This is a genomic window from Cronobacter sakazakii (genome assembly GCF_000982825.1).
GTDB lineage: Bacteria > Pseudomonadota > Gammaproteobacteria > Enterobacterales > Enterobacteriaceae > Cronobacter > Cronobacter sakazakii.
Window position 1 is genome coordinate 1258951 of the sequence record NZ_CP011047.1, and the last position, 115343, is coordinate 1374293.

Sequence of the window (115343 nt, forward strand, 5' to 3'; positions counted from 1 at the left end):
ACAGACCGTAGGGTGGGTAAGCGCAGCGCACCCACCGTGCAAGGCAGTCCGTAGGGTGGGTAAACGCAGCGCACCCACCATGTAAGGCAGAACAAACCCTGCCACAAAACGAACAGGAATTACCCCGAGGGCGCCCTCCTTATGGCCTGGCCGCCGCGCAGCAGCGGGCCATAACGGCGCGTCTTTGGGGTGACCTGCGAAGGAGCGCGCTTCGGGAGGCTGACAGGCCCGAAGCTTAAATATCTCACTTGCTAACACAACAACACACCGTGAACACAACCGCTTCCGGTGGTGATAGCCGCCGGATATTTAAGGAAGAACTATGTCTGAAAACACCACTTCCGCCTCACTGTGGGCGTCCCGAGAGCGGGCAGCGTCATCCCCTAAATCCCTGAGCTTCGTTGAAGGCGTCGCGATGATCGTCGGCACCAACATCGGCGCGGGCGTACTCTCCATCGCCTATGCCTCCAGCAAAGCGGGCTTTATGCCGCTTCTCTTCTGGCTCGCCCTTGTCGGCGTATTGACCACTATCACCATGCTGTATGTCGCGGAAGCGACGCTACGCACCCGCGCGCATTTACAGTTAAGCGGCCTCGCCGGGCGCTATGTCGGGCGCATCGGCGCCTGGCTGATGTTCGCGTCGGTGTGCGTTAACAGCGTCGGCGCGCTCACCGCCTACATGACCGGCAGCGGCAAACTGCTCAGCTCGCTTATCGGCGTCTCGCCCGCCATCGGCAGCCTGATTTTCTTTATTCCGGCGGCGGGCATTCTCTGGCTCGGGCTGAAGGCTATCGGGCGCGGCGAGAAATTTATCAGTATCGGCATGGTGGTGATGATTGCGGTGCTGGTAGTCGCCACGCTTTTGCATGAATCGACACAGATGCAATGGCTGCTGGATGGCGACTGGCGCTACATGGTGCCGGTATTTAACGTCACCGCCTTCTGCTTCGCGGCGCAGTACATTGTGCCGGAGATGGCGCGCGGGTTTGCTGATAAACCCGAAAAGCTGCCGAAAGCGATTATCGTCGGGATGGTGATTACCTTTACGCTGCTGGCGCTGGTGCCGCTGTCGGTTATCGCGCTGAGCGGGCTTGATAACATCTCTGAAGTGGCGACCATCTCCTGGGGCCGGGCGCTCGGCGAGTGGGCGTTCTTTTCCGCCAATATTTTCGCGCTGTGCGCGATGCTCACGTCTTACTGGGGGCTTGGTGGCAGTTTCCTGACCAATATCTTCGACAAATTCCGTCTCGGCGACGACGCGCAGCCGCTTAAACGCCTCGGCGTGCTGGCGGTCGTGGCGCTGCCACCGTTCGCGCTGGCCTACAGCGGGCTGGTCTCTTTTGTGAACGCGCTCTACTTTGCGGGCGTCTTCAGCGGCGTGATCCTCTCCATTATGCCTATTCTTATTTTGCGCGGCGCGCGCCGTCGCGGGGAGATAACGCCCCGCTGGCAGTGTAGCTGGAGCACGCATCCGCTCATCCAGGGGCTGATCGTGCTGCTCTATATTGCCAGTGCGGTTTACGCGGTGCTCTCCGCCTTCGGTTATCTGCCCGCAGGCTGGTAAAACCCGATAACCCGCCGCGTGACAGGCGCGGCGGACGTTTTTTCGCCACTTCCCACCATAATTGACGTGAAAAATAGTGATTCCAAATTCATAAAAATGGGGTATGTTTTTAGCCGAGTATGCTGCTTTTTGCCGGGCGGCAGGGCTTAAAACTAATATTAAATGCTGCGCTGATAAGCGAAGCGGAAATAAAGTAGCGAAAAACAACAACATCACAACTGCAATAACCACAAGAATGGGGAACCTCAGGATGAAAATGAAGGGCAAAGCGTTACTGACAGGCGCAATTGCGCTGGCGATGAGCAGCATGGCGATGGCGGAAGACATTAAAATTGCCGTTGTGGGCGCCATGTCTGGCCCGGTAGCGCAATATGGCGATCAGGAATTTACCGGCGCCGAGCAGGCGGTGGCGGATATCAACGCCAAAGGCGGCATCAAAGGCAACAAGCTGGTTATCACCAAATATGACGACGCCTGCGACCCGAAACAAGCGGTGGCGGTCGCGAACAAAGTGGTGAATGACGGCGTGAAATATGTCATCGGCCACCTGTGCTCCTCTTCCACCCAGCCGGCGTCTGATATTTATGAAGACGAAGGCATTCTGATGATCACGCCAGCGGCGACGGCACCGGAGCTGACCGCGCGCGGCTATCAGCTGATCCTGCGCACCACCGGTCTCGATTCTGACCAGGGCCCGACCGCGGCGAAATACATTCTTGATAAGGTGAAGCCGAAGCGCATCGCTATCATTCATGACAAACAGCAGTACGGCGAAGGCCTGGCCCGCGCGGTGCAGGACGGCCTGAAAAAAGGCGGCGCGAACGTAGTCTTTTTTGACGGTATCACTGCGGGCGAAAAAGATTTCTCCACGCTGGTGGCGCGTCTGAAGAAAGAAAACATCGATTTCGTTTACTACGGCGGTTATCACCCGGAAATGGGCCAGATCCTGCGCCAGGCGCGTTCCGCTGGCCTGAAAACCCAGTTTATGGGGCCGGAAGGCGTGGCGAACGTGTCGCTGTCTAATATCGCGGGCGATTCCGCCGAAGGCATGTTAGTCACCAAGCCGAAGAACTACGATCAGGTGCCGGCGAACAAACCGATTGTGGACGCTATCAAGGCGAAGAAACAGGATCCGAGCGGCGCGTTCGTGTGGACCACCTACGCCGCGCTGCAGTCGCTGGCCGCAGGCCTGAACCAGAGCGACGATCCGGCAGCCATCGCCAAATACCTGAAAGCGAACTCCGTCGATACCGTGATGGGCCCGCTCTCCTGGGATTCAAAAGGCGATCTGAAAGGGTTTGAGTTCGGCGTGTTTACCTGGCATGCGAACGGTACCGCGACCGACGCCAAATAATTTCCCCGGCCTCTTTCGCACTACAGTTTTGTAGGGTGGGTAAGCGCAGCGCACCCACCTTATTACGCCATACCTTCTAACAACAGCAACCCGGCCTCACGGCTCCAGCCGCTTCACCCAGCCATCCTGCTGCGCCGCAAATCCCAGCGTCTGCATAAACGCGTTCATCACGTTGTAATCTTCCACGCCAATATCCATCACCCACCACTCCGTCATCGACGGGTTATCGCGGATCGTCTCTTCAATCAGGTAATGCCCGACGCCGCGCCGGCGCGTCACTTCGCGCACCCGCAGGGAATCCATCGCGCCTTCAGTGCCGCGTAGCGTCACGCGCACCGCGCCCAGCAGCCGGTCGTTAAAACGCGCGGCGTAAATTCGGTGGTTCTCATCAAGACGTAACGATTCAGAAGGGTATTCCGGCCAGATTTTCGCGAGGTCGATTTTGTCCTGTTCGCTCAGGGTATGCAGACGAAGAATGGTGAGTTTCATAATAGCCTTTCCGCCAGGGATGAATCTCTGAGTTTACCCGATTTTTCAGGGCCGCTGGACGCTCCGGTGAGATCTATTCGGTAGCTGATTAGTTTTTGTCTTATTCATTAGGTAGCGTGAAAGCGCGGGGAATGAAATTTAACCAGCAGATAACGCTGAATGGCAGCGTTTTATCTGGCTAATAATGCCGATATTTTATGCTGACCGCTGCGCTTTTTTTTGTTTATCTCGGGTATATTTCAGAATATTATCTTTGCTTAATAGACTGAAAAATAGATGTTTTAATTATAGTTTCGCTAAAAAACACGCTAACTCATTAAAGAGACAGGTAAAAGTAGCGTTGTCTATTAAAACGACAGAATATTTTTTAACCATAATAAAACTAATCAGCAACACACACATCACGAACGGGGATTCTGAGAATGAACAGCAACGCAAAGCGCTGGCTTGCGGGGATGGTTGCGCTGGCGCTATCTCAGGCAGTCAATGCGATGACCGTCAATACGGCGGTGGGAAGTGGCGTTAGCAGTGCCGCGCCTGCCGCGCTAACAGGTAACCGACACGCTTTCAGCGCGAATGTCATAAACGGGCCGCTGAACTGGGATGAAAAAAGCGATCTGAAAGGATTTGTCTCTGAGGTTTTTGAGCGGCAGACCAACGGGTCGTTAACCGTTCTGCGTTACGAATCGTAGTCAAGCACACCCGATATTCATCCCGCCTGCTGGCGCGTTGTCCGGCAGGATTTAATAAGGTTACGTTATGTCCGAGCAGTTTCTCTATTTTCTGCAGCAGATGTTTAACGGCGTCACGCTGGGCAGTACTTACGCGCTGATCGCCATCGGTTACACCATGGTTTACGGCATTATCGGCATGATCAACTTCGCCCATGGCGAGGTGTATATGATTGGCAGCTACGTGTCATTCATGATCATCGCCGCGCTGATGATGATGGGCATTGACGCCAGCTGGCTGCTGGTTGGTGCCGCATTTATCGGAGCGATTGTCGTCTCCAGCGCCTACGGCTGGAGCATCGAGCGCGTGGCGTATCGCCCCGTGCGCAGCTCCAAGCGTCTGATTGCGCTGATCTCCGCCATCGGGATGTCTATCTTCCTGCAAAACTACGTCAGCCTGACGCAGGGCTCGCGCGACGTCGCGCTCCCGAGCCTTTTCAACGGCCAGTGGACCATCGGCAGCAGCGAAAACTTCGCGGCCAGCATCACCACTATGCAGCTGGTTATCTGGGTCGTGACCTTTATCGCGATGCTCGCGCTCACGCTGTTTATCCGTTACTCCCGCATGGGCCGCGCCTGCCGCGCCTGCGCTGAAGATCTGAAAATGGCGAGCCTGCTTGGCATCAACACCGACCGCGTTATCGCGCTGACCTTTGTGATTGGCGCGGCGATGGCGGCGGTGGCGGGCGTGCTGCTCGGCCAGTTCTATGGCGTGATTAACCCCTACATCGGCTTTATGGCCGGGATGAAAGCCTTCACCGCGGCGGTGCTGGGCGGCATCGGCAGTATTCCGGGCGCGATGATTGGCGGCCTGATTCTGGGCGTCACCGAATCGCTCTGCTCGGCGTATCTGAGCACGGAATATAAAGATGTGGTGTCGTTTGCCCTGTTGATCGGCGTCTTGCTGGTGATGCCGACCGGTATTCTGGGTCGCCCGGAGGTAGAAAAAGTATGAAACCGATGCATTTTGTGGCGGCGCTGCTGGCAGCCGCCATGTTCTTCCTGCTGGCCGGGATTTTTATGGGCGTTCAGCTGGAGCTGGACGGCACGCGTCTTGTGGTCGATACCGCCGACAGCATTCGCTGGGAGTGGATTGCCATCGGCACCGGCGTGGTCTTTTTATTCCAGCTTTTACGTCCGCTGTTCCAGAAGGGCCTGAAAAACGTCTCCGGGCCGAAATTTATTCTGCCGGCGATTGACGGCTCGACGGTAAAACAGAAGCTGTTCCTGCTGGCGCTGCTCGTTGTTGCCGTGGCGTGGCCGTTTATGGTGTCGCGCGGAACGGTGGATATCGCCACGCTGACCATGATTTACGTGATTCTGGGCCTTGGCCTGAACGTGGTAGTGGGGCTTTCCGGCCTGCTGGTGCTCGGCTACGGTGGTTTTTATGCCATCGGCGCTTATACCTTCGCGCTGCTGAACCACTACTACGGCCTGGGCTTCTGGACCTGTCTGCCGCTGGCGGGCCTGGTGGCTGCCGCCGCCGGTTTCCTGCTCGGCTTCCCGGTGCTGCGCCTGCGCGGTGACTATCTGGCGATCGTGACCTTAGGCTTTGGCGAAATCGTGCGTATTCTGCTGCTGAATAACACGGAGATTACCGGCGGCCCGAACGGCATCAGCCAGATCCCGAAACCGACCTTCTTCGGCCTGGAATTCAGCCGCACCGCGCGCGAAGGCGGCTGGGATACCTTCAGCAACTTCTTTGGGGTGAAGTATGACCCGAGCGACCGCGTGATTTGGCTCTATCTGGTGGCGTTGCTGCTGGTGGTGTTCTCGCTGTTTGTGATTAACCGTCTGCTGCGTATGCCGCTGGGCCGCGCCTGGGAAGCGCTACGTGAAGATGAGATCGCCTGCCGTTCGCTCGGCCTGAACCCGACGCGCATCAAGCTGACCGCGTTTACCATCAGCGCCGCGTTCGCGGGTTTCGCCGGAACGCTGTTCGCGGCGCGCCAGGGCTTTGTCAGCCCGGAATCGTTCACCTTCGCGGAATCGGCATTCGTGCTGGCGATTGTGGTGCTGGGCGGCATGGGCTCGCAGTTTGCGGTGATCCTGGCGGCTATTCTGCTGGTGGTCTCGCGCGAGTTAATGCGTGATTTGAACGAATACAGCATGCTGGTGCTGGGCGGCCTGATGGTGCTGATGATGATCTGGCGTCCGCAAGGGTTGCTGCCGATGACGCGCCCGCAGCTGAAACTGAAAAATGGTGTGAGCAGTAAAGGAGAGCAGGCATGAGTCAGCCTTTATTATCCGTCAGCGGCCTGATGATGCGCTTTGGCGGCCTGCTTGCCGTCAATAATGTCTCTCTTGAGCTGCGCGAGCGTGAAATCGTCTCGCTGATTGGCCCGAACGGGGCCGGTAAAACCACGGTGTTCAACTGCCTGACCGGTTTTTATAAACCGACGGGCGGCACCATTATGCTGCGCGACCAGCATCTCGAAGGCCTGCCGGGCCAGCAGATCGCCCGGATGGGCGTGGTGCGCACCTTCCAGCACGTGCGTCTGTTCCGTGAAATGACGGTGATTGAAAACCTGCTGGTGGCGCAACATCAGCAGCTAAAATCCGGGCTGTTTTCGGGCCTGCTGAAAACCCCGGCGTTTCGCCGCGCGCACAGCGAGGCGCTCGATCGCGCCGCCACCTGGCTTGAGCGCATCAATCTGTTGCAGCACGCCAACCGGCAGGCGGGCAACCTGGCGTATGGCGACCAGCGCCGTCTGGAGATCGCCCGCTGCATGGTGACGCAGCCTGCGATCCTGATGCTCGACGAACCGGCGGCGGGCCTGAACCCGAAAGAGACCAAAGAGCTGGACGAGCTGATTGTCGAGCTGCGCAACCATCACAACACGACCATTCTGCTGATTGAGCACGACATGAAACTGGTGATGGGCATTTCAGACCGTATTTACGTGGTAAACCAGGGGACGCCGCTTGCCAACGGCACGCCGGAGCAGATCCGCAACAACCCCGACGTGATTCGCGCATACCTGGGTGAGGCATAAGATGGAAAACGTGATGTTATCTTTTGACAGGGTGAGCGCGCACTACGGCAAAATCCAGGCGCTGCATGAGGTCAGTCTGCATATCCGCCAGGGCGAAATCGTCACCCTGATCGGCGCGAACGGGGCCGGAAAAACCACGCTGCTCGGCACGCTGTGCGGCGACCCGCGCGCGAGCACCGGGAAAATCGTCTTTGACGGTAAAGACATTACCGACTGGCAGACCGCGAAAATTATGCGCGAGGCGGTGGCGATTGTGCCGGAAGGCCGCCGCGTCTTTTCCCGCATGACGGTGGAGGAGAACCTGGCGATGGGCGGGTTTTTTGCCGATCGCGCGCAGTATCAGGAGCGCATTCAGCGCGTGTACGATCTCTTTCCGCGCCTGCACGAGCGCCGCATCCAGCGCGCCGGTACGATGTCCGGCGGCGAACAGCAGATGCTGGCGATTGGCCGCGCGCTGATGAGCCAGCCGCGCCTGCTGCTGCTGGACGAACCGTCGCTCGGTCTTGCGCCCATCATCATCCAGCAGATTTTCGACACCATCGAACAGCTGCGCAAAGAGGGGATGACGATTTTCCTGGTCGAGCAGAACGCCAACCAGGCGCTGAAGCTCGCCGATCGCGGCTATGTGCTGGAGAATGGTCACGTGGTGCTGGAAGACACCGGCGAGGCGTTGCTCGCCAACGAAGCGGTGCGCAGCGCGTATCTGGGCGGTTGATTCACCTGTACGGCCCGGCGGCGTAATGCATGCCGGGCCTTTTAATGCTTCTGTCGTAAGCCGCGTACACTTTCGGCTTCGTGTTTAACTCACGTCATCAGATCATCACCGGCGCGTCATTTCTCTGCCGCTCTTGCGTCACCATCTTGTCATTATCCAGTTATTTTTCTGTCATACGCGCATGTCATGTTAGCTCGCGAGCATAAAACGCGTGATTTCGCGCATCTCAAACGACGCATAATCAGAGAGATAACAGACATGACAGCTTCGTTACGACGTACAGCAATTTGTGTGGCTCTGGGATGGGCGCTGAGCAGCCAGGCGATGGCCGCCACCACCATTCCGTTCTGGCATTCGATGGAAGGCGAACTGGGTAAAGAGGTGAATTCACTGGCGCAGCGGTTTAACGAGGCGCACCCGGAGTACAAAATCGAGCCGGTCTACAAAGGTAACTACGAGCAGAGCCTCGCGGCCGGGATCGCCGCTTTCCGTACCGGCAACGCGCCCGCGATTCTGCAGGTTTACGAAGTAGGTACCGCCACCATGATGGCGTCCAAAGCCATCAAGCCTGTGTACGAAGTATTCAACGACGCTGGCATTAAATTCGATGAGTCGCAGTTTGTGCCGACGGTTGCCGGTTACTACACCGACGCGAAAAGCGGCCATCTGCTCTCCCAGCCGTTTAACAGCTCCACGCCTGTGCTCTACTACAACAAAGACGCGTTCAAAAAAGCGGGCTTAGACCCTGAGCAGCCGCCGAAAACCTGGCAGGATCTCGCGGCGTATACCGCGAAGCTGAAAGCCGCCGGCATGAAGTGCGGCTACGCCAGCGGCTGGCAGGGCTGGATCCAGATTGAAAACTTCAGCGCCTGGCATGGTCTGCCGGTCGCCACCAAAAACAACGGCTTTGACGGCGCTGATGCGGTGCTGGAATTCAACAAGCCGGAACAGGTGAAGCATATCGCCCTGCTTGAAGAACTGAATAAGAAGGGCGATTTCAGCTATTTCGGGCGCAAGGATGAGTCCACCGAGAAGTTCTACAACGGCGATTGCGCCATTACCACCGCCTCTTCCGGTTCGCTCGCGGATATCCGCCACTACGCCAAATTCAACTACGGCGTGGGCATGATGCCCTACGACGCCGACGTGAAAGGCGCGCCGCAGAACGCCATTATCGGCGGGGCGAGCCTGTGGGTGATGCAGGGCAAAAACAAAGAGATGTACAAAGGTGTGGCGGAGTTCCTGAACTTCCTCGCGCAGCCGGAAATCGCGGCCGAATGGCATCAGAAAACCGGTTATCTGCCTATCACCAAAGCTGCTTACGACCTGACCCGCCAGCAGGGCTTCTATGACAAGAACCCGGGCGCGGATATCGCGACGCGTCAGATGCTGAACAAGCCGCCGTTGCCGTTCACCAAAGGGCTGCGTCTGGGCAATATGCCGCAGATCCGCACTGTGGTTGACGAAGAGCTGGAAAGCGTCTGGACCGGCAAGAAAACCCCGCAGCAGGCGCTGGATTCCGCCGTTGAGCGTGGTAATCAGCTGTTGCGCCGTTTCGAGCAGTCGACGAAATCGTAACGCTGGTAGCGCGCTGGCGCGGCGGGTGTTGTTTCGAGCGGCGGGTGCGCTTCGCTTACCCGCCCTACACGGGACCAGAAATCGTACCGCTGGTAGCGGGCTGGCGCGGCGGGTGTTGTTTCGAACGGCGGGTGCGCTTCGCTTACCCGCCCTACACAGCACCAGAAATCGTACCGCTGGTCGCGGGCTGGCGCGGTGGGTGTTGTTTCGAACGGCGGGTGCGCTTCGCTTACCCGCCCTACACAGCACCAGCAATCGTACCGCCTGTAGCGGGCTGGCGCGGCGGGTGTTGTTTCGAACAGCGGGTGCGCTGCGCTTACCCGCCCTACACAGCACCAGATTAGTAGGCCGGGTAAGGCGCAGCCGCACCCGGCATTTTTCAGGAAAGCGTTTCTCTATGTCATCATCCCGTCCGGTGTTTCGTTCAGGCTGGCTGCCCTATGCGTTACTGGCGCCGCAGCTGATTATCACCGTCATCTTTTTTATCTGGCCTGCGGGCGAGGCGCTCTGGTACTCCGTACAGAGCATCGATCCGTTCGGGCTCTCCAGCCAGTTTGTCGGGCTCGCGAATTTTACCCAGCTTTTTCACGACAGCTACTACCTGGATTCCTTCTGGACCACCATAAAATTCAGCGCGCTGGTGACCATCAGCGGGCTGCTGATATCGCTGTTTTTCGCGGCTCTTGTGGATTACGTGGTGCGCGGCAGCCGTTTTTACCAGACACTGATGCTGCTGCCCTACGCCGTCGCGCCCGCCATCGCCGCCGTGCTGTGGATTTTCCTCTTTAACCCCGGACGCGGGCTTATTACCCACGTGCTTGAGCAGATGGGTTACTACTGGAACCACTCGCAAAACAGCGGCCAGGCGATGTTCCTGGTGGTCTTCGCCTCAGTCTGGAAGCAGATCAGCTACAACTTTCTGTTTTTCTTCGCCGCGTTGCAGTCGATCCCGCGCTCGCTGGTGGAGGCCGCCGCCATCGACGGCGCAGGCCCGGTGCGCCGCTTCTTTAAATTGTCGCTGCCGCTTATCGCGCCGGTGAGCTTTTTCCTGCTGGTGGTAAATCTGGTCTATGCCTTTTTCGACACCTTCCCGGTTATCGACGCCGCCACCGCGGGCGGGCCGGTGCAGGCTACCACTACGCTGATTTACAAGATTTACCGCGAAGGGTTCGCCGGGCTCGATCTCTCCACCTCCGCCGCGCAGTCGGTGGTGCTGATGGTGCTGGTGATCATCCTCACCGTGGTGCAGTTCCGCTATGTGGAAAGTAAGGTGCGCTACCAATGATTGAAAACCGCCCTGGGCTGACGATTTTCAGCCATACCCTTTTGATCCTCGGCATCGCCGCCATTCTCTTTCCGCTCTATGTGGCGTTTGTCGCGGCGACGCTCGATAACCAGGCCGTGTTCGCCACGCCGATGACGCTTATCCCCGGCACGCACCTGTGGGAAAACCTGAAAGATATTTGGATTAACGGCGTCGGGGCCAACAGCGCGCCGTTCTGGCTGATGCTGCTGAACAGTTTCATCATGGCGTTCAGCATTACCGTCGGGAAAATCGCGGTATCGATGCTCTCGGCGTTCGCCATCGTCTGGTTTCGCTTTCCGCTGCGTAACCTCTTCTTCTGGATGATTTTTATTACGCTGATGCTGCCGGTGGAAGTGCGCATTTTCCCGACGGTGGAAGTGATAGCCAACCTGAAGATGATGGACAGTTACACCGGCCTGACGCTGCCGCTCATGGCGTCCGCAACCGCCACCTTTCTGTTCCGCCAGTTCTTTATGACGCTGCCTGACGAGCTGATGGAAGCGGCGCGTATCGACGGCGCCTCGCCGATGCGGTTTTTCCGCGACATCGTGCTGCCGCTCTCGAAAACGAATCTCGCGGCGCTGTTCGTCATTACGTTTATCTACGGCTGGAATCAGTATCTCTGGCCGCTGCTGATTATCAGCGATCCGTCGCTCGGCACGGCGGTGGCGGGCATTAAAGGCATGATTTCGGTGGGCGAGGGCAGCACGCAGTGGAATCAGGTGATGGCGGCGATGCTGCTGACGCTTATCCCGCCGGTGGTGATTGTTTTAGTGATGCAGCGCGCGTTTGTTCGCGGGCTGGTGGATAGCGAGAAATAAGATGGCAGGACTCAAATTACAGGCAGTCACCAAAAGCTGGGACAACGGCAAAACGCAGGTTATTCAGCCGCTGACGGTGGATGTCGCGGATGGCGAATTTATCGTGATGGTCGGCCCGTCCGGCTGCGGCAAATCGACGCTGCTGCGTATGGTGGCCGGGCTTGAGCGCGTGAGTAGCGGCGATATCTGGATAGATCGCCAGCGCGTCACCGAGATGGAGCCGAAAGAGCGCGGCATTGCGATGGTGTTCCAGAACTACGCGCTCTACCCGCATATGAATGTCGAAGAGAACATGGCCTGGGGCCTGAAAATTCGCGGCATGGGCAAAGCGCACATCGCCGAGCGCGTTAAAGAAGCGGCGCGCATTCTGGAGCTCGACGGACTGTTAAAGCGCCGCCCGCGTGAACTCTCCGGCGGCCAGCGCCAGCGCGTGGCGATGGGACGCGCGATTGTGCGCGATCCGGCGGTGTTCCTCTTCGATGAGCCGCTCTCAAACCTCGACGCCAAACTGCGCGTGCAGATGCGCCTTGAGCTGCAACAGCTTCACCGCCGCCTGCGCACCACCTCGCTGTATGTGACGCACGATCAGGTCGAAGCGATGACGCTCGCCCAGCGCGTGATGGTGATGAACAAAGGCGTGGCGGAGCAGATAGGCACGCCGGTGGAGGTCTACGAAAAACCCGCCAGCCGCTTTGTGGCGAGCTTTATTGGCAGCCCGGCGATGAACCTGCTGGAAGGGCGAGTGAATGCCGAAGGCACCCATTTCGACGTTGACGGCGGGCTTTCCCTGCCGCTCGGGCGGCTGCATAAAACGCTCGCCGGGCGCAAGGTGACGCTGGGTATCCGCCCGGAACATATTGCGCTAAGCTCACAGGCCGCAGGCGGCGTGCCGCTGCCGCTCGATACGCTGGAGATGCTGGGCGCGGATAACCTCGCGCATGGCCGCTGGGGCAGCCAGAAAGTGGTGGCGCGCCTGGCGCATCAGGAGCGTCCGCAGCCGGGCAGCCAGCTGTGGCTGCACCTGCCGGAAAATCATCTGCACTTTTTTGATGGTGAAACAGGACAACGTTTATGAGCAACTGGCCATATCCTCCCATCGTCGCCCACCGCGGCGGCGGCCGACTGGCGCCGGAAAACACGCTGGCGGCGATTGAAACCGGCGCGCGCCTGGGCCACGCCATGATTGAATTTGACGTCAAACTCACCAAAGACGGCCAGATTTTCCTGCTGCATGACGACACGCTGGAGCGCACCAGTAACGGCTGGGGTGTGGCGGGCGAACTGAACTGGGATGAGCTGCTGAAAGTGGACGCCGGTAGCTGGTTTAGCGGCGCGTTTAAAGGCGAGAAGCTGGCGCTGCTGAGCGACGTGGCGCAGCGCTGCCGCGAGCACCGCATGATGGCGAATATCGAAATCAAACCGACGACCGGCACCGATGCCGACACCGGGCGCGTGGTGGCGCTGGCCGCGCGCGCGCTCTGGAGTGACATGACCGCACCGCTGCTCTCGTCGTTTTCCATCGAGGCGCTGGAGGCGGCGCAACAGGCCGCGCCGGAACTGCCGCGCGGGCTGCTGCTGGACGAGTGGCGCGACGACTGGCAGGCGCTGACCACGCGTCTTGGCTGCGTCTCCATTCACCTGAACCATAAGCTTTTGGATCAGGCGCGCGTCATGCAACTGAAAGACGCTGGGCTGCGTATTCTGGTTTATACCGTGAATTCGCCCCGGCGCGCGCTGGAGTTGCTCGCCTGGGGCGTGGACTGCATCTGTACCGATGCGATTGATGAGATCGGGCCGGATTTTCGCGCTTAAGGCGCGAGGCTACCCTGCGTATTCAGCGTAGTGCCGTTCTGGCGCAGCATATCGCCATTCTGACGTTGCTCAATCATGTGCGTCTGCTGTGTGCTGTTCAGCGTCGCGCCGTTGCTGTTGAGCATGTGCTGCGAACTTCCGCTGCTGCGGTTGAGCATGCCGCCATTGGTGTTCGGCAGCACCTGTTCTCTCTGCGGGTTCAGCATTCCCGGCTGGTTCTGCTGAATACGCTCGACGTTGTTGTTCATCTGGGTCTGCAACTGCTGTTGTTGCAGGCGGCTCTGCGTCTGGATCTGCTGATTGAGCATCCCCTTCTGCTGAAGCTGCTGGCTTTGCATCTGCGTCTGCAAACGCTGCTGGCTGGGGTTCACATACCCCGGCTGGTTTGGGTTGTTGATGACGTTGATCGGTTGGGCAAGCGCCGCCAGCGGGAACGCCGCGGCAATCAGTAAATAGCGTTTCATGGTTTTTCCCTCCCTTGTGGAAGATCTTTTCAGTTTACCTCCTCTGTGCCGGCACGATGATCTTTTAAGAGTTGTGAACCAGACTTATTGCGGGGAGCGTCCCGGATAATAAGCGGAGAACAATAATGATGATGCAGTGGAAAACCGTACGCCAGAGCGTGATAGCGGCGCTGGCGGTCACTTTTTGTTTAACGGCGGGGGCTGCGCCGCCGCCGGTTTCAGCCCCTGCGCCAGCGCCGGTCTCTTATGGCGTGGAAGAAGATGTCTTCCATCCGGTGCGGGCCGAACACGGCATGGTCGCCTCGGTGGACGCGGCAGCGACGCAGGTGGGCGTCGATGTGCTAAAGCAGGGCGGTAACGCGGTGGATGCGGCGGTCGCGGTGGGGTTCGCGCTGGCGGTGACGCATCCGCAGGCCGGTAATCTTGGCGGCGGCGGCTTTATGATGCTGCGTACCAAAGACGGCAAAGTGACGGCGATCGATTTTCGCGAAATGGCACCGGAGAAAGCCACGCGCGATATGTTCCTCGACGCGCAGGGCAACGCCGACAGCAAAAAATCGCTCACGTCGCACCTCGCCTCCGGTACGCCGGGCAGCGTCGCGGGCTTTGCGCTGGCGCTGCAAAAATATGGCACGATGCCGCTCGATAAAGTCATTCAGCCCGCCATTGCACTTGCGCGCGACGGCTTTACGGTCAACGACGCGCTCGCCATCGATTTAAAAACTTACGGCGTGGAGACGCTCCCGAACCACCCGGCCAGCAAGGCGATTTTCTGGAAACAGGACGGTAATCCCTACCAGAAGGGCGACAAACTGGTGCAGGCGAATCTTGCAAAGAGCCTGGAGCTTATCGCTAAAGATGGCCCGGGCGCCTTCTATAAAGGCCCGATTGCCGACCAGATAGCCGACGAGATGGCGAAAAACGGCGGGCTTATCACCAAAGCCGATCTGGCGAATTACAAAGCGGTGGAGCGCACGCCCGTGAGCGGCGACTACCGCGGTTATCAGGTTTATTCGATGCCGCCGCCGTCGTCGGGCGGGATCCACATCGTGCAGATCCTGAATATTCTTGAGAATTTCGACCTGAATAAATATGGCTTCGGCAGCGCCGACGCGATGCAGATTATGGCCGAGGCGGAAAAATACGCCTACGCCGACCGCTCCGAGTATCTGGGCGACCCGGATTTCGTGAAGGTGCCGTGGCAGGCGCTGACCAGCAAGGCCTACGCGAAATCGCTGGCGCAGCAAATTGATATCAATAAGGCGCGCCCGTCGAAGGAGATTAAACCGGGCAACCTCGCGCCTTATGAGAGCAACCAGACCACGCATTTTTCGGTCGTCGACAAAGACGGCAATGCGGTGGCGGTGACTTATACGCTTAACACGACTTTCGGCAGCGGCATTGTGGCGGGCGATACCGGGATTCTGATGAATAATCAGATGGATGATTTCTCCGCCAAACCGGGCACGCCGAACGTCTATGGCCTCGTAGGCGGCGATGCGAACGCGGTGGGGCCGAAGAAACGCCCGCTGTCGTCGATGTCGCCGACGATTGTCGTCAAAGATGGTAAGACATGGCTGGTGACCGGCAGCCCAGGCGGCAGCCGCATTATCACCACCGTGTTGCAGATGGTGGTGAATACGATTGATTACGGCATGAACGTGGCGGAGGCCACCAACGCGCCGCGATTCCATCACCAGTGGCTGCCGGATGAGCTGCGGGTGGAGAAGGGCTTTAGCCCGGATACGCTGAAGCTTTTGCGTGAGAAAGGGCAGAACGTGGCGGTGAAAGAGGCGATGGGCAGCACCCAGAGCATTATGATTGGCCCGGACGGGGCGCTTTACGGCGCGTCCGACCCGCGCAGCGTCGATGATTTAACGGCGGGGTATTAAGGTAGCGCCGTGTCGCGTCCTGTAAACGGTGAGGGCGTCATGTAAACGGTGGGTGCGCTACGCTTACCCACCCTACAGATTTGCACATCCCGGTGCAGGGCGGTTAAGCCATGCGCACCCGCCGTGTCGTGTCCTGTAAACGGTGGGTGCGCTGCGCTTACCCACCCTACAGATTTGCACATCCCGGTGTAGGGCGGGTAAGCCATGCGCACCCGCCGTGCCGCGTCATGTAAATGGTGGGTGACCCACCCTACAGATTTGCATATCCCGGCGTAGGGCGGGTAAGCCATGCGCACCCGCCGTGCCGCGTGATGTAAACGGTGGGTGCGCTACGCTTACCCACCCTACAAATTCGCACATCCCGGTGTAGGGCGGGTAAGCCATGCGCACCCGCCGTGTTGCGTCCTGTAAACGGCGCAGGAACCGTTAACCTGCCTTCATCCGCGCCATAAAATACGCGTCTACATACTCGCCGTTGCGCAGGCCGTAACGCTTGCCGGTGCCCTCTGTCTCAAACCCGAATTTACGGTACACCGCCAGCGCCGGCGCATTATCGACAAACACCGTCAGTTCGATTCGCTCGATGCGCAGCCAGTTATCGCACAGATTAACCATTTCACCCATCAGCGCGGACGCCACGCCGCGGTTACGCCAGCCAGGGTGAACGCTCATCCCGAAGGTCGCCACATGGCTGCGGCGCGGGTTTTGCTCCACCGTTAAGGCCAGATGCCCGACAACCTCGCCATCCATACACGCCACCAGCTGACGGCGCCCCGGCTGCGGCGCGCCGAGCCGCTCACGCCACATCGCGAGCGACGGATGCGGAATTTGCAGCGTGTTGTAGATGACTTCCGACATCATGTGGATCTGCTGCAACGCCTGCGCATCTTCTGCTTCCGCATGTCTTACGACGATTTCATTCATGACGTGCTCCCTGTGGTCGACGGTTGAAAGGCGAGGGCGCGTGGTTTACCCGCCCTACGAAATAATCTTCAACATCAAGGGTTTTTTGGTGTGGGTCAATTCCCAAATTTTTTTTCAAAAAAGTCTGGACACATGCGAATGATAATGATTATTATTGTCATGCGTTCAGGGGGAACCCCAACGGATCATCCTGAAAGCACGACATTGCTCACATTGCTTCCAGTATTTCTTAGCCAGCCGGGTGCTGGCTTTTTTTTTGCCTGGTAATCTATGGTTAATGCCATCTGTTACTCTTAAAAAGGACCGGGCAATGACAATAAATTGCGCTTTTATTGGTTTTGGCAAAAGCACCACCCGCTACCATCTTCCCTACGTTTTACACCGCAAAGCGACGTTTCACGTCGCGCATATCTTCCGACGTCACCCTAAACCGGAGCTGGAAAGCCACCCGCGTTATCAGCACATTCACTTTACGAGCGATCTGGATGACATCCTGAACGACGACTCGGTAAAACTGGTGGTGATCTGCACGCATGCCGACAGCCACTTTGACTATGCGAAGCGTGCGCTGGAAGCCGGGAAAAACGTGCTGGTGGAGAAACCATTCACGACAAGCGTCGCGGATGCGCGTCTGCTGCTGGATCTGGCGAGGAGCAAAGGGCTTGTGGTCACGCCGTATCAGAACCGCCGCTTTGATTCGTGTTTTCTGACCACGCGTAAAGTGATTGAGAGCGGCAAGCTGGGCGAGATTGTCGAAATTGAAAGCCATTTCGACTACTACCGGCCTGAAGCGGAAACCAAACCGGGGCTGCCGGAAGACGGCATGTTTTTCGGGCTCGGCGTGCATACGATGGATCAAATTATCTCACTGTTTGGCCGCCCCGATCACGTCAGCTATGACATCCGCAGCCTGCGCAACAAAGCGAACCCGGACGACACCTTCGAGGCGCAGCTGTTTTATGGCGATCTGAAAGCCATCGTCAAAACCAGCCACTACGTCAAAATCGACTACCCGAAATTTATCGTTCACGGCAAAAAGGGCTCGTTTATTAAATATGGTATCGACCAGCAGGAGACCAGCCTGAAAGCCGGGATTATGCCGGGCGAACCGGGCTTTGCGGCGGATGAGAGCATCGGGCATCTGGAGTATGTCAACGCGCAGGGCGAAACGGTGCGCGAAGAGATTAAACCGGAGGAGGGCGACTATGGCCGCGTCTATGACGCGCTCTATGGTACGCTCGTCAACGGCGCGCCAAATTACGTCAGAGAATCTGATGTGCTCACGAACCTTGAGATCCTCGAACGCGGTTTCGAGCAGGCGTCTCCCGCGACCGTAACCCTTGCGAAATAAGGCCTGTCGGCTCCTCTGTTCTTGTTCACAAAATTTGAACAGAGGAGTCAATTTTCACCCTCTATGATCGCGGACGTAACAGGTCCACACTTACCCCATCAAATCGCTAAGGGGGTACACGATGATCTATTTACGCAAAGCACAAGACCGCGGCCACGCCAACCACGGCTGGCTGGATTCCTGGCACACCTTCTCGTTCGCTAACTATTACGACCCGAATTTCATGGGCTTTTCCGCCCTGCGGGTGATTAACGACGATGTGATCGACGCAGGCCAGGGGTTCGGTACGCACCCGCATAAAGACATGGAAATCCTGACCTACGTGCTGGAAGGCGCGGTGGAGCATCAGGACAGCATGGGCAACAAAGAGCAGGTGCCTGCCGGTGAGTTCCAGATAATGAGCGCCGGGACCGGCGTGCGCCACTCGGAGTACAACCCGAGCGCCACCGAACGTCTGCGCCTGTACCAGATCTGGATTATTCCGTCTGAAAACGGCATTGAGCCGCGCTACGAGCAGCGCCGCTTCGACGCCGCCCAGGGCCGCCAGCTGGTCCTGTCGCCGGATGCCCGCGACGGCTCGCTGAAAGTGCATCAGGATATGGAACTGTCGCGCTGGGCATTGCTGAATGGCGAAGACGGTGAGTATGCGCCCGCCGCTGGCCGCCGCGTCTGGATCCAGGTCGTGAAGGGCGATGTGACCATCAACGGCACCCGCGCGACCACCAGCGACGGCCTGGCCATCTGGGATGAAGCGACGCTTGCAATCCACGCCGACAGTGACAGCGAAATCCTGCTGTTCGATCTGCCGCCGGTCTGATAAATCCTGAACCTCTCTCGCAACCTTCCTCTAAACAGGGGAAGGTTGTTGCGCGTCCGTGATAAACTGGTTATTACCCATGACCTTATCCCCCCTTCAGGACGATGAAAAAGAGAAGACCGGTACTTCAGGATGTGGCCGATCGCGTCGGCGTGACCAAAATGACCATCAGTCGCTACCTGCGCAACCCCGAGCAAGTCTCGCTGGCGCTGCGCAGTAAAATCGCGGCGGCGCTGGATGAGCTTGGCTACATTCCCAACCGCGCGCCGGATATTCTCTCCAACGCGACCAGCCGCGCCATTGGCGTGCTGCTGCCTTCTCTGACCAACCAGGTGTTCGCCGAAGTTTTACGCGGTATCGAAAGCGTTATTGACGCGCACGGCTACCAGACCATGCTCGCCCACTACGGCTACAAGCCGGAGCTGGAAGAGGAGCGCCTGGAATCGATGCTCTCCTGGAATATCGACGGCCTGATTTTAACCGAGCGCAACCACACGCCACGCACCCTCAAGATGATCGAAGTGGCGGGCATTCCGGTGGTGGAACTGATGGACAGCGTCTCGCCGTGTCTGGATATCGCCGTGGGGTTTGATAACTTCGACGCCGCCCGCCAGATGACGGCGGCCATCATCGCGCGCGGCCACCGCCACGTGGCGTATCTTGGCGCGCGTCTTGATGAGCGCACCATCATGAAACAGAAGGGCTACGAGCAGGCGATGCTTGACGCGGGCCTGACGCCCTACAGCGTGATGGTGGAGCACTCTTCGTCTTTCTCGACCGGCAGCGAACTGCTGCGCCAGGCGCGCCGGGAGTATCCGCAGCTCGACAGCATCTTCTGTACCAATGACGATCTCGCGATTGGCGCCGCGTTCGAGTGCCAGCGTCTGGGGCTGCGCATTCCTGACGATATGGCGATTGCCGGTTTTCACGGCCACGATATCGGCCAGGTGATGGAGCCGCAGCTCGCCAGCGTGCTCACGCCGCGCGAGCGCATGGGACGTATCGGCGCGGAGCGTTTGCTGGCGCGCATTCGTGGCGAAACCGTTACGCCGCAAATGCTCGATCTCGGTTTTACCCTCTCGCCAGGCGGCTCGATTTAATCCCACAAATTTGAACTGGCTCACACTTATTCATGCTGAGCACCTGCGGAAATTGCTAATTTTCAGTGTGAGCCAGACAATGTTACCGTTAACAGTTACCCGTAACATTATCCGTAATGCCTTTGCCAGGGGAGTACTGCAATGAGCACGACCAATCATGATCACCATATTTATATCCTGATGGGCGTTTCCGGCAGCGGGAAATCCGTTGTCGCCAGCGAAGTCGCGCATCGTCTGAAAGCCGCGTTTCTCGATGGCGACTTTCTGCATCCGCGCCGCAATATTATGAAAATGGCGGCGGGCGATCCGCTTAACGATGACGACCGCACGCCGTGGTTGCAGGCGCTCAACGACGCCGCTTTCGCCATGCAGCGCACCAACAAAGTGTCGCTCATCGTCTGCTCGGCGCTGAAAAAACGCTATCGCGATATTCTGCGCAGCGGCAACCCGAACCTCTCTTTCATCTGGCTGAAAGGCGATTATGAAGTGATCGAAAGCCGCCTGCGCGCGCGCAAAGGGCACTTCTTCAAGCCGCAAATGCTGGTGACGCAGTTCGAGGCGCTGGAAGCCCCGCAGGAAGACGAAAAAGATGTGCTGATTGTGGATATCAACCCGTCTCTCGACGACGTTATCGACAGCACGATCGCGCTTATCAACAAAGGCGAGTAAGCCGTGAATACATTAACCCTCGTTTTAACGGCAGTAGGGTCCGTTTTGCTTCTGCTGTTCCTGGTGATGAAGGCGCGCATGCACGCCTTTGTCGCGCTGATGGTGGTTTCCATCGGGGCCGGGCTTTTCTCCGGCATGCCGCTCGATAAAATCGCCGCCACGATGGAAAAAGGCATGGGCGGCACGCTCGGCTTTCTGGCGGTGGTGGTGGCGCTGGGTGCCATGTTCGGCAAAATCCTGCATGAAACCGGCGCGGTCGATCAGATTGCCGTCAAAATGCTGAAATCCTTCGGCCACAGCCGCGCGCATTACGCGATTGGGCTCGCGGGCCTGATTTGCGCGCTGCCGCTGTTTTTCGAAGTGGCGATTGTGCTCTTGATTAGCGTTGCGTTCTCTATGGCGCGCCACACCGGCACCAATCTTGTGAAGCTTGTGATCCCGCTGTTTGCGGGCGTCGCGGCCGCCGCGGCGTTTCTGCTGCCGGGGCCTGCGCCAATGCTGCTCGCCTCGCAGATGCATGCCGATTTCGGCTGGATGATTTTAATTGGTCTGTGCGCGGCCATCCCCGGCATGCTGATCGCCGGGCCGCTTTTCGGTAATTTCATCAGCCGTTATGTCGAGCTCTATACGCCTGACGACATCAGCGAGCCGCACCTCGGCGAAGGCAAGCTGCCGTCTTTCGGCTTCAGCCTCTCGCTGATTCTGCTGCCGCTGGTGCTGGTGGGCCTGAAAACCATCGCCGCGCGTTTTACCGAGCAAGGTTCGACGCTCTACGAATGGCTGCAGTTTATCGGCCATCCGTTTACCGCGATTCTCGTCGCCTGTCTGGTGGCGATTTACGGCCTGGCGCGCCGTCAGGGCATGGAAAAAGAGAAAGTCATGGCGATCTGCGGCCAGGCGCTGCAACCGGCGGGCATTATTCTGCTGGTGATTGGCGCAGGCGGCGTGTTCAAACAGGTGCTGGTGGATTCTGGCGTTGGCCCGGCGCTCGGCGGTGCGCTGACCGGCATGGGCCTGCCGATTGCGCTGACCTGCTTTGTGCTGGCTGCCGCGGTGCGCATTATTCAGGGCTCCGCGACCGTCGCCTGCCTGACGGCGGTAGGCCTGGTAATGCCGGTTATCGAACAACTGCACTTCTCCGGCGCGCAGCTTGCCGCGCTGTCTATCTGCATCGCAGGCGGCTCGATTGTGGTAAGCCACGTCAACGACGCCGGTTTCTGGCTGTTCGGTAAGTTCACCGGCGCCACCGAAGCGCAAACGCTGAAAACCTGGACGATGATGGAAACGCTGCTCGGCACCACCGGCGCGATTGTCGGAATGATTGCGTTTACGCTGCTTTCCTGAATCATCAACAAAAAGGGCTTCCCGACGGAAGCCCTTTTTCTTATCCCTTCATCCACGCCCGGATGCCATCCAGGAACATCTGGGTGGCGAGCATCACCAGTACCAGCCCCATCAGGCGCTCCAGCGCGTTGACGCCTTTCTCGCCGAGCAGCCGTAAAAAGAGCGACGACTGCAGCAAGATAACAAACGTGCCGCCCCAGGCGAGCAGCAGCGCGATGACTAAATGCCCCATCTGGTTCGGGTACTGGTGCGACAGCAGCATCAGCGTCGCGAGCAGCGTTGGGCCTGCGACCAGCGGGATCGCCAGCGGCACGATAAACGGCTCTTCACCGGCGGGAAGGCCAGTGCTGTTGCCTTCGTGGCTCGGGAAAATCATTTTGATGGCGATAAGGAACAGAATAATGCCGCCGGAGATAGAGACGGTTTCGGCGCGCAGATTCAGGAACGCCAGGATCTTCTCGCCCGCGAACAGGAAAATAAGCATCAGCAGCAGCGCGATAAACAGCTCGCGCACCATAATCGCCCGACGGCGTTTCGGCTCGGTATGCTTGAGCACCGACATAAAAATCGGCAGGTTGCCCAGCGGATCCATAATCAGGATCAGCAGGACGGCGGCGGAGAGAATGTCATTCATAAAAGCGTCCTGATAACGGTAAACGTGACGCCTGATTAGCTCTGTTTCTGATGTTCAGGCGATCATTGATTAATTTCACTTGCCACTTTAGCTGCATTTTGTATGGTGAAAGTATCTCCGGGGTTCTCCCGGCACGCACACAAAGCACATCTCGCAGGAACACGGGTTATGAAAAATGTTGGTTTTATCGGCTGGCGCGGTATGGTCGGCTCTGTACTCATGCAACGCATGGTGGAAGAGCGCGATTTTGACGCCATTCGTCCTGTCTTTTTCTCTACTTCCCAGCTTGGCCAGCCCGCGCCCACCTTTGGCGCACAGGGCGGCGGCACGCTTCAGGATGCTTATAATCTGGAAGCGCTGAAGGCGCTGGACATTATCGTGACCTGCCAGGGCGGCGATTATACCAACGAAATCTATCCAAAGCTCCGTGAAAGCGGCTGGCAGGGCTACTGGATTGACGCGGCGTCTTCGCTGCGCATGAAAGATGACGCCATTATCATTCTCGACCCGGTGAACCAGCATGTGATCACCGATGGGCTGAATAAAGGCGTGAAAACCTTTGTTGGTGGCAACTGCACCGTCAGCCTGATGCTGATGTCGCTGGGCGGCCTGTTTGCGGAAAACCTGGTGGAGTGGGCGTCTGTCGCCACATACCAGGCGGCGTCCGGCGGCGGCGCGCGCCATATGCGCGAACTGCTGACCCAGATGGGCCTGCTGCAACAGCACGTGGCGGCGGAACTCGCCGACCCGGCTTCCGCCATTCTCGATATCGAACGCAAAGTCACGCAGCTTACCCGCAGCGGCGAACTGCCGGTGGATAATTTCGGCGTACCGCTGGCGGGCGGGCTTATCCCGTGGATCGACAAACAGCTCGATAACGGCCAGAGCCGCGAAGAGTGGAAAGGCCAGGCGGAGACCAACAAAATCCTCGGCACGTCATCAACTATTCCTGTAGACGGCCTGTGCGTGCGTATCGGCGCGCTGCGCTGCCACAGTCAGGCGTTTACGCTGAAGCTGAAAAAAGATGTCTCGATTGCCACCATTGAATCGCTGCTGGCGGGCCATAACGACTGGGTGAAAGTGGTGCCGAACGACCGCGATATTACCGTACGTGAATTAACGCCTGCGGCGGTTACCGGCACGCTCAGCACGCCGGTCGGACGCCTGCGTAAGCTCAACATGGGGCCGGAGTATCTCTCGGCGTTTACCGTCGGCGATCAGCTTCTGTGGGGCGCTGCCGAGCCGCTGCGGCGTATGCTGCGTCAGCTGGCGTAAATAACCTTAATAAAAGAGCGCTCCGGCGCTCTTTTTTAATGTCCGTCAATTAAAGAAAAGACGAATGTTTCATATTTTCTGAGGGGGAACAGAATCCCCTGGCTATGCTTAGCATAAGACGGGTCTTACTCGTCATACTTCCAGGTGGAACGGCACAGCCGCAGGAATGCTTCAGGCTCTGCCCGTTCAGGTCATTAAGAGTGTCGCTACCGGACGCGAAGGCGTAAGGCTGGAATGGGGCGACACCAAATAAACAGGATGATAACCATGTCTGATCGTGTCTCAAGAGACGTGATTAATGCGCTGATTGCGGGCCATTTTTCGGATCCTTTCTCCGTTCTGGGCATGCACACCACCGACGCCGGGATCGAAGTCCGTGCGCTGCTTCCCGACGCTACTGAAGTCTGGGTCATCGAACCCAAGACCGGGCGTAAAGTGGGCAAGCTTGAGTGTCTGGATTCTCGCGGTTTTTTCAGCGGCGTGATGCCGCGTCGTAAAAATCCTTTTCGCTATCAACTGGCCGTGGTCTGGCACGGGCAGCAAAATCTGATTGATGACCCGTATCGCTTCGGGCCGCTGCTTCAGGAGCTGGATGTCTGGCTGCTTTCCGAAGGCACGCATTTACGTCCTTATGAAACGCTCGGCGCGCATCCGGATACGATGGACGGCGTCACCGGCACGCGCTTTTCCGTCTGGGCGCCGAACGCGCAGCGTGTCTCCGTGGTGGGGCAGTTCAACTACTGGGATGGCCGCCGCCACCCGATGCGTCTGCGTAAAGAGAGCGGCATCTGGGAACTCTTCATCCCCGGCGCGCACAACGGCCAGCTCTATAAATATGAAATGATCGACGCGAACGGCCATTTGCGCATGAAATCCGACCCGTATGCGTTTGAGGCGCAGATGCGCCCGGATACCGCGTCGCTTATCTGCGGCCTGCCGGAAAAAGTCGAGCCGAACACGGCGCGTCAGGACGCTAACCGCTTCGATGCGCCGATCTCGATTTACGAAGTGCATCTGGGTTCATGGCGTCGCCATACCGACAACAATTTCTGGCTGAGCTACCGCGAGCTGGCTGACCAGCTGATCCCGTATGTAAAGTGGATGGGCTTTACCCATATCGAACTGTTGCCGGTTAACGAACACCCGTTCGACGGCAGCTGGGGCTATCAGCCGACCGGGCTGTACGCGCCGACGCGCCGTTTCGGCACGCGCGAAGAGTTCCGCTATTTCATCAACGCCGCGCACGCCGCGGGGCTGAACGTTATTCTCGACTGGGTGCCGGGCCACTTCCCGTCTGATGATTTCGCGCTGGCGAATTTTGACGGCACGGCGCTCTATGAGCACAGCGACCCGCGCGAAGGCTATCACCAGGACTGGAACACGCTTATCTACAACTATGGCCGCCGCGAAGTGAGCAACTTCCTGGTGGGCAACGCGCTCTACTGGACGGAGCGTTTCGGTATCGACGCGCTGCGTGTGGACGCTGTCGCCTCAATGATTTATCGCGACTACAGCCGCAAAGAAGGCGAGTGGATCCCGAACCAGTACGGCGGGCGCGAAAACCTGGAGGCGATGGAGTTTCTGCGCAACACCAACCGCATTATCGGCGAGCAGGTCAACGGCGCGGTGACGATGGCGGAAGAGTCCACCGATTTCCCTGGCGTCTCACGGCCGCCGGAATCGGGCGGGCTTGGCTTCTGGTACAAGTGGAACCTGGGCTGGATGCACGACACGCTCGACTACATGAAGCTCGATCCGGTCTATCGCCAGTACCATCACCACAAAATGACCTTCGGGATGATTTACAACTACACCGAAAACTTCGTTCTGCCGCTGTCGCACGACGAAGTGGTGCATGGCAAAAAATCCATCCTTGACCGTATGCCCGGCGACGCCTGGCAGAAATTCGCCAACCTGCGCGCCTACTACGCGTGGATGTGGGGCTTCCCGGGTAAAAAACTGCTGTTCATGGGCAACGAGTTTGCGCAGGGGCGCGAGTGGAACCACGACGCCAGCCTCGACTGGCATCTGCTGGAAGGCGATGACAACTGGCACCACGGCGTGCAAAGACTGGTGCGCGATCTCAATTCCACGTATCGCCACCACAAAGCGCTGCATGAACTTGATTTCGATCCTTATGGCTTCGAATGGTTAGTGGTAGAGGATAACCAGAACTCGGTATTTATCTTCGTGCGTCGCGATTCGCAGGGCAATGAAATCATTGTCGCCAGTAACTTCACACCGGTGGTGCGCCATAACTATCGCTTTGGCATTAACCAGCCGGGCGAGTGGCGCGAAATCCTGAATACGGATTCGCAGCACTATCATGGCAGCAACGCCGGGAACGGCGGCAAGGTGCGCAGCGAGGCCATCGCCAGCCACGGGCGCGACAACTCGCTCTCCCTGACGCTGCCGCCGCTTGCCACTATCTGGCTGGTCAGAGAGGCAGATGATGCAGCTTAACGCAGGCCATTCCGCTCCGCCTGGCGCCTGGTTTGACGGCGCGGGCGTGAATTTCACGCTGTTTTCCGCGCATGCGGAAAAGGTGGAGCTGTGCCTGTTTGATGCAAGCGGCAACGAAACGCGTTACGCGCTGCCTGCGCGTAGCGGCGACGTCTGGCACGGTTATCTGCCGGGCGCGCGTCCTGGCCTGCGCTATGGCTACCGCGTGCATGGCCCGTGGAACCCGGCGCAGGGCCACCGCTTTAACCCGGCGAAACTGCTGCTCGATCCATGCGCTCGCGGCGTGGAGGGCGATGTTATCGACGATCCGCGCCTGTACGGCGGCATCGACACGCCGGACCCGCGTGACAACCGCGACGCGATGCCGAAATCGGTCGTGATGGATGACCGCTACGACTGGGAAGACGACGCGCCGCCCAACATCGCCTGGGGCGAGACGGTGATTTACGAGGCGCACGTGCGCGGTTTGACGCGCCTGCACCCGGACATTCCGCCTGCCCTGCGCGGTACCTATGCGGCGCTCGGCCACCCGGCGATGATCGCCTGGTTCCAGCGGCTCGGCATCACGGCGCTGGAGTTACAACCTGTTGCGAAATTCTGTAGCGAGCCGCGGCTGCAACGTCTCGGCCTCGCTAACTACTGGGGCTACAACCCGCTGGCGCTGTGGGCCATCGAGACGCGTTACGCCTCGCAGCCCGCGCCGCAGGCGGCGCTCAATGAATTTCGCGACGCCGTCAAAGCGCTGCATAAAGCGGGCATCGAGGTCATTCTCGATATCGTGCTTAACCACAGCGCCGAACTGGATCTCGAAGGACCGACCTTCTCCCTGCGCGGAATTGATAACCGTAGCTATTATTGGATACAGGACGACGGCGATTATCACAACTGGACCGGCTGCGGTAACACGCTGAACCTGAGCCATCCGGCGGTGGTGGATTATGCCATCGGCTGCCTGAAATTCTGGGTGGAGCAGTGCCACGTTGACGGTTTCCGGTTCGATCTGGCGACGGTCATGGGCCGCACGCCGGAATTTCGTCAGGATGCGCCGCTTTTTGAGGCGATGCGCCGCGACCGGTCGCTGTCCGCGGTGAAGCTTATCGTTGAGCCGTGGGATATCGGCCCCGGCGGCTATCAGGTGGGCAACTATCCGCCGCCGTTCGCCGAGTGGAACGACCGCTTTCGCGACGATATGCGCCGCTTCTGGCTGCGAAGCGAGCTGGATGTGGGCGAAGTCGCTACGCGCGTCGCCGCGTCGGCGGATGTATACCGCAGAAACGGCCGTGAGCCGTGGGCGTGCGTCAATCTGGTGACGGCGCATGACGGTTTTACGCTGCGCGACTGCGTGTCGTTTAACGGCAAGCATAACGAAGCGAACGGCGAGGATAACCGCGACGGCGCGTGGGAAAACCACAGCAATAATCACGGTTATGAGGGCCTGGGCGGCGGGCAGAGCGTTCAGGACGCGCGGCGTGCGAGCACGCATGCGCTGCTGGCGTCGCTGCTGCTGTCGCAGGGTACGCCGATGTTGCTGGCGGGCGATGAACAGGGCCACAGCCAGCATGGCAATAACAACGCGTATTGCCAGGATAACGAACTGACCTGGTTTGACTGGTCGCAGGCGGACGAAGGGCTTGTCGCGTATACCGCGGCGCTGATTCGCCTGCGCAGACAGATCCCGGCGCTCACCGCGTCACGGTGGTGGGAAGAGAACGACGGCAACGTCCGCTGGCTGAACGCCGCAGGCGCGCCGATGCGACCCGAGGAGTGGCACAGCGGCGCACGCCAGCTGCAAATCCTCTTGTCCGATCGCTGGCTTGTTACCCTTAACGGCCGCGATGAAGTAAGCGAGATCGTATTACCTGAAGGGGAATGGCGCGCCGTTCCTCCATTTGCCGGAGAGGATAATCCGGTTGTCATGGCTGTATGGCATGGGCCTGCGCACGGTGTGTGCGTCTTCCGGAAGTCATAAACAGGAGTTCGTCATGGTCAGGCTTGAAAAGAAAGATCCGTTGATGCTGGCAAGGCAGTTGCCGTTGAAATCCGTGGCGCTGATTCTGGCTGGGGGCCGCGGCACGCGGTTGAAAGACTTGACCGCGACCCGCGCCAAGCCCGCCGTTCATTTCGGCGGCAAGTTCCGCATTATCGACTTCGCGCTGTCGAACTGCATTAACTCGGGCATTCGGCGCATCGGGGTTATCACGCAGTATCAGTCGCACACGCTGGTGCAGCACATCCAGCGCGGCTGGTCGTTCTTCAGCGAAGAGATGAATGAGTTTGTCGACCTTCTGCCCGCCCAGCAGCGCGTACACGGCGAAACCTGGTATCGCGGCACCGCGGATGCTGTGACTCAGAACCTCGACATCATTCGTCGCTACAAAGCGGAGTATGTGGTCATCCTCGCGGGCGATCACATCTACAAGCAGGACTACTCGCGCATGCTTATCGACCATGTCGAAAAAGGCGCGCGCTGCACCGTGGCCTGCCTGCCGGTACCGGTGGCGGAAGCACGTGCATTTGGGGTGATGGCGGTGGATGAAAACAGCAAAGTCATCGACTTCGTGGAAAAACCCGCCAACCCGCCTTCGATGCCTGGCGACGAGACTAAAGCGCTCGCCAGTATGGGCATCTATATTTTTGATGCCGACTATCTTTATGAGTTGCTGGAAGAGGATGACAAAAACGAATCCTCCAGCCACGACTTCGGGAAAGACATTATCCCGAAAGTGACGTACAGCGGCGAAGCGTACGCGCATCCGTTCACGCTTTCATGCGTGCAGTCCGACCCGAACGCCGAGCCGTACTGGCGCGACGTGGGAACGCTTGAGGCGTACTGGAAGGCGAATCTCGATCTCGCCTCGGTGACGCCGGAGCTGGATATGTATGACCAGGACTGGCCGATTCGTACGCACATGGAGTCGTTGCCGCCTGCCAAGTTCGTGCAGGACCGCTCCGGCAGCCACGGCATGACGCTGAACTCGCTGGTCTCCGGTGGCTGCATAATTTCCGGATCGGTGGTGGTGCAGTCAGTGCTGTTCCCGCGCGTGCGCGTGAACTCGTTTTGCAATATTGATTCTGCGGCGCTGCTGCCTGATGTCTGGGTTGGCCGCTCCTGCCGCCTGCGTCGCTGCATCATCGACCGGGCCTGTGTTATCCCTGAAGGAATGGTGATTGGCGAAAACGCCGAAGAGGATGCTCGCCGTTTCTACCGCTCCGAAGAGGGAATTGTTTTGGTGACCCGCGACATGCTGGCGCGTTTGTCAGCCTGAGTCGCACAAGGATTATGTGCGCACGGACGAGAATTTCCGCGCGCGATGGTTTCGCGTTCGGCGCGCCTGTTGCGCTGTGACTTTCAACGGGAGAGATAATGCAGGTCTTACATGTATGTTCTGAACTTTTTCCGCTACTGAAAACGGGTGGTCTGGCGGATGTCCTTGGCGCGTTGCCTGCTGCGCAGATTGCCGAAGGGGTGGATACGCGCGTGCTACTGCCAGGCTTCCCCGATCTCCGTCGCGGGGTCGCGGATGCCAAAGTGATTACGCGTCGTGACACCTTCGCCGGGCGTATCTCTTTGTTATACGGACACTTCAACGGCGTCGGCATCTATCTTATCGATGCGCCGCATCTCTATGATCGTCCGGGCAGCCCTTATCACGACACCAACCTTTACGCCTACGCCGACAACGTGATTCGCTTCGCCCTGCTGGGTTGGGTGGGCAGCGAGATGGCGGCCGGGCTCGATCCGTTCTGGCGGCCTGATATCGTTCACGCGCATGACTGGCATGCGGGCCTGACGCCTGCGTATCTGGCAGCGCGCGGGCGTCCGGCGAAATCCGTGTTTACGGTGCATAACCTCGCCTATAAAGGCATGTTTTATGCGCATCACATGGATGAAATCGGATTGCCATGGTCGATGTTTAATATGAATGGGCTGGAGTTCAACGGCGAGATTTCGTTCCTCAAGGCGGGCCTCTACTATGCCGATCATATTACGGCGGTGAGCCCGACCTACGCGCGCGAAATCACCGAGCCGCAGTTCGCCTATGGCCTGGAAGGGCTGCTGAAACAGCGCCACAGTGAAGGGCGGCTGTCGGGCATCCTGAACGGCGTCGATGAAAACATCTGGAACCCGGCGCACGACTTATTGCTGGCCTCGCGCTATACCCGCGATACGCTGGAAGAGAAAGCGGAAAACAAGCGCCAGTTGCAGATTGCGATGGGCCTGAAGGTGAATGACAAAGTGCCGCTGTTTGCGGTGGTCAGCCGCCTCACCAGCCAGAAAGGGCTGGATCTGGTGCTGGAGGCGCTGCCGGGCCTGCTGGAGCAGGGCGGACAACTGGCGCTGCTGGGGGCAGGCGATCCGGTGCTTCAGGAAGGGTTCCTCGCCGCCGCGGCGGAACATCCGGGCCAGGTCGGCGTGCAGATTGGCTATCACGAGGCGTTCTCGCACCGCATTATGGGCGGCGCGGATGTGATTTTAGTGCCGAGCCGCTTTGAGCCGTGCGGGTTAACGCAGCTCTACGGCCTGAAATATGGCACGCTGCCGCTGGTGCGTCGCACCGGTGGGCTTGCGGATACCGTTTCCGACAGCTCGCTGGAGAACCTGGCGGACGGCATCGCCAGCGGTTTTGTCTTTGAAGACAGCAACGCCTGGTCGCTGCTGCGGGCTATCCGGCGCGCTTTCGTATTGTGGTCCCGTCCGTCCCTCTGGCGTTTTGTACAACGTCAGGCGATGGGGATGGACTTTAGCTGGCAGGTCGCGGCGAAATCCTACCGCGAACTTTATCAACGCTTGTTGTAAAGGAACACGTCGATGAATGAACCCTTTAGCTATGCGTCGCCAACCCTGAGCGTGGAGGCGTTAAAGCACTCTATCGCTTACAAGCTGATGTTCACCATCGGTAAAGATCCGGCCATCGCTAACAAACATGAATGGCTGAACGCCACGCTGTTTGCGGTGCGCGATCGCATGGTGGAGCGCTGGCTGCGCTCTACTCGCGCGCAACTCTCACAGGAAGTGCGACAGGTTTACTATCTGTCGATGGAGTTTCTGATTGGCCGCACGCTCTCAAACGCCCTGTTGTCGCTTGGCATCTATGAAGATGTGCGGGACGCGCTGGAGGGGATGGGCCTGAGCCTGGAAGAACTCATCGACGAAGAAAACGACCCCGGTCTTGGCAACGGCGGCCTCGGGCGCCTTGCGGCCTGTTTCCTGGATTCGCTGGCGACGCTCGGCCTGCCGGGCCGCGGCTATGGCATTCGCTACGACTACGGGATGTTTAAGCAAAACATCGTTGACGGTCGCCAGAAAGAATCGCCGGATTACTGGCTGGAATATGGCAACCCGTGGGAGTTCCAGCGCCACAATACGCGTTATAAAGTGCGCTTCGGCGGGCGTATTCAGCAGGAAGGCAAAAAGACCCGCTGGGTGGAAACTGAAGAAATTATCGCAGTCGCCTCTGACCAGATCGTTCCCGGCTACGACACCGATGCCACCAACACACTGCGGCTCTGGAGCGCGCAGGCCAGTAGCGCGATTAACCTCGGTAAGTTCAACCAGGGCGACTACTTTGCGGCGGTGGAAGATAAAAACCACTCCGAGAACGTGTCGCGCGTGCTTTACCCGGACGATTCCACCTATTCCGGGCGTGAGCTTCGTCTGCGTCAGGAGTATTTCCTGGTCTCGGCGACGGTGCAGGACATTTTAAACCGCCACTACATGCTGCATAAAACCTACGCCAACCTGGCGCAGAAAGTGGCGATTCACCTGAACGACACCCACCCGGTATTGTCGATTCCGGAGCTGATGCGCCTGCTTATCGACGAGCATAAGTTCAGCTGGGATGAAGCATTTGAAGTAACCTGTCAGGTGTTCTCCTACACCAACCATACGCTAATGAGCGAGGCGCTGGAGACCTGGCCTGTGGATATGCTCGGCAAGATCCTGCCGCGCCATCTGCAGATCATTTTTGAAATTAACGATTACTTCCTGCGTACCATTCAGGAGCAATACCCGAACGATACCGGGCTCTTAAGCCGCGTGTCGATTATCGACGAGTCGGGCGGGCGTCGCGTGCGTATGGCCTGGCTTGCGGTCATTATCAGCCACAAGGTGAATGGCGTGTCTGAACTGCACTCGAACCTGATGGTCCAGTCGCTGTTTGCCGATTTCGCCAACATCTTCCCGATGCGCTTTTTGAACGTCACCAACGGCGTGACGCCGCGCCGCTGGCTGGCGCTGGCGAACCCGTCGCTCTCCGACGTGCTGGATGAGAATATCGGGCGCACCTGGCGCACCGATCTCAGCCAGTTGAGCGAACTGGAACAGCACATCGACTACCCGACGGTGAACCAGCAGGTGCGCGAAGCCAAGCTTGAGAATAAAAAGCGTCTGGCGATTTACATCGCGCAGCATCTCAATGTCGTGGTCAACCCGAAAGCGCTCTTTGACGTGCAGATCAAGCGTATTCACGAGTACAAGCGTCAGCTCATGAACGTGCTGCACGTCATTACGCGCTATAACCGCATCAAAGCCGATCCGGATCTGGAGTGGGTGCCGCGCGTGAATATTTTCGCCGGTAAAGCCGCCTCGGCGTATTACATGGCGAAGCATATTATTCACCTGATCAACGATGTGGCAAAAGTCATCAACAACGACGCGGACGTGAAGGATCGCCTGAAAGTGGTGTTTATCCCGAACTACAGCGTCAGCCTTGCGCAGCTCATCATTCCGGCAGCCGATCTCTCAGAGCAGATTTCTCTCGCGGGTACTGAGGCGTCCGGCACCAGTAACATGAAGTTTGCGCTCAACGGCGCACTGACCATCGGCACGCTCGATGGCGCGAACGTAGAGATGCAGGAGCATGTCGGCGAAGAGAACATTTTCATCTTTGGTAACACGGCGGATGAAGTGGAAGCGCTGCGTCGCGCAGGCTATAACCCGCGCGATTACTACGAGAAGGATGAAGAGTTACGCCAGGTACTGACTCAGATAGCGACCGGGGTGTTCAGCCCTGAAGAGCCGGGCCGCTACCGCGATCTGGTGGATTCGCTGATTAACTTTGGCGATCACTATCAGGTGCTGGCGGATTACCGCAGCTACGTGGATTGTCAGGAGAAGGTGGACGAGCTTTATCTGCAGCCGGAAGTATGGACCACGCGCGCGATGCATAACATCGCGAACATGGGCTACTTCTCCTCAGACCGCACCATTCAGGAGTACGCGGAAAATATCTGGCACATCACGCCTGTACGCCTGTAAGATCGACGCGTTATCAACACAACCAGAGTGGCGACGCTCTGGTTTTTTTATGGGTGCGAAAGGCAAGGATGACGAAGAAAACAACATGGGCGGGCGCGCTGCTCGTCTCGCTGGCAGGCGCGCCATTACTGGCTCAGGTATACGGCGCGGTGGCGGATTTCGCGCTTTCAGGCGTGATGCGCATATATGCCTCAGCGAACATCGGTATCGCCGTACTGCTGGTGCTGCAAGGCGTGTCGCTGGCGCTGCTTGGCAAACATCAGGCGACACGACGCCCCGACAGCGCGCGGGTGTTCTGGGCGGTGCTTGTCTGGTATCTGCTGTGTGCCGCCGTGTTCAGTACCAGGGCGGGGTTTTTGCCAGACGCGCCGCGGGGGTCGCTATTCTTTGCCGGCTGGCTCCCGAGCGCATACGTCTGGCTGCTCGCGAAGGACGTTTTCTTTGTATGGCCGCTGTGGCTGCCCGCCGCCGCACAGGCATCCTTACTTGCCGGATTTTATTACGGACGCCGCCGCGCCCGTCACGCGTGATAGGGGGTGGCCAGCGGCGTGTGGCTTACGCCTGTGGCACCCACCACGCAGTTGCGGCCCGCGCGTTTGGCCTGATAAAGCGCCTCGTCGGCCTGGTTTTTTAGCGTCTCTCCACTGGCGTCGTCACCTGTCATCGTGGCGGTGCCAGCGCTAATCGTCAGTACTTTCTCCACCATCGGCGTCGCCGGATGCGCCAGCCGGGCCTGCTGAATCGCCTGAAGCGCGCGCATCGCCACCTGTTCAGCAGCATGTGCGTTCGCACCCGGCAGAATAATGGCAAACTCTTCGCCGCCGTAACGCGCCACTCTGTCAGATTTGTGCAGCGGCAGATGATGCAAAATCTCGCCCACCGCTTTCAGGCACTCATCGCCCGCCACATGGCCCAGCGTGTCGTTGTAGCTTTTAAAATAGTCGATATCGCACATCACCAGTGACACCGGCGCACCGGTTGCCTGCGCGCGCGTCATACACTGTTCCAGATAAATATCGAACTGGCGACGATTAGGCAGCCCGGTTAAGCCATCCAGCAGCGCCAGATCCTGAAGAATATGATTAGAGCGCGTGAGATCGTCACGCAGCACAATAAGTTCGCGCTGATAGCGCAGGCTGGCGCGGATCTGGCGCAAAACCAGCACGCCGAATACCAACACCACACCAAGCAGCACGGCGTTAAGCGCCAGTGTCGGAATATTGTTACGCCACCAGGCGGCGCGAAGTTCATCGACATCATAACCGGCCGACACCACCAGCGGATAACGCGCAAGCGTGGCGTAACCGAAAATGCGCGGCACGCCGTCGATCGCCGATTTCCAGGCGCCGCCGCCGGTCGGGGCGATTTTCAGCATCCGCGTAAACAGCGGGCTGGAGGAGAGGGTGCGGTTAATATAGGAATCGGGGAAAGGGCGCACATACAGCACCGTGCTGTCGGTGAAGGTGATCCCCAAAGTGTCGCCTGGCCCCATTTCGTAATAGCCATAAAACTGGCGGAAATAGTCGAGTTTCACCGTTGCCAGTAACACGCCGCGAAAGCGGCCTTCCGGGGTATTCAGCCGCATCGAAACGGGCACCACCAGTTCCCCCGTAGCACGGCTGCGGATCACATGGCCGATGCGTATGCCGGTGTCGCTGTGCTGGCTGTGCCAGATGAAATAGTCGCGGTCGGCGCTGTTCGCCTGCGCCGGAAAGCCGCTCGCCGAGGTGGCGAGCCAGTCGCCGCGGGTGTCGTAGACAAACAACCCCTGCAGTTGCGTCAGCTGGCGCTGTTGTTGGGCGAGCAGGCCGCGCGGGCCGTTCCATTCGGCAGGCTGCAGGAAAATATCGTCCGCACGCCGCGAGAGATCATCCAGCGTCAACTGAACCTGGAAAAAAGTATCTTCTGCCTGCCGCGCCAGGGAAAGCGCCTGGTTACGCGCCTGACGCTCTGTCTCCTCGACACTGTGTCGCCACGATTGCCACAGCGATCCGCCGCTGACCGCCATCACCAGCAGCGAAATCAGCAGTAAAAAAGCCAGCATTACGGCATCCGGCGAACGGGATGTTGCCTTGCGCAAGCGGCGCTCTCCTGAGAGGGGGTTTAATAACCCATAGTAATACGATGTTATTAATTGTAGCGACAGAAATACACGTTAATGCGGGGAGTTAGCAGATAAAAAGACGCGGCCGCGCAGGAGAAGACACGGCCGCGAAAGGGGAAGGGGTTACGACGCCAGCGACAGCTTCACATTGGCTTTTTTGCCGACGTTTTCAGTGAGCCACTGCGCCACGCGCGACTGTTCTTCACCGTTGAGCCACATACCGAGTTTGGTACGACGCCAGATGGCGTCATCCAGACGGCGCACCCATTCGTGCTCGACCAGATAGCGCAGTTCCGCTTCGTAAAACTCATGGCCGAAGTGTTCGCCAAGCGCGTGGATATCTGCAGCATCGCCCAGAATCAGCTCGCTGTTACTGCCGTAGGTACGCGCGTAGTGGCGCGCCAGCGTTTCACTGATGAACGGGTAACGGCGACGCAGCTGTGCGGCGTAGTCGTCGCGCTCGCCCTGGAAAGCGCCACCCGGCAGCACGGCGTTGCGGGTCCACGCCGGGCCGATATTGCTGTAATAGGACGACAGTTTTTCCATCGCGTGTTCGGCAAGCTTACGGTACGTCGTGAGTTTACCGCCGAAGACCGACAGCAGCGGCGCTTTGCCGTTCTCATCGTGAATATCGAGCGTGTAATCACGGGTGATCGCCTGCGGCGAATCCGATTCGTCATCGCACAGCGGACGCACGCCGGAGTAGGTCCAGACCACGTCATCGCGGGCAAGCTGTTTTTTGAAGTGCGCGTTATAGACTTTGAGCAGATAGCTGATTTCGGATTCGTCGATAGCCACTTCTTTCGGGTCGCCTTTATATTCGACGTCGGTAGTGCCGATTATCGAGAACTCATCCATCCACGGGATAACAAACACGATACGCTTATCTTCGTTTTGCAGGATGTAAGCCTGTTTCTGGTTATGCACGCGCGGCACGACGATATGGCTGCCTTTGATCAGGCGGATACCGTAAGGCGATTTCAGTTTCAGGCCGTCATCAAAGAAGTTTTTCACCCACGGGCCGGTGGCGTTCACTAAGCCGCGCGCCTGCCAGGTGTAGGTTTCGCCGGTATCGATATCTTCCGCTTCCACGATCCACATGCCGTTTTCGCGACGCGCGGAGGTGGCGTGGGTGCGAGTCAGCACTTCGCCGCCTTTTTTAACGACCATCTGGGCGTTCGCCAGCACCAGACGCGCGTCGTCGACCCAGCAGTCGGAATATTCGAAACCGCGCACGATTTCCGGCTTCAGCACTGAATCCGAACCAAAACGCAAACCGGTGGAGCCCGGCAGACTGGTGCGTTTGCCGAGGTGATCGTACATGAACAGACCGGTGCGGATCATCCAAGCCGGGCGAAGATGCGGGCGGTGCGGCAGACGAAAGCGCATCGGGAACGCGATGTGCGGCGCCATTTTCAGCAGCACTTCACGTTCTGCCAGCGCTTCGCTGACCAGACGGAACTCGTAATGTTCCAGATAGCGCAGCCCGCCGTGGATCAACTTGGAGCTGGCGGAAGAAGTGGCGCACGCCAGATCCTGCGCTTCCAGCATCAGCACAGAGAGTCCACGCCCTGCGGCGTCTGCCGCGATACCGGCACCGTTGATGCCCCCACCTATCACAATCAGATCTTTGGTTTCCATGCTGCTGCCCTCACGCACTTTCGTTAAAGCTCATAAATGTTCGTTATCGCTCATAATAGCAAACAAACGCGCTTTTGATAACAACAAAAAAACATTTCCGTGTGATGTGAATAACATTATGGCGTTACAGACGGAGGAAGCCTTACACTTACGTTATTATCGGCATAGCGCCTCGCGCGGTTGGCCGGTCTTACGCCCCTTTAAAGATGAAAGAGATCACCATGGATCAGTTTGAATGTATTAATGTCGAAGAAGCGCACCAGAAACTGCAGCAGGGGAACGCCGTGCTGGTGGATATTCGCGATCCGCAAAGTTATGCGATGGGCCACACGCCTGGCGCGTTTCATTTAACCAACGCCACGCTGCCCGCCTTTATGCAGCAGACCGATTTCGACGTGCCGGTGCTGGTGATGTGCTATCACGGCAATAGCAGCAAAGGAGCGGCGCAGTATCTGCTTCACCAGGGTTATGACCAGGTCTACAGCGTGGACGGCGGTTTCGACGCCTGGCATCGCCATTTCCCGGCGGAAGTGGCGCACGGCGAGAGTTAAGCATCATCTGCGCGTCGTTCGCAGGTATACTGTTTGCCTCATGTGGAGATACCTTTCTGAAAAGAACGACTTGCTATGTTGATGATTAACTCGTTTGACAACCCGCGTCTTGCACAGGCGTTTGTTGACTATATGGCCACCCAGGGCGTGATACTGGAAATCCAGCGGCATGACACCTGGGATATCTGGCTTGCCGATGAGGCGCAGGCGGAAAGGGTCAAAGCGGAGCTGAGCTATTTTCTCGCGCACCCCGGCGATCCGCGCTATCTCTCCGCGAGCTGGCAGACAGGGCAACTGAACGCCGGTTTGCGCTATCGCTCGTATCCGTTTATGGCGAGCGTGCGCGCCCACGCAGGCCCGCTGACGCTCGGCATGATGGCGCTGTGCGTCGTGGCGTATCTCGCGATGAGCATCATTGGTTCTCCGCAAGTGGCCGTCTGGCTTGCATGGCCGTTCGATCCCTCTCTCAAATTTCAACTCTGGCGCTATGTCAGCCCGCTGCTGTTGCACTTTTCCCTGCTGAGCCTGATCTTCAATCTGCTATGGTGGTGGTATCTTGCCGGTCCGCTGGAGCGTAGCGTCGGCAGCGGTAAACTGCTGACGCTAACGCTGGTGACGGCGCTGGTGGGCGGCGTTATTCAGTATCAAATTGCCGGCCCGTGGTTCGGCGGCCTCGGCGGCGTGGTCTATGCGCTGGTGGGCTATGTCTGGCTGCGCGGGGAACGCGAGCCGGAAAGCGGGCTTTATCTGCCTCGCGGCATTCTGGTGTTTATGCTGCTGTGGCTCGCTATCGGCGGCCTGGGGCTGTTTGGCAACAAGACGGCGAATGCCGATCTGGTGGCGGGGATGCTGATTGGCCTGGCGATGGCCATGACAGATACCCTGCATGCGCGAAAACGAAAATAATACGGCAACACGTCAGGAGAAGGGTGTGAAGCAAACACAACGTCACGATGCCATTATTGAACTGGTCAAAAAACAGGGCTATGTGAGTACCGAAGAGCTGGTGGAGCAGTTTGCCGTCAGCCCGCAAACCATCCGTCGCGACCTCAACGATCTTGCAGAACAAAATATGATCCTGCGCCACCACGGCGGCGCGGCGTTACCGTCAAGCTCGGTCAATACCTCCTGGCATGACCGCAAGGCGACCCAGACGGCGGAAAAAGAGCGTATCGCCTATAAAGTGGCAAGCCAGATCCCCAACGGCGCGACGCTGTTTATCGATATTGGCACCACGCCGGAAGCGGTGGCGCACGCGCTGTTAAATCATGAGAACCTGCGTATCGTGACCAATAACCTGAACGTGGCGAATACGCTGATGGTGAAGGATGATTTCCGTATCATTCTGGCGGGCGGTGAGTTGCGCAGCCGCGACGGCGGGATTATCGGCGAGGCGACGCTCGATTTTATCTCTCAGTTCAGGCTCGATTTCGGCATTCTGGGTATCAGCGGCATCGACAGCGACGGCTCGCTGCTGGAGTTCGATTATCACGAAGTACGCACCAAGCGCGCGATTATCGAGAACTCGCGCCACGTGATGCTGGTGGTGGATCACTCCAAGTTTGGCCGCAACGCGATGGTAAATTTAGGCAGTATCAGCCTTGTGGACGCGGTTTATACCGACACCATGCCGCCTGCGGGCGTGATGCAGGTGATTACCGCCAATAAGGTGCAGTTAGAGTTGTGTTGATGTGGTGAGTTTTGCGGTGTGGTTGTTGGTGGGACGGCGGGTGCGCTTTGCTTACCCGCCCTACGATTCAGTTCATCGTAATATTATGTAGGGTGGGTAAGCGCAGCGCACCCACCGTGTATTCGCATCAACGGCATATTTTTGTAGGGTGGGTAAGCGCAGCGCACCCACCATGTATCCGCATCAATCGCCCTTATCAATACCGCTTTTAAACCCCATACCCCATCATCTTCAACAACTGCTGGGCGTGCTGAACGGCGTCCTGACGGTGCGCCACGCCAAGCTTCTGATACAAATTGCGGATATGCGTTTTAATCGTGGTCGCCGCCACATCAAGCTCACCGGCAATCTGATCGTTGCTGTAACCGGAGTAGATAAGCCCCAGCACCTGCCATTCGCGTTGGGTCAGCGGGCTGGTGCGGATCAACTCCGGCACTTCCGGGTGATTCAGCAGCTTATTGACGAAGTTCTCGTCAAAATGCGCGAATTTATGGCGATGATGCTGGTTAATGTCGCGCAGAATGCGCTGCGCGCGATGCTGTTCAATCTCTGGCAGCGTATTGAGCTGCAACAGCTGACGCAACTGCTGCGCCATTGCTTCGCCTTCAATCACGAAATGGCTGATAAACCCGGTGCGGTTGGCGAGCGTTAACGCCTCCATCAGTACGCGCTGGGCGTCGCTTTTGCGACCGGCATTCCAGTAAAGCTGATTCAGCAACAGCAGGTTGCGGTTGATATCGCTCATCAGCCGCAGGCTGCGGGCGTTTTCGTTGAGCTCTTCCAGCACCATCTCCGCGGGCTCGTAATCGCCAAGCAGGATCTGCACGCGCGCGATATTGCGCCACTGGCTTTGCAGGAAATGGTTATTGGCGAAGGCCGGTTTCGGCGTCTGGCGCAGCCAGGCGGCGGCGGCGGCTTTGTCGCCCGTCATCTGCCAGTAAATTACCCGCACTTTGTCGGCGTTAGAAACCCAGTCGCTGTGGTAATGGCCGTTACCGAGCAGATTTTCGAGACGGTTGAGGTGACTGCGGGCGTTGTCGAGATCGCCGCGCGCCAGCGAGCACTGCACCAGCAGCGCCAGGCACTGCAACTGCTGCTGCGGCTGGTAGTTCGCGAGCACGGTCATTCCGGTGCGCGCGCAGGCTTCCGCTTCATCCAGCCGCGCCCAGGCCCACAAGAGCTGTGCGCGAATACGCAGCAGGAACTCATGCAGCGGCAGCTGTTCGAGATGCTGCTCCTGAATAAGCGTAAAGGCTTTTTCCTGCGTCTCCCAGGCCGCCTGCAAAAAGCCCTGGGCGAAGAGAATTTCGCTCTGCTGGATAAGGCTCCAGAGCGCGTAGTGCCAGACATCGTGACGGCGTGCCATCAGCTCGGTCTGCTGCATCACCGACAGCGATTTCGTTAAATCGCCTTTGCAGTGCAGCACTTCGCCGTGGACGGATGTCGCCACGATGCGGCTGTAGAAATTCGCCAGCGGCAGCGTCTCCAGCGCGACCATCGCCAGCCGCTCGGCCTCGTCCGGGTCGCCGTCGTTAATCGCCACCTGCGCGCGCAGGGCGTTGAATTCGCCATGCAGCGTGTCGTCCATTTCGCCTTTCATCTCCTGCTCGGCGCGCGCCAGCAGGGTGTTGACTTCGCTGTAGCGGTGCTGGCTTTGCATCAGCCAGGCCTGCAACAGCACGAGGCGCGGGTTCGCCAGCAGGCTTTCCCAGGGCAGGGCTTTTAAAGACTGTTCCAGCAGAGTGAGTTCACTGTGGTTGAACAGCCCCCAGGCGTGATTAAGCAGGATGTCGCGCAGCATACTGGCGTCGCCCGCCGCGAGCGCGTGGTGAATCGCCTCGCTCGGAAACCCCTGCGCCATCCAGCTCTCCGCCGCGGCGCGGTGGATATCCGGCAGCTCGGTCGACAGCTCCCACTGGCAGCGCTGACGCAGAAAACTACCGAACAGCGGGTGATAGCTGAACCATTCACCGGAATCATCCATCCGTTGCAAAAACAGCCCCTGGCGTTCGATCTCTTCCAGACGCATCTGGCCATTTTCTTCGCCGGTCACGCGCACGATCAGCGCGTCGTTCATTGAGCGCAGCAGGGCGCTTTTCAGTAAAAACTGACGGGTGTCGTTATCGACGTTATTCAGCACTTCATCGACCAGGTAATCGGACAGGTGGCTGGCGTTAATGCCTGCCAGCCGGCGCGCCGACTGATGCACCGCGCCGGTATTCTGACGTGCCGAAAGCGCAATGAGTTGCAGCGCGGTGGCCCAGCCTGCGACGTCGTCGCAAAGACGGTTGCTTTGCGCCGGTTCGATGGGCTGGCTCAGGCGGCAGTCGAAAAACTGGCGCGCTTCCTGGTGCGTAAAGGCGAGCTGCTGGCTGCCGATTTCGAGCAACTGCTCGCGCACGCGCAGGTTAGCGATACCCAGTTGCGGCAGGTTGCGCGAAAGCACCACCAGCGTCAGATGATCGGGCTGATGACGCAGGAAGAAGCGCATCGCCTCATGAATAACCGGATTGGTGATGAGATGGTAATCATCAATCACCAGAAAGAGCGGGCGCGGCCAGTCCGCCAGCTCGATGAAAAGCTGCGCGAACAGGGAAGAGAGGCTCGCGTACTGGCGTTTCTGGGCCATCACTTCGCTGCTGGCACAGTGGCCACCGGTCGCCTGCTGAATAGCGGCGATAAGATAGCTGGCGAAGCGCTCCGGTTGGTTATCGCCTTCGGCAAGCGAATACCAGCCCAGCTCCGTCTTACCTGCGGCCCACTGGGAAATTAACGTCGTTTTTCCGTAGCCGGCGGGGCTGGTGATTAGCGCCAGCCGGTAGTTGCTAGCGCCGGATAATTTAGCCAGCAGACGTTCACGAACCACAGTGTGTTCAAGACGAACCGGGCGACTTAACTTAGACGGTATCAACATAGGATCACTTCACTGTGCAGGAGGCAAAGAGATGACGATTTTTTTTGAGCTTCGTAATTAATACTAAATTAAGGTCGGACAGAATCAGCATGAATGCAAGTTATGTCCTTTTTTGGGCACGTTAAAGTTGCACTCTGTCACATTTCCATTTTTTCTGTGAATATTTCACCCACGTTCGCCTGCAAAGGCCGTTGGCTCTGGCTTTGCGTTAAGGTGTGGATGAGTTTTATTTCGCCACTGGCACAGTAAACCTTGCAAACCTGCCATATTTTCAGTGGGTTTTGTGCGCAGAATCACCGTAAAAATGCGCCGGAAGGGAGCTGAAGCGTTATTTTTAGTGAGAATTCGTTTCTGCTGTAACAGCGCTTCCGCTTTCGCATGCTCTCAAGGGGAATATGTCGAGTGAAGCGGTACGTTTTGCAGATGTTCCCGCAGGTTTTAACGCTTTTTGTGGGGGTTTTAGTGCCGTAGATCACAGTTTTTGCTACTCCCCGTTTCTCCTCCCTGGCTAATCCTGCGCAGGAGGAGGAATTCACTCAGGGGGCGGGGCAAACTAGCGAAAATTCTCCTTATTTTTGCTACAGGACTCCGATTTACTATGTCACAGCCCACCTTTAATCCGACCGAATTCGAGGCTGCGCTGACCCGTCAGTGGCAGCGTTTTGGTTTACACAGCGCCAAAGAAATGACGCAGCGCCAGTGGTGGCAGGCGGTCAGCGGCGCGCTCTCAGACATGCTCGTGGCGATCCCGGCGCATCAGCCGCAGGCGAAACAGCGCCACGTGAACTACATCTCGATGGAATTCCTGATTGGTCGTCTGACCGGCAACAACCTGCTCAATCTCGGCTGGCACGATGAGGTGAGCCGCATTCTGGAAAGCCACAATATCCATCTGGGCGATCTGCTGGAGCAGGAAACGGATCCGGCGCTTGGCAACGGTGGTCTGGGGCGTCTGGCGGCCTGCTTCCTGGATTCGATGGCGACCGTAGGACAGTCCGCGACCGGTTATGGACTGAACTACCAGTACGGTCTGTTCCGCCAGTCTTTTGAAGACGGCAAGCAGATGGAAGCGCCGGACGACTGGCACCGCCGCAGCTATCCGTGGTTTATCCATAACGAGGCGCTGGATGTGCAGGTCGGCATCGGCGGGAAAGTGGTCAAAGAGGGAAAAACCGCGCGCTGGGTGCCAGGGTTTATCATCACCGGCGAAGCGTGGGATCTGCCGGTGGTGGGCTATCGTAACAGCGTGGCGCAGCCGCTGCGTCTGTGGCAGGCGACGCACGCCCATCCGTTTGATCTGACCAAATTTAACGACGGCGATTTCCTGCGTGCCGAGCAGCAGGGCATCGACGCGGAAAAACTGACTAAAGTTCTCTACCCGAACGACAACCATCAGGCGGGTAAAAAGCTGCGCCTGATGCAGCAATATTTCCAGTGCGCCTGTTCCGTTGCCGATATTCTGCGCCGTCATCATCTGGCGGGCCGCAAGCTGGCCGAGCTGCCGGATCACGAAGTCATCCAGCTCAACGACACGCACCCGACCATCGCCATCCCGGAACTGCTGCGCGTGCTGATCGACGAGCATCAGCTGAGCTGGGACGACGCCTGGGCGATCACCAGCCGCACCTTCGCCTACACCAACCACACTCTGATGCCGGAAGCGCTGGAGTGCTGGGACGAGCGCCTGATCCGCACGCTGCTGCCGCGTCATATGCAGATAATCAAAGAGATCAACACGCGCTTTAAAAAACTGGTGACGAAAACCTGGCCGGGCGACGAGGCTGTCTGGGCGAAACTTGCCGTGGTACACAACGGCCAGGTGCGTATGGCGAACCTCTGCGTGGTGAGCGGCTTTGCGGTGAACGGCGTGGCAGCGCTGCACTCCGATCTGGTCGTCAAAGATCTGTTCCCGGAATATCACCAGCTCTGGCCGAATAAATTCCACAACGTGACCAACGGCATTACGCCGCGCCGCTGGATCAAACAGTGCAACCCGGCGCTGGCGGCACTTATCGACAAAACGCTGAAAAAAGAGTGGGTAAACGATCTCGACGCGCTGGCTGGCCTTGAGAAATATGCCGACGACGCGGCATTCCGCAAAGCTTACCGCACCATCAAGCAGGAAAATAAACAGCGTCTGGCGGCGTATATTCACGCCCGCACCGGCATTGAAATCAACCCGAACGCGCTGTTTGACGTGCAGATCAAACGCCTGCACGAGTACAAACGCCAGCATCTCAACCTGCTACACATCCTGGCGCTGTATAAAGAAATTCGCGAAAACCCGAACGCGAACCGCGTGCCGCGCGTCTTCCTGTTCGGCGCAAAAGCCGCGCCGGGTTACTACCTCGCGAAGAATATCATCTACGCTATCAACAAAGTCGCGCAGGCGGTGAATAACGATCCGCAGGTCGGCGATAAGCTGAAAGTGGTCTTCCTGCCGGATTACAACGTCTCGGTCGCCGAGATGATGATCCCGGCAGCGGATATCTCCGAGCAGATCTCGACTGCCGGCAAAGAGGCATCCGGTACCGGCAACATGAAGCTTGCGCTTAACGGCGCGCTTACCGTTGGCACGCTGGATGGCGCGAACGTCGAGATTGCTGAGCAGGTGGGCGAAGAGAATATCTTTATCTTCGGCCACACGGTTGAAGAAGTGAAAGCGCTGAAAGCCAAAGGGTATGACCCGGTGAAATGGCGCAAGAAAGACAAACTGCTGGATGAAGTGCTCAAAGAGCTGGAAAAAGGCGTCTACGCAAACGGCGACAAACACGCCTTCGATCAGATGCTGCATAGCCTCGGGAAACAGGGCGGCGACCCGTACCTGGTGATGGCGGACTTCGCGGCCTATGTTGAAGCCCAGAAGCAGGTGGATGTGCTCTACCGCGACCAGGAAGCCTGGACTCGTGCGGCAATCCTCAACACCGCGCGCTGCGGCATGTTCAGCTCTGACCGCTCCATCCGCGATTATCAGCAACGTATCTGGCAGGCAAAACGCTAAAGGAGCCGCCATGGAAAGCAAACGCCTTGACTCCTCCGCCCTTGCGGCGGGGATTAGCCCTAACTACATCAATGCGCACGGCAAACCGCAGGCGATTGGCGCTGAGACCAAACGGCGTTTGCTGGAAGCGATGAACCCGGAGGCCGCGCCGAAAGCGGCCGATAAATCGCCGCTGCCGCCGGTAAAAGTGGTGGCGAAGAGCCGCCGTATGCAGTTAACGCCGCAGGGCCGCGGCGATTACCACTGGCTGCTCACCAGCGAAACCGGCGAGCAGTTTAGCGGCAACGCGCGCGGCGGCGAGGCATTGACGCTCCCGGCGAAGCTTGACGAGGGGTATCACACGCTGACGCTCACGCGTGACGACAGCCGCTGGCACTGTCGGCTTATCGTCGCGCCGAAGCGCTGCTATGAGCCGCAGGCGCTGCGTGAGGGTAAAAAACTCTGGGGCGCGTGCGTCCAGCTTTATACGCTGCGCTCGCAAAATAACTGGGGCATCGGGGATTTCGGCGATCTGCAAGCGATGCTGAATGAAGTGGGCCCACGCGGCGGCGCGTTTATCGGTTTAAACCCGATTCACGCGCTTTATCCGGCGAACCCGGAGAGCGCAAGCCCGTACAGTCCGTCTTCTCGCCGCTGGCTTAACGTCATTTACATCGACGTGAACGCGGTGGAGGATTTCAGGCGCAGCGATGAGGCGCAGACGTGGTGGAAGCTTAAGTCCACGCAGCAGGCGCTGAAAGCCGCCCGGGAGTCGCAGTGGGTCGATTACTCCACCGTGACCATGCTCAAGCTCACCGCGCTGAAAATGGCTTGGGCGCGCTTCTCCACGCGCGGCCCGGATGATGACGATGTGGTGGCGTTTCGCGATTTCGTGGCGCGCGCGGGCGAAAGCCTCTACTGGCAGGCGGCGTTCGACGCCATTCACGCCTGGCAGGCGCAGGAAGATCCGATGCGCTGGGGCTGGCCCGCCTGGCCGAAAGCGTATCAGAACACCAGCAGCCCGGAAGTGCAGGCGTTTTGTAAAAACCGCGCTGATGAGGTCGATTTCTACCTCTGGCTGCAATGGCTCGCGTATGAGCAGTTTGCCCGCTGCTGGCAGACCAGTCAGTCGCACGGTATGCCGATCGGGCTGTATCGCGATCTGGCGGTCGGCGTGGCGGAAGGCGGCGCGGAAACCTGGTGCGACCGTGAGCTGTACTGTCTGAAAGCATCGGTTGGCGCGCCGCCGGATATTCTGGGGCCGCTCGGTCAGAACTGGGGCCTGCCGCCGATGGATCCGCACGTGATGCAGGCGCGCGCTTACGAGCCGTTTATCGAACTGCTGCGCGCCAACATGACGAATTGCGGCGCGCTGCGCATCGACCATGTGATGTCGCTGCTGCGTCTGTGGTGGATCCCCTATGGCGAAACGGCGGATAAAGGCGCTTATGTGCAGTATCCGGTCGACGATCTTCTGGCGATCCTCGCACTCGAAAGCCAGCGCCACCGCTGCATGGTGATCGGCGAAGATCTCGGTACGGTTCCGGCGGAAATTGTCGGCAAGCTGCGCGACAGCGGCGTCTATTCGTACAAAGTGCTCTACTTTGAAAACGAAGGCGGCAGCCGCTTCCGCGCGCCGAAGCGCTGGACGTCGCAGGCGATGGCGGTCGCGACCACGCACGATCTGCCGACGCTGCGCGGCTACTGGGAAAGCGGCGATTTAACGCTTGGGAAAACGCTCGGGCTTTATCCCGACGAAGAGGTGTTAAAGGGGCTGTACGCCGATCGCGAGCGGGCCAAACAGGGTTTGCTGGAGAGCCTGCACCAGCATGGCTGCCTGCCGAAACGCGCAGGGCATCACGCCGCGCGCATGAAAATGGGCGCCACGCTGAACCGCGCGCTCCAGCGCTATATCGCCGACAGCAACAGCGCGCTGCTCGGTCTGCAGCCGGAAGACTGGCTGGATATGGCGCAGCCGGTCAACGTGCCGGGCACCAGCGATCAGTATAAAAACTGGCGGCGCAAGCTCACCGTCGGGCTGGAAGCGATGTTTGCTGATGACACCGTGAACCGGTTGATTAAAGATCTGGATAAACGTCGCCGCGCCGCGTCGGCGGTTAAGCCAGCAAAACGTAAGTAATCGCTCGCCCCTGCGTCTTGCACATGCGCAGGGGCGACTATTTTTCACAGATGCAATAAAAAGCTTGCGTTGTGTGAGCCATCATGCGTTAATGCACTCCTCGGTTTGCGAGACAGACCCGTCGAAAAGCAGTTTAGTAAAGCAGTTCTCATTTCAAGTGTTATCCCAAGATATCCCTTCTTTTTGAGTCTCCTCCATAAGCGCTAAGTAAATTCTGTTATGCAGGCCACGCAACGCCGTAAGGCTCAATGATTTTTTAAGGTGATAACATGTCTGACAAAATGACTGGTTTAGTAAAATGGTTTAACGCGGAAAAAGGTTTCGGCTTCATCACTCCGGACAACGGCAGCAAGGACGTTTTCGTTCACTTCTCCGCTATCCAGAACAACGGCTTCAAAACCCTGGAAGAAGGCCAGAAGGTCTCTTTCTCCGTTGAAAGCGGCGCGAAAGGCCCGGCAGCTGCGAACGTAACTGCCATCTAATCGCTCGCTCTGCGCGGTTTCCGACAGCGATGACGGGTCAGCCCTGAGCAGTGAAATCGACGCAAAAAAGAACCCGCCTTGTGCGGGTTTTTTTATTCCGAGGATACGCGAAAAAAAAGCCCGCTGAAAGCGGGCTTTTTTAATGGCGGGCGATAGCGCTTAGTAGTAAGAGTGCTCGCCGCGCTGGTGTTCGGTGAGATCGCGCACGCCTTTGAGTTCCGGGAACTCGTTCAGCAGTTGCTTCTCAATACCTTCTTTCAGGGTCACGTCCACCATAGAACAGCCGTTACAGCCGCCGCCGAATTGCAAAATGGCGTAGCCTTCGTCGGTGATTTCCATCAGCGTGACACGACCGCCGTGGCCTGCCAGCTGCGGGTTAATCTGCGACTGCAGCATATACTCCACGCGCTCCATCAGCGGCGCGTCATCCGCCACTTTACGCATTTTCGCGTTAGGCGCTTTCAGCGTGAGCTGCGAGCCCAGCTGGTCGGTCACAAAATCGATTTCCGCATCTTCCAGATACGGCGCGCTCAGTTCGTCGACATACGCGGTGAGCAGGTCGAATTTCAGTGCGGTATCCGTAGCTTCCACGGCGTCGGGCGGGCAGTAAGACACGCCGCATTCAGCATTCGGGGTGCCTGGATTAATAACGAATACGCGGATCTGCGTCCCTTCTTCCTGGCTTGCCAGTAGCTTGGCAAAGTGTGCCTGGGCGGCATCGGAAATACGGATCATAGCAATGGCCTAATAGTTGACTATTTTAGTTGGTTATAATACGCCCATCATCGAGGCTCTACAAGGTTCGACACAGGCACCATACCTGGACAGTCGCCGCGCCGTTGCGCTTAAGCAGGCGCGCGATTTGGGCAACAGTACTCCCTGTTGTGACGACATCATCCACAATAACGATATGGAGACCCGCCACCGGTAATTCAACCCGGAAGGCGTTTTTCAGGTTGCTGCGCCGCTGGCGGGCGCTGAGCTGCCGTTGGGGCGGAGCCGCTTTGATTCGCGCTACCGCGTCCGGCGCGTAGCGTATCCCAAGCCAGCGTGACAGCGCCCTGGCGATAAGTGCGCTTTGGTTAAAACCACGCCGCCAGGCGCGTGTGCGGTGCAGTGGCACGCTGATGATAAGATCCGCTTTGGGAAGGGTGTCTGCGCGTTTCGCCGCCAGGATTTTTAACAGCAACAAACGGGCGAGTGCCGGCGCAAGCGCGGTACATCCCTGAAATTTCAACTGATGCACCAGCCCGCTTACCGGCGGCGCGTAATCGCTCGCGGCGAGCAGCCGTTGCCAGACGGGGGGCTTTTGCAGGCAGCGGCCGCATGGTTGCGTCTCAAGCGCGGCAGGCATGCCGCACTGTGGGCACACCGCCACCTGCCGCCGCCGCTGGCAGCGCGAACAAATTCCCCATCCCGGCACGCGCAGCGGCATCCGGCATAGCCAACACATCCCCGGTATTGTTAGCATGACGACCTCCTTGTACATCAATCATGAGAAGAGTAACGGATGAACGACATCTGGTGGCAGACCACGGGCGAAGGAAATTGTCATCTTGTGCTGCTGCACGGGTGGGGGCTGAATGCCGAAGTGTGGCGTTGCATTTCGCAGGAATTAAGCTCGCACTTTACGCTGCACCTGGTGGATCTGCCGGGTTACGGGCGCAGCCAGGGCTATGGCGCGCTGACGCTTGACGAGATGGCGCGTCTGGTGGCGAGCCGCGCGCCCGAACGCGCCATCTGGCTCGGCTGGAGCCTCGGCGGGCTGGTGGCAAGCCAGGTCGCGCTCAGTGAACCGTCGCGCGTTGACGCGCTGGTGACGGTCGCTTCATCGCCCTGTTTTCAGGCGGGTGCCGACTGGCCCGGCATCAAGCCGGAAGTTTTAAGCGGTTTTCAGCGTCAGCTGAGCGAGGATTTTCAGCGTACGGTCGAGCGTTTTCTCGCGCTGCAAACGCTCGGCACCGAGACGGCGCGCCAGGACGCGCGCGTGCTGAAATCCATCGTGCTGGCGCAGCCGATGCCTGGTGCTGACGTATTAAACGGCGGGCTGGAGATCCTGAAAACCGTCGATCTGCGCGAGGCGCTTACCGCCTGGCAGGGGCCGTTTTTACGCCTCTACGGCCGTCTCGACGGGTTGGTGCCGCGCAAGGTCGCTGCGCTGCTTGATGCACGTTTTCCTGACAGCGAATCGCAGGTATTTGAGAAAGCGGCTCATGCGCCGTTCATCTCTCACCCGCGCGAATTCTGCGATGCGCTGCTGGCGCTGAAGGCTCGCCTGGCAAACCGGTAAAAGCGCGCCATACTTTAGATGTCATTGTTATCGGGCGTTTTTATCCCGCCCTTCACATCATCTGAGCAGGGAGTCATTCATATGAAATTACGCACCGGTATGCTGTTGTCTGTGGTTGTGGGGTCGCTCTCTTTTGGCGCGATGGCGGCACAGGAGCTGCAAAAAGATAAAGTCAAAGAGATGAATCTCACCAAAATCGGCACTATCGTCTCTGACAAAGGCACCGCGCCGATGGATGCGAAAGCCGAACTGGTTAAGAAAGCCGATGAAATGGGTGGCAAATATTATGTCATCACCAGCGGCGAGAAAACCGGCAAAGACATTCACGCCACGGCGGATGTGTATAAATAACGCGTTTATCAATAAAAAGGGCGGGCATCAGGCCCGCCCTGTCTGTTAGCGCAATTGCCACACCTCTTTACGGCACGCCTTGCCTTCCGGGCAGTGGCGACAGCTACCGCTCAGGCAGCCCGACAGCCACTCCTCCTGACGTTCCGCTTTTCCCATCGCTTCCAGGCGACTGAGCATCGCGTTGACCAGCGGCAGCGGCGTCGCGAGCTGTTCACTGATACGCTGCGCGTCCATTCTGCCCGAGAGCGCCAGCAGATCGCGCACTTCGATTAGCGTTGCCATCAGTGACACTCTCCGGCGGTGGTTTCGCAGCAGCGCGCCTCGCGGCGTGGCGCCAGCAGGCTGACATCGACCCGGCTGCGCGCCCGGCGCAGCGCGGTCAGCAGCGCTATGTTAAACAATACCACCGCCAGCATCGCCGTCAGGCTAAAGAGCGGATGCGCCTGGAAAGTCGCGCCCTGGTAGAACAGGGTCGCCAGCGAATACGCGATATTCAGCCCCCAGAGAATCGAAAAGCCCATCCAGCCGCGGCTCGATTCACGAGCGATAGCGCCCATCACCGAAATGCAGGGAATGTAGAGCAGCACGAAGATCAGATAACTATAAGCGGCGGCTTCGCTGCCAAATTTCGCGCTCATCACGCCCATCGCGCCCGTTGCCATTTCGCCGTCGCCTTTGCTTGCCTCAATCGGGTTCGCCAGCACGCTCAGGCTAAAGGTATCTTTCAGGCTCTGCCAGGTTTCCGCCAGCGCGGCGGTCAGTTCGTCCTTCAGACTGAAACTGGCCGCGTCAAATGGCGCTTCATGAATATTCTCGGCGGTATAAAGCGTATTCAGCGTGCCGACGACCACTTCTTTCGCCATCGCGCCAGTGAATAACCCAACGGTGGCCTGCCAGTTATCTTCATGAACGCCGATCGGCGTTAAAAGCGGCGTCAGTACACGGCTGACGGAAGCCAGCGCGGAGTCGTTAATGTTGTCCACGGTCTTGCCGCTGAACGAAAAGCTATTCAGCGCGCCAATGAACACACTGACAATGACGATGACTTTCCCGGCGCGCAGCACGAAGCCTTTCAGACGCTGCCAGGTTTGCAGCAGCAGGCTTTTCAGGTGCGGTACGTGATAGACCGGCAGCTCCATCACGAACGGCGTGGCTTCGCCGCGCATGATCGTATATTTCAGCATCAGGCCGGTCAGGATGGCCATCACAATGCCGAGCAGATAGAGCGAGAAGACCACCAGCGCGCCCTGCTGGCCAAAAAAGGCAGCGGCAAACACGGCGAAAATCGCCAGACGCGCGCCGCAGGACATAAACGGCGCCATCATAATCGTCATCAGCCGTTCGCGCGGCGCATCGAGCGTACGGGCACCCATCACAGACGGCACGTTGCAGCCAAAGCCGACAATCAGCGGAACGAACGATTTACCCGGCAGGCCCAGCGCCTGCATCAGGCGATCCATCACAAACGCCGCGCGGGCCATATAACCCGAATCTTCAAGAAATGACAAAAACAGGTACATCATGCCTATCTGCGGCACAAGCGGCAGCACGGTATTTATACCGCCGCCAATCCCCTGGGCCAGGAACAGCGTCAGCCAGGCGGGAAAATGCAGCGTATAGCCGACCCATTGCAGCCCGTGAATGAACACGGCTACAGAACCCGCGTCGAAAATTGGCTGCAACGCGCCGCCGATGTTAATGGCGAGCAGAAACATCAGATACATCACGCCAAGAAAAATGGGCAGGCCCAGAAAGCGGTTGAGAATGATGTTATCCAGCGCGGCCGTGAGGCGGTGCGGTTCGGCGGTAAGGCTGTTGCTGACCGCATCGCAAATCGTCGAAATACTCTGATAACGGGCGTCAACGATGTGCAGCGCCGGGTCGTCAAGCTGGCTTGCAAGCTGTGCCTGGATTTGCGGAAGCCGTGCGGCGGCAGCGCCCGCGATGCCGCGGCTGTAAATATCGCCTTCAAGCATTTGCAGGGCGAGCCAGCGGCGCTGCTGGAGGGTGAGTTCGTGAGGCATCACCGCCGCCAGCGTTTCGGCCGCGTCAACGAGCGGGGCGGGGTAATGCACACGCTCGATAGTCTCGTTGCGCGTGTGACGGTCAAGCGTGAGCTTCAGGCTGTCTATCCCGCGTGCGCGGGTGGAGACCAGCGGCACCACCGGACAGCCGAGGCGTTTCGCCAGCGCGTCGATATCAATGCGAATATTTTGCTTTTCAGCGATATCGAGCATGTTGAGCGCGACCACGCACGGGATGCCGAGCTCCAGCAGTTGCAGCGTCAGGTAGAGGTTGCGCTCAAGGTTGGAGGCGTCCACCACGTTTATCAGCATGTCCGCCTCGCCGCTAAGGATGTAGTGGCAGGCGATCTGTTCATCGAGCGAGGTTTGTGAGGAGATGGTGGTCAGAGAGTAGGTGCCAGGCAAATCGACCAGCGTTACCTGATGATCGGTCGTCGCGAAGCTGCCTTCCTTGCGTTCGACCGTCACGCCGGCCCAGTTGCCCACGCGCTGCCGCGCACCGGTGAGCTGGTTAAACAGCGTGGTTTTGCCGGAGTTCGGATTGCCGATTAAGCCGATGGTTAATTTTTTCATTTGCGTTAACTCAACACAGAAATAGTTCAGCGGGCTGCTTCAACCTGCAAAAGCGCCAGATCTTTTTTTCGCAGCACCAGGCTTACGCGTCGGGTTTCGATATGAATCGGGTCACCCAGCGGAGCCACGCGTTTTACCTCAAACGATGAGCCCGGCAGCATGCCGAGAGACAATAGTTTTTGGCGATAGGCCGGGCTAATTTCCCGGGCGAAACCCGTAATTTTCCAGCTGCTATTAGGTGTGAATTGCATAGGACCTGCTTATTCCGAATGCGCTCAGCGGCGGTGAACCGTGGCGATACAGCGGCCGGGAGCCGATTATTGCGCGGGAAGGCGTTGTTTATCTGCTTAAGATGGTAATGAGAATGGTTTTTATCTTCAATAGAATATTGCAGCGCGGCGAGACTTTCTGAGGTTTATTTGTTCTGGCGCAAAAAAATGCGGCATGGGGTATTTGCAATAAAAGTTTTCAATTTATTTATGCTTTATTTTTCATTTAATTAAATTTAAACGTACAGACAATTTATTCCTGTGCGCGTTCGGCATGTTATTTATTAGTGCCTGTTGTTATTAAAATGAAAAATGTAACCGCGCACATGTTGGCGTTTATTTCCGGATGTGAGGCTTTTTAAGGCGGCGAGGTGTTTTACCTGTCGAAGAAAGGCGGGTGCGCTGCGCTTACCCACCCTACAAACACGCAAACTGCCCGTTATGGTGTGGTGGGTGCGCTGCGCTTACCCACCCTACGGAACCAAAACGCCTGCCGAAACGTAGGGCGGGTAAGCGAAGCGCACCCGCCAATGGCACCCTCCAAAAATAATAAAAAAGGCCGGTTTCCCGGCCTTTCTTGTTCCATAACTGCGGATTACCGCTTTTTACCGAACGCGGCGGCGAGCGCGTCGCTCATCGCGCTGTTGCCGCCTGCGCTGCTGTCGCGCGCCGGTTTACGGTTATTCTGCGCCGGACGCTTCTGCGCCTCGCGGCTACTTCCGCCGCCGCGCCGCGCGTTGCCTTCGCCGGGTTGCTCGTCAAGACGCATGGTTAGCGCGATACGCTTACGCGGCAAATCGACTTCCAGCACTTTCACCTTTACGATATCGCCCGCTTTCACCACGGTGTGCGGATCCTCGACGAATTTGTCGGAGAGCGACGAGATATGCACCAGACCATCCTGATGCACGCCGATATCCACAAACGCGCCGAAATTGGTCACGTTGGTCACCGCGCCTTCCAGCACCATGCCCGGCTGCAGATCGTTCATCGTCTCCACGCCTTCGGCGAACTGAGCGGTTTTGAACTCCGGGCGCGGGTCGCGGCCGGGTTTTTCCAGTTCTTTGATAATGTCGGTCACGGTCGGCACGCCGAAACGCTCATCGGTAAAATCTACCGCCTTCACGTTACGCAACGCGCTGCTGTTGCCCATCAGATCACGCAGCGACTGCTCCGTCGCCGCCAGAATGCGCTCCACCACCGGATAGGCTTCCGGGTGAACCGTTGAGGCGTCGAGTGGGTTATCGCCGTGGTTAATACGCAGGAAGCCCGCGCACTGCTCAAACGCTTTCGGCCCCAGACGGCTGACTTTCAGCAACTGCTGGCGGTTGCGGAACTGACCGTTCTCATCGCGCCAGGCCACAATATTTTGCGCCATCATGCGCGTCAGGCCCGCCACGCGGGTCAGCAGCGGCACCGACGCGGTGTTGAGATCGACGCCCACGGCGTTCACGCAGTCTTCCACCACCGCGTCCAGTTTACGCGCGAGCTGGCTCTGGCTGACGTCATGCTGATACTGGCCCACGCCGATAGATTTCGGGTCGATTTTCACCAGTTCCGCCAGAGGATCCTGCAGACGACGCGCGATAGAGACCGCGCCGCGCAGCGACACATCGAGATCCGGGAACTCCTGCGCCGCCAGCTCAGAGGCGGAATACACCGACGCACCCGCTTCGCTGACAATCACTTTCTGCGCCGTCACTTTCGGGAACTGCTTCTGCACGTCGAGGAAGAAACGCTCGGTTTCGCGCGAGGCGGTGCCGTTGCCGATAGCGACCAGCTCCACATTGTGCTTCTCGCACAGCGTGGCGATGACGACCGCCGCTTTCGCCGCCTGGCCGGTGTGCGGATAGACGGTATCGGTCGCGACCAGTTTGCCGGTGGCGTCAACCACCGCCACTTTAACGCCGGTACGCAGGCCCGGATCGAGGCCCATTGTGGCGCGCAGCCCGGCAGGCGCGGCCATCAGCAGGTCATGCAGGTTACGGGCGAACACGTTAATCGCCTCGTCTTCGGCGCGCTCGCGCAGTGTGCTCATCAGCTCGGTTTCCAGATGCATCAGCACTTTGATGCGCCAGGTCCAGCTCACCACGCCTTTACGCCAGCTGTCGGCCGGGGCGTTATTCAGGCGCAGGCCAAGATGATCGGTAATAATCTGTTCGCAGTAGCTTTCGCGCGGCGGCTCGTCGAATTGCGGGTCAGCGTTCAGCGAGAGCTGCAATACGCCCTCGTTGCGACCGCGGAACATCGCCAGCGCACGGTGCGACGGCACGGTGGCGATCGGTTCGTGATGGGCGAAGTAGTCGCGGAATTTCGCGCCTTCTTCCTCTTTGCCTGGCACCACGGTAGAAACCAGATGCGCGTTTTTCCACAGGTAGTCGCGCACTTTGGCGAGCAGCGCCGCGTCTTCGGCAAAGCGCTCCATCAGGATATAACGCGCGCCGTCGAGCGCGGCTTTGGTGTCGGCCACGCCGTTATCGGCGTTGATAAATTTTGCGGCTTCCGCTTCCGGGTCGTGAGACGGCTCGTTCCACAACAGGTCAGCGAGCGGCTCAAGGCCCGCTTCAATCGCTATCTGCCCGCGAGTACGGCGCTTCGGCTTGTAAGGCAGGTAGAGATCTTCAAGCTCGGTTTTGCTCTGGGTGCCGGTAATGGCCGCCTGAAGTTCATCGGTCAGTTTGCCCTGATCGGCAATCGATTTGAGGATAGCCGCACGGCGCTCTTCGAGTTCGCGCAGATAACCCAGACGCGTCTCCAGCTGGCGCAACTGGGTGTCGTCCAGACCGCCGGTGACCTCCTTACGATAACGTGCGATAAACGGCACGGTGTTCCCTTCATCAAGCAGGCGAATGGCAGCGTCTACCTGTTCAGCCCTGGCCTGAAGCTCACTGGCGATAATACGACTGAGCGAATCATTCATCATGGCAATATCATCTGTTATGTACAAAAAGTCAGGGCACAGTTATACGGACTGAAGGGTAAAAATGCCAGCCGTAGCCGCGCCCGCGGCGGGTTTCGGAGCTATCCGCAAAGGGCTACTTTACATACTCAATGGCGTTTACATACCAGGTGGCTTCGCCGCCCGGCGTCTGGACGGTCGCCACGTCGCCTTCCTCTTTTTTGAGCAGCGCGCGGGCCATAGGGGAGTCGATGGAGATGTAATCTTTGCGCCCGAAAATCTCGTCATAGCCGACGATACGAAAACGCTTCACGTCGCCGTCGTCATTTTCCACCTCAACCCAGGCACCGAAAAAGACTTTGCCTTCCTGCTGCGGCGAATAATCGACGATTTTCAGGTTCTCAAGGCATTTGGTGAGATAGCGCACGCGGCGGTCGATTTCGCGCAGGCGCTTTTTGTTGTACTGGTAATCGGCGTTTTCACTGCGATCGCCAAGACTTGCCGCCCAGGTCACTTTTTTGGTGACTTCGGGCCGCTCCTCGCGCCACAGATAATCGAGCTCTTTTTTCAGTTTTTCGTAGCCTTCGCGGGTTATTAACGGCGTTTTCATCGGCTGGCCTTCGCTGAGAATTTTAACGTCCGTACCTTAGCGGGCGCGGTAGCGAATGTGAAGCGCCTGGCGCGTGAAAACGCGCCTGTTCCACATGCCAGAAACAACCCGGCCAGCATACGAAATGCGCCAGTTCGTTTATGATGAAAGCTGAGGTTAGCAGCGTCGTCATATCGCCCCCTGGGGATACGTCGGTTTTGTGATGAAAAGTGAAGATAAGCTGCTGTTAAATATGCTTTGTAACAATTTCGACTACAATATATACCAGATTTAACTCACCGGCTGACGCACACTTTTTTAGAATGGCGTTACAACTGTTTGAGCCTTTGGGAGTAAACACAATGCAGGAAAATTACAAGATTCTGGTGGTGGATGACGATATGCGCCTGCGCGCGCTGCTTGAGCGTTACCTCACCGAGCAGGGCTTCCAGGTGCGCAGCGTGGCAAACGCCGAACAGATGGACCGCCTACTGACCCGCGAGTCCTTCCACCTGATGGTGCTTGATCTGATGCTTCCTGGTGAAGACGGGCTTTCTATCTGCCGCCGTCTGCGCAGCCAGAGCAACCCGATGCCTATCATCATGGTCACCGCGAAAGGCGAAGAGGTCGATCGTATCGTGGGGCTGGAGATTGGCGCCGACGACTATATTCCTAAACCGTTCAACCCGCGTGAGCTGCTGGCCCGTATCCGCGCGGTTCTGCGCCGTCAGGCCAACGAACTGCCGGGCGCGCCGTCGCAGGAAGAAGCGATTATCGCCTTCGGGAAATTCAAGCTCAATCTCGGTACCCGCGAGATGTTCCGTGAAGATGAGCCGATGCCGCTTACCAGCGGTGAATTCGCCGTCCTGAAAGCGCTGGTCAGCCACCCGCGCGAGCCGCTGTCGCGCGATAAGCTGATGAACCTGGCGCGCGGCCGTGAATACTCCGCGATGGAGCGCTCCATCGACGTGCAGATCTCCCGTCTGCGCCGCATGGTGGAAGAAGATCCGGCGCATCCGCGCTATATCCAGACCGTCTGGGGCCTGGGCTACGTTTTTGTGCCGGACGGCGCTAAAGCATGAGGAAGCTGCGCTTCTCGCCTCGCAGTTCTTTTGCCCGCACGCTGCTTCTTATCGTCACCCTGCTGTTCGCAAGCCTGGTGACGACTTACCTGGTGGTGCTTAACTTCGCCATCCTGCCGAGCCTCCAGCAGTTTAATAAAGTCCTGGCCTACGAAGTGCGTATGCTGATGACCGATAAACTGCAGCTGGAGGACGGGACGCAGCTGGTGGTGCCGCCGGCGTTTCGTCGGGAGATCTACCGCGAGCTGGGGATTTCGCTTTATGCCAACGAGGCGGCGGAAGAGGCGGGTTTGCGCTGGGCGCAGCATTATGAGTTCTTAAGCCAGCAGATGGCGCAGCAGCTTGGCGGCCCGACGGAAGTGCGCGTCGAGGTCAATAAAAGCTCGCCGGTGGTGTGGCTGAAAACCTGGCTGTCGCCCAACATCTGGGTGCGCGTACCGCTCACCGAAATCCATCAGGGCGATTTCTCGCCGCTGTTTCGCTATACGCTCGCGATTATGCTGCTGGCGATTGGCGGGGCCTGGCTGTTTATCCGCATTCAGAACCGGCCGTTGGTGGAGCTGGAGCACGCCGCGCTGCAGGTCGGTAAAGGCATTATTCCGCCGCCGCTGCGCGAATATGGCGCTTCCGAAGTGCGTTCGGTGACGCGCGCGTTTAACCATATGGCGGCAGGCGTGAAGCAACTGGCGGACGACCGCACGCTGCTGATGGCGGGCGTCAGTCACGATTTACGCACGCCGCTGACGCGAATTCGCCTCGCCACCGAAATGATGAGCGAAGGCGACGGCTATCTGGCGGAATCTATCAATAAAGATATCGAAGAGTGCAACGACATCATCGAGCAGTTTATTGACTACCTGCGCACCGGGCAGGAGATGCCGCTGGAAACCGCCGATCTTAACGCGGTGCTGGGCGAGGTGATCGCCTCGGAAAGCGGCTATGAGCGTGAGATAGAAACAGCGCTGCAAAGCGGCGAGATCCCGCTGCGCATTCATCCGCTCTCTATCAAGCGCGCCGTGGCGAATATGGTGGTCAACGCCGCGCGCTACGGTAACGGCTGGATCAAAGTGAGTAGCGGCACGGAACTCAACCGCGCCTGGTTTCAGGTGGAAGATGACGGGCCGGGCATTGAGCCTGCCCAGCTCAAGCACCTGCTGCAGCCGTTTGTGCGCGGCGACAGCGCCCGCAGCACCAGCGGCACCGGGCTGGGGCTCGCGATTGTGCAACGTATTATCGACAATCACCACGGCCTGCTGGATATCGGCAAGAGCGAGCGCGGTGGGTTACGCATTCGCGCCTGGCTGCCGGTGCCGGTAGGCACGACGGTAGTTAAAAACAGCTAGTTTTCTCTTCACGCCATAAAAAAACGGCTCCTTTACGGAGCCGTTTTTACATTTAACCCGTTAGCGCTGTGGGCCTGCGCTCACCAGCGCGGCACCGGCAGGCGTGTCGGTGTATTTCTCAAAGTTGCTGATAAAGAGCTGCGCCAGCTGCTGCGCTTTCTCCTGCCACTGTTCCGGCGAGGCGTAGGTATTGCGTGGGTCGAGAATGCGTTCATCGACGCCCGGCAGACTGGTCGGAATCGCCAGATTAAACAGCGGCAGCGTAAAGGTTTCCGCGTCGTCCAGCGAACCATTGAGGATGGCGTCGATAATCGCGCGGGTATCCTTAATGGAGATGCGTTTGCCGGTGCCGTTCCAGCCGGTATTGACCAGATACGCCTGCGCGCCCGCCGCCTGCATACGTTTTACCAGCACTTCAGAGTACTGCGTCGGGTGAAGCATCAGGAACGCTGCGCCGAAACAGGCCGAGAAGGTCGGCGTCGGCTCGGTCACGCCGCGCTCGGTGCCCGCCAGTTTCGCCGTAAAGCCGGAGAGAAAGTGATACTGCGTCTGGCTGGCCGTCAGGCGCGATACCGGCGGCAGAACGCCGAACGCATCGGCGGTCAGGAAGATAACTTTCGTCGCGTGGCCCGCTTTCGACACCGGCTTCACGATGTTATCGATGTGGTAAATCGGGTAGGAGACGCGGGTGTTTTCGGTTTTAGAGGCATCGTCAAAATCGATGCTGCCGTCGTCACGCACGGTGACGTTTTCCAGCAGCGCGTCGCGTCGAATGGCGTGATAGATATCCGGCTCGGCTTCTTCGGAGAGGCGAATGGTTTTGGCATAGCAGCCGCCCTCGAAGTTAAACACGCCGTCATCGTCCCAGCCGTGTTCGTCATCGCCAATAAGGCGGCGTTTCGGATCGGTGGAAAGCGTCGTCTTGCCGGTGCCGGAGAGGCCAAAGAATACCGCTACATCGCCTTTTTCACCGACGTTCGCCGAGCAGTGCATCGAGGCGATGCCTTTCAGCGGCAGCAGGTAGTTCATAATCGAGAACATGCCTTTTTTCATCTCGCCGCCGTACCAGGTGCCGCCAATCAGCTGCATCCGTTCGGTCAGGTTAAAGGCTACAAAGTTCTCGGAATTCAGCCCCTGCGCCTGCCAGTCCGGGTTCGTGCATTTCGCGCCGTTCATCACGATGAAATCCGGCTCGAAGCCTTCCAGTTCATCATCGGACGGGCGAATAAACATGTTTTTAACGAAATGCGCCTGCCAGGCCACTTCGGTAATAAAACGCACCGACAGGCGGCTGTCCGGATTGGCACCGCAAAAAGCGTCGATGATGAAAAGACGTTTACCGGAGAGCTGCTGCGTCACCAGGCCTTTCAGATGCTGCCAGGTTTCTGGCGTCAGCGGTTTGTTGTCGTTTTTGCCTTTGCCGTTATCGGACCACCACAGCGTATCGCGCGTGGTGTCGTCGCGAACGATGTATTTATCCTTCGGCGAACGGCCGGTAAAAATGCCCGTGTCGACGGCGACCGCACCCAGATCCGTCAGTACCCCGCGCTCGTAACCCTCAAGCGACGGGTCAAGCTCTTCGCGATAAAGGGTGTCGTAATCGGGGTTATAAACCACCTCCTGGACGTCGTTGATACCGTAAGCCTTGAGATCCTGCGGGGTTATGCCTGTAACTCGCATTTCACTGCTCCTTAGCCAATTTATACTATCTGAAAGTGTAGGGTCATTCCGGGGACGTTAACCGCGACAGGCTTCATAGATTTACGTTACTGATGGGTTGCCAGGCGCGCCATAGTGGAAAATTCTGTGAGACCGGTCACGACGGGTCTCAGAGTATGGCAACATTTTATCTGTGTACGCGTTAATTGTTCCGAATATGTTATAAAAGCCACCCGCCAAACCCGCACTTTGTGACTGTAAGCGCTTTCCTGAAGAAAATTATCTTTTCTGTGAAAACCAAAACCGGCGGGGGATCGCACAGGATAAACGGACTTTTGCGAATACGCGCCCGGATCTGGCTAGCGAAACGCGTCTTTTCCCACTTCACGTTCACTTCACGCAGGCGCGTTATCTTCACCGCGTGAATGCATTTTTAAAGGATTATCGTCATGTCTGAACTTCATCCTCTGGCGCCCGCGACGCGCTGGGGCATCGTGATAATTGCCGCGCTCTGCGGCCTGCTGATGTTTTTAACCGGTCCGCACAGCCTGATAGCGATGAGCCAGGGATCGGCGCTGGTGCTGCACTCGCTGGCCATCACACTCTGCGCGAGTGTGGCGCTGGCGGCGACTCGCCTGCGCGCGCTGCGTTTCTGGTGGATGACGGGCGCGCTGCTGGTGCTGGTAGGCGTGATGTCGGGCTGGATGCGCTGGTCTGTTTCGGGCGTCGATGAGCTGGACGCGGGTGAAATGATCGCCACCTGGTATTTCCACCTGGCGGCCACGCTCTTTATGGCGCTCCCCTGGCTGCAGCGTGACAGTACGTCCGGCGCGCCTGTTTCACGTCGTCTGGCGCTGTGGAATAACGGCGTCGCGCTGCTGCTGGCGCTGGCGCTCGCCGGTGTGTTCTGGGGCGTGCTGCTGCTGTGGGCGAAACTCTTTAACGCGGTGGATATCCGCTTCTTTGACATTCTGTTTTTCGACACGCCGCTCTTTGTTTATGTCATGGCGACGGTTTCCGGCGCGGTATGTTTGCTGCTGTGCCGCAGCCAGACGCGCATCACCGAGGCGCTGATGCGTTTTCTGACGCTGGCGGCATCCGGCCTGCTGCCGCTCGCCGCGCTTATCGCGCTGCTGTTTCTCGCGACGCTGCCGTTTGTTGGTCTGAGCGGCCTTGCGGCGCGCACCTCCTGTAACGCCCTGCTGAATACGCTGGCGCTGGTCTTGCTCGCGCTTTCCGGGCTGGCCTGCGCGCCGTCACCGCATAAAGCGCTGCGTCTGCTGAACAACACCGGCGTTATCGTCACACCGCTTTTCTCGGCGCTCGCCGGGTGGTCACTGTGGCTGCGCGTGCAGCAATATGGCTGGACGCCGTGGCGCGTTTACGCGGCGCTTATCACGGCGACGGTGATGTGCTGGGCGGTGTGCGCCACGCTGCAGGCGATTAACCGTATGAAGGGCGATGAACCGGCAGGCGATCGCGGCGGCCGAGTTGTCATGCTCTTCTCGCTCGCGCTGCTGGTTTTAAGCCATACGCCAGTACTCGACCCGTGGCGCATCAGCGTGGAGAGCCAGATGGCGCGTTATGAGAGCGGGGCGCAAAAGGCCGACCTGATGAGTCTTTATATGCTGCAACACGCCGGACGCCGCGGCCAGGCGGCACTGAATGAACTTCGCCATACCCCGGCTTTTATGGCCGATAAAGAGAATCGTCAGGCGCTGCGCGATCTGCTGGACAGCAACTCGACGGTGGCCGATGACGACCTGCGCGACGCCATTACGCTTGCCGCAGGGGCGCAGGCACCTGCAGAGAGCTGGTGGCAGTGGGTGCGCAAAGAAGACACCTACAGCGTGCGCGGCTGTTTATATGAGAAGGGCAGTTGCGTTGTGGCGGCGCTCGATTTGAATCATGACGGGCAAAATGAAGTGCTGCTGTGCAGTAGCGACACGCGAAGCTGTATCGTCACGATGCGCGAGAACGGCCAGTGGCGGCAGGCGGGCTGGAGCCAGGAGATTCCCAGCAGTCTGACGCGCGAAAAATTCGACAAGGCGCTGCGCGAAAATCAGATCAAAGGAAAAGAGAAAACCTGGCAGGATGTGGAAATTGGCGGGGTGAGGATCCCGATAAACTATCAGTAAGCGTAAAAAAAGCGCTTCCCGCCAGGCGGCGGGAAGCGTCAGCAGGCTTTAGTGTACCTGCGGATCGGCCGGGGAGGCGTTTTTACGGATCCCGGCGATATCCATCGCGTCGAAAACATAGTGGGTGCCGCAGTAATCGCAGTGCATATCCACTTCGCCGTCTTCTTCCAGAATCTGGGCGACTTCTTCATCCGGCAGCGTGCGCAGCGCATCGGCGCAGCGCTCGCGCGAGCAGGTGCATTTGAACTCCACCGCCTGCGGATCGTAAACGGTCACTTCTTCTTCGTGGTAGAGACGCCACAGCACATCGTTGGCAGGCAGCGTGAACAGCTCGTCCGCCTTGATGGTTTCGGTCAGCGTCGCCAGATGGTTGAAATCATCCGTCTGGGCGTCCTGCGCCGGCAGCACCTGCAACAGCATGCCGCCTGCGGCAGGCTGGCCCTGCGCTTCACCGGTGCGGATAAACAGACGGGTCGGCAGCTGTTCGGAGCGCATGAAGTAATCTTCCAGACACGCGGCCAGCGTATCGCCTTCCAGACCGACGACACCCTGATAGCGCTCGCCTTCTTCCGGCGTAATGGTGATGACCAGATAGCCATTGCCCACCAGCGTTTTCAGACTGGCATCCGCCGGAACATCGCCCTGTACGCGCGCGACGCCGCGCATCTGCTGGCGGTTGTTGCCGTTAATCACGGCAAGCGTCATCGGGCCGTCGCCCTGTAACTGAACGGTGATATCGCCCGCGAATTTCAGCGTCGCGGTCAGCAGGCTGGTGGCGACCAGCAGCTCGCCGAGCAAGGTTTTAACCGGCATCGGATAGTCATGGTTTTCAAGGATCTGTTTCCAGGTTTCTGAAACCGTCACCAGTTCGCCGCGCACGGCATAATTTTCAAAAAGATAGCGGTGTAGTTGGTCGTGTTGAGCCATTATTCTCTCTCCTGGCGTGACGGTTATTCGCTGTCGCCAAATTTAAATTTGATCAGATCGCGGCGCTCTTTTTTATCCGGGCGGCGATCCGGATGCGGCATGGAAAGGGCGTTGAGTTTACGCGCCAGCGCGAGTTTTTCGCGCTTTTCGATACTTTCTGCCGTCTCTTCGTACAGCAGTACCGCCTCGCTTGCCGGTCGTCGCTGATCGGTAATGCCTTTTACCACCAGCGTGCGTTCATCGTTTCCCTGACGCAGCGTTAACACCGCGTTCGGTTCGATAATTTTACTCGGTCTGGTCCGTTGCCCGTTGTAGTGCACCTTGCCGCCTTCGATCATCTCGCGGGCCAGCGTGCGGGTTTTATAGAAGCGCGCCGCCCAGAGCCATTTGTCCAGGCGAACCCCTTCGGTGGATTTCTCTTTCATCACGACTCCTCGGTTTGCAGCGAGGGGATCAGACGCCGGTAATCGCCAAGCGCCGGGTGGCGCTGATAGTTTTTATCCGCAACGCCTGAATCGGGATTGGTGACGCCAAGGCAGTAGCGAATACCAAACCGCGCGGCGGCATCGAGAATCGGCTCGCTGTCGTCAATAAACAGCGTGCGCGACTTATCAAGGCCGGTGTGCCGGGCAACGGCCTGCCATAACCGCTGATCCTCTTTTGGATAACCAAATGTGTGGGTGGAAAGTAATAAATCAAGGTGCTGAGCAAGCCCGGTATGCTCAAGCTTGACCGCCAGATTATGCGGATGCGCGTTGGTCAGCAAAATACGTCGCTTGCCGCAGGCTTTCAGCGCGTCGAGAAACGGCACGGTATCTTCACGTATCAACGCGCGCGGCCCTTGCTCGGTCGTCATGGCACAGATATCGAGCCCCAGGCGCTCGCTCCAGTAATCCAGACAGTACCAGTTTAGCGTATGCTGCACGGCGTGATATTCGGCGCGGATATGATTGTGGGCGTCATCCAGCGAGATGCCGCGCTGCTGGCTTAGCGTTTCGGGCACCAGCTTTTGCCAGAAGAAGGTGTCGAACGCCAGATCCAGCAGCGTGCCGTCCATATCCAGCAGAACGGTATCAACGTCCTGCCAGGCGATATCAATAGTCATGGGAACTCCCGCCTGAGGAAAAAGGGGCGACAGGTTACCATAAACCTGTCGCCGCCGGATTATCAGAACAGGGGGCGAATATCCGCGGAAGGGACCAGTTGCGGGTTGAAGCAGTTTTCGTAGTAGCGCTGAATTTCTTCGATACGGGTGCGGCTGCGCTGCCAGCGGCGCAGCGCGACGACGCCGTTATACAGCGCACAGATGAGCATCACCAGCATCAGGAGTGTGGTGCCGAAATAGCGCCACAGCCCGGCGCTGTCAGGGATACTGCTGAGCGTCACATGCTGGGTGCCGTTGGCGTCGGTGCGCAGGCTGGTAACGACGCCTTCCGCATGGAATGGCGTCTGCATCAGCATACCCGCCAGCCGCTGGAACTCTTTCCACTGCTCCTGCGGCGGCAAATCATACAGCGACGTCGGCGGCAGTGGCTGGTTCACCATATCTTTGCCTTCATCGCTGATAATCATAAAGCCGCCCGGTGGCGGGCTGTTGAGCGACTGCGCGGCGCGGCTGGTTTCACGTACGAAGAACGGCGCGGTGGAAGCAATCACCAGATTATCGAGCGATTCAGCGCTGACCGGGCGCAGCAGGACGTTAATGCCGTCGAGCTTGCCTTCGCTGGCGCGTTTTACGAGCGACGGCCAGTCTTTGGTGTTGCCAAGGTTCACCAGCGCGTTTTTCAGCCTGACGCACTCTTCTTCGCCGGTACACAGCGCTTCGGTTTTCAGCACGATCTCCGCGAAATCATCCAGCAGCACCATGCCCGATTTCTGAATCGCCGACGCCAGCTGCGGGTTGATTTTGGTGTCGCCTTCCTGCGGATGCAGCTGGCGGTTTACTGCTTCTGCCAGCGCCGTGGCTTTGGTCACCGTGTCGGATTCCGGCAGAGGCAGCGGGCTTGCGTTATTCCAGAGAATTTGCGAGCAGTCGAACGGCATAAACGGGTAATTCTGGCGGGTGGTATAGCGCCCCGGCAGATGAATATTGCACATGCCTGTGCCGTTAATCCGCAGCGTATCACCAACGCGCAGGCCAGCTTCTTCAAGCTTCGCCACGCTGGTCGCTTCGACCGTTTGTGCGCCTTTAAGCCAGGAGATAGTCAGCTTAAACGGCATATCGAGCGGCACCCAGATAGTCAGCAGCAGCAATACCAGCAGCGCGCCTGCGCCGATCACTGCGCTGCGCAGCCAGTGCTGAAGCGGGAAATGTTTTACTTCGTCATGCAGCGACAGAAAACGGCCCTGGCGCACCACATGCCTGTCCATATAGATATCGATATCCGTTTTCTGGCCTAAATCATGCGCGATAAATGGCTGCCAGTGCGGCGGATAGATCAGGTCGATAATGCCGAGCGAAATATTATTAAGCTGTTCCTGGTTGGTTTCGCCAAACAGCCCCCAGCGTTTCGGCGTGCCGCGCAGACAATGGATTTCGCGCAGCGCTGTTTTCGCCGGCGGCGCATACAGCCCCCACAGGCCCGCGCCCAGCAGCAGAATCGCGCCGCCTGCAAGCCAGGGCAGCATCATCGGCGGCGTGACGAGGCAGAAGAAAAAGAGCACAAACGCGGCGCAGATCAGCAGCGCCTCGCGCAGTCCATCCGGACGCCCGAGCGCATGCTCCTCCTGCGTCTCCTGCCGGATATTCAGCAGCTCAATCTGTTCGCTCTCTTCGCCGCGAATGGACGCCAGGCCGGATGCCGGGCCTTCCAGCACGTAGCCGCGGGCTTCATGCACATGTTCCTGAATAGAATGGCCATTCAGAGAGATAACCAGCGGCAGCGTCGCGGTGCGGATAAGCTCGACGCTATTATCATCAGTGATGTATTGCTCGCAGAAGGGCGGCAGATGCACTTCTACCGAGTCCAGATAGTAACGCCATTTGTTCGGATCGTCAGACGAGAGGCCGTAGCGGGTAATAGCCCGACGGATGCAATAGACGGTGCTGCTTTGCGGCGTCAGCGTTAACCGGACTGGCGGCTTAATGGCGCCGGTCGGCGTCGGCGAATCCTGAAAACGCGAGAGCGTTTCCAGATAGCTTTCGATGGCGCTACGCTCTTCACTGCTGAGTTTACGGGTAGTGGCACCAGCAAAAACCTGGGCGGGTAAACGAGGATGACGGGGGCGAATTTTGCGCTTTATCCACCAGCCTGCAATGACGATGCAGGCCAGCATAGCAGCGACTAAAATCAACAAGGTGCTCATGCTTTCCCCATCAAATCACGGTACTCGATGCAAATGTAAACAAGTATTGCCTATGCAACATTAAGGCAGAACAATGAACAAAAATCGACAGGTATGGAGTCAATTTGAGTGAAATTATTTGAGGCATACCAGCGGTAAATCAATGTTAGCAAAGCGGGAAGCGTGGAAATATCAGCAAATTCTTATTTTAAATTCAACCTCTTGACATAAATGGGTATTTAGGTTTTACGTGCGCGTGAAGTTGCAGGAATGTAAATAAAAAACGATTCACATTGCCCGAACCGTGCGGTGTGTCGCACAATGAGCAAAGATATGGTTACCCGGTGGCCGGTTAATATGAATAAACCTCTGCAAAAACCCACTATTTTAAATATTGAAACGGTCGCCCGTTCGCGTCTTTTCAGCGTTGAGCAGGTAAGCCTCGCCTTCAGCAATGGCGAGCAGCGCGTTTATGAGCGTATGCGTCCTTCGGAGCGCGAGGCGGTGATGATCGTGCCCATTATTGACGATCATCTGATCTTAATCCGTGAATATGCTGTCGGCACCGAATCCTACGAGCTGGGCTTTTCCAAAGGGCTTATCGATCCGGGTGAAAATATTTACGAAGCGGCCAACCGTGAATTAAAAGAGGAAGTCGGCTTTGGCGCGAATCAACTGACGTTCCTGAAAAAACTCACTATGGCGCCGTCTTATTTCTCCAGCAAAATGAATATTCTGGTGGCGGAAGATCTCTATCCGGAAACGCTGCAGGGCGACGAGCCGGAGCCGCTGATTCAGGAGCGCTGGCCGCTCGCGCATATGATGGATCTGCTGGAAGATCCGGATTTCAGCGAGGCCCGCAATGTCAGCGCGCTGTTCCTGGTGCGCGAATGGCTGAAGATGCACGGCAGGCTGTAATCGCCTCACAAAAAACGCCCGGTAAAGGGCGTTTTCATCAGCGTGATACCTAAAAAAACGCCCCATGACGGGGCGTTTATTGTTTTATCAGAACAGCTCGTGGGTTTCCCCGTTATCGATAATCGTCGTGCCGACTTCATGCACCGCCTGCTGGGTTGGCTGCGTGCCTTCGATAAAGTACTCTTCACGGCTGTTGCCGCCGTTCGCCAGCTGGCCGGTGCTGCGGTCGATATTGACCGTCACGATGCCCGGCGGCGGCGTTAACGGCTCTTCCGGCACGCCTTCCAGCGCGGCCTTCATATACGCATCCCACGCAGGCTGTGCGCTTTTCGCACCGCCCTCATAGCCGGAGATCTGATCTTTAATCGCACCCGAGGCCGTGGTGCGGCCGAGATCGCGGCGGTGATCGTCAAAGCCAATCCACACAGACGTCACCACGCCCGGACCATAACCGGAGAACCAGGCGTCTTTCGAGCTGTTGGTCGTACCGGTTTTACCGCCGATATCGCGACGTTTGAGATCGCGTCCGGCGCGCCAGCCTGTTCCCTGCCAGCCCGGCTCGCCGAAGATATTGCTGTTCAGCGCGCTTTTAATCAAAAACGACAGCGGCGTGCTGATGACGTGCGGCGCATACTGCGGTGCCGGGCTCTGCGCCACCAGATCGCGGTTCGCCTGCTCAAGCTGCGGCATCGGCACCGGCGCATTCTGCTGTTCTGCGGAGGTGGCGACGTTTTCCACGTCTTTGTTTTCCAGCACGTTTGATTTCGGCGTTTCGCCGTAAATCACCGGGATATCGCAATCCGGGCAGGCGATTTTCGGCTTCGCTTCAAACAGCGTTTCGCCCTGAACATTGGTGATTTTGCTGATAAACCACGGGTCCACCAGGAAGCCGCCGTTCGCCATCACTGCATAGCCGCGCGCGACCTGCAATGGCGTGAAGGACGCGGAGCCGAGCGCCAGCGATTCGGTATGCACGATATTCTGCGCCGGGAAGCCGAAACGCTGGAGATACTCCGCCGCGTAATCGACACCCATCGCGCGCATGGCGCGAACCATCACTACGTTCTTGGACTGGCCCAGGCCCTGGCGCAGACGAATCGGCCCGGCATATTCCGGCGGAGAGTTCTTCGGACGCCAGTCAGAGCCCGCACCGGCATCCCAGCGCGAAATCGGCACGTCGTTCAGAATGCTCGCGAGCGTCAGGCCCTTGTCCATCGCCGCCGTATACAGGAACGGCTTAATGTTCGAGCCGACCTGGCGCAGCGCCTGGGTCGCACGGTTGAACTTGCTCTGGTTGAAATCAAAGCCGCCCACCAGCGCCAGTATCGAACCATCTTTCGGGTTGATGGAAACCAGCGCTGAGTTGACGTCCGGCACCTGCGCGAGCCACCAGCTGTCATCGACCTTACGCACCCAAATCTGCTGGCCTGCCTGCAACACGTCGGTGACGCGGCGCGGCGTCGGGCCCTGCGCGGTATCGGAGCGGTAAGGGCGCGCCCAGCGCACACCGTCCATTTTCAGCGACACCGAGGAGTTGTCGGCAAGCAGCGCCGTCGCTTCGTCAGGATTCGCCGAGGTGACCACCGCAGGCAGCAGCGGCCCGTAGGTCGGCAGGTTTTTCAGCGAATCGGTGATTTTCTTGCTGTCCCACGCCACTTCGCCCACGCGCCACAGCACGTTAGACGGGCCGCGATAACCGTGGCGCATGTCGTAATCCATCACGTTGTCGCGCACCGCTTTCTGCGCGGCCTGCTGAATGCGGCGGGTAATGGTGGTGTAAACCTTATAACCATCCTCGTAGGCGTTTTCGCCGTAACGGCTGATCATCTCCTGACGCACCATTTCTGTCAGGTACGGCGCGGAAAACGCGATTTCCGGCGCGTGATAATTGGCGTTAATGGTTTCGCTGCGCGCCTCGTCATACTGCGACTGGCTGATATAGCCCTCGCTCAGCATACGTGAGAGCACGACGTTACGGCGCGCCGTGGCGCGCTCAAGCGAGTAGAGCGGGTTGAACGTTGACGGCGCTTTCGGCAGGCCAGCTATCACGGCAATTTCGCTTAAGGAGAGTTGATCCACCGTTTTGCCGAAATAGACCTGAGCAGCCGCGCCCACGCCGTAGGCGCGATAACCGAGATAAATCTTGTTCAGGTAAAGCTCAAGGATCTCATCTTTCGTCAGCAGTTGCTCAATACGCACCGCGAGAAAAGCCTCCTTGATTTTACGCATCAGGGTGCGTTCCGGGCTTAGAAAGAAGTTACGCGCCAGCTGCTGCGTAATGGTACTCGCGCCCTGTGAAGCGTGACCGGAGAAGAGCGCCACGCTCGCGGCACGGAAAATACCGATCGGATCGACACCGTGGTGATCGTAGAAGCGGCTGTCTTCTGTGGCGATAAACGCTTTCACCATTTCCGGCGGGATCTGATTAAGCGTTAGCGGGATACGGCGCTTTTCGCCGTACTGCGCGATCAGCTCGCCGTCAGCGCTATAGATCTGCATAGGAATTTGCAGCCGCACATCTTTCAGCGTGGCGACGTCAGGTAACTGGGGCTCAATAAATTTATACAGGCCGTATATCGAGCCGGCTCCCAGCAGAATGCAAAAGACTGCAAGGAAGAATAAATACTTTACGAACTTCACCGAGGATTTCCCATTTAGTTTCTGTTGGGCAGTTTATAAACAACCGCGCGGTAGTATAAAGGCAAGCCTGAAGCATTGATATGGCATTTTCATTTTGCGCGACAGGGAGAACGTCAAAAATGATCGTCGGGAAATGGCAGATAGGCTTGCATATTCAATCAGATAGCATCGTTGCCGTGGCGCTGGTGCGAAAGCGAGGCGGCTGGCGACAGCAGCGCTGGTGGAGATTCCCGCTGGCCCCTCATCACGACGGCGAACCACGCCGCCAGGCGTTAATCGAGGCGCTGACGCCGTGGCGCGCGCAACTGCCGCGCTACTCTTCCATCCGGCTTGGGTTTCCGGCGCAGCGCACGTTACAGCGCGAACTTCCCAGGCCTGCGACCACGCTGTGCGAGCCAGAGTGCGAGGCCTGGCTTGGTGCCGTGGCTGCCCGTCAGCTCTCTTTGCCGCCCGACGCGCTGGCGTTTGATTATGCCGAACGCCAGGACGGCTATGCCGTAACTGCCGCGCGCGCTGCGGAAGTGGCAGAGCTGATGGCGTGCGCCCGCGCGCTGCGTTTTACGCCCGCCGCGCTGACGCCGGATGCGAGTGCGCTGGCCTGCCTCTTGCCCTATACCGCTGATGCCTGTCAGGCCATCGTGGCGCAGACGGGCACGCAGTGGCTGTGGGCGATGCGCGATCGCTGGGGCGTCTGTGCAACGCCAGGCGTGGAAGGGCTGAGGTTGCTCGGCGCGCAGCTTGGCATACAGGCACAGGAAATCGCGCTGTGCGGTGCATCCTGGCAAGAGGGTGACTGGCAGGCGTTTGATCCGTGGCAGGTTATCACCTGGCCCTGTCTGCCAAAGCCCGAAGACACCGGGTGCTTCGCCGTCGCGCTTGGTCTGGCGCTGGGAGCGGCGTGATGAGGCGGCATATTAATCTTCTGCCGTGGCGGCATGTCAGGCGGCGCACCCGGCTGATGCGCTGGGGCGGTTTTTTTCTTCTCGCAGCGCTGGTGGTTCTGCTCGCGGCTATGGCGGGCCACTACGTCATCAGGCACCAGCAGCGCGCGCTGCAGCAACAGCTTGATGCGTTGCTCATTACGTTGACGGAGCAGAAATCGCGGCTGCGAGAGGCACAGCGCGCCGCGGCGGAATATGAGGTATTACGCGCGCGCTGGCAACGTCGGGAAAGTGACCGTCAGGAGGTCGCGGCATGGCGGCAGCGTCTGCTGACGCTTGCCGATGCCTTGCCGGCATCGCTCTGGCTCACCACGCTGCGTTTTCATGATGACCGTCTCGAGCTCACCGGCAATGCGTATGAGCCCCAGGCGCTCAGCCTCTTTGAGGAAAACGTGCGAGCGCTTGCGCCTTTTACGCAGATAACGCCGGGGGAAACTCGCCGGGAGGCGGAGGGCTACTGGCACTTTTCGCTCTCATTGCAAAAGGAGTCTGCCGATGCGGCTTCTCATTGATCGCTGGCTTTCCGGCCCCTCATCGCGGCGTGCCGCGTGCGCTGGCGTCTGGATAGCGCTGCTGGTCGCGGCGGCTTACGCAGGGTTGATGCCTCTCACCAGGGACTTTCGCCAGCTGCAAGCGCAGCTTGAACAGCGCCGGGCCGAGCTGCAAACGCTTAAGCAGCGGCAGGCTGCGCAATCTGGCGAGCGAGGCGCTGTGGCAGCGCTTGAGGCACAACTTGCCATGAAGCCCTTTTCGCCGCTGGCGGTGGATCCCGGCCCCGAAGGGCATCTTATTCACTGGCAACCGCAAGGGGATACCGGCGAGCTGGAACTGGCATTAGCCTGGCCGCATGTGCCTGATATTTTTGAGGCGCTCGCGCAAAGCGACATGCTGGCGCACGGTTTTACGCTGAGCAGAGAGGGCGACCAACGCCTGCGGCTCACGCTACAGCTGGAGCGCGCCCATGAGAAGTAGCGCGCTATGGATCTTACTGATGCTGGCGAGTTGCCCGGCCTGGGCTGCGCGAGACCCTTTTGCGCCACCGCAGGCGCGCTGTCAGCTGCATCAGGCCGATCTCTGGCGTTACGGCGGCATGGTGAAAAGGGGCGAGTCGGTGCGGGTGCTGTTACAGACGCCGGAGAAAACGTGGCTTCGCGCCAGCCCAGGCGCGATGCTCCCGACCGGCTGGCAGCTTACCGGTGTTGAGGCCAATAAGGTGATGTTAAAGAGTGGCGACGGGTGTCGCCCTTCGGTTCTGGTATGGACACTTAAGGATACGCATCATGATAAGGAAATCCCTTCCTTTATTATTACTCGCGGCGACAACCGTCTTCGCCGCGCCCACGAGCCCGGGCGTCTCGCTGGTGGCGGATGAAACGCCGGTCGTCCAGCTATTACAGGCGCTGGCTGAAAGCGAGCAGTTAAACCTGGTGGTCGCGCCGGGTGTTGAGGGCGTCGTCTCTTTGCATTTGCAGGATGTACCCTGGCAGCAGGCGTTCCAGATGGTGACGGAGAGCGCGCGGCTGCGCTGGCGTAAAGAGCGCAACATTTTGCGCGTCTACCCTGAAAGCTGGGAACAGCAAAATCAGGCACAGCGGGACGCCGCGCGCCAGCAGCAGGAACGGAATCTGCCGCTGGTAAACGACACCTTCACGCTGCGTTATGCCGAGGCTTCGGAGCTTGCCGCCGCGATGGCCGCGCTCGGCGATAAACTGATAACCCCGCGCGGTAGCGTCACGGTAGATAAGCGCACTAACCGCCTGCTGGTATGTGATACCGCCAACGCGTTGCGTCAGGTAAGGGAGTGGGTCGCGAAAATGGATATCCCGGTAGGTCAGGTGGAACTGGCCGCGCATATCGTCACCATTAACCAGCAGAGCCTGCGTGAGCTTGGTGTCAAGTGGAGTACCGCGGATGCCGACGGCCCCACGACGCTCTATCACCCGACGACCATTTCCGCGGATCTGGCAGTGGCGAATGCGACCACGCGGCTTGGTTTTAATATCGGGCGTATCGATGGGCGCATGCTGGAGTTTGAGCTTTCGGCGCTGGAGCAAAAACAGAAGGTGGAGATTATCGCGAGCCCCCGGCTGTTAGCGGCACATCAACAGCCTGCCAGCATCAAGCAGGGCAGTGAAATTCCGTATCAGGTGTCGAGCGGCGAAAGCGGGGCGACCTCCGTGGAGTTCAAAGAAGCGGTGCTGGGGATGGAGGTAACGCCAACCATTGGGCAGGACGGGCGTATTAAGCTTAAGCTGCGCATCAGTCAGAATATGCCGGGCCAGGCGCTACAGCAGGCCGATGGCGAAGTGTTAGCGATTGATAAACAAGAAATCGAAACGCAGGTTGAGGTCAAAGACGGCGAAACGCTGGCGCTTGGTGGAATTTTCCAGCAAAAAAATAAAGCGGGGAATGAACAGGTGCCGGTTTTGGGAAATATTCCGCTCTTCGGGAGTCTTTTTCGCCACGACGGTAAAGATAACGAAAAACGTGAACTGGTGGTGTTTATTACGCCGCGCATCATCAGCGGGGCCTGAGTTCACAGGAGTTTTTAGCCATTATCGTCGCCGGATGTTTGACGCAGGGGTGGAATTAGCATACAAGGAGTACCGATTTGAGAGTCGGTCAAAGGCGGTGCATCCGTTGTTGTTTTTTCACTCCTGTGCGTCAGACGCGGTGATTTATTCGGTTGCCAAACTACCTTGAGTGTTGAGATAATTTTTGATCTGACTCTCGCACTATCGCTTAAGAGGTTTCAGTTCATTTCCCGCAGCTCAGGGTTATTGCACGCGGGTTTATCATCAACGAATTGTCTTAGTAGTACCGAAAAAATGGCAGAGAAACGCAATATCTTTCTGGTTGGGCCTATGGGTGCTGGCAAAAGCACTATTGGGCGTCAGTTAGCACAACAGCTCAACATGGAATTTTACGACTCCGATCAGGAGATCGAAAAACGTACCGGAGCTGATGTCGGCTGGGTCTTCGATGTAGAAGGCGAAGAAGGTTTCCGCGATCGCGAAGAAAAAGTCATCAATGAACTGACGGAAAAGCAGGGTATTGTACTGGCGACCGGCGGTGGCTCTGTCAAATCCCGCGAAACCCGCAATCGTCTCTCCGCGCGTGGTGTGGTGGTCTATCTGGAAACCACTATCGAAAAGCAGCTCGCCCGTACTCAGCGTGATAAAAAACGCCCGCTGTTGCAGGTTGATACGCCGCCGCGTGAAGTGCTCGAAGCGCTCGCCAACGAACGTAATCCGCTGTATGAAGAGATTGCCGACGTCACCATCCGTACTGACGATCAGAGCGCAAAAGTCGTGGCTAACCAGATTATCCATATGCTGGAAAACAACTAATTCCGGCGAATCCTTACTCACCTGCGGGTAAAGCACAGAAGGTTACTGAACGTCATGGAGAGGTTAACGGTTACTCTCGGGGAACGTAGTTACCCTATCACCATCGCAGCCGGATTGTTCAACGATCCGGCTTCCTTTTGGCCTTTGCGTGCAGGTGATCAAACCATGCTGGTCACCAATGAAACGCTGGCACCGCTGTGGCTGGATAAAGTCCGCTCCGCGCTGGAGCAGGCGGGCGTGAAGGTTGACCAGGTGATTTTGCCCGACGGCGAGCAGTATAAAAGCCTGGCGGTACTGGAAACCGTGTTCAGCGCGCTGCTGGAAAAACCGCATGGCCGCGATACCACGCTTATCGCGCTGGGCGGCGGCGTTATCGGCGATCTCACCGGCTTTGCCGCAGCGTGCTATCAGCGCGGCGTACGCTTCATTCAGGTGCCGACCACGTTGCTTTCGCAGGTCGATTCCTCCGTTGGCGGCAAAACTGCCGTAAACCATCCGCTTGGCAAAAACATGATAGGCGCCTTCTGGCAGCCCGCCTCCGTGGTGGTCGATCTCGACTGTCTGCAAACCCTGCCTGCGCGTGAGCTGGCCTCCGGGCTCGCGGAAGTCATCAAATACGGCATCATCCTTGACCGCGATTTTTTCCTCTGGCTGGAGGAGAATATCGACGCGCTGCTGGCACTCGATGGCGCGGCGATGGCGTACTGCATCCGCCGCTGTTGCGAGATCAAAGCCGATGTCGTCGCGGCGGACGAGCGCGAAAGCGGTATGCGCGCCTTGTTGAACCTGGGCCATACTTTTGGTCACGCGATCGAAGCGGAAATGGGTTACGGCAACTGGCTGCATGGCGAAGCGGTCGCCGCAGGCATGGTGATGGCGGCGCGTGCCGCCGAGCGTCTCGGCCAGTTTGAGACGCAGGATGTCGAGCGCATTATCGCGCTGCTCAAGCGCGCGGGACTGCCCGTCACCGGCCCTGAATCCATGCCGCCGCAGGCGTATCTGCCGCACATGATGCGTGATAAAAAAGTTCTGGCTGGCGAGCTGCGCTTAGTGCTGCCGCTGGCTATCGGGAAGAGTGAAGTGCGCGGCGGAGTGCCGCACGATCTGGTTTTAAGCGCGATTGCTGATTGTCAGCAGGCGTGAATGAAAAGTACTGTTCGCCAGTCAATGGCGTTTTTACTATCGGGCAATAGCGTGGCGCAGGCCGCAATGAGCCTTCGAGTGGGGTGTTAAATGGATGAATTCAAACCAGAAGACGAGCTGAAACCCGATCCCAGCGATCGTCGTCCTGGTCGTTCTCGTAAATCTGCTGAGTTCGATAACGAACCGCAAATCAACATTGATGACGTTGATCTTGATGCAGACGATCGTCGTCCGGCGCGTGCGCGTCGCGAGCAGGCGCAAGAGACTTACGAAGCGGATGAATCGCTGGCGGATGATGAAGAAGTCCAGGAACGTCGTCCGCGCAAGCGTAAAAAAGCGCCCCCGAAAGGGCCCATTTCTCGCCAGCATCTGATGATGGCGCTCGGTATTTTTGTTCTGGTGCTGCTGATTATCGGCATCGGTTCGGCGCTGAAAGGCCCGGATACCACGAAAACCGACGATGCGCAGGCGCAAAACGCCGAGAAGAATATCGATCTCTCCGGTAACGCAGGCAGCGCGTCAGATCAGGCCAACGGTGCGCAGCCGCAGCCGGGCAACACCTCTGCCGCAAATCAGAACAGCGCTAACGCGCCGCAGGATATCTCTCTGCCGCCGGTTTCCTCAACGCCGACTCAGGCGGAATCCCCGTCTGCGCCGCAAGGCCAGCAGCGTGTCGAAGTTCCGGGCGATCTGAACAATGCGCTGACGCAGCAGCAGGGCCAGATTGATAACGCCGTGGCAGGCTCTACGCTTCCCACCGAGCCTGCAACTGTCGCGCCGGTGAACGGCAACGCCGCAGCCGCTCAGCCGTCGCGCGACACCGCGCAAAGCGAGAAACCTGCGCGTCATAACGCCGCTACCACCACGCGTCCTGAGCGTAAGCAGATGGTGATTGAGTCTGAGCCGCGTAAAACGCAGACCACCCAGAGCAAACCGCAGCAGACACCGGCGAAAACCGCCACCACGGAGCAGAAACCGGCCAGCACGCCGAAACGCAGCGAGCCTGCGACCGGCACCGCCTCCGCCCCGGTGAAAGCGCCAGCGACCACCGCCACGCAAGCGCCGAAGAGTACGCCTGCCGCGAGCCAGCCTTCCGCCCCTGCGGGCGGCGCGAGCGCGGGTAATGTCGGTGCGCTGAAATCCGCGCCGGGCAGTCACTACACGCTTCAGCTGAGCAGTTCGTCGAACTACAACAACCTGAACGCGTGGGCGAAGAAAGAGAATCTCAAAAACTACGTGGTCTATCAGACGACCCGTAACGGTCAGCCGTGGTATGTGCTGGTAAGCGGCGTGTATGGCTCGAAAGATGAAGCGAAACGCGCGGTTTCTTCGCTGCCAGCCGACGTGCAGGCGAAAAACCCGTGGGCTAAGCCGATTCACCAGGTCCAGGCTGATCTGAAGTAATGAGTAAAGCGCAGTATGCTGTCGGAGCCTTCTCCACAGCGTGGGAAGGTATGAATTAATCAGGCAGCATGAAAAAATATCGCGCTTTTCTTAAATGGGCAGGGGGGAAATACCCCCTGCTCGATGATATTAAACGTCACCTCCCTGAAGGGGAGTGTCTTATCGAGCCTTTCGTTGGCGCCGGGTCGGTTTTTCTCAACACCGATTATTCGCGCTATGTGTTATCAGACATCAACAGCGATCTGATAAGCCTCTACACCACGGTTAAAGATAAAACTGACGATTACGTCAGCGAAGCGCGTCTGCTGTTTACCGCCGAGCATAATCAGGCCGAGGTGTACTATCAGTTGCGTGAAGAGTTTAACCAGAGCCGGGACGAGTTCCGCCGCGCGCTGCTCTTTTTGTATCTTAACCGCCACGGTTACAACGGGCTGTGCCGCTATAATCTGCGCGGCGAGTTCAACGTGCCGTTTGGCCGTTACAAAAAGCCCTATTTCCCGGAGACGGAGCTGTACCATTTTGCGGAGCGCGCCCAGAACGCGCTATTTATCTGCGAATCCTACGACGCCAGCATGGCGCGGGCGCAGCAGGAAAACAGCGCGGTGGTCTATTGCGACCCGCCTTACGCGCCGCTTTCCGCTACCGCGAATTTTACGGCTTACCACACGAACAGCTTTAATCTGGAACAGCAGCGGCATCTGGCGCAGCTTGCGGAAGGGCTGCAAAGTCAGCGCATTCCGGTGCTCATTTCCAACCACGATACCGAGCTGACCCGCCAGTGGTATCAGCAGGCGAAGCTGCATAAGGTGCGGGTACGACGCAGCATCAGCAGCAATGGCGGCACGCGCAGAAAGGTGGACGAACTGCTGGCGCTCTACGAGGCCTGAGCCGGTTCCGCCCGCCATACACACAAGACTTAATGGAGAAGCGGATGAAACAGTATTTGATTGCCCCCTCGATTCTGTCGGCCGACTTTGCCCGGCTGGGTGAAGACACCGCACGGGTGCTGGCCGCCGGTGCCGACGTCGTCCATTTCGATGTTATGGATAACCACTATGTGCCAAACCTCACCATCGGGCCGATGGTGCTGAAGGCGCTGCGCGATTACGGTATTACCGCGCCCATCGACGTGCATCTAATGGTAAAACCGGTGGATCGCCTGATCCCCGATTTCGCCGACGCGGGTGCCAGCATCATTACGTTCCACCCGGAAGCCTCCGAGCATATCGACCGTTCGCTGCAACTGATCAAAGAACATGGCTGCAAAGCGGGCCTGGTTTTTAACCCGGCGACGCCGCTGAGCTATCTCGATTACGTGATGGATAAACTGGACGTGATTCTGCTGATGTCGGTCAACCCCGGCTTCGGCGGTCAGTCATTTATCCCGCAGACGCTGGAGAAGCTTAAAGAAGTGCGCCAGCGCATCGACGCTTCAGGGCGCGACATCCGCCTGGAAGTGGACGGCGGCGTGAAGGTCAGCAATATCGGCGCTATCGCCGCGGCGGGTGCCGATATGTTTGTCGCGGGTTCCGCTATCTTCAACGAGCCGGATTATCAAAAAGTCATCAACGATATGCGTAGCGAGCTGGCAAAGGTTTCTCATGGATAAGCTGCAAAAAATCCGCGCTGTCGCTTTCGATCTCGACGGTACGCTGGTAGACAGCGCGCCGGGCCTGACCTGGGCGGTGGACAACGCGCTCTATGCGCTGGAACTGCCGACCGCGGGCGACGCGCGCGTCATTACCTGGATTGGCAACGGTGCCGATGTGCTTATCGAGCGCGCGCTGACCTGGGCGCGTCAGGAGAAAGCCGCGCTTCGGGCCGCCGCGGGTAAACCTGCGCAAACCGACGACATCCCGGAAGAAGAGCAGCGCCGCATGATGCGCCGTCTGTTTGACCGTTATTATGGCGAGGCCGTCGAGGCGGGCAGCGCGCTGTTCCCGGATGTGGCCGAGACGCTAGACGCGCTGCGCCGTCATGGTCTCGCGCTCGGGCTGGTCACCAATAAGCCGACGCCGTTCGTAGCGCCCATGCTGGAATCGCTCGGTATCGCAGACCATTTCAGCATTATTATTGGCGGCGATGATGTGCAGAATAAAAAACCGCACCCGGAGCCGCTGCATAAAGTCATGGACGCGCTGCGGGTGACGGCGCAGGAGTTGCTCTTTGTCGGCGATTCACGCAATGATATTCAGGCGGCGCAGGCCGCTGGCTGCGCAAGCGTCGGCCTGAGCTATGGCTATAACTACGGTGAAGCGATAACGTTAAGCCACCCGGATTTCGTCTTTGACCATTTCCGCGACTTACTGCCCGCGTTCGGGCTCCCCCACAGTGACAATCAGGAATTGAAAAATGAGTAAGCCCATCGTTTTTAGTGGCGCACAGCCATCCGGAGAACTGACCATCGGTAACTACATGGGTGCGCTGCGTCAGTGGGTTAACATGCAGGACGACTACCACTGCATCTACTGCATCGTGGATCAGCATGCTATCACTGTGCGTCAGGACCCGGCCGCGCTGCGTAAAGCCACGCTGGATACGCTGGCGCTCTACCTCGCCTGCGGCATCGACCCGAAAAAGAGCACCATCTTCGTGCAGTCTCACGTGCCGGAGCACGCGCAGCTGGGCTGGGCGCTGAACTGCTACACCTATTTCGGCGAACTGAGCCGCATGACGCAGTTCAAAGATAAATCCGCGCGCTATGCGGAAAACATCAACGCCGGTCTGTTTGATTACCCGGTGCTGATGGCGGCGGATATCCTGCTGTACCAGACCAATCTGGTGCCGGTGGGCGAAGATCAGAAACAGCATCTGGAGCTGAGCCGCGATATCGCGCAGCGCTTCAACGCCATCTACGGCGATATTTTCCGCGTGCCGGAGCCGTTCATTCCGAAATCGGGCGCGCGCGTGATGTCACTGCTGGAGCCGACCAAAAAGATGTCCAAGTCGGATGACAACCGCAATAACGTCATAGGCCTGCTGGAAGATCCGAAATCCGTTGTGAAGAAAATCAAACGCGCGGTGACCGATTCTGACGAGCCGCCGGTGGTTCGCTACGACGTAGCGAACAAAGCGGGCGTCTCTAACCTGCTCGATATCCTCTCCGCCGTGACCGGCCAGAGCATCCCGGAGCTGGAGCAGCATTTCGAAGGCAAAATGTATGGTCATCTGAAAGGCGAAGTGGCGGATGCCGTCTCCGGTATGCTCACAGAGCTTCAGGAGCGCTATCACCGCTACCGCAACGACGAAGCCTTCCTGCAAAGCGTGATGAAAGAAGGGGCCGAGAAAGCCCGCGCGCACGCTGGCGAAACGCTGAAGAAAGTGTATGAAGCCATCGGGTTTGTGGCGCAGCCGTAATAAAAAACCGGGTCAGCCCGGTTTTGCGTGTCACAGTGAAACCACCTCTCAGGAGGTGGTTTTTTATTGCTCAGCGCAGCCGTATTACTCGTCCGCTGCCGGGCCGCAGCCGCCGATCATTTTCGAAATAGAAATCGCCGGGTGAAGCAGATAGTCATAGCTGCAGGTTTTGTTTTTATTTTCGACATGGCCGGTACAGGCGGTCAGTGAGGAGAGTACGGCGGCCAGCATCGCGAGTTTAATGACGTGTTTCATTATGCATCCCTATAGATAAAGTGTCCTAAATAGCTGATATAAATGTCTTTTATGACCATCCATAACGGGACGACTTTATGCGGTTTCAGGCAGGGGAAGTCAACGTCAGTAACAGGACTTGCACAGCAGGAAAAACCGCGCGGGCGCGGGTGTTCAGCGCCGCTGGTTGTCGATGGTCAGCGTGACGCGATTAGCGCGGCAGAACAACTCGGAATAGTGCACGGGTTTTTGATGCTGGTCGTAGGCGATTTTGCTGATGCGAAACAGCGGCTCGCCCAGTTCGCATTTCAGCCACTGCGCTTCGGCTTTGGTGGCGGTGAAAATGTCGATGGTCTTTTTATCGCTGACCACCTGCGTATCGAAGCGTTCCTGAAACAGCTGATAGGTTGACGCGCCGGCGCTGTAAAACGCGTCAAACTGCGGGTAGCGGGAGAGCGGGATCCACGAGGCGTCGATAAACAGCGGTTCGCCATCGAGATACATCACCCGGCGCAGCAGGAACATCTCGCTGCCGCCCGGAATATTCAGGCGTTCGCAGAACGGATCGGCGCTGACGCGCGCCTGCTCAATCACTTCTTCTTTGGTGGGCTTGCCCTGCGATACGCCGAAATCGGTAAAGCCGCTCACGGTCAGCAGGGCATTTTCCACTTTCTTGCTCTGCACGAACGTGCCTTTGCCCTGCCAGCGGATCAGAACGCCATCTTTCACCAGATCGCTAATCGCCTTGCGAATGGTGATGCGGCTGACGTTATAGAGCGTACACAACTCGCTTTCAGTAGGGATCTGCTGGCCGGCCTGATAAACACCTTGCCCGATATCATCAAGCAGACGCTGGCGGACGGTGGCGTAAAGGAGTTGATGAGAGTAGCGCTCCGTAGCTGGCATGTATCGACCCTGAAGTTGTAGGAAACGTGCGGATGATTATAAGAGCGTTTATTGAGGAGTGACAGGGCGTTGGCGTGAGTTGCGTCACGCCAACGCAGACCTTACCAGGCACCGTGATAGCCAAGCGTTCTCGCCGCGCACTGCGTACCCTGTTTCATGGCATCGATGAGCGGCAGCCCGGCGGCGACAGCGCACAGGAAACCGGCGATGTACGAATCTCCGGCTCCCATCGTATCCACCACCTCAACCTGCTCCGGCGGCATGCGCCAGAACCGCGCGCCATCCCACGCCAGACTGCCGTTCTCGCCGAGCGTGGCGATGGCGACGCCCGCGCCGCACTCCACCACCGTTTGCAGACGGTCACGCAGCCAGGGCGTCTCTTCATGCGCGGAGGCAAACGCATAATCCAGATGCTCCGGAAGCGTGCGCCACAGCGGGCTTTCCCATTTGTCGGCAAAATCAAATGACAGCGTCTTACCGGCGGCGTGAAGCGCCGGAAAAGCAGCGTCGGCATGGCCCCAGATGGCGGAGTGAATCATATCGAACCCTGTGAGCCAGCGCAGATCCTCATCGCTCACCGTAAAGCCCGCCATCACGCCTTCGGTGTAGTCGCCAAGAATGCGGTCATTGTTGCGAAGCTCCACCTGGGTCTGCGCCGTGACGCCCGGTCTGGTATGCAGGTGTGAGATATCGACACCGTGGCGCGCCAGATCCTGTTTTAGCATGTCGCCATAGTCGTCATCGCCGACCCAACTGACGCAGGCGGGCCGCATTCCGTAGCGGGTGCTGTACACCGCGACATTAACCGCGTTGCCGCCGGAGAACGCTTTGCCAAGCTGCGGGTAGATATCCACGCAGTTATCGCCGACCGTCGCCAGTGTTTTCATAGCGCCTCCTGTGGCAGCAGGTCGCGAAAGCGCGCCAGCGCCTGGCGAGCGTAAAGCCGCGGCTCATTCATATACATCGTCACCAGCTCGATAGTGCAATAGCCGTCGTAGCCGCGATCGATAATGTCGCGCATCAGCTCGCGCAGCGGCATTTTGCCTTCGCCGGGGATGTAGTGGCTGTCGCTCGCGCCGTCGCTGTCGACGATATGCAGATGGCGCAGCTTATCGCCGAGCTTGTCGAAGTAACTCATCACCGGCTCGCCCTGCACAAACGGCGCGCAGATATCAACCATGCTGTAGAGCCGCGGCGATGGCACCAGCGAGAGCGCCCGCAGCACGTCGTTCGCGTTGCACACGACGTTAGATTCATACGGCGTGAGCGGCTCCAGCAGCAGATCGATGCCGATCTCTTCGGCGAATTCGCACAGCTCGCGCAGGTTATCGGCGAGGCGCTGCCAGATGGCATCAGGCCCGGTGAGATAGCCCGCGTGGGCCGCGGAAATCAGCGTAAAGCCTGCGTCCATCTCTTTGGCCATTTCCATGGCGAGTTTGATCATGTCGAGGCTTTCGCGGCGCATCCGCTCGTCGCCCAGCATCATGTTATAGGGATAGCCGTTGGTTTCCGGCGTGTAGCCGATGATCGGCATCTGATAAACGCGGGAAAGCTCTTTCACCTTGTGAATGCCGCCTGCGTTGAGATCCGGCGCAAACGCGTGCGGCCTGCCGCCCCACAGCTCCAGCCCGTCATAACCCAGTTCGTGCGCGTCGCGAAAGGCGTGCTCCAGCGGCAACCGTTGATGCCCGCAGGTAAACATACCCGTTTTCATAACCCTTCTCCTTGCATCAATATCCGGCCCCCGCAGGGGCCGGGCGGGGATTAATATTCAACAATGCCGCCGTAGTAGCGACGGTCGTCCGGGTTGTGGTCTTTGTAGATGGAGAGGTAGTAGCAGAGCCACTCCATCGGCACGAACATCAGGAACGGCGCGAGCCACGGGTGCAGCCCCTGGGAAATCTCCGCGTAGTCGATGACGATGACGTTATCGGTACGCTCGCGTACAAAGCGGATCGCGCGCTCGGTAGTGTGGCGGCTCTCATCGTTGCCAAGCAGGAACAGGAACGGCACGCCCGGCTCGACAATCTCCAGCGGCCCGTGGCGGAATTCGCCGCTCTCGATCACCGAGCCATGCGTCCAGGTAAACTCCATCAGCGTCACGATCCCCTCTTTGTAGCCGAGCGGGCGCAGCGGGCCTGCGGAAACGGTGTAGATCATCGGCCACTGCGACGCCTGCTCGCCGAGCTGGCGGCCTTTGTCTTCCCAGGTGCGCACCAGATGGCCCAGCGCCTGCGGCAGCTTGCGCAAGTCATTTTTGATTTTGCCGATCTCCGCGTGCGGCGCCTGACGGGTGATCATCTCCAGCACCACGCTGTAGCAGAGCAGCAGATGAATTTCCCAGATGCAGTCGGCTTCATACGCCACCACATGTTCGGCGGCCTGCACGATCGGGCTGTCCGGGCGCTTGGTGAACGCGGCGGTCAGCGCGCCGCAGGCCGCACCCAGCGCCAGCGCCTTAATAACTTCTTCGGTTTTGCCGTAGTCGGAGACGCCAATCACCGCGCACTTCGCATCGAGGCGGTGCGGCGTGTTGTCGCAAAACTCCCAGCCGGAAAGCGCGTAAACCTGAAGGCTTGAGTAACGATCCGCCAGGTGCTTCGCCGTCTGCGCCGCGTTTAGCGGCGAGCCGCAGGCGACGAAATAGATGCGGTCAATACCGCGCTGGATCATCTCATCCACGATGGCGTGTACGCGCGGCACATCCTTTTCCAGAATTTTTTCTACCTCCTGAACCATATTTTCGGTAACCAGGAAATCCACGGTGCTTTTATCGATATTCAACATGAAACAACTCTCCAGACAGGGTTAAGAAACATGAGCCAGACGGCGGTTGCGCTTTTCCCAGAAGGCGTAAGCGGGCAGGCCGGTGGCGATAACAATCAGGGCGCAGATAAGGCCGGGAACCGGTGCCCACACGAAGGTGGAGGCGACCAGAATCAGGCTTGAGGCGATGGCGGCGAAGGTCATGAGGCCGAAGGCCGGGGTGCGCCACAGCGGTTGGTAATCCTCACGCTTGCGACACCAGATGATGGAGCCGAAGGTGAGCGTGTTTTTAAAGCACATCACCAGGGTGAAATAGCCGAGCAGGCTGGTGAGGTCTGACACGAAGATGAAGAAAATGCCCAGCGCGCACTGCAAAATGATGGAGACATCCGGCGTGTTGTATTTCGGGTGCACGTGGCCGAAGCATTTGAAGAACAGGTTATCTTTCGCCATCGCGTATTCCAGGCGCGGCTGGTACATCACGCAGCTGGAGAGCGAACCCAGAATAACGATCATGGCGGTAATGGCGACAAACACGCCCGCCACGCTGCCGAGCGCCGGAATGTAGGTCAGCGCGTCGGAAATCGGCGTTTCAGAGGCGGCGAGCTTGTCAAACGGCATCAGCCCGGAGATAACCAGCGCCAGCAGCGAGTAGAGCACCAGCACCAGCAGGCAGGAGCCAATCAACGCCCGCGGCATGGTTTTGCCGGGGTTTTTGATTTCGCCGGTCATGTAGCAGATGGACGCCATGCCGGTGTAGGACCAGCTGGTAGCCGAGATCCCCGCCAGCAGCGCCATAATGCCCGCCGTCGCGCTGGTGGTGGCATTGGCGGCAGGCGCTGTGAAGTTATCGCCCTTCAGCCAGAAGACGCCGATGCCAATCACTATCGCGAAAGGAATGATTTTGGCGATAGTAATCAGCGTCTGGAACGTCGCGCCGCCTTCCACCGAGCGCAGGTGCAGCAGCATAAACGCGAGGATAAGCGCCGTTGCGACGAGCTTGCCGGTAAGCGGATCGAGCGGCACCAGAAACCCGAAGTTACTGACAATGGCGAGCGCCATGATGGAGAGCGACGGCGCGTCGTTGGCCCAGAAGCTGGCCCAGCCGGAGAGAAACGCCAGCGGGCGGCTGCCGGCGTTTTTAAGATATACGTAATCAGCGCCGTTTTCGGGGTAAGCGGTAGAGAGCTCCGCGTAAACGCACATCTGCGGGATCACAATCAAACCACCAATGACAAACGCGAGCACCGTGAGCCACGGCGTGCCTGCCGCTTTCGCCACTTCACCAACCGAAACGAAAATACCGGAACCGACGGTCGTTCCGACGGAAATGGCCAGCACGGCCCAGAAGCCGAGCTTGCGTTGGAGTTCCTGGCCTTCCATATCGTTACCTTTTTAGTATTGAACAGGGTTGTAGGATTCAGAGCGCGTCGCCCGGATGAAGGCAGCAGGAGGCCGCACGACCCGTCAGATGGGGTCGCGGAATGCCGTCAGGCTGTTTTCATGATGAGATGACGCATAACGAATATAACAACACATAATGAATTGTGTTGGCGAGGCAGATCACAAAATCACCGCATGTTAGCGATATGTAATATATTTTAATGCTATGTCTTTGAAAGGTAAGGAAAGAAAGTTTCAGGCCAGCGGGGCTGGCCTGAGAGGGGTTATTTAGACGAGAACCAGTTGAGTTTATCGCGCAGCGCCACGACGCGGCCGACAATAATCAGGCTCGGGCTTTCCACGCGTTGCGCCAGCGCGCCAAGCTCGGTCAGCACACCGGCCACCACGCGCTGTTTGACGCTGGTGCCGTTTTCCACCAGCGCTACCGGCATCTGCGGATCCATGCCGTGTTCAATCAGTTTTTCCTGGATGGCGGCGGCCTGGTTTAACCCCATGTAGAACACCAGCGTCTGTTTTTCCGCGGCGAGATTATGCCAGTCAAACTCACCGCCGTTTTTCAGGTGTCCGGTGATAAGCCGCACGCTCTGGGCGTAATCGCGGTGGGTCAGCGGCAGCCCGGCGTAGGCTGAACAGCCCGACGCCGCGGTAATGCCCGGTACCACGGAGAAAGGAATGCCCGCCTCGCAGAGCGTTTCCAGCTCTTCGCCGCCGCGCCCGAAGATAAACGGATCGCCGCCTTTCAGGCGCACCACGCGTTTGCCGCGCTGGGCTTCGCGCAGCAGGATCTGGTTTATCTCCTCCTGCGGTACGCAGTGATAGCCCGCGCGTTTGCCCACGAACACGCGATCGGCGTCGCGGCGCACCAGATTCATAATCTCATCGGAGACCAGACGGTCGTAGACCACGATATCCGCCTGTTGGATCTGCTGAAGCCCTTTGAGCGTCAGCAGGCCCGGATCGCCAGGGCCCGCGCCCACCAATACGACTTCGCCGCGATCGTCAAGCGGTTCACTCAGCAGCGTTTCGGTAATACGGTTGACGGCCTGTTCATCGTCATTGGCCAGCGACTGCGCGAGGCGGTCGTTAACGAAAAACTTCTCCCAGAAGCGGCGGCGTTCGCTCATGGAGGCGAAGGTTTGCTTCACGCGGCGGCGCAACTGTCCGGCATATCCCGCGACTTTACCGAGGTGTTGAGGCAGCAGCGCTTCGAGCTTTTCGCGCAACAGGCGTGCAAGCACGGGTGACGTGCCGCCGGAAGAGATAGCTACCATCAGCGGCGAGCGGTCGATAATCGAGGGCATGATGAAGCTCGCCTGTTTTGGCGCATCCACCACGTTGCAGAAGATACGGCGCGCTTCGGCGGCCTCGCTGACCTGATTATTTACCGCGTCATCGTCCGTGGCGGCGATAGCCAGCCAGCAGTCGTCAAGCAGGATTGCGTTAAATTCGCCCTGCACCAGGCGCAGCATGCCCTGTTTTGCCCAGGCTTCAAACTGCGGCGCGAACGCGAGCGCGTTGACCGTAAGCGCAGCGCCTGCCTCCAGCAGCAGACGCGCCTTACGTTCTGCGACATCGCCGCCGCCGACCAGCAGGCAGGCGCGATGACGTAACTGACAAAATATCGGCAGGTGATCCACGGCGTATCCTTCTTCTCGGGCTTAATGAGCGGGTTGTGGGGCGGTGTGGGCGACAGGCTGCGGGCGCTTCGCTTTCAGGGAGCATATCAGTAACCCAAACCCGTGAACACGGCGTCAGAAGGCGTATTCGCGGGGATTACCCCAACAGGTTATGCGCGTTACCCCTGAATATGAAGGGCCTCTGGCCCAATACGCTACCAAAGCTCCCGAAATGTGAACGCTGGTAGCGTTTTCATAAGTAGCGCTTTTGGCTGACTTCCTTAAAACACCGTGGTGGATGCGCTGCGCTTATCCACCCTACGAACTGACGCTCTTACATGGCGCAGGTGGATGCGCTGCGCTTATCCACCCTACGGAACTGACGCTCTTACATGGCGCAGGTGGATGCGCTGCGCTTATCCACCCTACGAACTGACGTTCTTACATGGCGCAGGTGGATACACAGCGTGTATCCACCCTGTGATATTTACGCCTTAACCTGTACCTGACTGTCTTTCACGCGCGCCTCAAAGTGCGCGACAGAACGGCTTTCGTCTTCCATACACAGCCCATCACGCAGGCGGAAGCGTTGCTTTTTCAGCGGGCTTGCCACCCATAACTCGCCCTGATGTTCGGCGATGATGCCGCGTGACAACACGCTGGCCTCAAAGAACGGGTCGATATTGCTGATGGCATATACCTCGTCGTTCGCGCGCGGGCGGAAAATCGCCACCTGGTGTTCGCCGACCAGCGCGCAGACGCCGGTCGCCGGAATGATCTCATCGAGCGAACAAATCGTGTTCCACTGACTCATACGGTTTCCTCCACGAAGGTGACAGGGATGCGTTCATACGGCGTGGCCGGGCGGTGCTGCTGGCGCTCCGGCACCACCTGCACGTTAGGGTCACGGCGATCGCTGTTCACGAAATGTTTAAAGCGGCCCTGCGCCTGCGGATCGTTGACCGTTTCGGTCCACTCGCAAATCACCGCCTCGCGCAGACTCGTCATTTCGGCTTCGAGCTGGCTGTTCAGGCCCAGCTTGTCGTCAATGATGACGCTTTTCAGGTAGTCGATGCCGCCTTCCATGTTGTCCAGCCACGGCGCGGTACGGGTCAGTTTGTCCGCGGTGCGGATGTAGAACATCATGAAGCGGTCGAGATAGCGCACCAGCGTTTCTTTATCGAGATCCGCCGCCAGCAAATCCGCATGACGCGGTTTCATGCCGCCATTACCGCAGACATAGAGGTTCCAGCCTTTTTCGGTAGCGATAATGCCGACATCTTTGCCCTGCGCTTCGGCGCACTCACGCGTACAGCCGGAGACGCCGAATTTCATTTTGTGCGGCGTGCGGATACCTTTGTAGCGGTTTTCCAGCTCAACGCCGAAGCCCACGCTGTCGCCGACGCCATAACGACACCAGGTGCTGCCGACGCAGGTTTTCGCCATGCGCAGCGCTTTGGCGTAGGCGTGGCCGGTTTCGAAGCCCGCGGCAATTAGCTGACGCCAGATCTCCGGCAGGTCGTCTTTCTGCGCGCCGAACAGGCCGATACGCTGAGAGCCGGTGATTTTGGTGTAGAGGTTAAATTCGCGGGCGATACGGCCCACTTCCATCAGCCCTTCCGGCGTGATCTCGCCGCCAGCCGAGCGCGGGATCACCGAGTAGGTGCCGTCTTTCTGGATATTCGCCAGGAAGTTGTCGTTGGTGTCCTGAAGCGGCGTGTGCTGCGGCTTGAGAATGTATTCATTCCAGCAGGACGCCAGCAGCGAGCCGACGGTCGGCTTACAGACTTCGCAGCCGTAGCCTTTGCCATATTTCGCCAGCAGTTCCTCGAACGATTTAATGCCTTCAACGCGAATGAGGTGATACAGCTCCTGACGGGAGAACGCGAAGTGCTCGCACAGATTGTTGTTCACTTCGATGCCCTGTTTCGCCAGTTCAGCGTTCAGCACCTGAGTCACCAGCGGGATACAGCCGCCGCAGCCGGTACCGGCTTTGGTTTCAGCTTTCAGCGCCGCGACGGTATGACAACCTTTGTTGATAGCGGCGATCAGCGCCCCTTTGGTCACGTCGAAGCAAGAGCAAATCTGCGCGCTGTCCGGCAGTTTATCAACACCAATAGACGGCTTACCGCTGGCGGCGTGCGCCGGGAGGATCAGGGAATCCGGGTTTTCCGGCAGCTCGATGCCGTTCAGCACCAGTTGCAGCAGGTTGCCGTAGTCGCTGGTGTCGCCCACCAGCACCGCGCCGAGCAGCGTTTTGTTATCTTCACTGACGATAAGGCGTTTGTAGATCTCTTTGCTTTCGTCGAGGAACACATAGCTGCGTGATTTCGGCGTGCGGCCATGTGCGTCGCCGATGCCGCCGACGTCAACGCCCAGCAGTTTCAGCTTGGCGCTGAGATCCGCGCCTTCAAACTGATTGCCCGCGTTGCCGAGAATATGGTCAACCGCCACCTGCGCCATTTTGTAGCCCGGTGCGACGAGGCCATAGACGCGGCTGTTCCAGCTGGCGCACTCGCCAATAGCGTAGATATCCGGGTCGGAGGTCTGGCACTGGTCGTTAATCACGATGCCGCCACGCGGCGCGATGTCGAGGTCGCACTGTTTCGCCAGTTTGTCGCGCGGGCGGATACCGGTGGAGAAGACGATGAAGTCGACTTCCAGCTCGCTGCCGTCGGCAAAACGCATGGTTTTACGCGCTTCAGTGCCCTGCTGGACAATCTCCTGGGTGTTTTTGCTGGTGTGAACTCGCACGCCCATGCTTTCGATTTTACGGCGCAGCTGCTCGCCGCCCATCTGGTCAAGCTGTTCGGCCATCAGCATCGGCGCGAATTCAATCACGTGCGTTTCGACGCCCAGGTTTTTCAGCGCGCCCGCGGCTTCCAGACCGAGCAGACCGCCGCCAACCACCGCGCCGCGTTTGCTGCGACGCGCGCAGGCTTCAATCGCGTTCAGATCTTCGATGGTGCGGTAAACGAAGCAGTCCTGGGTGTCGGAGCCTTTAATCGGCGGGATCCACGGGTAGGAGCCGGTCGCCATGATCAGTTTGTCGTAGAAGACGGTGCGCCCGGCGCTGGAGTGGATCACTTTCTCCTGGCGGTTAATGGTGATGGCGCGCTCGCCCACCAGGACTTTCACACCGTGTTTGTCGTAGTAGCCTTCACGGACCAGCGACAGCTCTTCTGCGGTGTGATGGGAGAAATAAGAGGAGAGGTGCACGCGGTCATAGGCGATGCGCGGCTCCTCACAGAAGACGGTGATGTCGAACTGGCCTGGTTCGGCTTTATCGAGAAGGTCTTCGATAAAGCGGTGACCAACCATGCCGTTACCGATAATAGCGAGTCTGACTTTGCTCATTTTTGCCTCGATTTCTTTTCTATTACAGCCTACCTTAACGATTCAGCACCCTCGCTTATTGATGTAAATCAATTACATCTTTGTATACCCCTTAATGGTTATATTGTTGATTTTAGTGGTATTTCCTAAGTACAGGAATTAACAGAGGTTTCTCGGGTGTCGGTTTTTTGTGCCGCAATGGCGTAAATTTTCACCAGAAGTATTGATGGCGTGAAGGCGTTAAAGTGAGGCGGGAGAAGAGGGCAAACTGCAAAGCGTGAGGGAAACGAAAGAGGAAAAGCGTCCCTTCCCGGCAGGGAAGGGACAGATAAGACTTAGTGCGCCGCTTCTGCCTTCGCGTGCTGGCGATGGCGGGTAACAAAGCCCAGCGCGAAGCACATCACGAACACCACAGCGTAAAGGCCGTTGGCGGTAAACAGCGCCGCCTGCGGGCCGTGATTCGCCACAATCGGGCCAGTCACGATAAAGGTCAGCATGGTGCCGACGGTGCCGCAGGTCAGGATAAAGTTAACCAGTTTCGGCGAGGAGACTTTGGTCTGCTGCGAGCCGAGCGTAATGATGGTGGTGTAAATCGCGCTGGAGAAGAAGCCCAGTGCCAGAATGAACCACGCCATATGCTCCGGCTTGCTGGTGATGAAAAAGTACATCAGCACCGTGGCGAGACCTGCCAGCACGGTCAGAATGCGCTGCAAATCAAAGAAGCGCAGCACGAAGCTGAAGACCCACATGCCGACCATGTAAGACATCCAGAAGTTGCTCACCAGCGTGCCGGCGTCGTTCAGGTTCATGCCGAGGCCTTTAGTGGCGTATTCCGGCACCCAGCCGATAAAGCCGAGCTGGCCCAGAATGTAGCAAAGCGCCGCGATGGAGAGGAACAGCACGCCCACGCCCCATTTCTCTTTCACGACCGGCTGGTTTTCCTTCACGGCGTGTTTGCCGAGCACCGGGAAATCACAGCCGAACGTCAGGATGAAAATCGCGACATAAACCAGACCAATGCAGGCGTAGACCCAGTACCACTCGATGCTGCGCGCCAGCAGGAAGGCGGCGACCATCGGGAAGATCATCCCGGCCATGCTGAAGAAGGAGTCGGTAAACAGCAGGCGCGAGCCGCGCTGACGGCCTTCATACATATGGGTAATCAGAAACGTCCCGATCGACATCGTGATCCCGCTCACCAGGCCAAGCACAAACATCGCGGCGGAGAAGAGCGTCAGGCTCTGGCTGAACATCAGCGCCACCACGGCAAGCACCATTAACACGAAGCCAAAGCGCAGCTGGGTTTTCAGCGGCACGATTTCCATCAGCCAGGCGTTTAAAAAGATAGAGATCAAAATCCCGGCGTTCAGGAAAGTGAAGGTGTTACTCATGCTGGATACGGGCAGTTTGAAATATTCTGCGATATTTCCCATCACCATCCCGGTGACGATTACCAACGCGCCAGTAAGGGCGTAGGAAAAAAAGCTGATCCATGTGAGCTTAATACGATTGCTGTTAGTCATGACTGGCCTGTGAATAGAAGTGTAAAGCGCGTTGACGGCGCCGGGAACCCAGGCATTCTAGGTGGTATTGTGATCCAATAAAACATTCATTGATCACATGTCGTGTAAAACGACATGCTTTATATGACGGGGCTCACAGAATTTCACACATCAGATCCGATGAGCGCTTTTTCGCTGCGCGCTGGTTCGTAAATCCAGGTAAATCGCTGGCACGTCATGCAATCGCTATTTAGAATCGACCCACTCGCTTATTTCTGCTTCGTAAGGAATTCTTCATGCTCAAATCCACTCTGGCGGCTGTTGCGGCTGTATTTGCTCTCTCTGCCCTGTCTCCTGCTGCGCTGGCGGCAAAAGGCGACCCGCACGTTCTGCTGACGACCTCTGCGGGAAATATTGAGCTGGAGCTGAACAGCCAGAAAGCGCCGGCGACCGTGAAAAACTTCGTTGATTACGTCAACAGCGGTTTTTATAACAACACGATTTTCCATCGCGTGATCCCGGGCTTTATGGTGCAGGGCGGCGGCTTTACTGCGGATATGCAGCAGAAGCCGACCAACGCGCCGGTGAAAAACGAAGCGGATAACGGCCTGCCAAACGCGCGCGGCACCATCGCGATGGCGCGCACCGCAGAGAAAGACAGCGCCACCAGCCAGTTCTTTATCAACGTGGCGGATAACGCGTTTCTGAACCACGGCCAGCGCGATTTCGGCTACGCCGTTTTCGGTAAAGTCGTGAAGGGCATGGATGTGGCGGACAAAATCGCCCAGGTCCAGACCCACGACGTCGGCCCATACCAGAATGTGCCGTCCAAACCGGTCGTGATCCTCTCCGCGAAAGTCCTGCCGTAATCTTCCTCACGCGGGCTTTGCGGCCCGCGTTGCTTCTCCTTCCGGCAAACCCGCCTGTTGCTGCTTATACTTGTGGCACACGGGGTTACGCTCAGGGAGGCAAAATGCCAAAGAAACTCACCGACAAACAAAAGTCCCGTCTCTGGGACGCGCAAAAGAATCACAATTTTCAGGCCAGCAACCGGCTGGAAGGCATTGAGGTGCCTCTGGTGACTTTGTCCCGCGAAGAAGCGCTGGCGCGCATTGACGAGCTAAGGGGGCATTATGAGCGATAAATTCGGCGACGGGCGCGACCCTTATTTCTGGTCCGGCAGCGATGTGCTGCGCAACCGGCTGAACATTCATGCCGCGAAGGATCTGCAACATGCCGAGCGTGAACTGACCTCGCTGCGCGCGGCGACGCTGGAACTCGGCCCGGTACAGCGCGGGCTGCCGCACCTGTGCGCCATTCACCGCCAGCTTTTCCATGATATCTACGACTGGGCGGGCGAACTGCGTGAAGTGGACATCTATCAGGGTGAAACCCGCTTTGCGCATTTCGAATATCTGGAGACAGAGGGTAACGCGCTGATGCAGGCGCTGGAAGATGAGGACTATCTCATCGGTCTGGAGCCGGAGGCGTTTGTCGCGCGCCTCGCGCACTACTACTGCGAAATCAACGTGCTGCATCCGTTCCGTATCGGTACGGGCCGCGCCCAGCGTATCTTCTTCGAACAGCTGGCGCTGCATGCGGGCTACAGCCTCGACTGGCGCGGCGTGGAGGTTGAGGCGTGGCGCGCCGCCAACCAGGCGGGCGCGATGGGCGATCTGGCGCCGCTTGAGAAAATCTTCGCAAGCGTAGTGAGCGAAGCGCGGGAAAGCGAGTAAACTGGCGCGGTTCTTTTTTCCGGAGCCGCCATGTTACTGCTTATCGACAACTACGATTCTTTCACCTGGAACCTGTTTCAGTATTTCAGCGAGCTGGGCGCGGAGGTGGTGGTCAGGCGCAACGATGAACTGACGTGCGACGATATCGAGGCGCTCGCCCCGGCGCGCCTCGTGATCTCCCCCGGCCCCTGTACGCCGAATGAAGCCGGTATTTCACTGGCGGCGATCCGGCGTTTTGCCGGTCACCTGCCGATCCTCGGCGTTTGCCTCGGGCATCAGGCCATCGGACAGGCCTTCGGCGCGGCCGTTGTGCGCGCGGAAAAGGTCATGCACGGCAAGACCTCAGTGATTTCGCACACCAACAGCGGCGTGTTTGCGGGGCTCAACAACCCGCTGACCGTGACCCGCTATCACTCGCTGATTATCGACCGCGCCACGCTGCCCGCGGAGTTTGAGATAACCGCCTGGACGGACGCGGGCGAGATCATGGGCATTCGTCACCGCCACCTTGCACTTGAAGGCGTGCAGTTCCACCCGGAAAGCATTCTCAGCGAGCAGGGCCATCAGCTACTGGCGAACTTCCTTTCGCGCTGAATTTTTATTGCCTTTTAGTGATTTTTTATTCATATTTTGTGCTTATCTTTTCATGTGCGATGGCACATTTACTGGATGGGCATGAAATGGCAACTGAAAAAACAGCAATTACGCGCGCCACCTTTGATGACGTGATCCTGCCGATTTATGCACCGGCTGAATTTATCCCGGTGAAAGGCAAAGGCAGCCGCGTGTGGGATCAGCAGGGCAAAGAGTATGTCGATTTCGCGGGCGGGATCGCGGTAACCGCGCTCGGCCACTGCCACCCGCGGCTGGTAGAGGCGCTGAAAGCGCAGGGCGAAACGCTCTGGCATACCAGCAACGTCTTTACCAACGAGCCTGCGCTGCGCCTGGGCCAGAAGCTGGTGGACGCCACGTTCGCCGAACGCGTGGTGTTTATGAATTCCGGCACCGAAGCTAACGAAACCGCGTTCAAGCTCGCCCGCCACTACGCCATCACCCGCCACAGCCCGTACAAAACCAAAATCATCGCGTTTTATAACGCCTTTCACGGACGTTCGCTGTTTACCGTCTCCGTGGGCGGCCAGGCGAAATACTCCGACGGTTTCGGCCCGAAACCGGCTGATATCATTCATGTGCCGTTTAACGATCTCGATGCGGTAAAAGCGGTGATGGACGACCACACCTGCGCGGTCGTGGTCGAGCCGGTGCAGGGCGAGGGCGGTGTGACCGCCGCGACGCCGGCCTTCCTGCGCGGCCTGCGCGAGCTGTGTGATAAGCATCAGGCGCTGCTGGTGTTCGATGAAGTGCAGTGCGGCATGGGCCGCAGCGGCAAGCTGTTTGCTTATATGCATTACGGCGTGACGCCGAACATCCTGACCAGCGCCAAAGCGCTCGGCGGCGGCTTCCCGGTTAGCGCGATGCTCACCACTCATGATATCGCCTCGGCGTTTCACGTCGGCTCGCACGGCTCCACTTACGGCGGCAACCCGCTCGCCTGCGCGGTGGCGGGCGAAGCGTTTGATATCATCAACACTCCAGAGGTACTGGGCGGCGTAGCGCATAAACGCGAGCAGTTCGTACAGCATCTGGCGCAGATTGGCGAGCAGTACGGCTTATTCAGCGATATTCGCGGTATGGGCCTGTTGATCGGTGCCGAGCTGACGCCCGCCTTCCACGGACGCGCGCGCGATCTCCTCTACGCCGCGGCGGCGGAAGGGGTGATGGTGCTGAACGCCGGGCCGGACGTGCTGCGTCTTGCGCCGTCGTTGCTGGTGGAGCGCGCGGATATCGACGAAGGCATGGCCCGCTTTGCGCGCGCCGTCGCGCGCGTGGTCAACGGCTAATCATGGTGACTGGCTCAGGCGTCGTCTGAGCCAGATCCCGTGATGCGGGCGCTGACGCCACGCCACGGAAGAGATGGTATGCATGGTGCGCAGGTGATCGAGAATGCGCAGCAGATGATGTTCCATCACGCCCGGTGCCCCTTCCGGTAAGACATCTTCGCCCTCCAGGACCGCCTCGTTTTGCGTATCGCCCGGCGCGTCATGCTCAAGCCGCTGCTGGCAGCGCTGTAGCGCAATTTCACACGCCTGTAAGTAGCGCGCTGCGGTTTCTGGCGGCAGCGCGGTTTGCTCGCGCGCCATCGTCGTTATCGCGTTGATGTGCTCGACAATAAACTGGCTGTGCGTCACCCACAGGCGCATATCCTCCAGATAACGGCTATTAAAGCCGGGCTCCTGCATGGCCTGATTAAGCGAGTTATAAAGCGCGTTATGCGCCTGGTTGACCTGCATACGCTGCCACGCGAGCGGGCCGGGTTGCGGGTCGCCGCTCAGGATCAGGCGCAGCGCCTCCTGGTCTGCCTCCAGCGCGTCATGCGCATTCTGGCGCAGCAGGCCGCTTTGCCACTGGGGCCAGAGCCAGACCATGCCGCCGAACGCGATAAGACAGCCGGACAGGGTGTCTATCAGGCGCGCCACGATATACTGCTCGCCGTTGAGCGTCAGGATTTGCAGCGAATAAACCGCCGTGACGGTAAAGCCAATCATCGCCCAGCCGTAGTGCCGCCGGATTATCAGATAACTGATTAACGTCACCAGCAGCATACCGAGCAGGGTATAGCCCTGCGGCACTTTCAGGTGCAGCGTGATGCCCGCGATAATCAGCCCCGCCAGCGTGCCGCCCGCCCGGTGCAGGATACGCACGCGCGTCGCGCCATAGCCGTTTTGGGTGACGAACAGTACCGTCATCAGGATCCAGTACGGCTTCGGCAACTGGAACGCGCTCCCTAACAACCCCGCCGCCGCCAGCATCACGCCCAGACGCGCGGCGGTGCGCAGCGCGGCGGATTTCAGCGACAAATAGCTTTTCAGCGCCCGCAGCAGCGGCAGGCGGCGCTTACCGCTGTCCATCAGGTCACGGGCGTAGAGCGGGCGCTGGGTGCGCAGCACGCGTGCAATACGGCTAAAATGGTATTCGCAAAACTGGCCAACCGGGTTATCCGGGTGCTGGCGGGCGATTTTCGCCAGCGCCTCGATCTGCTTATCCATTGAGAAGCGGTGCGAATAGCGGTGGTAAAGAATATCGTCAGAGAGCGTGCGCAGGCGCGTGGCGACGGTCTGCGCCGTCCAGCGCAACACCGCTTCGGCGTGGCTGCGCTCCACCAGTTTTTGCACTTCGCCGGGCTGATGCAGCGACACCGAGATGTGCTCCTGGAGATCCAGCGCCACCTGAAACGTGCGCAGCAGGCGCTTGTAACCGTTCTGCTTAGTGGCGGAGAGCATCTGCAACTGCTGATAGCACTGGCTTATCTGATCCACCACTTTTTGCTGATGCACCAGCAGCGGCGGCAGCGCCTGTTCCGGCTCGGTGTGGCGCGTCAGCAGGCTGTATTTGGCTTCGCAGTAGTCGGCGAGGCTTTTATAAATCATGCTTAACGATTCACGCAGCGGCTGCTCGCGCCACAGCCAGAACCAGAAACCGTTAAACGCGCCATACCAGAGCGTGCCGAGCACATAGAGCAGCATAGGCTGCCAGATGGGCATATTGCCGGCGAGGCTTAACGTAAAGATCGCCGCGATGAGCGAGGCGGGCAACAGACGCGCATGCAGCGGGCTGATTTCCGCCGTCACGCCAAGCAGCAGCGCCAGCATCAGCAGAATGAGCGGCAGCGGCACAGACTGCAGCAGCAACAGCTGCACCGCCAGGCTGCTCAGCGCAAACAGCGATGCGCCGATGATCAAGCGTTTAAAAAAGCGTTTGTGCGGGGTATCGAGACCGGCAATGTTGCAGCAGGCGGGAACGAGTGAAAACAGTAACCCTTGTTGAAGATGGCCCAGCATCAACCCGACCGCCACCGGCAGGCTTAAGATGAGCGTTTGCCGTAAAGCGTAATTAATTTCAGGGTGATAGATAAGACGACGCCACATAGGGGAGAAGTATAGATACAAAAACGGCGTGTTACCGAAGCGACACGCCGTTTTTTGATTTTTTAGCGGGTTCCGTAAACCACGATGGTTTTCCCGTGGGCGGAGATCAGGTTTTGATCTTCGAGCATTTTCAGAATGCGGCCAACGGTTTCGCGGGAGCAGCCGACGATCTGGCCGATTTCCTGACGCGTGATTTTGATCTGCATCCCGTCAGGATGGGTCATCGCGTCCGGCTGTTTCGCCAGGTTCAGAAGGGTCTGCGCGATGCGGCCAGTCACGTCGAGGAAGGCGAGGTTGCCCACTTTCTCAGAGGTAACTTGCAGGCGGCGAGCCATCTGCGAGGAAAGACGCATCAGAATATCCGGGTTAACCTGGATCAGCTGACGGAATTTTTTGTAGGAGATTTCAGCCACTTCACAGGCAGTTTTAGCGCGAACCCAGGCGCTGCGCTCCTGACCTTCCTCGAACAAACCCAGTTCGCCGATGAAGTCACCCTGATTCAGGTACGAGAGGATCATCTCCTTGCCCTCTTCATCTTTGATCAGCACTGCCACTGAGCCTTTAACGATGTAATACAGCGTCTCCGCTTTTTCACCCTGGTGAATCAGCGTGCTCTTAGATGGATACTTATGAATGTGGCAATGTGACAAGAACCATTCAAGAGTCGGGTCTGTTTGCGGTTTGCCAAGCACCATGCGCGGTTATCCTCTGTTTTAAACTGGCTCCAAAGACAGGGCGCGTAACCCCTGTCTGGCTTTGCATTCATCATCTTCCCGAGTCCTGGGAAGTTGGCTGTCCGTGGACGTCGCAGCCGATAAATTATCTTCTCCTCTGCATACATGCGTAACATCAATGTATCGCCGCTGCATCCAGACTGTTTTAGCATAGCTTTTCTCAGGTGTCTCCTGTTGTCTCGTTTCAGCTTGACGCAGGTCGCCCTTCCATTGCCTCTGACGTCGCGCGCGCGTAATCTGTCAGAAAAATGAATAGCCTGGAGTGATTAACATGCATGCACGAGTGAAATGGGTGGAAGGGTTAACCTTCCTGGGCGAGTCCGCCTCCGGGCATCAGATCCTGATGGACGGCAACTCTGGCGACAAAGCGCCGAGCCCGATGGAAATGGTTTTGATGGCCGCAGGTGGCTGCAGCGCGATTGATGTTGTCTCTATTCTGCAAAAAGGCCGTCACGACGTGACCGACTGCGAAGTGAAGCTGACGTCAGAGCGTCGCGAAGAAGCGCCGCGTCTGTTTACGCATATCAATCTGCATTTTGTGGTGACAGGCAAAGCCCTGAAAGACGCGGCAGTGTCGCGCGCGGTGGATCTGTCGGCAGAGAAGTATTGCTCAGTGGCGCTGATGCTCGGTAAAGGGGTCAACATCACCCATTCGTATGAAGTGATTGAAGCGTCATGAGATGACGGACGGCCCGGCAGGCGCAGCGCCACCGGGCATCGCCGTCACGCTATCTGTTTTCCTTCCATCAGCCGCTGCACCAGCGGCAGCATAATAAGTTCCATCGCGAGCCCCATCTTCCCGCCCGGCACCACCAGCGTATTGATATGTGAGATAAACGAGCCCTGCAGCATCGCCAAAAGCCACGGATAATCGATGTTATCCAGATTGCGGAAGTGAATGACCACGAAGCTTTCATCAAGCGACGGAATGCCTTTCGCGGCGAACGGATTGGAGGTGTCCACCGTCGGCACGCGCTGGAAGTTAATATGGGTGCGTGAGAACTGCGGCGTGATGTAGTTAATGTAATCTTCCATCGAGCGCACCACGGAATCCATCACCGCCTCGCGCGAGTGGCCGCGCTCGCTGGTATCGCGGATGAGCTTCTGTATCCACTCCAGGTTGACGATAGGCACCACGCCTACGAGTAAATCGACATGCTTCGCCACGTCATGCTGCGGCGTCACCACGCCACCGTGCAGCCCTTCGTAAAACAGCACGTCTGTCGGCTCCGGCAGCGGCTGCCACGGCGTAAACGTGCCGGGCACCTGGTTCCACGGCACCGCTTCGTCATAGGTGTGCAGATATTTACGCGACTGTCCTTTGCCGGTCAGCCCGTACTCCACAAAGGTTTGCTCCAGCAGGCCGAAATCGTTCGCCTCCGGGCCGAAGTAACTGATATGGCGGCCAAGATCGCGCGCTTTACGAATAGCCATGTCCATTTCCGGGCGCGTGTAGCGGTGAAAGCTGTCGCCTTCCACTTCGGCGGCACGGAGATTCAGCTGGGCGAAAATTTTACGAAACGCGAGGCTGGTGGTGGTGGTTCCCGCGCCGCTGGAGCCTGTGACGGCGATAACCGGATGTTTGGCAGACATAGCGAGACAACTCCCTGAAGCGGCGGGGCAAGGCTCCGCCTGGCAACGTTAACCGCGAAACTGCGAACGCGGCATGATATTGACCGTTTCGTGCAGCTCAGACCACACCAGAACGGCTTCGCCACTTTGCAACTGACGCCGCACGTCGGCGACCTTTTGCTCAAGCGAGCGTTCATGTTCACCATAATCGGTGCCTTCGCGCAAGACGAAGGCTTCAATCAGGCGCTCCAGGGTGTCGGGCGCGATCTCTTGCCAGGGAATAATCATTTATCGGTCCAGATACGGGGTTAACCAGTCAGGAATGCGCTGTTCCAGCCACATTTTGGGCTGACGCAGCGTGCCGCCGACAAAGCCCACGTGACCGCCATGCTCTGTCAGTTGATATTCAATATTAGCAGGCAGCGTGGTGGTGTCGGGGATCACGTGATGATCCATAAACGGGTCGTCTTTGGCGTGGATAATCAGCGTCGGCCGGGTGATGCTGGCGAGACGCGGCATCGCGCTGCACTGGCGATAGTAATCGACGGCATCGCTAAAGCCGTGAATTTTCGACGTAATCAAATCATCGAAATCGCGGATGCGGCGCAGGCGCTTAAGCTGGGCGAGTTCAATCGGCAGCGTGCCGGGCCAGGCCTTCAGCTTGCGGGTGGCGTTGGCTTTCAGCAGGTTCAGCAGATAGAACTGATAAAAGCGTGAAAAGCCTTTTTCCATATGGTTGCAGCAGTGTTCGAGCATAAACGGCGCGGACACAATCACGCCTGCCGTCAGCGGGAAGCTGGCGTCAATCTCCGCCATCAGGCAGCCGAGCATATTGCCGCCGAGCGAATAGCCCACCGCCGCTGTCGGCACGGTGCCGTAGCGCTCATCCAGCCAGCGCAGGAAAAAGGTGCCGTCTTCGGTTTCGCCCGAATGATAGATGCGCCCCAGTTTGTTTGGCACGCCGCTACAGCCGCGAAAGTGCATCACCACGCCGAGCCAGCCACGCGCTTTCGCCGCATGGATAAGGCCGTGGGCGTAAGGACTGTGCAGGCTGCCTTCCAGACCGTGAAACACCACCAGACGCGGTTTATGACGCGCCTGGTCTGGGTTTTCGCTAAACGCCAGGTCAACAAAATCGCCGTCCGGCAGATCCAGACGCTGCCAGTGCGGCTCAAACTGCAAACGGCGGCGCAGCACGCGCGGCAGCATGGTTTGCAGATGTGGATTGCTGACTCCCGGCATTGGCTGAAAGTGTGAGGAATCGGTGTTCAGTGCAGGAAGTTCTGCGGGAGTAATGTCGGCCATAGCTGATGTCTTTTATTAGTTCGCTAATTACTATACCGGTTGTGATTCATTTTGTTGATGCTTTGGTGCGGATCATTCGGCCAGTAAATTGCGCGAGAACAGGTGAATATCGGCATCCGGCTTGCGTCGCCAGAGCCTGGCCTTACGCGCGCCGGTGGCGACGCTCTCGCCGGTCTCTTCAAACATGCCGGACGCCTCAAAGCGCCGGATCAGGCTTTTACGCTGGATGGGCTGGCCGAGAATAATCTCCGTCGCCTCCTGAAGCTGGCTCAGCGTAAAACACTCCGGCAGACAGTAGACCGGCAGGAGCGAATACATCGTTTTCTGGCGCAGGCGGCGCAGCGCGGCCTCGATAATCGTCTGGTGATCGAACGCCAGCTCGATAGCGTCAAGCTCCGCCACCGGCACCCACTGCGCATCGCTGACGGAGGCGATATGCGGCTGGCAGTCGACCCAGGCGATAAGCGCAAACCAGGCGGCGGTGAGGCTCCAGCCGCGCGGATCGCGATCCGGGCCGGAAAACGTCTCCAGTTGCTCAAGCCAGGACGGGCGCACGCCGGTTTTTTCGGTCAGCTTACGCAGCGCCGTCGCGTGGGTGGAATCATCTTTCTGCATATCGATAAACCCGCCGGGCAGCGCCCAGCGGCCCTGCTGCGGCTGACGGGCGCGCTGTACCAGCAGCACGCAGAGCGCCTGATCGTGCAGGGTGAACAGCACGCTGTCGACGGTCACCAGCGGGGAAGGGAACCGCGCAGGGTCATAAGTTTCCAGATATTCCGCTTCAGTGGTCATGCGCCGCTCCGTTTAATTGTCTCAGAGACAAGTTTAACAGCCCTGAACGCCGGGACAAAGCAAACCTGTAATGTTTTAATTTTCAGTGACATGCTATTTTTTAGCCAGTGCGGCGAAAATTTCGCTTGCTTATTAGTGTCTCTTGGACAATATTAAATGTGTCGCAAGGACATAAACTAATTAACCGGGGGGCGAAAATGATGCAGCCGCAACTGATGGTAGACGGACAAGAGATTGCAACACAGACCGGGCGTTTTCCTGACGGCGCCGTGTGGGCGAAAGTGACCGGCGCACTGCCGCGCGTCGCCTCGCTGATGCGCATTCGCGCCGCCGCCATGAAAACGATGGACGATTTCATGCTGCTGGCGCAGCTCACCGACGCGGTGCGCCAGCACTGTGACGTGCGCTTTAGCCATCTGGAACTACCGTGGCTGCCGTATGCCCGCCAGGACAGGCACATGCAGCCGGGTGACAGCTTCGCGCTGAAAGTCTTCGCCCGCCAACTGAACACCCTCGGTTTCGACAAAGTGATCGTACTCGACCCGCACAGCGAAGCCGCCGCCGCCGCGATTGAAAATCTGGTGGCTATCCCGCAGGAGCGTTGCCTGTTACAAAGCAAGACGCTGGAGCGTGCCCTGAAGGCTGGCGAGTTAATGCTGGTGGCACCCGATGCCGGGGCGCTTAAAAAAATCCATGCCGTCGCGCAGGCGGCGGGCGTTCATGAATTTGCCATTCTGACCAAACAGCGCAACGTCGCGACCGGCGAGCTGACCGGTTTTCGCCTGGTGGACGGTGACGTGAAAGGCAAAGCGGTGCTGATTGTGGACGATCTCTGCGATGCGGGCGGCACGTTTATCGGCTCAGCCCAGGTGCTGCGTGACGCCGGGGCAAGCAGCGTCAGTCTCTATGTCACCCACGGCGTGTTTTCTAAAGGCGTCGAAAACCTGCTGAATAACGGCATTGATAAGCTGTATACGACCACCTCCTTCGCGCCCGCTGAACTGGCGCAGGAACGGGTAGAAATGATTGATATCAATACAATTTATAACGCGTAAGGAGAAGGGCGATGAACATGAATCCGATTCTGGCTATTGATGGCTACAAAGTGTCGCACCGCGAGCAGTATCCGGCAGGCACCACTAAAGTCTATTCCAACTTTACGCCGCGCAGCGACCGCCATTTCCACTCTCCTGTCGCGGACGGCAAACTGGTGTTCTTCGGCCTGCAGGGATTCCTGCAATGGTTCCTGGTCGATCTGTTTAACGAGCAGTTCTTCGCGCGCCCTGAGGCGGAAGTGGTAGATGAGTATCAGGCGGTGATGGACAGCTATATCGGCAAGGGCGCTGTCAGCGCGGACCACATTCGTGCGCTGCATCAGCTCGGTTATCTGCCGCTGCATATCAAAGCGCTGGATGAAGGCAGCAAAGTGGCGATGAAAGTGCCGGTGCTGACCATTACCAATACCCTTCCGGAATTCTTCTGGCTGGTGAACTACCTGGAAACCGTGCTATCGGCGGAGCTGTGGAAATCCTCCACTAACGCCACTATCGCGCACCACTACCGGACTATCTGCGAGCGCTGGGCAGAGAAAACTTGCTCTGACGTAAGCCACCTCGATTTTCAGTGCCACGATTTCTCGTTTCGCGGCATGTCCGGCCTTCAGGATACCGCGCAGGCGGGCTGCGGCCACCTGCTGAGCTTTAAAGGCACCGATAATATTCCGTCGATGCTCTACGCCCGCGATTACTACACCCAGGGCCAGGAGTGCTTTATTGCTGCGTCCATCCCGGCGACCGAGCACAGCGTGATGTGCATGGGTGAAAAAGAGAGCGAAATCGAGACGTTCCGCCGCCTGATTTGCGATCTCTACCCGAACGGCTTTGTCTCGATTGTCTCGGACACCTGGGATTACTGGCGCGTTATCACGGAATATACCCGTGAGCTGAAAACGCAGATTATGGCGCGTGAAGGCCGCGTGGTGTTCCGCCCGGACAGCGGCGACCCGGTGGATATCCTCTGCGGCACCGGTGCCGATGACGACACGCGCGCCGATCGCACGCCGGAAGAGAAAGGCTCTGTAGAAGTGCTGTGGGAAATTTTCGGCGGCACCGTGAATGACAAAGGCTTCAAAGTGCTCGACCCGCATGTGGGGCTGATTTACGGCGATTCCATTACGCTTGAGCGCGCCGAAGAGATCCTGCGCCGCCTTGCGGCGAAAGGCTTCGCCAGCTCTAATGTGGTGTTCGGCGTCGGTTCGTTTACCTATCAGTACAACACCCGCGATACCTTCGGGTTTGCGATGAAAGCGACATACGGCGAAGTGAACGGCGTGGGCCGCATGATTTTCAAAGAGCCGAAAACCGACAGCGGACTGAAACGCTCAGCGCGCGGGCTGCTGCGCGTCGAGCGTGACGACAACGGCGACTATCAGCTGTTTGACGAACAGACGCTGGAACAGGAACAGCAGGGTGAACTGAAAACCCGTTTCCTGGATGGCAAACTTCACGGCGTGGAGCATCTGGAAACCCTGCGCCAGCGCCTGGCGGCGCAGCGTTAATTTCGCCTGCCGGGCGTTCGCGCCCGTGTGGTATCCCTTCTGACGGCGCCTGCGTGTGCAGGCGCACATTCATTAAATTACACGTAACCGTCGGTTTTCAGCATTTTGTCGAGCGTGCTCATTTCAATAGCGAGTTCGGTCTTATCGTTTTCTAACAGGCGGGCATGATGCTGGCTGAAGGCGGAATGCAGCGTTTTCAGCATGGCGGCGCTGCGGGCGTTAATTTCAGCGGCGCCGCTATTCTCCACTTGCTGCTCCACAAGACGATGGCTTTTCAGCGTAATCTCTCTTACCGCAGGCAAATAGCGCTGCAGGAATTTGGTTCCCGGCTCCACATCCTTAGGATCGGTTTCAATACAGTGCATGATCAGATGCGTGTAATTGATGATGCCGTCAATTTCCGTCTGCAGCTCCGGTGCCAGTCCTTGTAAAGAGACCAGATAATTGATCTCACGTTGAGGGTCGAACTCGGCAGACGACTTCTGCACTGCCTGAGGTTGCCCGACGGCGGGCGAGGCCGTTTTCCCGAGGCGTTTATTTTTTAAGGTGGCGATGCGCTGGCGAAGGGCATTGTAAATCGGCGTCCAGCCCATCCCGATGGCGACAAGGGCGACGACGAAAATCAGATACCCTGGCGATAATGACTGCGTGTCAAAAGCCTCGAAGTAAGCCTGACAGGCTATCCCACCAAGGACGAGATACCAGATATAGACTTTTTGAAAGGGCTTCAGGTTGCGCAGGAGATAGGTCACCAGCGCCACGCTGCCTGCCCAGAAGGCGAAGCCGGCATTCGCCCCCGGCCAGAAAAGCCCCGCAAGCACACCGACGGTAAACGCCACGCGATCGTAAAACAGCGTGCGGGCAAGCAGGATAAACCCCATCCAGCACGAAACAGAAAGCGCGCTCCTGAAGGCATCGGAGGTGTCATGCGTTCTTGCTACGGCATCCGCCAGCTGTGTTGTCACGAAGCTTGAAGAAAATAGCAGAATAAACAGCTGGATAACGACACGCTTCCAGCGTTTGTTATAAAACGCGTCTAAAAAAGTAGCCATGCTTTTTCTCATCACATACGGGACGCGGCGACATCCGCGTCCGGCGGGAAAGATTTATGCCTGATGCGCGGTGCTGCGGGCGATATTTGACAGGCGCGTGCGCAGTTCGTCTTCCATCACAGAGAGCTCTTTTTCAACGCTCTGACGGCTTGCGCGGGCATTACTGGCGATAGCGACAGACTCTTCAAGGGTCGTTAACAGACGAGTATGGACATCGCGTAGCGTGTCGATATCCACGACAGAGCGTTCCACTTCGCGAGCCGTTTCTATTGTGCCGGTCTGAAGTAACTCTGCGTTGCGGCGCAGCATGTCATTGGTGGTATCTGCGACATCTTTCTGTAGTTTTGTCGCCTGCCGCTGGGTATTCAGCGATAGCGCCAGCACCAGTTGGGTTTTCCACACCGGGATGGTGGTAAGCAGGCTGCTCTGGATTTTCTCCGCCAGCGACTGGCTGTTGCTCTGCATCAGGCGAATCTGTGGCGCGGTCTGGACGGCAATCGTGCGGGAGAGCATCAGATCATGAAGACGCCGTTCAAAGCGCTGAATATTGGCGGCCAGGTCGCGCGCGGTCTGCATCTGCAGCGCATCACCAGACGCGCCTTGCTCCGCAAGCGGCAAATCGGTGTTTTGCAACTGAGCGATTTTTAGCTTGCCGGCGATAATATGCAGATTGATTTGCTGGTAATAGTCGCGATTGCGAATAAAGAGCTGCTCAAGCGTGGAAATATTACGCAGTAAATCGACCATCGCGTCTTCGAGCTTACCGGAGATGTTTTCCACCTGACGGGCCAGCGTTTGATAGGTTAATAGCGTGCGCTCAAGGCGATTAAACAGCTTGCCGACCAGGGGCACAGAAGCCAAAAAGCCCGGTTTTTCGCTGAAAGCGGTTAAATCGACCTCTTTAACCTTACTCAGCAAATCGGTCAGCTGTTCGCCCACGACGCCAGCATCCTTCGCCTGCACCTGCTCAAGCAGGGCATCGGAAAACCGGGAGATCTCACCCATGGTTTTCGCACCCCATGAAAGCGACATCACGGGATCGGTAATGTCTATCTGGTTGACGAGCTTTTCGACTTCCTGCTGTTGTTCAGGGGTTAATACTTCCCCTGCAGGTAAAATATCTTGCATCGCCGCCGGCAGGGGCGACAGGTCAGTGACCGGGGTCGTATCTGTCATTAACGGTTTCCTTTTTATCGTCGCCACGGCGGCGGCAGTATTACCCCGACGCCTGGCAGGCAGGGGAGAGTCATCAGACAGAGCGACAGTTTTTATCGACGGGCTAAGGGATAACCGCGCTGCATAATACGCGTTGCCTGTGTGCAGAATGCCTGGAGAGTAAGCAAAGATGATCTTTGTTTCAACGGTTTTGAAAGGGTATTAATTGCCATATGCAATTGGCATATTTCTGAATGTGCGTCTCAGGGCGGTATAACGCGTAATCACAGATGGCCCGCTGCGCCGGGTTTACAGGTTTTGTCTGCGCCCGACGCAGCCTTTGCCACTTGGCAGGCGGGCTGCCAGCGTGGGACGTTATGGCTGATTTAACATCTGCTCCAGCGATTCCTGCGCGTCAAGCCAGGCCATTTCGCACTCTTCCAGCGCGGCTTTGGTCTTCGCCTGCGTTTGCAGACACTCATTCATCTCCGCTTTGCGAGCCGGATCGTAAATGGCGCTGTCGGCGAGCTTCTCTTCGACGCTTGCAAGCGTGGCGTTGAGCTTTTCCATCTCTTTTTCCAGACGCGTTATCTCTTTACGCAGCGGCTGCGTCTGGGTGCGCAGTTCCGCCTCGCGGCGCTTCTGATCTTTACGCGCCTGCGCGCTGTTGCCGTTTTCTTTCTCGCGGCTGGCGTCGTCGCTCTGGCTCTCCTGCTTCTGCACGTCGCTGAGCCATTGCTGGTAATCGTCCAGATCGCCGTCGAACGGTTCGACTTTGCCGTCGTGCACCAGATAGAGATCGTCGGTGGTGGAGCGGATCAGGTGGCGGTCGTGCGAGACCACGACCAGCGCGCCTTCGAATTCTATCAGCGCGTCGGTCAGCGCCTGGCGCATGTCGAGATCCAGGTGGTTGGTCGGTTCATCGAGCAGCAATAGATTAGGGCGCTGCCAGACGATCAGCGCCAGCACCAGACGCGCTTTCTCGCCGCCGGAGAACCGCTCGGTAACTTCCGTGACTTTATCGCCCTGGAAGCCGAAGCCGCCGAGATAGTCGCGCAGCTGCTGTTCGGTTTCACGCGGGGCGATGCGCGCCAGATGCTGCAACGGCGATTCGTCGGCGCGTAAAAACTCCAGTTGATGCTGCGCGAAGTAACCAAGCTTGATGCCTTTGGCAAGCCCAATGTCACCGCTGACTGGCGCAAGTTCGCCCGCCAGTAGTTTGATGAGCGTCGATTTGCCTGCGCCGTTGCGCCCCAGCAGACCGATGCGCGAGCCAGGCACCAGGTTGAGCTTGATGGAGTTAAGAATGATGCGCTCGCCATAACCGGCGCTGACCTTTTCCATTTTCAGAAGGGGATTAGGCAGGCTCTCCGGCGCGCGGAAGCTGAAGTGGAATGGGTTATCCACGTGGGCAGGCGCAATCAGCTCCATGCGCTCCAGCATTTTAATGCGGCTCTGCGCCTGCTTCGCCTTAGACGCTTTCGCTTTAAAGCGGTCGATAAAGCTTTGCAGATGCGCGACCCGCTGCTGCTGGCTTTCATACGTTGCCTGCTGCTGGGCAAGACGCGTGGCGCGCTGGCGCTCGAACGAGCTGTAGTTGCCGGTGTACTCGAACATATTTTGCTGTTCGATATGAATGATTTTGTCCACCACCGGATCCAGGAAATCACGGTCGTGCGAGATGAGAATCAGCGTGCCGTTATAGCTTTTCAGCCATTTCTCCAGCCAGATGACGGCGTCGAGATCGAGGTGGTTGGTCGGTTCGTCAAGCAGCAGCAGATCGGAGCGGCAAATCAGCGCCTGCGCGAGGTTAAGACGCATGCGCCAGCCGCCGGAGAAATCGCTCACCGGGCGCGTCAGCTGTTCATTGCTGAATCCCAGCCCGTGCAGAAGACTCGCGGCGCGCGAGCGAATGGTCCAGGCGTCGATGGCGTCCAGCTTGCCGTGGGCCGCGGCGATGGCGTGACCGTCGTTGCGCTCGGTGGCGTCGTTCAGTTCACGCTCAAAAGCGCGATATTCGCGGTCGCCGTCAATCACATACTCCATCGCGGGCTGCGCGAGCGCGGGCGTTTCCTGATTTACCCAGGCGAGCTGCCAGGTGCCGGGAAAGGTAAAACTCCCGCCGTCGGCGCTTATCTCGTTTTTCAGAAGCGACAGGAGCGTGGATTTGCCACAGCCGTTTTTGCCGACCAGGCCCACTTTCTGGCCCGGATTGATCGTGGCGGTGGCGTTGTCCAGCAGCACGCGGGTGCCGCGACGAATTTGTAACGAGGAGAAAACAATCATAAGGCGCCGTAGATTCAGACTATGTTAAATTGTCATTATATTCATGTAACGTGATGCTTTGGGCACCGCGTGGGGCCGCCATGGTAGCCCAAAATAGTAACAATGACGACGCCCTGGAGGGGAATGATGTCACAGACAGCGAAAGTTTTGCTGCTGTATGCCCATCCGGAATCTCAGGACTCGGTGGCCAACCGGGTTTTGCTTAAGCCGGCTCTGCAATTACCTAATGTCACGGTGCATGACCTCTATGCCCACTATCCCGATTTCTTTATTGATATCAGCCATGAGCAGGCATTGCTGCGCGATCACGATGTGATTGTTTTTCAGTTCCCGCTTTATACCTATAGCTGTCCGGCGCTGCTAAAAGAGTGGTTCGACCGCGTGTTAAGCCGCGGTTTCGCGAGCGGCGTGGGCGGCAATCAGCTTGCCGGCAAATACTGGCGCTGCGTCATTACGACCGGCGAGCCGGAGACGGCCTATCGCCCGGACGGGTTTAACCGCTACGCCCTGAGCGACATCCTGCGGCCTTTCGAGCTGACCGCCGCCATGTGCCGTATGCACTGGATGACACCGCTGATTATTTACTGGGCGCGGCGTCAGTCGCTTTCCGAACTGGCGTCTCATGGCCGCGCGTATGAACGCTGGCTGGCGGACCCGTTAACGCCGGGAGGCTTTTGATGGAAGGTTCGGATCTGCTGCTGGCAGGCATTCTGTTTCTTTTCGCCGCGGTGGTGGCGGTGCCGATCGCGGCGCGCCTGGGCATCGGCGCGGTGCTCGGCTACTTGCTGGCGGGAATTGCCATCGGCCCGTGGGGGCTTGGCTTTATCAGCGACGTCGACGAGATCCTGCACTTTTCAGAACTCGGCGTTGTGTTTCTGATGTTCCTGATAGGGCTTGAGCTGAACCCGTCAAAACTCTGGAAACTGCGGCGCTCTATTTTCGGCATTGGTGCAGCCCAGGTGTTGTTAAGCGCCGTGGTGCTGGCGGGGCTACTGATGCTCACTGATTTCGCGTGGCAGGCAGCCGTGGTGGGCGGTATCGGCCTTGCGATGTCGTCTACTGCGATGGCGTTGCAGCTGATGCGCGATAAAGGCATGAACCGCACCGAAGGCGGCCAGCTAGGATTCTCCGTGCTGCTGTTTCAGGATCTCGCGGTGATTCCGGCGCTGGCGATGGTGCCTCTGCTGGCGGGCAACGGTGATGAACACCCGGACTGGCTGAAAATCGGCATGAAAGTGCTCGCGTTTGCCGTCATGCTGGTGGGCGGGCGTTATCTGCTGCGCCCGGTGTTTCGGTTTATTGCCGGTTCCGGCGTGCGCGAGGTGTTTACCGCCGCCGCGCTGCTGCTGGTGCTGGGCTCCGCGCTGTTTATGGATTTGCTTGGGCTTTCCATGGCGCTCGGCACGTTTATCGCGGGCATTCTGCTGGCCGAGAGCGAATATCGCCACGAACTGGAAATCGCCATCGAGCCGTTCAAAGGCCTGCTGCTGGGGCTGTTTTTTATCTCCGTCGGCATGGCGCTGAACCTGGGCGTTCTCTATACCCATATTCTGTGGGTCGTGATGAGCGTGGTGGTGCTGGTGAGCGTCAAAATGGCGGTGCTGTATGGTCTCGGGCGTTTTCAGGGGCTACGGCGCACCGAGCGGCTGCCGTTCGCGGGCGTGCTGAGCCAGGGCGGGGAGTTCGCGTTTGTGCTCTTCTCCAGCGCCTCGTCGCAGAAGCTTTTCCACAATGACCAGATGGCGCTGCTGCTGGTGACGGTAACGCTCTCGATGATGACCACGCCGCTTGTGATGAAAGGCATCGACCGGCTGCTGGCGCGCCACTTTAACGCACCGGATGAAGATGCCGAAATGCCCTACGTGGAAGATGATAAGCCGCAGGTGATTATCGTCGGCTTCGGGCGTTTCGGGCAGGTGATTGGCCGCCTGCTGATGGCCAACAAAATGCGTATTACGGTGCTGGAGCGCGATATCAGCGCGGTCAACCTGATGCGAAAATATGGCTATAAGGTTTACTATGGCGACGCCACCGAGCTTGAGCTGTTGCGCGCCGCCGGGGCCGAATCGGCGCAGTCTATCGTCGTTACCTGTAACGATCCGGAAGATACGATGCGCATCGTGCATCTCTGCCAGCAGCACTTTCCGCAGATGGAGATCCTGGCGCGGGCGCGCGGGCGCGTTGAGGCGCACGAGCTTTTGCAGGCCGGCGTGAAGCAGTTTTCGCGCGAGACGTTCTCCAGCGCGCTGGAGCTTGGGCGTAAAACTCTGATTTCGCTAGGCATGCATCCACATCAGGCGCAGCGCGCGCAGCTCCATTTCCGCCGTCTTGATATGCGCATGCTGCGCGAACTGATGCCGGTACATACCGATAACGCGCAAATTTCCCGTGTCCGCGAGGCGCGTCGCGAGCTGGAGGAGATTTTCCACCGTGAGATGCAGCAGGAACGACGCCAGCTCGACGGCTGGGACGAATTTGAATAGAAGGTGAACCTATGGCTGTGCGTAAACGTTTTATTGCCGGGGCCGTCTGCCCGAAATGCCAGGCGCAGGATTCTCTCGCCATGTGGCGTGAAAATCAGGTCGATATTGTCGAGTGCGTAAAGTGCGGGCATCAGATGCGCGAGGCGGACAAAGAAGTTCGCGAGAAGGTTCGCAAAGATGAGCAAGTCATAGGGATTTTTCATCCCGACTAGCGAGATGCCCCAGGTTTCTTTAAGCTAAAGGGTACACAGGCGTCGATTTGGGCTACAATCGGCGCCAGTCTTTTTTCCTCACTCAGGAGATATCATGAAAGTAGCAAAAGACCTGGTGGTCAGCCTGGCCTATCAGGTACGTACAGAAGACGGTGTATTGGTTGATGAGTCTCCGGTGAGTGCGCCGCTGGACTACCTGCATGGTCACGGCTCCCTGATTTCCGGCCTGGAAGCAGCGCTGGAAGGCCATGACGTTGGCGATAAATTCGATGTGAACGTAGGCGCTAACGACGCTTACGGCCAGTACGATGAAAATCTGGTACAGCGCGTACCGAAAGACGTCTTCATGGGCGTTGACGAGCTGCAGGTTGGCATGCGTTTCCTGGCGGAAACCGATCAGGGCCCGGTACCGGTAGAAATTACCGAAGTGGGCGACGACCACGTTGTGGTTGACGGCAACCACATGCTGGCGGGCCAGAATCTGAACTTCAACGTGGAAGTCGTTGCTATCCGCGAAGCGACCGAAGAAGAACTGGCTCACGGCCACGTTCACGGCGCGAACGGCCATCATCATGACCACGATCACGACCATGACGGTTGCTGCGGCGGTCACGGCCATAGCCACGACCACGAGCACGGTAAAGGCGGTTGCGGTAACGGCGGCTGCGGTTGCCACTAAGCCTGATAAAAAAGGGGCGCTCCGGCGCCCCTTTTTACTGCCCGCGATTTACCCGTCAGTAATGCGGCGGCGGTGTTTCTTCCGCCTGCGATGCGATCATTGACGGCTGCGAGGCTTTGATTTTCTCCACCATAATTTTGAGCTGTTCGCGCATCTTCGCGAGCTCCAGCTCATGCTTTGTGATGGCGGCGTTTAAGTCTTCAATAGTGGTTTCCTGAAACGCCAGCCGGCTCTCCAGTTCAGCGATACGGTGTTCAGTCGATTCGTTGTGCATGATGTTTCCCCCTTTGCGTCGCGATTCTACGCAACTTTTCCGGATTCTGCCGGGTTGCTTCAACAGAAAGAAACTTATTTAAACAAATTAAGTCTGAAATAACGCCCGAAACGGAAAAGTGGTTATGTTGATTTCCGCTGCGACGTTTTATAGTACGACTTTCGTTTTTAAGATAACCCTGGGGTGAGAGGCCCCAACCCTGGAGATAATGGATGAAATCACTGTTTAAAGTAACGCTGCTGGCGACCACGATGGCTGTGGCGTTCAACGCGCCTCTGACTTTTGCTGCGCCAGCCGCACAGCAGCAGACGCCTGCTGCCGCTGACAGCAAAGCCGCATTCCAGAACGACGATCAGAAATCGGCTTACGCGCTGGGTGCATCACTGGGCCGTTACATGGAAAACTCCCTGAAAGAGCAGGAAAAACTGGGCATCAAACTGGATAAAAACCAGCTGATCGCCGGTGTCCAGGATGCGTTTGCTGATAAGAGCAAACTCTCTGACCAGGAAATCGAGCAGACTCTGCAGGCTTTTGAAACTCGCGTAAAAGGCGCCGCTCAGGCGAAAGTCGAGAAAGACGCGACTGAAAACGAAGCGAAAGGCAAAGCCTTCCGTGACAAATTCGCCAAAGAGAAGGGCGTGAAGACCTCTTCTACCGGCCTGCTGTATAAAGTTGAGAAAGAAGGCACCGGCGCTGCGCCGAAAGAGAGCGACACCGTTGTGGTTAACTACAAAGGCACGCTTATCGACGGTCAGGAGTTCGACAACTCCTACAAGCGTGGCGAGCCGCTCTCTTTCCGTCTTGACGGTGTGATCCCGGGCTGGACCGAAGGCCTGAAAAACATTAAGAAAGGCGGCAAAATCAAGCTGGTCATCCCGCCTGAGCTGGCTTACGGCAAAAACGGCGTTCCGGGTATTCCGGCTAACTCCACCCTGGTGTTTGACGTAGAACTGCTGGATATCAATCCGGCGGCGAAAGCAGACGCCGCACCGAAGGCCGCCGCGGGCGATAAAGCCGACGACGCTGCCAAAGCGAAGTAACGCTTCGCAGACCGCCGCCTCCGGGCGGCGGTTTTTTTTATCCGGGCCACATATAATAAAAGCTGGCTAGTGTTGCGCCCGCTGTATTACTTTAGCGAGTTACGTAACAACTGAATGATGAGTCTGCCCAGACCTTGAGAGACGACAGGCTCGCTGTAAAGGGTGGTATGTTTTCATGTCCAATTCGCTATTAACCAATGAGGCCAGCGAACTCGATCTGCTGGATCAGCGTCCCTTCGAACAGACCGACTTTGATATTTTGCGTTCCTACGAAGCGGTCGTGGACGGGTTAGCGATGCTCATCGGCTCCCACTGTGAAATTGTGCTGCATTCCCTGCAGGATCTGAAATGCTCGGCTATCCGCATCGCTAACGGCGAACACACAGGACGCAAAATCGGCTCGCCGATTACCGATCTGGCACTGCGTATGCTGCACGATATGACCGGCGCTGACAGTAGCGTCTCAAAGTGCTAT

The 115343-nt window shown here is 58.1% G+C and carries 103 protein-coding genes (1 of these 103 running past the window's edge); 63 read left to right on the forward strand and 40 right to left on the reverse strand.

The window, feature by feature from the left end; genetic code table 11:
- The first annotated feature begins 322 nt into the window (after positions 1 to 322).
- Together CSK29544_RS05850 and CSK29544_RS05855 are read left to right on the forward strand one after the other, a co-directional pair.
- Complete coding sequence (locus CSK29544_RS05850) at positions 323 to 1564, forward strand: aromatic amino acid transport family protein (RefSeq protein WP_007899887.1); 1242 nt, start codon at positions 323 to 325, stop codon at positions 1562 to 1564.
- Positions 1565 to 1814: 250 nt separating this feature from the next.
- On the forward strand, positions 1815 to 2918 hold the full coding sequence (locus CSK29544_RS05855; RefSeq protein ID WP_139156510.1) for a branched-chain amino acid ABC transporter substrate-binding protein: 1104 nt from the start codon (positions 1815 to 1817) through the stop codon (positions 2916 to 2918).
- A gap of 96 nt (positions 2919 to 3014) precedes the next feature.
- On the opposite strand, the gene panM is transcribed toward CSK29544_RS05855, so the two are convergent.
- Positions 3015 to 3407 (reverse strand): aspartate 1-decarboxylase autocleavage activator PanM, encoded by a 393-nt coding sequence (panM, locus tag CSK29544_RS05860; RefSeq protein WP_004384849.1) that lies wholly within the window; start codon positions 3405 to 3407, stop codon positions 3015 to 3017.
- Between the two features lie 422 nt (positions 3408 to 3829).
- Between panM and CSK29544_RS05865 the strand changes: the two genes are divergently transcribed.
- From CSK29544_RS05865 to ugpQ, 10 genes are all read left to right on the forward strand, one after another.
- The gene (locus CSK29544_RS05865) at positions 3830 to 4099 is read left to right on the forward strand and encodes a hypothetical protein (RefSeq protein ID WP_007899883.1); all 270 of its coding nucleotides are present in this window, start codon (positions 3830 to 3832) and stop codon (positions 4097 to 4099) included.
- Positions 4100 to 4166: 67 nt separating this feature from the next.
- The gene (gene livH / locus CSK29544_RS05870; protein WP_004384851.1) at positions 4167 to 5093 is read left to right on the forward strand and encodes a high-affinity branched-chain amino acid ABC transporter permease LivH; all 927 of its coding nucleotides are present in this window, start codon (positions 4167 to 4169) and stop codon (positions 5091 to 5093) included.
- Positions 5090 to 6370 (forward strand): high-affinity branched-chain amino acid ABC transporter permease LivM, encoded by a 1281-nt coding sequence (locus CSK29544_RS05875; protein WP_004384852.1) that lies wholly within the window; start codon positions 5090 to 5092, stop codon positions 6368 to 6370. The genes livH and CSK29544_RS05875 overlap by 4 nt, the downstream gene beginning before the upstream one ends.
- Complete coding sequence (livG, locus tag CSK29544_RS05880; protein ID WP_007778908.1) at positions 6367 to 7134, forward strand: high-affinity branched-chain amino acid ABC transporter ATP-binding protein LivG; 768 nt, start codon at positions 6367 to 6369, stop codon at positions 7132 to 7134. Before CSK29544_RS05875 ends, livG begins: the two co-directional genes overlap by 4 nt.
- A 1-nt stretch (position 7135) precedes the next feature.
- Complete coding sequence (gene livF / locus CSK29544_RS05885) at positions 7136 to 7849, forward strand: high-affinity branched-chain amino acid ABC transporter ATP-binding protein LivF (RefSeq protein WP_007778906.1); 714 nt, start codon at positions 7136 to 7138, stop codon at positions 7847 to 7849.
- Positions 7850 to 8107: 258 nt separating this feature from the next.
- Entirely contained in the window at positions 8108 to 9427 is a 1320-nt protein-coding gene (gene ugpB / locus CSK29544_RS05890) for a sn-glycerol-3-phosphate ABC transporter substrate-binding protein UgpB (protein WP_032976220.1), read from the forward strand.
- A 397-nt stretch (positions 9428 to 9824) separates the two neighbouring features.
- Positions 9825 to 10712: a sn-glycerol-3-phosphate ABC transporter permease UgpA gene (gene ugpA / locus CSK29544_RS05895; protein WP_004388002.1), complete on the forward strand. Its 888-nt coding sequence runs from the start codon at positions 9825 to 9827 to the stop codon at positions 10710 to 10712.
- Positions 10709 to 11554, forward strand: coding sequence for a sn-glycerol-3-phosphate ABC transporter permease UgpE (gene ugpE, locus CSK29544_RS05900; RefSeq protein WP_007852757.1), 846 nt, complete (start codon positions 10709 to 10711; stop codon positions 11552 to 11554). The genes ugpA and ugpE overlap by 4 nt, the downstream gene beginning before the upstream one ends.
- 1 nt (position 11555) lies before the next feature.
- Complete coding sequence (locus CSK29544_RS05905; RefSeq protein ID WP_007871694.1) at positions 11556 to 12629, forward strand: sn-glycerol-3-phosphate import ATP-binding protein UgpC; 1074 nt, start codon at positions 11556 to 11558, stop codon at positions 12627 to 12629.
- The gene (gene ugpQ, locus CSK29544_RS05910; RefSeq protein ID WP_007899878.1) at positions 12626 to 13366 is read left to right on the forward strand and encodes a glycerophosphodiester phosphodiesterase; all 741 of its coding nucleotides are present in this window, start codon (positions 12626 to 12628) and stop codon (positions 13364 to 13366) included. The genes CSK29544_RS05905 and ugpQ overlap by 4 nt, the downstream gene beginning before the upstream one ends.
- Here the strand turns inward: ugpQ and CSK29544_RS05915 are convergent.
- Positions 13363 to 13830 carry a DUF2756 family protein gene (locus CSK29544_RS05915; protein ID WP_007899876.1) on the reverse strand — a complete coding sequence of 156 codons (468 nt, stop codon included), beginning with the start codon at positions 13828 to 13830 and terminating at the stop codon, positions 13363 to 13365. The genes ugpQ and CSK29544_RS05915 overlap by 4 nt on opposite strands.
- 128 nt (positions 13831 to 13958) lie before the next feature.
- On the opposite strand from CSK29544_RS05915, the gene ggt reads away from it, so the two are divergent.
- On the forward strand, positions 13959 to 15722 hold the full coding sequence (ggt, locus tag CSK29544_RS05920; RefSeq protein ID WP_165689110.1) for a gamma-glutamyltransferase: 1764 nt from the start codon (positions 13959 to 13961) through the stop codon (positions 15720 to 15722).
- A gap of 426 nt (positions 15723 to 16148) precedes the next feature.
- Here the strand turns inward: ggt and yhhY are convergent, their stop codons facing one another.
- Complete coding sequence (yhhY, locus tag CSK29544_RS05925; RefSeq protein WP_007899872.1) at positions 16149 to 16646, reverse strand: N-acetyltransferase; 498 nt, start codon at positions 16644 to 16646, stop codon at positions 16149 to 16151.
- 310 nt (positions 16647 to 16956) lie between these two features.
- Between yhhY and CSK29544_RS05930 the strand changes: the two genes are divergently transcribed.
- The 5 genes from CSK29544_RS05930 to gntU all read left to right on the forward strand — a co-directional run bounded on the left by CSK29544_RS05930 (position 16957) and on the right by gntU (position 21927).
- Positions 16957 to 17997, forward strand: a complete 1041-nt coding sequence (locus tag CSK29544_RS05930) for an oxidoreductase (RefSeq protein WP_007899870.1) — start codon at positions 16957 to 16959, stop codon at positions 17995 to 17997.
- Positions 17998 to 18118: 121 nt separating this feature from the next.
- Complete coding sequence (locus tag CSK29544_RS05935; RefSeq protein ID WP_004388011.1) at positions 18119 to 18814, forward strand: pirin family protein; 696 nt, start codon at positions 18119 to 18121, stop codon at positions 18812 to 18814.
- A gap of 104 nt (positions 18815 to 18918) precedes the next feature.
- A complete protein-coding gene (gntR, locus tag CSK29544_RS05940; RefSeq protein ID WP_007765042.1) occupies positions 18919 to 19914 on the forward strand; it encodes a gluconate operon transcriptional repressor GntR in 996 nt (331 codons plus the stop codon).
- A 141-nt stretch (positions 19915 to 20055) separates the two neighbouring features.
- On the forward strand, positions 20056 to 20583 hold the full coding sequence (gntK, locus tag CSK29544_RS05945; protein WP_007899862.1) for a gluconokinase: 528 nt from the start codon (positions 20056 to 20058) through the stop codon (positions 20581 to 20583).
- Positions 20584 to 20586: 3 nt separating this feature from the next.
- Positions 20587 to 21927 carry a gluconate transporter gene (gene gntU / locus CSK29544_RS05950; protein ID WP_014727889.1) on the forward strand — a complete coding sequence of 447 codons (1341 nt, stop codon included), beginning with the start codon at positions 20587 to 20589 and terminating at the stop codon, positions 21925 to 21927.
- A 40-nt stretch (positions 21928 to 21967) separates the two neighbouring features.
- On the opposite strand, the gene CSK29544_RS05955 is transcribed toward gntU, so the two are convergent.
- On the reverse strand, positions 21968 to 22561 hold the full coding sequence (locus tag CSK29544_RS05955) for a YhgN family NAAT transporter (protein WP_004388017.1): 594 nt from the start codon (positions 22559 to 22561) through the stop codon (positions 21968 to 21970).
- 168 nt (positions 22562 to 22729) lie between these two features.
- Between CSK29544_RS05955 and asd the strand changes: the two genes are divergently transcribed.
- The 7 genes from asd to CSK29544_RS05990 all read left to right on the forward strand — a co-directional run bounded on the left by asd (position 22730) and on the right by CSK29544_RS05990 (position 34087).
- Positions 22730 to 23836 (forward strand): aspartate-semialdehyde dehydrogenase, encoded by a 1107-nt coding sequence (gene asd, locus CSK29544_RS05960; RefSeq protein WP_012126368.1) that lies wholly within the window; start codon positions 22730 to 22732, stop codon positions 23834 to 23836.
- Positions 23837 to 24103: 267 nt separating this feature from the next.
- A complete protein-coding gene (glgB, locus tag CSK29544_RS05965) occupies positions 24104 to 26299 on the forward strand; it encodes a 1,4-alpha-glucan branching enzyme (RefSeq protein ID WP_004388018.1) in 2196 nt (731 codons plus the stop codon).
- A complete protein-coding gene (glgX, locus tag CSK29544_RS05970) occupies positions 26286 to 28268 on the forward strand; it encodes a glycogen debranching protein GlgX (protein ID WP_032976215.1) in 1983 nt (660 codons plus the stop codon). Before glgB ends, glgX begins: the two co-directional genes overlap by 14 nt.
- 13 nt (positions 28269 to 28281) lie before the next feature.
- Positions 28282 to 29565: a glucose-1-phosphate adenylyltransferase gene (gene glgC, locus CSK29544_RS05975; protein ID WP_007899845.1), complete on the forward strand. Its 1284-nt coding sequence runs from the start codon at positions 28282 to 28284 to the stop codon at positions 29563 to 29565.
- Positions 29566 to 29663: 98 nt separating this feature from the next.
- Positions 29664 to 31097 carry a glycogen synthase GlgA gene (gene glgA / locus CSK29544_RS05980; protein ID WP_004388021.1) on the forward strand — a complete coding sequence of 478 codons (1434 nt, stop codon included), beginning with the start codon at positions 29664 to 29666 and terminating at the stop codon, positions 31095 to 31097.
- Between the two features lie 12 nt (positions 31098 to 31109).
- Positions 31110 to 33557 (forward strand): glycogen phosphorylase, encoded by a 2448-nt coding sequence (glgP, locus tag CSK29544_RS05985; RefSeq protein ID WP_012126372.1) that lies wholly within the window; start codon positions 31110 to 31112, stop codon positions 33555 to 33557.
- Positions 33558 to 33625: 68 nt separating this feature from the next.
- Positions 33626 to 34087: a hypothetical protein gene (locus CSK29544_RS05990; protein ID WP_007899837.1), complete on the forward strand. Its 462-nt coding sequence runs from the start codon at positions 33626 to 33628 to the stop codon at positions 34085 to 34087.
- On the opposite strand, the gene CSK29544_RS05995 is transcribed toward CSK29544_RS05990, so the two are convergent.
- Both CSK29544_RS05995 and glpD read right to left on the reverse strand, forming a co-directional pair.
- Positions 34078 to 35637 carry a sensor domain-containing diguanylate cyclase gene (locus CSK29544_RS05995; protein WP_007899832.1) on the reverse strand — a complete coding sequence of 520 codons (1560 nt, stop codon included), beginning with the start codon at positions 35635 to 35637 and terminating at the stop codon, positions 34078 to 34080. The genes CSK29544_RS05990 and CSK29544_RS05995 overlap by 10 nt on opposite strands.
- Before the next feature lie 147 nt (positions 35638 to 35784).
- A complete protein-coding gene (gene glpD / locus CSK29544_RS06000) occupies positions 35785 to 37302 on the reverse strand; it encodes a glycerol-3-phosphate dehydrogenase (RefSeq protein WP_007899831.1) in 1518 nt (505 codons plus the stop codon).
- A gap of 221 nt (positions 37303 to 37523) precedes the next feature.
- Here glpD and glpE point away from each other — a divergent pair, with 221 nt between their 5' ends.
- From glpE to CSK29544_RS06015, 3 genes are all read left to right on the forward strand, one after another.
- Complete coding sequence (gene glpE, locus CSK29544_RS06005) at positions 37524 to 37853, forward strand: thiosulfate sulfurtransferase GlpE (protein ID WP_004388026.1); 330 nt, start codon at positions 37524 to 37526, stop codon at positions 37851 to 37853.
- 75 nt (positions 37854 to 37928) lie between these two features.
- On the forward strand, positions 37929 to 38759 hold the full coding sequence (gene glpG, locus CSK29544_RS06010; protein ID WP_007899829.1) for a rhomboid family intramembrane serine protease GlpG: 831 nt from the start codon (positions 37929 to 37931) through the stop codon (positions 38757 to 38759).
- A 25-nt stretch (positions 38760 to 38784) separates the two neighbouring features.
- Positions 38785 to 39543: a DeoR/GlpR family transcriptional regulator gene (locus tag CSK29544_RS06015; protein ID WP_004388028.1), complete on the forward strand. Its 759-nt coding sequence runs from the start codon at positions 38785 to 38787 to the stop codon at positions 39541 to 39543.
- A 208-nt stretch (positions 39544 to 39751) separates the two neighbouring features.
- On the opposite strand, the gene malT is transcribed toward CSK29544_RS06015, so the two are convergent.
- On the reverse strand, positions 39752 to 42457 hold the full coding sequence (malT, locus tag CSK29544_RS06020; protein ID WP_029039086.1) for an HTH-type transcriptional regulator MalT: 2706 nt from the start codon (positions 42455 to 42457) through the stop codon (positions 39752 to 39754).
- A 598-nt stretch (positions 42458 to 43055) separates the two neighbouring features.
- Between malT and malP the strand changes: the two genes are divergently transcribed.
- The 3 genes from malP (at position 43056) to cspE (ending at position 48059) form a co-directional block, all read left to right on the forward strand.
- Entirely contained in the window at positions 43056 to 45458 is a 2403-nt protein-coding gene (gene malP / locus CSK29544_RS06025; RefSeq protein WP_029039085.1) for a maltodextrin phosphorylase, read from the forward strand.
- Positions 45459 to 45468: 10 nt separating this feature from the next.
- A complete protein-coding gene (gene malQ, locus CSK29544_RS06030; RefSeq protein ID WP_007899821.1) occupies positions 45469 to 47577 on the forward strand; it encodes a 4-alpha-glucanotransferase in 2109 nt (702 codons plus the stop codon).
- A gap of 269 nt (positions 47578 to 47846) precedes the next feature.
- Entirely contained in the window at positions 47847 to 48059 is a 213-nt protein-coding gene (cspE, locus tag CSK29544_RS06035) for a transcription antiterminator/RNA stability regulator CspE (RefSeq protein ID WP_004386389.1), read from the forward strand.
- Positions 48060 to 48218: 159 nt separating this feature from the next.
- On the opposite strand, the gene nfuA is transcribed toward cspE, so the two are convergent.
- Both nfuA and gntX read right to left on the reverse strand, forming a co-directional pair.
- The gene (gene nfuA, locus CSK29544_RS06040; protein ID WP_004386390.1) at positions 48219 to 48794 is read right to left on the reverse strand and encodes a Fe-S biogenesis protein NfuA; all 576 of its coding nucleotides are present in this window, start codon (positions 48792 to 48794) and stop codon (positions 48219 to 48221) included.
- Between the two features lie 58 nt (positions 48795 to 48852).
- On the reverse strand, positions 48853 to 49530 hold the full coding sequence (gene gntX, locus CSK29544_RS06045; RefSeq protein ID WP_029039084.1) for a DNA utilization protein GntX: 678 nt from the start codon (positions 49528 to 49530) through the stop codon (positions 48853 to 48855).
- 39 nt (positions 49531 to 49569) lie between these two features.
- On the opposite strand from gntX, the gene bioH reads away from it, so the two are divergent.
- A complete protein-coding gene (gene bioH / locus CSK29544_RS06050; RefSeq protein ID WP_007899815.1) occupies positions 49570 to 50349 on the forward strand; it encodes a pimeloyl-ACP methyl ester esterase BioH in 780 nt (259 codons plus the stop codon).
- Between the two features lie 81 nt (positions 50350 to 50430).
- Positions 50431 to 50700, forward strand: a complete 270-nt coding sequence (locus tag CSK29544_RS06055) for a YdgH/BhsA/McbA-like domain containing protein (RefSeq protein WP_004386392.1) — start codon at positions 50431 to 50433, stop codon at positions 50698 to 50700.
- A 45-nt stretch (positions 50701 to 50745) separates the two neighbouring features.
- On the opposite strand, the gene feoC is transcribed toward CSK29544_RS06055, so the two are convergent.
- From feoC to greB, 5 genes are all read right to left on the reverse strand, one after another.
- Positions 50746 to 50982 carry a [Fe-S]-dependent transcriptional repressor FeoC gene (feoC, locus tag CSK29544_RS06060; protein WP_004386393.1) on the reverse strand — a complete coding sequence of 79 codons (237 nt, stop codon included), beginning with the start codon at positions 50980 to 50982 and terminating at the stop codon, positions 50746 to 50748.
- Positions 50982 to 53297, reverse strand: coding sequence for a Fe(2+) transporter permease subunit FeoB (gene feoB / locus CSK29544_RS06065; RefSeq protein WP_007899809.1), 2316 nt, complete (start codon positions 53295 to 53297; stop codon positions 50982 to 50984). Before feoB ends, feoC begins: the two co-directional genes overlap by 1 nt.
- Positions 53298 to 53323: 26 nt before the next feature.
- Positions 53324 to 53548 carry a ferrous iron transporter A gene (gene feoA / locus CSK29544_RS06070; protein ID WP_004386395.1) on the reverse strand — a complete coding sequence of 75 codons (225 nt, stop codon included), beginning with the start codon at positions 53546 to 53548 and terminating at the stop codon, positions 53324 to 53326.
- A 613-nt stretch (positions 53549 to 54161) separates the two neighbouring features.
- Positions 54162 to 56489, reverse strand: a complete 2328-nt coding sequence (locus CSK29544_RS06075) for a Tex family protein (protein WP_007899804.1) — start codon at positions 56487 to 56489, stop codon at positions 54162 to 54164.
- Between the two features lie 112 nt (positions 56490 to 56601).
- Positions 56602 to 57075: a transcription elongation factor GreB gene (gene greB / locus CSK29544_RS06080; RefSeq protein ID WP_004385524.1), complete on the reverse strand. Its 474-nt coding sequence runs from the start codon at positions 57073 to 57075 to the stop codon at positions 56602 to 56604.
- 341 nt (positions 57076 to 57416) lie between these two features.
- Between greB and ompR the strand changes: the two genes are divergently transcribed.
- The gene (ompR, locus tag CSK29544_RS06085; RefSeq protein ID WP_004385525.1) at positions 57417 to 58136 is read left to right on the forward strand and encodes an osmolarity response regulator transcription factor OmpR; all 720 of its coding nucleotides are present in this window, start codon (positions 57417 to 57419) and stop codon (positions 58134 to 58136) included.
- A complete protein-coding gene (envZ, locus tag CSK29544_RS06090; RefSeq protein WP_004385526.1) occupies positions 58133 to 59479 on the forward strand; it encodes a two-component system sensor histidine kinase EnvZ in 1347 nt (448 codons plus the stop codon). The genes ompR and envZ overlap by 4 nt, the downstream gene beginning before the upstream one ends.
- Before the next feature lie 60 nt (positions 59480 to 59539).
- Here the strand turns inward: envZ and pckA are convergent, their stop codons facing one another.
- Complete coding sequence (pckA, locus tag CSK29544_RS06095) at positions 59540 to 61159, reverse strand: phosphoenolpyruvate carboxykinase (ATP) (protein ID WP_007797082.1); 1620 nt, start codon at positions 61157 to 61159, stop codon at positions 59540 to 59542.
- Between the two features lie 428 nt (positions 61160 to 61587).
- On the opposite strand from pckA, the gene CSK29544_RS06100 reads away from it, so the two are divergent.
- Positions 61588 to 63276 (forward strand): DUF4153 domain-containing protein, encoded by a 1689-nt coding sequence (locus CSK29544_RS06100; RefSeq protein ID WP_007899779.1) that lies wholly within the window; start codon positions 61588 to 61590, stop codon positions 63274 to 63276.
- Positions 63277 to 63324: 48 nt separating this feature from the next.
- Here the strand turns inward: CSK29544_RS06100 and hslO are convergent, their stop codons facing one another.
- The 4 genes from hslO to CSK29544_RS06120 all read right to left on the reverse strand — a co-directional run bounded on the left by hslO (position 63325) and on the right by CSK29544_RS06120 (position 67509).
- Entirely contained in the window at positions 63325 to 64203 is an 879-nt protein-coding gene (gene hslO / locus CSK29544_RS06105) for an Hsp33 family molecular chaperone HslO (RefSeq protein ID WP_004385530.1), read from the reverse strand.
- Between the two features lie 23 nt (positions 64204 to 64226).
- Positions 64227 to 64628: a ribosome-associated heat shock protein Hsp15 gene (gene hslR / locus CSK29544_RS06110; protein WP_004385531.1), complete on the reverse strand. Its 402-nt coding sequence runs from the start codon at positions 64626 to 64628 to the stop codon at positions 64227 to 64229.
- Positions 64628 to 65308 (reverse strand): GMP/IMP nucleotidase, encoded by a 681-nt coding sequence (gene yrfG, locus CSK29544_RS06115; protein ID WP_007899776.1) that lies wholly within the window; start codon positions 65306 to 65308, stop codon positions 64628 to 64630. The genes hslR and yrfG overlap by 1 nt, the downstream gene beginning before the upstream one ends.
- 62 nt (positions 65309 to 65370) lie before the next feature.
- Complete coding sequence (locus tag CSK29544_RS06120) at positions 65371 to 67509, reverse strand: intracellular growth attenuator family protein (RefSeq protein ID WP_007871608.1); 2139 nt, start codon at positions 67507 to 67509, stop codon at positions 65371 to 65373.
- A gap of 336 nt (positions 67510 to 67845) precedes the next feature.
- Here CSK29544_RS06120 and nudE point away from each other — a divergent pair, with 336 nt between their 5' ends.
- On the forward strand, positions 67846 to 68406 hold the full coding sequence (gene nudE, locus CSK29544_RS06125) for an ADP compounds hydrolase NudE (RefSeq protein WP_029039083.1): 561 nt from the start codon (positions 67846 to 67848) through the stop codon (positions 68404 to 68406).
- A gap of 87 nt (positions 68407 to 68493) precedes the next feature.
- Here nudE and mrcA read toward each other — a convergent pair whose 3' ends face one another.
- A complete protein-coding gene (mrcA, locus tag CSK29544_RS06130) occupies positions 68494 to 71046 on the reverse strand; it encodes a peptidoglycan glycosyltransferase/peptidoglycan DD-transpeptidase MrcA (protein ID WP_004385535.1) in 2553 nt (850 codons plus the stop codon).
- Positions 71047 to 71165: 119 nt separating this feature from the next.
- Between mrcA and CSK29544_RS06135 the strand changes: the two genes are divergently transcribed.
- The 12 genes from CSK29544_RS06135 to trpS all read left to right on the forward strand — a co-directional run bounded on the left by CSK29544_RS06135 (position 71166) and on the right by trpS (position 81241).
- Positions 71166 to 71948 (forward strand): type IV pilus biogenesis protein PilM, encoded by a 783-nt coding sequence (locus tag CSK29544_RS06135; RefSeq protein WP_007899771.1) that lies wholly within the window; start codon positions 71166 to 71168, stop codon positions 71946 to 71948.
- On the forward strand, positions 71945 to 72499 hold the full coding sequence (locus CSK29544_RS06140) for a PilN domain-containing protein (protein ID WP_029039082.1): 555 nt from the start codon (positions 71945 to 71947) through the stop codon (positions 72497 to 72499). Before CSK29544_RS06135 ends, CSK29544_RS06140 begins: the two co-directional genes overlap by 4 nt.
- The gene (locus CSK29544_RS06145) at positions 72483 to 72959 is read left to right on the forward strand and encodes a HofO family protein (protein WP_029039081.1); all 477 of its coding nucleotides are present in this window, start codon (positions 72483 to 72485) and stop codon (positions 72957 to 72959) included. The genes CSK29544_RS06140 and CSK29544_RS06145 overlap by 17 nt, the downstream gene beginning before the upstream one ends.
- 19 nt (positions 72960 to 72978) lie before the next feature.
- On the forward strand, positions 72979 to 73359 hold the full coding sequence (locus tag CSK29544_RS06150; protein ID WP_007899750.1) for a HofP DNA utilization family protein: 381 nt from the start codon (positions 72979 to 72981) through the stop codon (positions 73357 to 73359).
- A complete protein-coding gene (gene hofQ / locus CSK29544_RS06155; RefSeq protein ID WP_369844836.1) occupies positions 73271 to 74521 on the forward strand; it encodes a DNA uptake porin HofQ in 1251 nt (416 codons plus the stop codon). Before CSK29544_RS06150 ends, hofQ begins: the two co-directional genes overlap by 89 nt.
- A gap of 294 nt (positions 74522 to 74815) precedes the next feature.
- The gene (aroK, locus tag CSK29544_RS06160) at positions 74816 to 75337 is read left to right on the forward strand and encodes a shikimate kinase AroK (protein WP_004386573.1); all 522 of its coding nucleotides are present in this window, start codon (positions 74816 to 74818) and stop codon (positions 75335 to 75337) included.
- Between the two features lie 54 nt (positions 75338 to 75391).
- Positions 75392 to 76480 (forward strand): 3-dehydroquinate synthase, encoded by a 1089-nt coding sequence (gene aroB / locus CSK29544_RS06165; RefSeq protein WP_004386574.1) that lies wholly within the window; start codon positions 75392 to 75394, stop codon positions 76478 to 76480.
- Between the two features lie 90 nt (positions 76481 to 76570).
- On the forward strand, positions 76571 to 77884 hold the full coding sequence (gene damX / locus CSK29544_RS06170; protein WP_007899745.1) for a cell division protein DamX: 1314 nt from the start codon (positions 76571 to 76573) through the stop codon (positions 77882 to 77884).
- A 68-nt stretch (positions 77885 to 77952) separates the two neighbouring features.
- Positions 77953 to 78771 carry an adenine-specific DNA-methyltransferase gene (gene dam, locus CSK29544_RS06175; protein WP_004386576.1) on the forward strand — a complete coding sequence of 273 codons (819 nt, stop codon included), beginning with the start codon at positions 77953 to 77955 and terminating at the stop codon, positions 78769 to 78771.
- Positions 78772 to 78815: 44 nt separating this feature from the next.
- Positions 78816 to 79493 (forward strand): ribulose-phosphate 3-epimerase, encoded by a 678-nt coding sequence (gene rpe / locus CSK29544_RS06180; RefSeq protein WP_007753071.1) that lies wholly within the window; start codon positions 78816 to 78818, stop codon positions 79491 to 79493.
- Positions 79486 to 80244 carry a phosphoglycolate phosphatase gene (gene gph / locus CSK29544_RS06185; RefSeq protein WP_007899741.1) on the forward strand — a complete coding sequence of 253 codons (759 nt, stop codon included), beginning with the start codon at positions 79486 to 79488 and terminating at the stop codon, positions 80242 to 80244. Before rpe ends, gph begins: the two co-directional genes overlap by 8 nt.
- Positions 80237 to 81241, forward strand: coding sequence for a tryptophan--tRNA ligase (trpS, locus tag CSK29544_RS06190; RefSeq protein WP_004386579.1), 1005 nt, complete (start codon positions 80237 to 80239; stop codon positions 81239 to 81241). Before gph ends, trpS begins: the two co-directional genes overlap by 8 nt.
- Positions 81242 to 81325: 84 nt before the next feature.
- Here trpS and CSK29544_RS22500 read toward each other — a convergent pair whose 3' ends face one another.
- The 10 genes from CSK29544_RS22500 to tsgA all read right to left on the reverse strand — a co-directional run bounded on the left by CSK29544_RS22500 (position 81326) and on the right by tsgA (position 93026).
- On the reverse strand, positions 81326 to 81496 hold the full coding sequence (locus tag CSK29544_RS22500; protein ID WP_004386580.1) for a YhfL family protein: 171 nt from the start codon (positions 81494 to 81496) through the stop codon (positions 81326 to 81328).
- Between the two features lie 153 nt (positions 81497 to 81649).
- Positions 81650 to 82381: a GntR family transcriptional regulator gene (locus CSK29544_RS06200; protein ID WP_007899739.1), complete on the reverse strand. Its 732-nt coding sequence runs from the start codon at positions 82379 to 82381 to the stop codon at positions 81650 to 81652.
- A 101-nt stretch (positions 82382 to 82482) separates the two neighbouring features.
- The gene (gene frlD, locus CSK29544_RS06205; RefSeq protein WP_007899738.1) at positions 82483 to 83268 is read right to left on the reverse strand and encodes a fructoselysine 6-kinase; all 786 of its coding nucleotides are present in this window, start codon (positions 83266 to 83268) and stop codon (positions 82483 to 82485) included.
- Positions 83265 to 84095: a fructoselysine 3-epimerase gene (gene frlC / locus CSK29544_RS06210; RefSeq protein WP_007871569.1), complete on the reverse strand. Its 831-nt coding sequence runs from the start codon at positions 84093 to 84095 to the stop codon at positions 83265 to 83267. Before frlC ends, frlD begins: the two co-directional genes overlap by 4 nt.
- 50 nt (positions 84096 to 84145) lie before the next feature.
- A complete protein-coding gene (gene frlB / locus CSK29544_RS06215) occupies positions 84146 to 85168 on the reverse strand; it encodes a fructoselysine 6-phosphate deglycase (protein WP_007899737.1) in 1023 nt (340 codons plus the stop codon).
- 21 nt (positions 85169 to 85189) lie between these two features.
- A complete protein-coding gene (gene frlA / locus CSK29544_RS06220; protein WP_004386585.1) occupies positions 85190 to 86530 on the reverse strand; it encodes a fructoselysine/psicoselysine transporter FrlA in 1341 nt (446 codons plus the stop codon).
- Positions 86531 to 86814: 284 nt separating this feature from the next.
- Positions 86815 to 88188, reverse strand: coding sequence for a siroheme synthase CysG (cysG, locus tag CSK29544_RS06225; protein WP_007899736.1), 1374 nt, complete (start codon positions 88186 to 88188; stop codon positions 86815 to 86817).
- 466 nt (positions 88189 to 88654) lie between these two features.
- Entirely contained in the window at positions 88655 to 88981 is a 327-nt protein-coding gene (gene nirD, locus CSK29544_RS06230) for a nitrite reductase small subunit NirD (protein WP_007899734.1), read from the reverse strand.
- The gene (nirB, locus tag CSK29544_RS06235; protein ID WP_007899732.1) at positions 88978 to 91524 is read right to left on the reverse strand and encodes a nitrite reductase large subunit NirB; all 2547 of its coding nucleotides are present in this window, start codon (positions 91522 to 91524) and stop codon (positions 88978 to 88980) included. Before nirB ends, nirD begins: the two co-directional genes overlap by 4 nt.
- A 314-nt stretch (positions 91525 to 91838) precedes the next feature.
- On the reverse strand, positions 91839 to 93026 hold the full coding sequence (tsgA, locus tag CSK29544_RS06240) for an MFS transporter TsgA (protein ID WP_007871557.1): 1188 nt from the start codon (positions 93024 to 93026) through the stop codon (positions 91839 to 91841).
- 275 nt (positions 93027 to 93301) lie between these two features.
- Between tsgA and ppiA the strand changes: the two genes are divergently transcribed.
- The 5 genes from ppiA (at position 93302) to argD (ending at position 96642) form a co-directional block, all read left to right on the forward strand.
- The gene (ppiA, locus tag CSK29544_RS06245) at positions 93302 to 93874 is read left to right on the forward strand and encodes a peptidylprolyl isomerase A (protein ID WP_004386589.1); all 573 of its coding nucleotides are present in this window, start codon (positions 93302 to 93304) and stop codon (positions 93872 to 93874) included.
- 104 nt (positions 93875 to 93978) lie between these two features.
- Complete coding sequence (ficA, locus tag CSK29544_RS22505; protein ID WP_007899722.1) at positions 93979 to 94149, forward strand: FicA/YhfG family antitoxin; 171 nt, start codon at positions 93979 to 93981, stop codon at positions 94147 to 94149.
- Complete coding sequence (locus tag CSK29544_RS06250; RefSeq protein ID WP_007899721.1) at positions 94139 to 94741, forward strand: putative adenosine monophosphate-protein transferase Fic; 603 nt, start codon at positions 94139 to 94141, stop codon at positions 94739 to 94741. The genes ficA and CSK29544_RS06250 overlap by 11 nt, the downstream gene beginning before the upstream one ends.
- A gap of 30 nt (positions 94742 to 94771) precedes the next feature.
- Positions 94772 to 95335, forward strand: a complete 564-nt coding sequence (locus tag CSK29544_RS06255) for an aminodeoxychorismate synthase component II (protein WP_029039080.1) — start codon at positions 94772 to 94774, stop codon at positions 95333 to 95335.
- Between the two features lie 86 nt (positions 95336 to 95421).
- On the forward strand, positions 95422 to 96642 hold the full coding sequence (gene argD, locus CSK29544_RS06260) for a bifunctional acetylornithine/succinyldiaminopimelate transaminase (RefSeq protein ID WP_029039079.1): 1221 nt from the start codon (positions 95422 to 95424) through the stop codon (positions 96640 to 96642).
- Here argD and CSK29544_RS06265 read toward each other — a convergent pair whose 3' ends face one another.
- Together CSK29544_RS06265 and crp are read right to left on the reverse strand one after the other, a co-directional pair.
- A complete protein-coding gene (locus CSK29544_RS06265; protein ID WP_007899718.1) occupies positions 96643 to 98727 on the reverse strand; it encodes a YccS/YhfK family putative transporter in 2085 nt (694 codons plus the stop codon).
- A gap of 62 nt (positions 98728 to 98789) precedes the next feature.
- Positions 98790 to 99422, reverse strand: coding sequence for a cAMP-activated global transcriptional regulator CRP (gene crp, locus CSK29544_RS06270; protein ID WP_000242758.1), 633 nt, complete (start codon positions 99420 to 99422; stop codon positions 98790 to 98792).
- Between the two features lie 310 nt (positions 99423 to 99732).
- Here crp and CSK29544_RS06275 point away from each other — a divergent pair, with 310 nt between their 5' ends.
- On the forward strand, positions 99733 to 100140 hold the full coding sequence (locus CSK29544_RS06275; RefSeq protein WP_004386596.1) for an OsmC family protein: 408 nt from the start codon (positions 99733 to 99735) through the stop codon (positions 100138 to 100140).
- A gap of 44 nt (positions 100141 to 100184) precedes the next feature.
- Here CSK29544_RS06275 and CSK29544_RS06280 read toward each other — a convergent pair whose 3' ends face one another.
- The 4 genes from CSK29544_RS06280 to CSK29544_RS06295 form a co-directional block, all read right to left on the reverse strand.
- On the reverse strand, positions 100185 to 101054 hold the full coding sequence (locus tag CSK29544_RS06280; protein ID WP_004386597.1) for a phosphoribulokinase: 870 nt from the start codon (positions 101052 to 101054) through the stop codon (positions 100185 to 100187).
- A 48-nt stretch (positions 101055 to 101102) separates the two neighbouring features.
- Positions 101103 to 101321: a YheU family protein gene (locus CSK29544_RS06285; RefSeq protein WP_004386598.1), complete on the reverse strand. Its 219-nt coding sequence runs from the start codon at positions 101319 to 101321 to the stop codon at positions 101103 to 101105.
- Positions 101322 to 102338: a hydrolase gene (locus CSK29544_RS06290; protein WP_004386599.1), complete on the reverse strand. Its 1017-nt coding sequence runs from the start codon at positions 102336 to 102338 to the stop codon at positions 101322 to 101324.
- Positions 102339 to 102410: 72 nt separating this feature from the next.
- The gene (locus tag CSK29544_RS06295) at positions 102411 to 103130 is read right to left on the reverse strand and encodes an NUDIX hydrolase (RefSeq protein ID WP_007899717.1); all 720 of its coding nucleotides are present in this window, start codon (positions 103128 to 103130) and stop codon (positions 102411 to 102413) included.
- 197 nt (positions 103131 to 103327) lie between these two features.
- Between CSK29544_RS06295 and prs the strand changes: the two genes are divergently transcribed.
- Positions 103328 to 104185, forward strand: coding sequence for a ribose-phosphate diphosphokinase (gene prs, locus CSK29544_RS06300; protein WP_004386601.1), 858 nt, complete (start codon positions 103328 to 103330; stop codon positions 104183 to 104185).
- An 11-nt stretch (positions 104186 to 104196) separates the two neighbouring features.
- Positions 104197 to 105687: a nicotinate phosphoribosyltransferase gene (locus CSK29544_RS06305; RefSeq protein WP_007899716.1), complete on the forward strand. Its 1491-nt coding sequence runs from the start codon at positions 104197 to 104199 to the stop codon at positions 105685 to 105687.
- Between the two features lie 77 nt (positions 105688 to 105764).
- Here CSK29544_RS06305 and CSK29544_RS06310 read toward each other — a convergent pair whose 3' ends face one another.
- The 3 genes from CSK29544_RS06310 to CSK29544_RS06320 all read right to left on the reverse strand — a co-directional run bounded on the left by CSK29544_RS06310 (position 105765) and on the right by CSK29544_RS06320 (position 110180).
- Complete coding sequence (locus CSK29544_RS06310) at positions 105765 to 106739, reverse strand: 5-bromo-4-chloroindolyl phosphate hydrolysis family protein (RefSeq protein WP_007899715.1); 975 nt, start codon at positions 106737 to 106739, stop codon at positions 105765 to 105767.
- Between the two features lie 54 nt (positions 106740 to 106793).
- A complete protein-coding gene (locus CSK29544_RS06315; RefSeq protein WP_007899712.1) occupies positions 106794 to 107915 on the reverse strand; it encodes a toxic anion resistance protein in 1122 nt (373 codons plus the stop codon).
- A 354-nt stretch (positions 107916 to 108269) separates the two neighbouring features.
- Positions 108270 to 110180 carry an ABC transporter ATP-binding protein gene (locus tag CSK29544_RS06320; RefSeq protein WP_007899711.1) on the reverse strand — a complete coding sequence of 637 codons (1911 nt, stop codon included), beginning with the start codon at positions 110178 to 110180 and terminating at the stop codon, positions 108270 to 108272.
- A gap of 126 nt (positions 110181 to 110306) precedes the next feature.
- Between CSK29544_RS06320 and kefG the strand changes: the two genes are divergently transcribed.
- The 4 genes from kefG to slyD all read left to right on the forward strand — a co-directional run bounded on the left by kefG (position 110307) and on the right by slyD (position 113554).
- Positions 110307 to 110858 carry a glutathione-regulated potassium-efflux system ancillary protein KefG gene (gene kefG / locus CSK29544_RS06325; protein ID WP_004386606.1) on the forward strand — a complete coding sequence of 184 codons (552 nt, stop codon included), beginning with the start codon at positions 110307 to 110309 and terminating at the stop codon, positions 110856 to 110858.
- A complete protein-coding gene (gene kefB / locus CSK29544_RS06330) occupies positions 110858 to 112663 on the forward strand; it encodes a glutathione-regulated potassium-efflux system protein KefB (RefSeq protein ID WP_007899710.1) in 1806 nt (601 codons plus the stop codon). The genes kefG and kefB overlap by 1 nt, the downstream gene beginning before the upstream one ends.
- Positions 112664 to 112674: 11 nt before the next feature.
- Positions 112675 to 112875: a YheV family putative zinc ribbon protein gene (locus CSK29544_RS06335; protein ID WP_004386608.1), complete on the forward strand. Its 201-nt coding sequence runs from the start codon at positions 112675 to 112677 to the stop codon at positions 112873 to 112875.
- Between the two features lie 94 nt (positions 112876 to 112969).
- The gene (gene slyD / locus CSK29544_RS06340) at positions 112970 to 113554 is read left to right on the forward strand and encodes a peptidylprolyl isomerase (protein WP_004386609.1); all 585 of its coding nucleotides are present in this window, start codon (positions 112970 to 112972) and stop codon (positions 113552 to 113554) included.
- Between the two features lie 55 nt (positions 113555 to 113609).
- Here slyD and CSK29544_RS06345 read toward each other — a convergent pair whose 3' ends face one another.
- Positions 113610 to 113828: a SlyX family protein gene (locus CSK29544_RS06345; RefSeq protein WP_007778724.1), complete on the reverse strand. Its 219-nt coding sequence runs from the start codon at positions 113826 to 113828 to the stop codon at positions 113610 to 113612.
- 212 nt (positions 113829 to 114040) lie between these two features.
- Here CSK29544_RS06345 and fkpA point away from each other — a divergent pair, with 212 nt between their 5' ends.
- Together fkpA and CSK29544_RS06355 are read left to right on the forward strand one after the other, a co-directional pair.
- On the forward strand, positions 114041 to 114868 hold the full coding sequence (fkpA, locus tag CSK29544_RS06350; RefSeq protein ID WP_004386611.1) for an FKBP-type peptidyl-prolyl cis-trans isomerase: 828 nt from the start codon (positions 114041 to 114043) through the stop codon (positions 114866 to 114868).
- 175 nt (positions 114869 to 115043) lie between these two features.
- A protein-coding gene (locus CSK29544_RS06355; RefSeq protein ID WP_004386612.1) for a helix-turn-helix transcriptional regulator crosses the window boundary here: on the forward strand, positions 115044 to 115343 show its 5' portion. The gene runs 423 nt beyond the window's last position; the window shows 300 of its 723 coding nt (coding positions 1-300); it begins with the start codon at positions 115044 to 115046; the stop codon falls past the right edge of the window.

Bases quoted from the DNA above. Each gene is read 5' to 3' on its own strand.
- CSK29544_RS05850 (WP_007899887.1), top strand. From the start codon at position 323: ATGTCTGAAAACACCACTTCCGCCTCACTGTGGGCGTCCCGAGAGCGG.
- CSK29544_RS05855 (WP_139156510.1), top strand. From the start codon at position 1,815: ATGAAAATGAAGGGCAAAGCGTTACTGACAGGCGCAATTGCGCTGGCG.
- panM (WP_004384849.1), bottom strand. From the start codon at position 3,407: ATGAAACTCACCATTCTTCGTCTGCATACCCTGAGCGAACAGGACAAA.
- CSK29544_RS05865 (WP_007899883.1), top strand. From the start codon at position 3,830: ATGAACAGCAACGCAAAGCGCTGGCTTGCGGGGATGGTTGCGCTGGCG.
- livH (WP_004384851.1), top strand. From the start codon at position 4,167: ATGTCCGAGCAGTTTCTCTATTTTCTGCAGCAGATGTTTAACGGCGTC.
- CSK29544_RS05875 (WP_004384852.1), top strand. From the start codon at position 5,090: ATGAAACCGATGCATTTTGTGGCGGCGCTGCTGGCAGCCGCCATGTTC.
- livG (WP_007778908.1), top strand. From the start codon at position 6,367: ATGAGTCAGCCTTTATTATCCGTCAGCGGCCTGATGATGCGCTTTGGC.
- livF (WP_007778906.1), top strand. From the start codon at position 7,136: ATGGAAAACGTGATGTTATCTTTTGACAGGGTGAGCGCGCACTACGGC.
- ugpB (WP_032976220.1), top strand. From the start codon at position 8,108: ATGACAGCTTCGTTACGACGTACAGCAATTTGTGTGGCTCTGGGATGG.
- ugpA (WP_004388002.1), top strand. From the start codon at position 9,825: ATGTCATCATCCCGTCCGGTGTTTCGTTCAGGCTGGCTGCCCTATGCG.
- ugpE (WP_007852757.1), top strand. From the start codon at position 10,709: ATGATTGAAAACCGCCCTGGGCTGACGATTTTCAGCCATACCCTTTTG.
- CSK29544_RS05905 (WP_007871694.1), top strand. From the start codon at position 11,556: ATGGCAGGACTCAAATTACAGGCAGTCACCAAAAGCTGGGACAACGGC.
- ugpQ (WP_007899878.1), top strand. From the start codon at position 12,626: ATGAGCAACTGGCCATATCCTCCCATCGTCGCCCACCGCGGCGGCGGC.
- CSK29544_RS05915 (WP_007899876.1), bottom strand. From the start codon at position 13,830: ATGAAACGCTATTTACTGATTGCCGCGGCGTTCCCGCTGGCGGCGCTT.
- ggt (WP_165689110.1), top strand. From the start codon at position 13,959: ATGATGCAGTGGAAAACCGTACGCCAGAGCGTGATAGCGGCGCTGGCG.
- yhhY (WP_007899872.1), bottom strand. From the start codon at position 16,646: ATGAATGAAATCGTCGTAAGACATGCGGAAGCAGAAGATGCGCAGGCG.
- CSK29544_RS05930 (WP_007899870.1), top strand. From the start codon at position 16,957: ATGACAATAAATTGCGCTTTTATTGGTTTTGGCAAAAGCACCACCCGC.
- CSK29544_RS05935 (WP_004388011.1), top strand. From the start codon at position 18,119: ATGATCTATTTACGCAAAGCACAAGACCGCGGCCACGCCAACCACGGC.
- gntR (WP_007765042.1), top strand. From the start codon at position 18,919: ATGAAAAAGAGAAGACCGGTACTTCAGGATGTGGCCGATCGCGTCGGC.
- gntK (WP_007899862.1), top strand. From the start codon at position 20,056: ATGAGCACGACCAATCATGATCACCATATTTATATCCTGATGGGCGTT.
- CSK29544_RS05955 (WP_004388017.1), bottom strand. From the start codon at position 22,561: ATGAATGACATTCTCTCCGCCGCCGTCCTGCTGATCCTGATTATGGAT.
- asd (WP_012126368.1), top strand. From the start codon at position 22,730: ATGAAAAATGTTGGTTTTATCGGCTGGCGCGGTATGGTCGGCTCTGTA.
- glgB (WP_004388018.1), top strand. From the start codon at position 24,104: ATGTCTGATCGTGTCTCAAGAGACGTGATTAATGCGCTGATTGCGGGC.
- glgX (WP_032976215.1), top strand. From the start codon at position 26,286: ATGATGCAGCTTAACGCAGGCCATTCCGCTCCGCCTGGCGCCTGGTTT.
- glgC (WP_007899845.1), top strand. From the start codon at position 28,282: ATGGTCAGGCTTGAAAAGAAAGATCCGTTGATGCTGGCAAGGCAGTTG.
- glgA (WP_004388021.1), top strand. From the start codon at position 29,664: ATGCAGGTCTTACATGTATGTTCTGAACTTTTTCCGCTACTGAAAACG.
- glgP (WP_012126372.1), top strand. From the start codon at position 31,110: ATGAATGAACCCTTTAGCTATGCGTCGCCAACCCTGAGCGTGGAGGCG.
- CSK29544_RS05990 (WP_007899837.1), top strand. From the start codon at position 33,626: ATGACGAAGAAAACAACATGGGCGGGCGCGCTGCTCGTCTCGCTGGCA.
- glpD (WP_007899831.1), bottom strand. From the start codon at position 37,302: ATGGAAACCAAAGATCTGATTGTGATAGGTGGGGGCATCAACGGTGCC.
- glpE (WP_004388026.1), top strand. From the start codon at position 37,524: ATGGATCAGTTTGAATGTATTAATGTCGAAGAAGCGCACCAGAAACTG.
- glpG (WP_007899829.1), top strand. From the start codon at position 37,929: ATGTTGATGATTAACTCGTTTGACAACCCGCGTCTTGCACAGGCGTTT.
- malT (WP_029039086.1), bottom strand. From the start codon at position 42,457: ATGTTGATACCGTCTAAGTTAAGTCGCCCGGTTCGTCTTGAACACACT.
- malP (WP_029039085.1), top strand. From the start codon at position 43,056: ATGTCACAGCCCACCTTTAATCCGACCGAATTCGAGGCTGCGCTGACC.
- malQ (WP_007899821.1), top strand. From the start codon at position 45,469: ATGGAAAGCAAACGCCTTGACTCCTCCGCCCTTGCGGCGGGGATTAGC.
- cspE (WP_004386389.1), top strand. From the start codon at position 47,847: ATGTCTGACAAAATGACTGGTTTAGTAAAATGGTTTAACGCGGAAAAA.
- nfuA (WP_004386390.1), bottom strand. From the start codon at position 48,794: ATGATCCGTATTTCCGATGCCGCCCAGGCACACTTTGCCAAGCTACTG.
- gntX (WP_029039084.1), bottom strand. From the start codon at position 49,530: ATGCTAACAATACCGGGGATGTGTTGGCTATGCCGGATGCCGCTGCGC.
- bioH (WP_007899815.1), top strand. From the start codon at position 49,570: ATGAACGACATCTGGTGGCAGACCACGGGCGAAGGAAATTGTCATCTT.
- CSK29544_RS06055 (WP_004386392.1), top strand. From the start codon at position 50,431: ATGAAATTACGCACCGGTATGCTGTTGTCTGTGGTTGTGGGGTCGCTC.
- feoC (WP_004386393.1), bottom strand. From the start codon at position 50,982: ATGGCAACGCTAATCGAAGTGCGCGATCTGCTGGCGCTCTCGGGCAGA.
- feoB (WP_007899809.1), bottom strand. From the start codon at position 53,297: ATGAAAAAATTAACCATCGGCTTAATCGGCAATCCGAACTCCGGCAAA.
- feoA (WP_004386395.1), bottom strand. From the start codon at position 53,548: ATGCAATTCACACCTAATAGCAGCTGGAAAATTACGGGTTTCGCCCGG.
- CSK29544_RS06075 (WP_007899804.1), bottom strand. From the start codon at position 56,489: ATGATGAATGATTCGCTCAGTCGTATTATCGCCAGTGAGCTTCAGGCC.
- greB (WP_004385524.1), bottom strand. From the start codon at position 57,075: ATGAAAACGCCGTTAATAACCCGCGAAGGCTACGAAAAACTGAAAAAA.
- ompR (WP_004385525.1), top strand. From the start codon at position 57,417: ATGCAGGAAAATTACAAGATTCTGGTGGTGGATGACGATATGCGCCTG.
- envZ (WP_004385526.1), top strand. From the start codon at position 58,133: ATGAGGAAGCTGCGCTTCTCGCCTCGCAGTTCTTTTGCCCGCACGCTG.
- pckA (WP_007797082.1), bottom strand. From the start codon at position 61,159: ATGCGAGTTACAGGCATAACCCCGCAGGATCTCAAGGCTTACGGTATC.
- CSK29544_RS06100 (WP_007899779.1), top strand. From the start codon at position 61,588: ATGTCTGAACTTCATCCTCTGGCGCCCGCGACGCGCTGGGGCATCGTG.
- hslO (WP_004385530.1), bottom strand. From the start codon at position 64,203: ATGGCTCAACACGACCAACTACACCGCTATCTTTTTGAAAATTATGCC.
- hslR (WP_004385531.1), bottom strand. From the start codon at position 64,628: ATGAAAGAGAAATCCACCGAAGGGGTTCGCCTGGACAAATGGCTCTGG.
- yrfG (WP_007899776.1), bottom strand. From the start codon at position 65,308: ATGACTATTGATATCGCCTGGCAGGACGTTGATACCGTTCTGCTGGAT.
- CSK29544_RS06120 (WP_007871608.1), bottom strand. From the start codon at position 67,509: ATGAGCACCTTGTTGATTTTAGTCGCTGCTATGCTGGCCTGCATCGTC.
- nudE (WP_029039083.1), top strand. From the start codon at position 67,846: ATGAATAAACCTCTGCAAAAACCCACTATTTTAAATATTGAAACGGTC.
- CSK29544_RS06135 (WP_007899771.1), top strand. From the start codon at position 71,166: ATGATCGTCGGGAAATGGCAGATAGGCTTGCATATTCAATCAGATAGC.
- CSK29544_RS06145 (WP_029039081.1), top strand. From the start codon at position 72,483: ATGCGGCTTCTCATTGATCGCTGGCTTTCCGGCCCCTCATCGCGGCGT.
- CSK29544_RS06150 (WP_007899750.1), top strand. From the start codon at position 72,979: ATGCTGGCGAGTTGCCCGGCCTGGGCTGCGCGAGACCCTTTTGCGCCA.
- aroK (WP_004386573.1), top strand. From the start codon at position 74,816: ATGGCAGAGAAACGCAATATCTTTCTGGTTGGGCCTATGGGTGCTGGC.
- aroB (WP_004386574.1), top strand. From the start codon at position 75,392: ATGGAGAGGTTAACGGTTACTCTCGGGGAACGTAGTTACCCTATCACC.
- damX (WP_007899745.1), top strand. From the start codon at position 76,571: ATGGATGAATTCAAACCAGAAGACGAGCTGAAACCCGATCCCAGCGAT.
- dam (WP_004386576.1), top strand. From the start codon at position 77,953: ATGAAAAAATATCGCGCTTTTCTTAAATGGGCAGGGGGGAAATACCCC.
- rpe (WP_007753071.1), top strand. From the start codon at position 78,816: ATGAAACAGTATTTGATTGCCCCCTCGATTCTGTCGGCCGACTTTGCC.
- gph (WP_007899741.1), top strand. From the start codon at position 79,486: ATGGATAAGCTGCAAAAAATCCGCGCTGTCGCTTTCGATCTCGACGGT.
- trpS (WP_004386579.1), top strand. From the start codon at position 80,237: ATGAGTAAGCCCATCGTTTTTAGTGGCGCACAGCCATCCGGAGAACTG.
- CSK29544_RS22500 (WP_004386580.1), bottom strand. From the start codon at position 81,496: ATGAAACACGTCATTAAACTCGCGATGCTGGCCGCCGTACTCTCCTCA.
- CSK29544_RS06200 (WP_007899739.1), bottom strand. From the start codon at position 82,381: ATGCCAGCTACGGAGCGCTACTCTCATCAACTCCTTTACGCCACCGTC.
- frlD (WP_007899738.1), bottom strand. From the start codon at position 83,268: ATGAAAACACTGGCGACGGTCGGCGATAACTGCGTGGATATCTACCCG.
- frlC (WP_007871569.1), bottom strand. From the start codon at position 84,095: ATGAAAACGGGTATGTTTACCTGCGGGCATCAACGGTTGCCGCTGGAG.
- frlB (WP_007899737.1), bottom strand. From the start codon at position 85,168: ATGTTGAATATCGATAAAAGCACCGTGGATTTCCTGGTTACCGAAAAT.
- frlA (WP_004386585.1), bottom strand. From the start codon at position 86,530: ATGGAAGGCCAGGAACTCCAACGCAAGCTCGGCTTCTGGGCCGTGCTG.
- nirD (WP_007899734.1), bottom strand. From the start codon at position 88,981: ATGAGTCAGTGGAACACGATTTGTTCGCTCGATGAGATCATTCCGGCG.
- nirB (WP_007899732.1), bottom strand. From the start codon at position 91,524: ATGAGCAAAGTCAGACTCGCTATTATCGGTAACGGCATGGTTGGTCAC.
- tsgA (WP_007871557.1), bottom strand. From the start codon at position 93,026: ATGACTAACAGCAATCGTATTAAGCTCACATGGATCAGCTTTTTTTCC.
- ppiA (WP_004386589.1), top strand. From the start codon at position 93,302: ATGCTCAAATCCACTCTGGCGGCTGTTGCGGCTGTATTTGCTCTCTCT.
- ficA (WP_007899722.1), top strand. From the start codon at position 93,979: ATGCCAAAGAAACTCACCGACAAACAAAAGTCCCGTCTCTGGGACGCG.
- CSK29544_RS06250 (WP_007899721.1), top strand. From the start codon at position 94,139: ATGAGCGATAAATTCGGCGACGGGCGCGACCCTTATTTCTGGTCCGGC.
- CSK29544_RS06255 (WP_029039080.1), top strand. From the start codon at position 94,772: ATGTTACTGCTTATCGACAACTACGATTCTTTCACCTGGAACCTGTTT.
- argD (WP_029039079.1), top strand. From the start codon at position 95,422: ATGGCAACTGAAAAAACAGCAATTACGCGCGCCACCTTTGATGACGTG.
- CSK29544_RS06265 (WP_007899718.1), bottom strand. From the start codon at position 98,727: ATGTGGCGTCGTCTTATCTATCACCCTGAAATTAATTACGCTTTACGG.
- crp (WP_000242758.1), bottom strand. From the start codon at position 99,422: ATGGTGCTTGGCAAACCGCAAACAGACCCGACTCTTGAATGGTTCTTG.
- CSK29544_RS06275 (WP_004386596.1), top strand. From the start codon at position 99,733: ATGCATGCACGAGTGAAATGGGTGGAAGGGTTAACCTTCCTGGGCGAG.
- CSK29544_RS06280 (WP_004386597.1), bottom strand. From the start codon at position 101,054: ATGTCTGCCAAACATCCGGTTATCGCCGTCACAGGCTCCAGCGGCGCG.
- CSK29544_RS06285 (WP_004386598.1), bottom strand. From the start codon at position 101,321: ATGATTATTCCCTGGCAAGAGATCGCGCCCGACACCCTGGAGCGCCTG.
- CSK29544_RS06290 (WP_004386599.1), bottom strand. From the start codon at position 102,338: ATGGCCGACATTACTCCCGCAGAACTTCCTGCACTGAACACCGATTCC.
- CSK29544_RS06295 (WP_007899717.1), bottom strand. From the start codon at position 103,130: ATGACCACTGAAGCGGAATATCTGGAAACTTATGACCCTGCGCGGTTC.
- prs (WP_004386601.1), top strand. From the start codon at position 103,328: ATGATGCAGCCGCAACTGATGGTAGACGGACAAGAGATTGCAACACAG.
- CSK29544_RS06305 (WP_007899716.1), top strand. From the start codon at position 104,197: ATGAACATGAATCCGATTCTGGCTATTGATGGCTACAAAGTGTCGCAC.
- CSK29544_RS06310 (WP_007899715.1), bottom strand. From the start codon at position 106,739: ATGGCTACTTTTTTAGACGCGTTTTATAACAAACGCTGGAAGCGTGTC.
- CSK29544_RS06315 (WP_007899712.1), bottom strand. From the start codon at position 107,915: ATGACAGATACGACCCCGGTCACTGACCTGTCGCCCCTGCCGGCGGCG.
- CSK29544_RS06320 (WP_007899711.1), bottom strand. From the start codon at position 110,180: ATGATTGTTTTCTCCTCGTTACAAATTCGTCGCGGCACCCGCGTGCTG.
- kefG (WP_004386606.1), top strand. From the start codon at position 110,307: ATGTCACAGACAGCGAAAGTTTTGCTGCTGTATGCCCATCCGGAATCT.
- kefB (WP_007899710.1), top strand. From the start codon at position 110,858: ATGGAAGGTTCGGATCTGCTGCTGGCAGGCATTCTGTTTCTTTTCGCC.
- CSK29544_RS06335 (WP_004386608.1), top strand. From the start codon at position 112,675: ATGGCTGTGCGTAAACGTTTTATTGCCGGGGCCGTCTGCCCGAAATGC.
- slyD (WP_004386609.1), top strand. From the start codon at position 112,970: ATGAAAGTAGCAAAAGACCTGGTGGTCAGCCTGGCCTATCAGGTACGT.
- CSK29544_RS06345 (WP_007778724.1), bottom strand. From the start codon at position 113,828: ATGCACAACGAATCGACTGAACACCGTATCGCTGAACTGGAGAGCCGG.
- fkpA (WP_004386611.1), top strand. From the start codon at position 114,041: ATGAAATCACTGTTTAAAGTAACGCTGCTGGCGACCACGATGGCTGTG.